105 protein-coding genes, 2 tRNA genes, 4 pseudogenes and 1 riboswitch (1 of these 112 only partly in view) are annotated in these 112,752 nt (G+C 70.6%); of the genes and pseudogenes, 67 read left to right on the plus strand and 44 right to left on the minus strand.

The window, feature by feature from the left end; translation table 11 throughout:
• Positions 1–38: 38 nt before the first annotated feature.
• Genes yidD through rpmH form a run of 3 tightly spaced genes read right to left on the minus strand, consistent with a single transcriptional unit; the run spans position 39 to position 888 of the window.
• Positions 39–344: a membrane protein insertion efficiency factor YidD gene (yidD, locus tag CFK39_RS08220; protein WP_089065060.1), complete on the minus strand. Its 306-nt coding sequence runs from the start codon at positions 342–344 to the stop codon at positions 39–41.
• Complete coding sequence (gene rnpA / locus CFK39_RS08225; protein ID WP_089065061.1) at positions 341–709, minus strand: ribonuclease P protein component; 369 nt, start codon at positions 707–709, stop codon at positions 341–343. The genes yidD and rnpA overlap by 4 nt, the downstream gene beginning before the upstream one ends.
• Positions 710–750: 41 nt before the next feature.
• Positions 751–888 (minus strand): 50S ribosomal protein L34, encoded by a 138-nt coding sequence (gene rpmH, locus CFK39_RS08230; RefSeq protein WP_089065062.1) that lies wholly within the window; start codon positions 886–888, stop codon positions 751–753.
• 398 nt (positions 889–1,286) lie between these two features.
• Here rpmH and dnaA point away from each other — a divergent pair, with 398 nt between their 5' ends.
• The 11 genes and pseudogenes from dnaA to CFK39_RS08285 all read left to right on the plus strand — a co-directional run bounded on the left by dnaA (position 1,287) and on the right by CFK39_RS08285 (position 16,684).
• Positions 1,287–2,987: a chromosomal replication initiator protein DnaA gene (dnaA, locus tag CFK39_RS08235; protein WP_089065063.1), complete on the plus strand. Its 1,701-nt coding sequence runs from the start codon at positions 1,287–1,289 to the stop codon at positions 2,985–2,987.
• A 631-nt stretch (positions 2,988–3,618) separates the two neighbouring features.
• Positions 3,619–4,743 carry a DNA polymerase III subunit beta gene (dnaN, locus tag CFK39_RS08240; RefSeq protein WP_089065064.1) on the plus strand — a complete coding sequence of 375 codons (1,125 nt, stop codon included), beginning with the start codon at positions 3,619–3,621 and terminating at the stop codon, positions 4,741–4,743.
• 19 nt (positions 4,744–4,762) lie between these two features.
• Positions 4,763–6,019 (plus strand): annotated as a pseudogene (recF, locus tag CFK39_RS08245) (DNA replication/repair protein RecF).
• A 212-nt stretch (positions 6,020–6,231) separates the two neighbouring features.
• On the plus strand, positions 6,232–6,798 hold the full coding sequence (locus CFK39_RS08250) for a DciA family protein (protein WP_245822367.1): 567 nt from the start codon (positions 6,232–6,234) through the stop codon (positions 6,796–6,798).
• A gap of 82 nt (positions 6,799–6,880) precedes the next feature.
• Positions 6,881–7,010, plus strand: a riboswitch (FMN riboswitch).
• Positions 7,011–7,135: 125 nt separating this feature from the next.
• The gene (gene ribD / locus CFK39_RS08255; RefSeq protein WP_089065066.1) at positions 7,136–8,197 is read left to right on the plus strand and encodes a bifunctional diaminohydroxyphosphoribosylaminopyrimidine deaminase/5-amino-6-(5-phosphoribosylamino)uracil reductase RibD; all 1,062 of its coding nucleotides are present in this window, start codon (positions 7,136–7,138) and stop codon (positions 8,195–8,197) included.
• 15 nt (positions 8,198–8,212) lie between these two features.
• Positions 8,213–8,827, plus strand: coding sequence for a riboflavin synthase (locus CFK39_RS08260; protein ID WP_089065067.1), 615 nt, complete (start codon positions 8,213–8,215; stop codon positions 8,825–8,827).
• Positions 8,824–10,071 carry a bifunctional 3,4-dihydroxy-2-butanone-4-phosphate synthase/GTP cyclohydrolase II gene (locus tag CFK39_RS08265; protein WP_089065068.1) on the plus strand — a complete coding sequence of 416 codons (1,248 nt, stop codon included), beginning with the start codon at positions 8,824–8,826 and terminating at the stop codon, positions 10,069–10,071. The genes CFK39_RS08260 and CFK39_RS08265 overlap by 4 nt, the downstream gene beginning before the upstream one ends.
• Complete coding sequence (gene ribH / locus CFK39_RS08270) at positions 10,068–10,568, plus strand: 6,7-dimethyl-8-ribityllumazine synthase (protein ID WP_089065069.1); 501 nt, start codon at positions 10,068–10,070, stop codon at positions 10,566–10,568. The genes CFK39_RS08265 and ribH overlap by 4 nt, the downstream gene beginning before the upstream one ends.
• 433 nt (positions 10,569–11,001) lie before the next feature.
• Entirely contained in the window at positions 11,002–13,149 is a 2,148-nt protein-coding gene (gene gyrB / locus CFK39_RS08275; protein ID WP_089065070.1) for a DNA topoisomerase (ATP-hydrolyzing) subunit B, read from the plus strand.
• Positions 13,150–13,466: 317 nt separating this feature from the next.
• The gene (gene gyrA, locus CFK39_RS08280; protein ID WP_420836217.1) at positions 13,467–16,010 is read left to right on the plus strand and encodes a DNA gyrase subunit A; all 2,544 of its coding nucleotides are present in this window, start codon (positions 13,467–13,469) and stop codon (positions 16,008–16,010) included.
• 80 nt (positions 16,011–16,090) lie between these two features.
• On the plus strand, positions 16,091–16,684 hold the full coding sequence (locus CFK39_RS08285) for a DUF3566 domain-containing protein (protein WP_089065071.1): 594 nt from the start codon (positions 16,091–16,093) through the stop codon (positions 16,682–16,684).
• A 9-nt stretch (positions 16,685–16,693) separates the two neighbouring features.
• Here CFK39_RS08285 and CFK39_RS08290 read toward each other — a convergent pair whose 3' ends face one another.
• Entirely contained in the window at positions 16,694–17,167 is a 474-nt protein-coding gene (locus tag CFK39_RS08290) for an aminoacyl-tRNA deacylase (protein ID WP_089065072.1), read from the minus strand.
• 123 nt (positions 17,168–17,290) lie between these two features.
• Between CFK39_RS08290 and CFK39_RS16820 the strand changes: the two genes are divergently transcribed.
• Both CFK39_RS16820 and CFK39_RS16825 read left to right on the plus strand, forming a co-directional pair.
• Positions 17,291–17,758, plus strand: a complete 468-nt coding sequence (locus CFK39_RS16820; protein WP_245822371.1) for a hypothetical protein — start codon at positions 17,291–17,293, stop codon at positions 17,756–17,758.
• Positions 17,713–18,075, plus strand: a complete 363-nt coding sequence (locus CFK39_RS16825) for a hypothetical protein (protein ID WP_245822372.1) — start codon at positions 17,713–17,715, stop codon at positions 18,073–18,075. Before CFK39_RS16820 ends, CFK39_RS16825 begins: the two co-directional genes overlap by 46 nt.
• 12 nt (positions 18,076–18,087) lie before the next feature.
• On the opposite strand, the gene CFK39_RS08300 is transcribed toward CFK39_RS16825, so the two are convergent.
• The 4 genes from CFK39_RS08300 to CFK39_RS08315 all read right to left on the minus strand — a co-directional run bounded on the left by CFK39_RS08300 (position 18,088) and on the right by CFK39_RS08315 (position 21,969).
• A complete protein-coding gene (locus CFK39_RS08300) occupies positions 18,088–19,656 on the minus strand; it encodes a molybdopterin-dependent oxidoreductase (protein ID WP_089065073.1) in 1,569 nt (522 codons plus the stop codon).
• On the minus strand, positions 19,653–20,147 hold the full coding sequence (locus CFK39_RS17480; RefSeq protein WP_420836202.1) for an anti-sigma factor domain-containing protein: 495 nt from the start codon (positions 20,145–20,147) through the stop codon (positions 19,653–19,655). The genes CFK39_RS08300 and CFK39_RS17480 overlap by 4 nt, the downstream gene beginning before the upstream one ends.
• A gap of 397 nt (positions 20,148–20,544) precedes the next feature.
• Complete coding sequence (gene sigK / locus CFK39_RS08310; protein WP_089065075.1) at positions 20,545–21,177, minus strand: ECF RNA polymerase sigma factor SigK; 633 nt, start codon at positions 21,175–21,177, stop codon at positions 20,545–20,547.
• A gap of 90 nt (positions 21,178–21,267) precedes the next feature.
• Positions 21,268–21,969, minus strand: a complete 702-nt coding sequence (locus tag CFK39_RS08315) for a fasciclin domain-containing protein (RefSeq protein ID WP_245822374.1) — start codon at positions 21,967–21,969, stop codon at positions 21,268–21,270.
• 231 nt (positions 21,970–22,200) lie between these two features.
• Between CFK39_RS08315 and CFK39_RS08320 the strand changes: the two genes are divergently transcribed.
• The 5 genes from CFK39_RS08320 to CFK39_RS08340 all read left to right on the plus strand — a co-directional run bounded on the left by CFK39_RS08320 (position 22,201) and on the right by CFK39_RS08340 (position 24,400).
• A tRNA-Ile gene (locus tag CFK39_RS08320) sits at positions 22,201–22,274 on the plus strand.
• A gap of 21 nt (positions 22,275–22,295) precedes the next feature.
• Complete coding sequence (locus tag CFK39_RS08325) at positions 22,296–22,475, plus strand: DLW-39 family protein (RefSeq protein WP_089065076.1); 180 nt, start codon at positions 22,296–22,298, stop codon at positions 22,473–22,475.
• Between the two features lie 12 nt (positions 22,476–22,487).
• Positions 22,488–22,563: transfer RNA gene (locus CFK39_RS08330), tRNA-Ala, on the plus strand.
• A gap of 312 nt (positions 22,564–22,875) precedes the next feature.
• On the plus strand, positions 22,876–23,655 hold the full coding sequence (locus tag CFK39_RS08335) for a CHRD domain-containing protein (RefSeq protein WP_089065077.1): 780 nt from the start codon (positions 22,876–22,878) through the stop codon (positions 23,653–23,655).
• Position 23,656: 1 nt separating this feature from the next.
• Complete coding sequence (locus tag CFK39_RS08340; protein ID WP_089065078.1) at positions 23,657–24,400, plus strand: class F sortase; 744 nt, start codon at positions 23,657–23,659, stop codon at positions 24,398–24,400.
• Between the two features lie 45 nt (positions 24,401–24,445).
• Here CFK39_RS08340 and CFK39_RS08345 read toward each other — a convergent pair whose 3' ends face one another.
• Complete coding sequence (locus CFK39_RS08345) at positions 24,446–24,874, minus strand: Lrp/AsnC family transcriptional regulator (protein WP_089066342.1); 429 nt, start codon at positions 24,872–24,874, stop codon at positions 24,446–24,448.
• 161 nt (positions 24,875–25,035) lie between these two features.
• On the opposite strand from CFK39_RS08345, the gene CFK39_RS08350 reads away from it, so the two are divergent.
• On the plus strand, positions 25,036–25,656 hold the full coding sequence (locus CFK39_RS08350) for a LysE family translocator (RefSeq protein WP_089065079.1): 621 nt from the start codon (positions 25,036–25,038) through the stop codon (positions 25,654–25,656).
• Between the two features lie 16 nt (positions 25,657–25,672).
• Here the strand turns inward: CFK39_RS08350 and CFK39_RS08355 are convergent, their stop codons facing one another.
• Positions 25,673–27,160, minus strand: a complete 1,488-nt coding sequence (locus CFK39_RS08355) for an XRE family transcriptional regulator (protein ID WP_089065080.1) — start codon at positions 27,158–27,160, stop codon at positions 25,673–25,675.
• A gap of 182 nt (positions 27,161–27,342) precedes the next feature.
• On the opposite strand from CFK39_RS08355, the gene aceA reads away from it, so the two are divergent.
• Together aceA and aceB are read left to right on the plus strand one after the other, a co-directional pair.
• Positions 27,343–28,668, plus strand: a complete 1,326-nt coding sequence (gene aceA, locus CFK39_RS08360; RefSeq protein ID WP_089066343.1) for an isocitrate lyase — start codon at positions 27,343–27,345, stop codon at positions 28,666–28,668.
• A gap of 97 nt (positions 28,669–28,765) precedes the next feature.
• On the plus strand, positions 28,766–30,445 hold the full coding sequence (gene aceB / locus CFK39_RS08365; protein WP_089065081.1) for a malate synthase A: 1,680 nt from the start codon (positions 28,766–28,768) through the stop codon (positions 30,443–30,445).
• Between the two features lie 73 nt (positions 30,446–30,518).
• Here aceB and CFK39_RS08370 read toward each other — a convergent pair whose 3' ends face one another.
• From CFK39_RS08370 to fdxA, 4 genes are all read right to left on the minus strand, one after another.
• Positions 30,519–31,655: an RNA polymerase sigma factor gene (locus CFK39_RS08370; RefSeq protein WP_089065082.1), complete on the minus strand. Its 1,137-nt coding sequence runs from the start codon at positions 31,653–31,655 to the stop codon at positions 30,519–30,521.
• Positions 31,652–32,059: a YciI family protein gene (locus CFK39_RS08375; protein ID WP_089065083.1), complete on the minus strand. Its 408-nt coding sequence runs from the start codon at positions 32,057–32,059 to the stop codon at positions 31,652–31,654. Before CFK39_RS08375 ends, CFK39_RS08370 begins: the two co-directional genes overlap by 4 nt.
• A gap of 104 nt (positions 32,060–32,163) precedes the next feature.
• Positions 32,164–32,550 carry a MerR family transcriptional regulator gene (locus CFK39_RS08380; RefSeq protein WP_172805653.1) on the minus strand — a complete coding sequence of 129 codons (387 nt, stop codon included), beginning with the start codon at positions 32,548–32,550 and terminating at the stop codon, positions 32,164–32,166.
• A 90-nt stretch (positions 32,551–32,640) separates the two neighbouring features.
• A complete protein-coding gene (gene fdxA / locus CFK39_RS08385; protein WP_089065084.1) occupies positions 32,641–32,970 on the minus strand; it encodes a ferredoxin in 330 nt (109 codons plus the stop codon).
• A 128-nt stretch (positions 32,971–33,098) separates the two neighbouring features.
• On the opposite strand from fdxA, the gene soxR reads away from it, so the two are divergent.
• The 4 genes from soxR to CFK39_RS08405 all read left to right on the plus strand — a co-directional run bounded on the left by soxR (position 33,099) and on the right by CFK39_RS08405 (position 36,409).
• Positions 33,099–33,542 carry a redox-sensitive transcriptional activator SoxR gene (soxR, locus tag CFK39_RS08390; RefSeq protein WP_157697242.1) on the plus strand — a complete coding sequence of 148 codons (444 nt, stop codon included), beginning with the start codon at positions 33,099–33,101 and terminating at the stop codon, positions 33,540–33,542.
• Between the two features lie 80 nt (positions 33,543–33,622).
• Complete coding sequence (locus CFK39_RS08395; RefSeq protein WP_089066251.1) at positions 33,623–34,252, plus strand: superoxide dismutase; 630 nt, start codon at positions 33,623–33,625, stop codon at positions 34,250–34,252.
• A 178-nt stretch (positions 34,253–34,430) separates the two neighbouring features.
• A complete protein-coding gene (locus CFK39_RS08400; RefSeq protein ID WP_245822376.1) occupies positions 34,431–35,747 on the plus strand; it encodes a sensor histidine kinase in 1,317 nt (438 codons plus the stop codon).
• Positions 35,744–36,409, plus strand: a complete 666-nt coding sequence (locus CFK39_RS08405) for a response regulator (protein WP_089065086.1) — start codon at positions 35,744–35,746, stop codon at positions 36,407–36,409. The genes CFK39_RS08400 and CFK39_RS08405 overlap by 4 nt, the downstream gene beginning before the upstream one ends.
• Before the next feature lie 108 nt (positions 36,410–36,517).
• Here CFK39_RS08405 and CFK39_RS08410 read toward each other — a convergent pair whose 3' ends face one another.
• A complete protein-coding gene (locus CFK39_RS08410) occupies positions 36,518–37,066 on the minus strand; it encodes an AMIN-like domain-containing (lipo)protein (RefSeq protein ID WP_089065087.1) in 549 nt (182 codons plus the stop codon).
• Between the two features lie 192 nt (positions 37,067–37,258).
• On the opposite strand from CFK39_RS08410, the gene CFK39_RS08415 reads away from it, so the two are divergent.
• Entirely contained in the window at positions 37,259–37,753 is a 495-nt protein-coding gene (locus tag CFK39_RS08415) for a flavodoxin domain-containing protein (protein WP_089066346.1), read from the plus strand.
• A gap of 59 nt (positions 37,754–37,812) precedes the next feature.
• Here the strand turns inward: CFK39_RS08415 and pdxT are convergent, their stop codons facing one another.
• The gene (pdxT, locus tag CFK39_RS08420) at positions 37,813–38,418 is read right to left on the minus strand and encodes a pyridoxal 5'-phosphate synthase glutaminase subunit PdxT (RefSeq protein WP_089065088.1); all 606 of its coding nucleotides are present in this window, start codon (positions 38,416–38,418) and stop codon (positions 37,813–37,815) included.
• Entirely contained in the window at positions 38,412–39,314 is a 903-nt protein-coding gene (pdxS, locus tag CFK39_RS08425; RefSeq protein ID WP_089065089.1) for a pyridoxal 5'-phosphate synthase lyase subunit PdxS, read from the minus strand. The genes pdxT and pdxS overlap by 7 nt, the downstream gene beginning before the upstream one ends.
• Positions 39,315–39,479: 165 nt before the next feature.
• Between pdxS and CFK39_RS08430 the strand changes: the two genes are divergently transcribed.
• A complete protein-coding gene (locus CFK39_RS08430) occupies positions 39,480–40,817 on the plus strand; it encodes an aminotransferase class I/II-fold pyridoxal phosphate-dependent enzyme (RefSeq protein ID WP_089065090.1) in 1,338 nt (445 codons plus the stop codon).
• A 9-nt stretch (positions 40,818–40,826) separates the two neighbouring features.
• Here the strand turns inward: CFK39_RS08430 and CFK39_RS08435 are convergent, their stop codons facing one another.
• The gene (locus CFK39_RS08435) at positions 40,827–41,357 is read right to left on the minus strand and encodes a sugar O-acetyltransferase (protein WP_089066347.1); all 531 of its coding nucleotides are present in this window, start codon (positions 41,355–41,357) and stop codon (positions 40,827–40,829) included.
• 231 nt (positions 41,358–41,588) lie between these two features.
• On the opposite strand from CFK39_RS08435, the gene CFK39_RS08440 reads away from it, so the two are divergent.
• Both CFK39_RS08440 and CFK39_RS08445 read left to right on the plus strand, forming a co-directional pair.
• Positions 41,589–42,608 (plus strand): Gfo/Idh/MocA family protein, encoded by a 1,020-nt coding sequence (locus tag CFK39_RS08440; RefSeq protein WP_089065091.1) that lies wholly within the window; start codon positions 41,589–41,591, stop codon positions 42,606–42,608.
• The gene (locus CFK39_RS08445; protein WP_089065092.1) at positions 42,602–43,627 is read left to right on the plus strand and encodes a Gfo/Idh/MocA family protein; all 1,026 of its coding nucleotides are present in this window, start codon (positions 42,602–42,604) and stop codon (positions 43,625–43,627) included. Before CFK39_RS08440 ends, CFK39_RS08445 begins: the two co-directional genes overlap by 7 nt.
• A gap of 201 nt (positions 43,628–43,828) precedes the next feature.
• Here the strand turns inward: CFK39_RS08445 and CFK39_RS08450 are convergent, their stop codons facing one another.
• Positions 43,829–44,299: an Lrp/AsnC family transcriptional regulator gene (locus CFK39_RS08450; RefSeq protein ID WP_089065093.1), complete on the minus strand. Its 471-nt coding sequence runs from the start codon at positions 44,297–44,299 to the stop codon at positions 43,829–43,831.
• Positions 44,300–44,477: 178 nt separating this feature from the next.
• On the opposite strand from CFK39_RS08450, the gene CFK39_RS08455 reads away from it, so the two are divergent.
• The 9 genes from CFK39_RS08455 to CFK39_RS08495 all read left to right on the plus strand — a co-directional run bounded on the left by CFK39_RS08455 (position 44,478) and on the right by CFK39_RS08495 (position 55,358).
• On the plus strand, positions 44,478–45,614 hold the full coding sequence (locus CFK39_RS08455; protein WP_089065094.1) for a thiamine pyrophosphate-dependent enzyme: 1,137 nt from the start codon (positions 44,478–44,480) through the stop codon (positions 45,612–45,614).
• Positions 45,611–46,606, plus strand: coding sequence for an alpha-ketoacid dehydrogenase subunit beta (locus tag CFK39_RS08460; RefSeq protein WP_089065095.1), 996 nt, complete (start codon positions 45,611–45,613; stop codon positions 46,604–46,606). The genes CFK39_RS08455 and CFK39_RS08460 overlap by 4 nt, the downstream gene beginning before the upstream one ends.
• A complete protein-coding gene (locus tag CFK39_RS08465; protein ID WP_089065096.1) occupies positions 46,606–48,060 on the plus strand; it encodes a dihydrolipoamide acetyltransferase family protein in 1,455 nt (484 codons plus the stop codon). Before CFK39_RS08460 ends, CFK39_RS08465 begins: the two co-directional genes overlap by 1 nt.
• A gap of 3 nt (positions 48,061–48,063) precedes the next feature.
• The gene (locus CFK39_RS08470; RefSeq protein ID WP_089065097.1) at positions 48,064–49,665 is read left to right on the plus strand and encodes a carboxyl transferase domain-containing protein; all 1,602 of its coding nucleotides are present in this window, start codon (positions 48,064–48,066) and stop codon (positions 49,663–49,665) included.
• A gap of 97 nt (positions 49,666–49,762) precedes the next feature.
• The gene (locus tag CFK39_RS08475) at positions 49,763–51,757 is read left to right on the plus strand and encodes an ATP-binding protein (protein WP_172805654.1); all 1,995 of its coding nucleotides are present in this window, start codon (positions 49,763–49,765) and stop codon (positions 51,755–51,757) included.
• On the plus strand, positions 51,754–52,260 hold the full coding sequence (locus tag CFK39_RS08480; protein WP_089065098.1) for a MaoC family dehydratase: 507 nt from the start codon (positions 51,754–51,756) through the stop codon (positions 52,258–52,260). Before CFK39_RS08475 ends, CFK39_RS08480 begins: the two co-directional genes overlap by 4 nt.
• Positions 52,257–53,237 carry an HpcH/HpaI aldolase/citrate lyase family protein gene (locus CFK39_RS08485; protein WP_089065099.1) on the plus strand — a complete coding sequence of 327 codons (981 nt, stop codon included), beginning with the start codon at positions 52,257–52,259 and terminating at the stop codon, positions 53,235–53,237. Before CFK39_RS08480 ends, CFK39_RS08485 begins: the two co-directional genes overlap by 4 nt.
• Before the next feature lie 65 nt (positions 53,238–53,302).
• Positions 53,303–54,472: an acyl-CoA dehydrogenase family protein gene (locus CFK39_RS08490; protein WP_245823010.1), complete on the plus strand. Its 1,170-nt coding sequence runs from the start codon at positions 53,303–53,305 to the stop codon at positions 54,470–54,472.
• A gap of 145 nt (positions 54,473–54,617) precedes the next feature.
• On the plus strand, positions 54,618–55,358 hold the full coding sequence (locus CFK39_RS08495) for a GntR family transcriptional regulator (RefSeq protein WP_089065101.1): 741 nt from the start codon (positions 54,618–54,620) through the stop codon (positions 55,356–55,358).
• Positions 55,359–55,740: 382 nt separating this feature from the next.
• Here CFK39_RS08495 and CFK39_RS16470 read toward each other — a convergent pair whose 3' ends face one another.
• The 4 genes and pseudogenes from CFK39_RS16470 to CFK39_RS08515 all read right to left on the minus strand — a co-directional run bounded on the left by CFK39_RS16470 (position 55,741) and on the right by CFK39_RS08515 (position 59,603).
• Entirely contained in the window at positions 55,741–56,298 is a 558-nt protein-coding gene (locus CFK39_RS16470; protein WP_177348995.1) for a hypothetical protein, read from the minus strand.
• Positions 56,299–56,433: 135 nt separating this feature from the next.
• Positions 56,434–57,210: a triose-phosphate isomerase gene (locus CFK39_RS08505; RefSeq protein WP_089065102.1), complete on the minus strand. Its 777-nt coding sequence runs from the start codon at positions 57,208–57,210 to the stop codon at positions 56,434–56,436.
• 139 nt (positions 57,211–57,349) lie between these two features.
• Positions 57,350–57,820: a ribose-5-phosphate isomerase gene (locus CFK39_RS08510; RefSeq protein WP_089065103.1), complete on the minus strand. Its 471-nt coding sequence runs from the start codon at positions 57,818–57,820 to the stop codon at positions 57,350–57,352.
• 68 nt (positions 57,821–57,888) lie between these two features.
• A pseudogene (locus tag CFK39_RS08515) lies at positions 57,889–59,603 on the minus strand (dihydroxyacetone kinase family protein).
• Between the two features lie 170 nt (positions 59,604–59,773).
• Between CFK39_RS08515 and CFK39_RS08520 the strand changes: the two are divergent.
• The 6 genes from CFK39_RS08520 to CFK39_RS08545 all read left to right on the plus strand — a co-directional run bounded on the left by CFK39_RS08520 (position 59,774) and on the right by CFK39_RS08545 (position 66,630).
• On the plus strand, positions 59,774–60,706 hold the full coding sequence (locus CFK39_RS08520) for a sugar phosphate isomerase/epimerase family protein (RefSeq protein WP_089065104.1): 933 nt from the start codon (positions 59,774–59,776) through the stop codon (positions 60,704–60,706).
• A 32-nt stretch (positions 60,707–60,738) separates the two neighbouring features.
• Complete coding sequence (locus CFK39_RS08525) at positions 60,739–61,557, plus strand: SDR family NAD(P)-dependent oxidoreductase (RefSeq protein ID WP_089065105.1); 819 nt, start codon at positions 60,739–60,741, stop codon at positions 61,555–61,557.
• A 178-nt stretch (positions 61,558–61,735) separates the two neighbouring features.
• Positions 61,736–62,707, plus strand: a complete 972-nt coding sequence (locus tag CFK39_RS08530) for a 3-hydroxyacyl-CoA dehydrogenase family protein (protein WP_089065106.1) — start codon at positions 61,736–61,738, stop codon at positions 62,705–62,707.
• A gap of 158 nt (positions 62,708–62,865) precedes the next feature.
• Positions 62,866–64,266, plus strand: coding sequence for a GntP family permease (locus CFK39_RS08535; RefSeq protein WP_089065107.1), 1,401 nt, complete (start codon positions 62,866–62,868; stop codon positions 64,264–64,266).
• Between the two features lie 86 nt (positions 64,267–64,352).
• A complete protein-coding gene (locus CFK39_RS08540) occupies positions 64,353–65,708 on the plus strand; it encodes a four-carbon acid sugar kinase family protein (RefSeq protein ID WP_157697115.1) in 1,356 nt (451 codons plus the stop codon).
• Between the two features lie 37 nt (positions 65,709–65,745).
• Positions 65,746–66,630 (plus strand): NAD(P)-dependent oxidoreductase, encoded by an 885-nt coding sequence (locus CFK39_RS08545; protein ID WP_089065109.1) that lies wholly within the window; start codon positions 65,746–65,748, stop codon positions 66,628–66,630.
• 6 nt (positions 66,631–66,636) lie between these two features.
• Here CFK39_RS08545 and CFK39_RS08550 read toward each other — a convergent pair.
• Positions 66,637–67,468: pseudogene (locus tag CFK39_RS08550) on the minus strand (SDR family NAD(P)-dependent oxidoreductase).
• A gap of 176 nt (positions 67,469–67,644) precedes the next feature.
• Between CFK39_RS08550 and CFK39_RS08555 the strand changes: the two are divergent.
• The 5 genes from CFK39_RS08555 to CFK39_RS08575 are packed head-to-tail and all read left to right on the plus strand — an operon-like array spanning position 67,645 to position 72,107.
• Positions 67,645–68,520, plus strand: coding sequence for a fumarylacetoacetate hydrolase family protein (locus CFK39_RS08555; RefSeq protein ID WP_157697116.1), 876 nt, complete (start codon positions 67,645–67,647; stop codon positions 68,518–68,520).
• Positions 68,517–69,872, plus strand: coding sequence for an enolase C-terminal domain-like protein (locus tag CFK39_RS08560; protein ID WP_089065111.1), 1,356 nt, complete (start codon positions 68,517–68,519; stop codon positions 69,870–69,872). The genes CFK39_RS08555 and CFK39_RS08560 overlap by 4 nt, the downstream gene beginning before the upstream one ends.
• Positions 69,873–69,884: 12 nt before the next feature.
• Positions 69,885–70,220 (plus strand): L-rhamnose mutarotase, encoded by a 336-nt coding sequence (locus tag CFK39_RS08565; protein ID WP_089065112.1) that lies wholly within the window; start codon positions 69,885–69,887, stop codon positions 70,218–70,220.
• Positions 70,217–71,245, plus strand: a complete 1,029-nt coding sequence (locus tag CFK39_RS08570; RefSeq protein WP_089065113.1) for an aldo/keto reductase — start codon at positions 70,217–70,219, stop codon at positions 71,243–71,245. The genes CFK39_RS08565 and CFK39_RS08570 overlap by 4 nt, the downstream gene beginning before the upstream one ends.
• Positions 71,232–72,107, plus strand: a complete 876-nt coding sequence (locus tag CFK39_RS08575) for an amidohydrolase family protein (protein WP_089065114.1) — start codon at positions 71,232–71,234, stop codon at positions 72,105–72,107. Before CFK39_RS08570 ends, CFK39_RS08575 begins: the two co-directional genes overlap by 14 nt.
• 203 nt (positions 72,108–72,310) lie before the next feature.
• Here the strand turns inward: CFK39_RS08575 and CFK39_RS08580 are convergent, their stop codons facing one another.
• The 5 genes from CFK39_RS08580 to CFK39_RS08595 form a co-directional block, all read right to left on the minus strand.
• Complete coding sequence (locus CFK39_RS08580; RefSeq protein ID WP_089065115.1) at positions 72,311–73,003, minus strand: FadR/GntR family transcriptional regulator; 693 nt, start codon at positions 73,001–73,003, stop codon at positions 72,311–72,313.
• Positions 73,004–73,040: 37 nt separating this feature from the next.
• A complete protein-coding gene (locus tag CFK39_RS08585) occupies positions 73,041–74,264 on the minus strand; it encodes a toxic anion resistance protein (RefSeq protein ID WP_089065116.1) in 1,224 nt (407 codons plus the stop codon).
• A 50-nt stretch (positions 74,265–74,314) separates the two neighbouring features.
• Entirely contained in the window at positions 74,315–75,280 is a 966-nt protein-coding gene (locus tag CFK39_RS08590; RefSeq protein WP_089065117.1) for a hypothetical protein, read from the minus strand.
• Between the two features lie 219 nt (positions 75,281–75,499).
• Positions 75,500–75,640 (minus strand): hypothetical protein, encoded by a 141-nt coding sequence (locus tag CFK39_RS16240; protein WP_157697117.1) that lies wholly within the window; start codon positions 75,638–75,640, stop codon positions 75,500–75,502.
• The gene (locus CFK39_RS08595; RefSeq protein ID WP_089065118.1) at positions 75,640–76,626 is read right to left on the minus strand and encodes a type IV toxin-antitoxin system AbiEi family antitoxin; all 987 of its coding nucleotides are present in this window, start codon (positions 76,624–76,626) and stop codon (positions 75,640–75,642) included. Before CFK39_RS08595 ends, CFK39_RS16240 begins: the two co-directional genes overlap by 1 nt.
• A gap of 257 nt (positions 76,627–76,883) precedes the next feature.
• On the opposite strand from CFK39_RS08595, the gene CFK39_RS08600 reads away from it, so the two are divergent.
• Positions 76,884–80,138: an endo-alpha-N-acetylgalactosaminidase family protein gene (locus tag CFK39_RS08600; protein ID WP_172805655.1), complete on the plus strand. Its 3,255-nt coding sequence runs from the start codon at positions 76,884–76,886 to the stop codon at positions 80,136–80,138.
• 119 nt (positions 80,139–80,257) lie between these two features.
• Here CFK39_RS08600 and CFK39_RS08605 read toward each other — a convergent pair whose 3' ends face one another.
• A complete protein-coding gene (locus tag CFK39_RS08605) occupies positions 80,258–81,808 on the minus strand; it encodes a M81 family metallopeptidase (protein WP_089065119.1) in 1,551 nt (516 codons plus the stop codon).
• Between the two features lie 342 nt (positions 81,809–82,150).
• Between CFK39_RS08605 and CFK39_RS08610 the strand changes: the two genes are divergently transcribed.
• Positions 82,151–83,164: an ROK family protein gene (locus tag CFK39_RS08610; protein ID WP_157697118.1), complete on the plus strand. Its 1,014-nt coding sequence runs from the start codon at positions 82,151–82,153 to the stop codon at positions 83,162–83,164.
• A 33-nt stretch (positions 83,165–83,197) separates the two neighbouring features.
• Positions 83,198–84,535, plus strand: coding sequence for an alpha-L-fucosidase (locus tag CFK39_RS08615; RefSeq protein ID WP_089065121.1), 1,338 nt, complete (start codon positions 83,198–83,200; stop codon positions 84,533–84,535).
• A 22-nt stretch (positions 84,536–84,557) separates the two neighbouring features.
• Here CFK39_RS08615 and CFK39_RS08620 read toward each other — a convergent pair whose 3' ends face one another.
• Positions 84,558–85,310, minus strand: a complete 753-nt coding sequence (locus CFK39_RS08620) for a TSUP family transporter (RefSeq protein ID WP_089065122.1) — start codon at positions 85,308–85,310, stop codon at positions 84,558–84,560.
• Positions 85,311–85,590: 280 nt separating this feature from the next.
• Between CFK39_RS08620 and CFK39_RS08625 the strand changes: the two genes are divergently transcribed.
• Positions 85,591–86,424, plus strand: a complete 834-nt coding sequence (locus CFK39_RS08625) for an aldo/keto reductase (protein WP_089065123.1) — start codon at positions 85,591–85,593, stop codon at positions 86,422–86,424.
• Between the two features lie 81 nt (positions 86,425–86,505).
• On the opposite strand, the gene CFK39_RS08630 is transcribed toward CFK39_RS08625, so the two are convergent.
• Positions 86,506–87,981, minus strand: a complete 1,476-nt coding sequence (locus CFK39_RS08630) for a family 4 glycosyl hydrolase (RefSeq protein WP_089065124.1) — start codon at positions 87,979–87,981, stop codon at positions 86,506–86,508.
• Positions 87,982–87,997: 16 nt separating this feature from the next.
• Positions 87,998–88,768: a DeoR/GlpR family DNA-binding transcription regulator gene (locus CFK39_RS08635; protein ID WP_089065125.1), complete on the minus strand. Its 771-nt coding sequence runs from the start codon at positions 88,766–88,768 to the stop codon at positions 87,998–88,000.
• 161 nt (positions 88,769–88,929) lie between these two features.
• Between CFK39_RS08635 and CFK39_RS08640 the strand changes: the two genes are divergently transcribed.
• From CFK39_RS08640 to CFK39_RS08655, 4 genes are read left to right on the plus strand one after another with little or no spacing between them, the layout of a single operon-like run.
• Entirely contained in the window at positions 88,930–90,294 is a 1,365-nt protein-coding gene (locus CFK39_RS08640; protein WP_089065126.1) for an ABC transporter substrate-binding protein, read from the plus strand.
• Between the two features lie 4 nt (positions 90,295–90,298).
• Positions 90,299–91,309 (plus strand): carbohydrate ABC transporter permease, encoded by a 1,011-nt coding sequence (locus CFK39_RS08645; protein WP_245822378.1) that lies wholly within the window; start codon positions 90,299–90,301, stop codon positions 91,307–91,309.
• Positions 91,306–92,109 (plus strand): carbohydrate ABC transporter permease, encoded by an 804-nt coding sequence (locus CFK39_RS08650; protein ID WP_089065127.1) that lies wholly within the window; start codon positions 91,306–91,308, stop codon positions 92,107–92,109. The genes CFK39_RS08645 and CFK39_RS08650 overlap by 4 nt, the downstream gene beginning before the upstream one ends.
• The gene (locus CFK39_RS08655; RefSeq protein WP_245822380.1) at positions 92,109–93,290 is read left to right on the plus strand and encodes a carbohydrate kinase family protein; all 1,182 of its coding nucleotides are present in this window, start codon (positions 92,109–92,111) and stop codon (positions 93,288–93,290) included. Before CFK39_RS08650 ends, CFK39_RS08655 begins: the two co-directional genes overlap by 1 nt.
• 72 nt (positions 93,291–93,362) lie before the next feature.
• Here CFK39_RS08655 and CFK39_RS08660 read toward each other — a convergent pair whose 3' ends face one another.
• Positions 93,363–94,127, minus strand: a complete 765-nt coding sequence (locus CFK39_RS08660; RefSeq protein WP_089065128.1) for a BPL-N domain-containing protein — start codon at positions 94,125–94,127, stop codon at positions 93,363–93,365.
• A gap of 70 nt (positions 94,128–94,197) precedes the next feature.
• Here CFK39_RS08660 and CFK39_RS08665 point away from each other — a divergent pair, with 70 nt between their 5' ends.
• Together CFK39_RS08665 and CFK39_RS08670 are read left to right on the plus strand one after the other, a co-directional pair.
• On the plus strand, positions 94,198–94,689 hold the full coding sequence (locus tag CFK39_RS08665; protein ID WP_089065129.1) for a MarR family winged helix-turn-helix transcriptional regulator: 492 nt from the start codon (positions 94,198–94,200) through the stop codon (positions 94,687–94,689).
• Positions 94,686–96,389, plus strand: a complete 1,704-nt coding sequence (locus CFK39_RS08670) for an MDR family MFS transporter (RefSeq protein WP_089065130.1) — start codon at positions 94,686–94,688, stop codon at positions 96,387–96,389. The genes CFK39_RS08665 and CFK39_RS08670 overlap by 4 nt, the downstream gene beginning before the upstream one ends.
• Positions 96,390–96,512: 123 nt before the next feature.
• Here CFK39_RS08670 and nrdF read toward each other — a convergent pair whose 3' ends face one another.
• Positions 96,513–97,541, minus strand: a complete 1,029-nt coding sequence (nrdF, locus tag CFK39_RS08675; protein WP_089065131.1) for a class 1b ribonucleoside-diphosphate reductase subunit beta — start codon at positions 97,539–97,541, stop codon at positions 96,513–96,515.
• A gap of 113 nt (positions 97,542–97,654) precedes the next feature.
• Positions 97,655–98,143, minus strand: a complete 489-nt coding sequence (nrdI, locus tag CFK39_RS08680) for a class Ib ribonucleoside-diphosphate reductase assembly flavoprotein NrdI (protein WP_089065132.1) — start codon at positions 98,141–98,143, stop codon at positions 97,655–97,657.
• 223 nt (positions 98,144–98,366) lie between these two features.
• Here nrdI and CFK39_RS08685 point away from each other — a divergent pair.
• The 3 genes and pseudogenes from CFK39_RS08685 (at position 98,367) to CFK39_RS08695 (ending at position 101,045) form a co-directional block, all read left to right on the plus strand.
• Positions 98,367–99,304: pseudogene (locus CFK39_RS08685) on the plus strand (metal ABC transporter substrate-binding protein).
• Positions 99,301–100,035, plus strand: a complete 735-nt coding sequence (locus CFK39_RS08690) for a metal ABC transporter ATP-binding protein (RefSeq protein ID WP_089065133.1) — start codon at positions 99,301–99,303, stop codon at positions 100,033–100,035. Before CFK39_RS08685 ends, CFK39_RS08690 begins: the two are co-directional and overlap by 4 nt.
• Positions 100,032–101,045: a metal ABC transporter permease gene (locus CFK39_RS08695; protein ID WP_089065134.1), complete on the plus strand. Its 1,014-nt coding sequence runs from the start codon at positions 100,032–100,034 to the stop codon at positions 101,043–101,045. Before CFK39_RS08690 ends, CFK39_RS08695 begins: the two co-directional genes overlap by 4 nt.
• Before the next feature lie 15 nt (positions 101,046–101,060).
• Here CFK39_RS08695 and CFK39_RS08700 read toward each other — a convergent pair whose 3' ends face one another.
• Entirely contained in the window at positions 101,061–101,738 is a 678-nt protein-coding gene (locus CFK39_RS08700; RefSeq protein ID WP_089065135.1) for a metal-dependent transcriptional regulator, read from the minus strand.
• A gap of 66 nt (positions 101,739–101,804) precedes the next feature.
• Here CFK39_RS08700 and CFK39_RS08705 point away from each other — a divergent pair, with 66 nt between their 5' ends.
• Positions 101,805–103,025, plus strand: a complete 1,221-nt coding sequence (locus CFK39_RS08705) for a cation:proton antiporter (protein ID WP_089065136.1) — start codon at positions 101,805–101,807, stop codon at positions 103,023–103,025.
• A gap of 47 nt (positions 103,026–103,072) precedes the next feature.
• Here the strand turns inward: CFK39_RS08705 and CFK39_RS08710 are convergent, their stop codons facing one another.
• From CFK39_RS08710 to CFK39_RS08730, 5 genes are all read right to left on the minus strand, one after another.
• The gene (locus tag CFK39_RS08710) at positions 103,073–103,585 is read right to left on the minus strand and encodes an RES family NAD+ phosphorylase (protein ID WP_157697119.1); all 513 of its coding nucleotides are present in this window, start codon (positions 103,583–103,585) and stop codon (positions 103,073–103,075) included.
• A gap of 35 nt (positions 103,586–103,620) precedes the next feature.
• Positions 103,621–103,986, minus strand: a complete 366-nt coding sequence (locus CFK39_RS08715; RefSeq protein ID WP_089065138.1) for a helix-turn-helix domain-containing protein — start codon at positions 103,984–103,986, stop codon at positions 103,621–103,623.
• A gap of 64 nt (positions 103,987–104,050) precedes the next feature.
• A complete protein-coding gene (locus CFK39_RS08720; RefSeq protein WP_089065139.1) occupies positions 104,051–104,554 on the minus strand; it encodes an SRPBCC family protein in 504 nt (167 codons plus the stop codon).
• 1 nt (position 104,555) lies between these two features.
• Positions 104,556–105,107 (minus strand): dihydrofolate reductase family protein, encoded by a 552-nt coding sequence (locus tag CFK39_RS08725; protein WP_089065140.1) that lies wholly within the window; start codon positions 105,105–105,107, stop codon positions 104,556–104,558.
• A 375-nt stretch (positions 105,108–105,482) separates the two neighbouring features.
• Positions 105,483–106,220 carry a sulfite exporter TauE/SafE family protein gene (locus CFK39_RS08730; RefSeq protein WP_089065141.1) on the minus strand — a complete coding sequence of 246 codons (738 nt, stop codon included), beginning with the start codon at positions 106,218–106,220 and terminating at the stop codon, positions 105,483–105,485.
• Positions 106,221–106,476: 256 nt separating this feature from the next.
• Between CFK39_RS08730 and CFK39_RS08735 the strand changes: the two genes are divergently transcribed.
• The 3 genes from CFK39_RS08735 to CFK39_RS08750 all read left to right on the plus strand — a co-directional run bounded on the left by CFK39_RS08735 (position 106,477) and on the right by CFK39_RS08750 (position 108,236).
• The gene (locus tag CFK39_RS08735; protein ID WP_089065142.1) at positions 106,477–106,659 is read left to right on the plus strand and encodes a hypothetical protein; all 183 of its coding nucleotides are present in this window, start codon (positions 106,477–106,479) and stop codon (positions 106,657–106,659) included.
• 193 nt (positions 106,660–106,852) lie between these two features.
• Positions 106,853–107,086 (plus strand): ribbon-helix-helix protein, CopG family, encoded by a 234-nt coding sequence (locus CFK39_RS08740; protein ID WP_089065143.1) that lies wholly within the window; start codon positions 106,853–106,855, stop codon positions 107,084–107,086.
• 379 nt (positions 107,087–107,465) lie between these two features.
• Entirely contained in the window at positions 107,466–108,236 is a 771-nt protein-coding gene (locus tag CFK39_RS08750) for a glycerophosphodiester phosphodiesterase (RefSeq protein ID WP_089065144.1), read from the plus strand.
• 54 nt (positions 108,237–108,290) lie between these two features.
• Here the strand turns inward: CFK39_RS08750 and CFK39_RS08755 are convergent, their stop codons facing one another.
• On the minus strand, positions 108,291–108,950 hold the full coding sequence (locus tag CFK39_RS08755) for a class I SAM-dependent methyltransferase (protein WP_089065145.1): 660 nt from the start codon (positions 108,948–108,950) through the stop codon (positions 108,291–108,293).
• Between the two features lie 165 nt (positions 108,951–109,115).
• Here CFK39_RS08755 and CFK39_RS08760 point away from each other — a divergent pair, with 165 nt between their 5' ends.
• Positions 109,116–110,426: an acyltransferase family protein gene (locus tag CFK39_RS08760; RefSeq protein WP_089065146.1), complete on the plus strand. Its 1,311-nt coding sequence runs from the start codon at positions 109,116–109,118 to the stop codon at positions 110,424–110,426.
• A gap of 65 nt (positions 110,427–110,491) precedes the next feature.
• Here the strand turns inward: CFK39_RS08760 and CFK39_RS08765 are convergent, their stop codons facing one another.
• On the minus strand, positions 110,492–112,752 hold the 3' portion of the coding sequence (locus CFK39_RS08765) for a DEAD/DEAH box helicase (protein ID WP_089066352.1). It continues 880 nt past the right edge of the window; 2,261 of the gene's 3,141 nt are visible here — the last part of the coding sequence; its start codon lies off the right edge, out of view; it ends in the stop codon at positions 110,492–110,494.

The raw sequence follows: 112,752 nt of genomic DNA on the forward strand, positions 1-112,752 counted from the left end.
TGCCGGCTGTGGTCGGGAGTCTTGGACAAGAGTAGGCCCTAGGGGGCCGGGCGCCGCAGTCGGCGTGGATTCCTCCACATGCCGGGGGCGGGCACCGGATCCAGCCCCCCACGGGTGAAGGGGTTGCAGCGCAGGATCCGCCAGCAGGTGAGCAGGAAACCCTTCACGGCACCATGCACCCGCAGGGCGTCCATGCCGTACTGGGAGCACACCGGGTCATACCGGCAGGCCGGCGGGGTGTATGGGGAGATCCCCACCTGATAGCCGCGCACCGGCAGCATCAGCAGCCGGCGCGGCAGACGACGGAGCGCCCAGAACGGTCCATGTCCGGACCTGGATCTCATCGAGCGCCCTCGGTGCGCCGGGCGAGCTTGCGCTCGGCGGTCTCCAGCCCGGTGTCGACGTCGGCCCGAAGAGCGGCGAACGGCTGCTCGTCGATGCCCGGCAGGGCCCGCAGCACGAGTGCCGAGCCCGGCGGCATCGTCGCCAGGCGCGGCCGGATGATCTCTCGCAGCCGCCGGGTGACGCGATTGCGCACCACGGCGTTGCCGATCTTCTTGGACACGACAAATCCCACGCGGGGTGCTTCTCCTCCCTGCGTCAGCAGGGTGAGGTGCACGACCACGTGGGATCGGGCGCTGCGCACACCGCCACGGGTGACAGCACGGAACTCGTCACCGGTGTGGAGCCGGTGGCGGGACCAGGTCACGGCGCCACGGGAGCTGTGCCGCGGATCGTCTCGGGACCGCCTCAGGCGGAGAGCTCGGCGCGGCCCTTGGAACGACGGGCGTTCAGGATGGAGCGGCCGGCGCGGGTGCGCATGCGGGCGCGGAAGCCGTGCTTCTTGGCGCGACGACGGATGTTCGGCTGGAACGTGCGCTTGCTCATGGTTCTCCTCGATCGTGGGCACCGACGTGCCCCTCGCGGTGGTCTGTGGTCTGCTGCACGAACGGGAAGTCCGGGCGCACCCGCCGGGACGGGGCGGCTGCCGAGGTCCGATCCGATGCCGGAGTGGGTCCGCAGTGGATCCGGGAACCGTATCGGGACGGCGCGCAGCGCTGACTGCACGATTTTAGGCACCGGGATGCACGGGGTCAACGTCTCAGCGCTTCTGCGGCCCGGTTGTGGCCGGATTCTCACTCCGCATCGGCGTTTCGCTGCGATCGGCACGCTCGAGCCGGGAGAGGAGGACCTCACGACATGTTGTCCACATCCTTGATCCACAATACAGAAGCTATTGTGGAAAACTGTTCCGACCGCCCGCTCGACCTCAAGGGAGTGACCTGATGACCGAGGCGAACGCCGACGCGATCTGGGAGCACACGCTCCAGACCCTGCGCCGTGACGACACCGTGTCGCAGCGGGTCATCGCTCTGCTCACGCTCTCCCGCCTGATGGCCGTGGTCGCGGACACTGCGCTGGTCGCAGCCCCGTCCACTTCGGCGAAGGAGCTGTTCGAGCACAGGATCGCGAGCTCGTTGAAGGCGGCCCTGAGCGAGGCCACCGGGCGGGACATCCGCTTCGCGGTGACGGTCGACGAGTCGCTGCTGCTCGAGGGGGACAGCCCCGATCCGGTGCCGTCGCCGCCCCTGACCTCCTCCTCCACCCAGAACAGTGCACATTTTGTGGACAACTCTGTGGACAGTGCCGGGCAGGATGTCCACACCGCCCCGTTCCGGCGGGACGAGGGCTCGGTCCTGCCCACGAGCGAGGAGCTGGGACAGGCGGCCCTGCCCCGCAGCGGCGCAGCCGGCTCCCCGGGCGCCGCCTCCGGGGCGGAGCGGTTCGCGACCCACCGCGACTACCGCGGTCGCGCGGCGGACGACCCCAGCGCCTACGCCGGTCTCTCGGCACTGACGGGGTCCTCGGCGCCCTCACCCGGCCCGGCTCCCCGCCGCCGGAGCACCGCTGTGGAGGGTGCGCTGGTCGAGGATTCCCGCCTGAACAGCAAATACACCTTCGACACGTTCGTGATCGGTTCCTCGAACCGCTTCGCGCAGGCCGCCGCATCGGCGGTCTCGGAGACCCCGGCCAAGGCCTACAACCCGCTGTTCATCTACGGCGGTTCGGGCCTGGGCAAGACGCATCTGCTGCACGCGGTGGGTCACTACGCGCAGAGCCTCTACCCCGACGTGGTGGTGCGGTACGTGAACTCCGAGGAGTTCACCAACGAGTTCATCAACTCCGTGCAGTCCGGGCAGTTCGGCAAGGCACAGGAGTTCCAGCGCCGGTACCGGGACATCGACATCCTGCTCATCGACGACATCCAGTTCCTGCAGCGGGCGCCGGAGACGATGGAGGCGTTCTTCCACACCTTCAACACGCTCTACAACTCGGACAAGCAGATCGTGATCACCTCCGATCTGCCGCCGAAGGAGCTGGGCGGCTTCGAGGACCGCATGCGCTCCCGCTTCGAGATGGGGCTGATGACCGATGTGCAGCCCCCGGACCTCGAGACCCGCATCGCGATCCTGCGCAAGAAGGTCGCCCAGGAGAACACCGGCGAAGTCCCGCATGACGTGCTGGAGTACATCGCCTCGCACATCGCCACCAACATCCGCGAGCTCGAGGGCGCGCTGATCCGGGTGCAGGCGCTGCACTCCCTGTCCCGGCAGCCGATGGACGTCACCCTGGCCGAGAGCGTGCTGAAGGATCTGCTCTCGCACGACGACGGCGCCCAGATCACCGCCTCGACGATCATCGCCCAGACCGCGACCTACTTCGGGCTCTCCGTCGAGGAGATCGTGGGCAGCGGCCGGTCACGGCGCCTGGTCTCGGCCCGACAGATCGGCATGTACCTCTGCCGCGAGCTCACAGATATGCCACTGATCCGGATCGGCGACGAGTTCGGTGGTCGCGACCACACCACCGTGATGCATGCCAACAAGAAGATCAGCGAGCTGATGAAGGAACGACGAGCGATCTTCAACCAGGTCACCGAGCTCACAGCCCGGATCAAGAGCTCGAGCTCCGCGACCCGTCAGTGACGATCGGCAGCACCCCTGGTTCGCTGCGCGGCCCGGAGCTCCGGATTTCGGGCGCTTCTTGTCAGTCTGAAGAACAATGCTGGTCAGAGCAGAGTTCTCCCCAATTGTGGATAACCTTGTGGACACTGTGGAACCACAGGCATCCACGCAGGAGCCGATGTGCACGGCCGAATGACAGGAATCGCGCTCCGCAGCCTCTCCGTGCACAGCCGGCCCACGCCGCGCTGTGACTCCTCCCCGATCCGTCCACGACGTCGGTGATCCGTACGACCTGCAGTGATGATGCTTGTCCACGGAATCCACAGTCGTGATGATGAGGACTGTCAGTACTTGCTCGGCGGTGGTGTGGACGGGACGGGGTGCTCGGGAACGATCGCCGGAGATGTTATTTCGGTGATGGGTGACGACAGGATTCCTTGACGAGGAGCGGAACTGTTCGGCGCATCGGTGACTGTTCAGGGGGTTCGCGAGTGGGCCGAACGAGGTCTGCTGGCGAGGGAAGTCAAGGATCCTGCCCGGTGTGTCGGCGGCAGCTCTCCGGAACCGATACGCTGTGCACCGTTCGACCACGCCGCTGGACGGGGTGGTCGCCCCTGTTCTGTCATTCGACCACTGCGAAGGAGTGGCAACGGTGAAGTTCCACCTCGATCGCGGCGTCCTCGGCGACGCCGTCTCCTGGGCCACCCGAACCCTTCCTGTGCGACCGGCGATGCCGATCCTGCAGGGTGTGCGGATCATCGCTGAAGCCGGCGGGGAGCTGCAGCTCTCGACGTTCGACTACGAGGTCAGTGCCCAGATCACGCTCGAGGCGGAGGTCGATCAGCCCGGAGAGGTGCTGGTCCAGGGGCGGATGCTCTCGGATATCGTGCGCGCTCTGCCGAACAAGGACGTCTCCATCGCGCTGGAGGGCACCAAGCTCCAGGTCCGCTGCGGCAGTGCCCGCTTCGCCCTGGCGACCCTGCCCGTCGAGGAGTACCCACAGCTGCCGAGCATGCCGCCGGTGGCAGGATCCGTCGCCGCCGATGTGTTCGCCGAGGCGATCTCCCAGGTCACGGTCGCCGCCTCGAAGGACGACACCCTCCCGCTGCTGACCGGGGTGAAGGTCGAGATCAGCGGCGAGACCATGACGCTGATGTCCACCGACCGCTACCGCCTGGCGCTGCGTGAGCTCACCTGGAACCCCACCACGCCCGGCACCGAGCTCACCGCCCTGGTGCGCGGTCGCACCCTCCATGAGGTCGCCCGTTCTCTGGCCACCGGAGGCAGCGTCGAGATCGCCCTGTCCGATGATGATTCCGCGACCCTGATCGGTTTCGAGGCCGGCGGCCGCCGCACCACCTCGACCCTGGTGGACGGCGAGTACCCGCCCGTGCGACGTCTGTTCCCGGATTCCTCGGCGATCACTGCCGTGGTCTCCACCGCCGGCCTGATCGACGCCGTCAAGCGCGTCTCCCTCGTTGCCGAGCGGAACACGCCGGTGCGGCTGTCCTTCACCGAGGGGCAGGTCGCTCTCGAGGCCGGTGCGGGCGATGACGCCCAGGCCAGCGAGGTGCTCGAAGCGCACCTCGAGGGCGAGGATCTGGTCGTCGGCTTCAACTCCGGGTTCCTGCTCGACGGCCTCGGCGCCCTGGGCAGCGATTTCGCGCGCCTGACCTTCACCGACTCGATCAAGCCGTCGGTGATGACCGGTCAGGACTCGCTCGAGGGCGATCCCGACTCCTCGTACAGGTACCTGATCATGCCGATGCGGATCTGAGGGAGGGAGAGCTCCCTCCGTGCAGCTGACCGCCCTCGACCTCACCGACTTCCGCTCCTACCCCGGCTGAGCCTGTCGATCCAGCCCGGCATCACCGTGCTCGTCGGTCAGAACGGGCAGGGCAAGACCAACATCGTCGAAGCTCTTTGGTATCTGGCCACACTGTCCAGCCACCGGGTTCCCCACGATGCCGCGCTCGTCCATCGCGGGGAGAGCACCGCGATCATCCGGGCGAGCTTCGTGCGCGCCGACCGGCCGCTCCAGGTCGATCTCGAGATCACGCCGGGCAGGTCCAACCGGGCACGGTTGCAGGGCCAGAACGTCTCCCGACTGCGCGACCTCCTCGGCGAGGTCCGAGCAGTGCTGTTCGCCCCGAAGATCTGGGCCTGGTCAAGGCCGATCCGGAGGGACGGCGCCGCTTCCTGGATGAGCTGCTGTTCGAGATCGCCCCCGCTTCGCCTCGGTGAAGGCCGACTACGACAGGGTGCTCAAACAGCGAGGCAACCTGCTCAAGCAGATGCGCTCGATGCGGCGCGGCGGCAGCGGACGCAGCGTGGCCGGCCTGGACCCGACGGACTCCGCGGCCTCGACGCTCGAGGTCTGGGACCAGCAGCTGGCCCGGTTCGGCGCCGAGCTGCTGCGGGCCCGCCTGCACCTGGTCAACCGGCTCAGCCCCCACCTGGGCTACTCGTATCTGCGGGTCTCGACCGACGAAGGCGCTGAACCCGGGCTGGATCTGCCCCCTGACCAGCGGGGAGAGGTGAACTCCCCGGCCTCGATCCGCTATCGCTCCTCGGTGCTGGACGAGCTCGATGCGCCCGCCGGCTCCCTGCCCGGCACTCGGGAGATCCAGGACGTGATGCTGGAGATGCTGACGGCCGGCCATGACGAGGAGACCGATCGCGGCGTGACCCTGACCGGTCCGCACCGGGACGATCTGGAGATCCGCCTCCACGACTTCCCCGCCAAGGGCTATGCCAGCCACGGCGAGTCCTGGTCGCTCGCGCTCGCGCTGCGCTTGGCCTCCTACGATCTGCTGCGCCTGGAGGAAGGGGATCTGGGCGACGGCGAGCCGATCCTCATCCTCGACGACGTGTTCAGCGAGCTCGACACGCGTCGCCGTGAGCGCTTGGGAAAGATCGTCACCGACGCCTCCCAGGTCCTGATCACCACTGCCAACGACACCGACATCCCGGATTCCCTGGACGGTGAGATCCACGTGATCGATGTCAGCCTCGGTGACGCGGTGCCGCGGGGCAGCGGATTCCGGTCATGACCGCGCGGGGCGGATCGCGCAGCGAGGGCGGCGGGCCGGTGCGTCCACGGCTCGCCAATCCTTATGGTCTGGGCACCTGGTCGGGGATAGGGACACCGTTCGAGGAGGAGTCGGAGGAGCCGCAGCGTCCCCGGGAGACGGAGTCGCGCCCGGCCCGGGACCGGGGCGGACGGACCGCCGGCCGGTCCGATGATGCTGGGCATCGGGAGGCAGTGCCGGTCCCCGACGAGGTCCTGTTCGATCCTCCGCAGCTGCCCGCCGCCGCGGATCCCTTCGAGCTCGCCCGACGCACCGTGAACCGCTCCCGAGCAGCGGCCCGGGACCGCGGACTCTTCCCCATCTCCGCGAAGACTCAGGCCAGAGACGTTCGCGATCGGTCCGGCCGCGCGCTCGGCTACTCCGGATCACGCCCCGACCCGCGGGATCCGCAGGGCATCGAGAACGTGCTGCGGAAGGTGCTGGGAAACCTCGGCTGGAATGCCGGGATGAGCGCAGGACGAGTGCTGGAGGAGTGGGACGACATCGTGGGTGAACGGCTCGCCACCCATTGCCGACCGGTCTCCTTCGAAGCAGGAGTGCTGGTGGTCAGCGCCTCCTCCTCGGCCTGGGCCGCCCAGCTGCGGATGCTCACTCCCCAGCTGATCACCACGATCGAGGAGCGGGTCGGCTCCCACGTGATCTCCGAGCTGACCGTCACCGGCCCGGCCGCCGCCCAGCGCAGCTGGAAGAAGGGCCGCCGCACCGTGACCTGGCGCGGCCCCCGGGACACCTACGGCTGATCGACGTGCTGTGAGGTGCTGGTCACCGGAGGCCGTCACGGGGCGGGTCCTGCTACTGTGAGCTCAGACGAGCTGATGCAGCTCGCGTGCACTGGGGTCGGTGAAATTCCGAGCCGGCGGTGACAGTCCGCGACCCGATGGCCTCTGGCCCTCGGCTGACCAGGTGGGATTCCTGGACCGACGGTGAGAGTCCGGATGGGAAGCGCACGCGAACGACGTCCTCGGGCGCACCGTCGCCGCGCTTCTGCTGCGCCGCATGGTGATTCCCGGGCGATGTCGTTCCCGTACACCCTTTCTCTCCCTCCGGGTCCGCGAGCAGCGGAGTGGAGGAGAGACCATGCTGGATGCCGCCGAGCACCGTGCCCTGCGCCGTGCCCTCGAGATCGCGGCCGATCCCGCGGTGCCGCTGGGGCCGAACCCCCGGGTCGGCTGCGTGCTGCTGAGCCCGGCCGGCGAGATCCTCGCCGAAGGCCATCACCGCGGCGCCGGCACCCCGCATGCCGAGGCCGATGCACTCTCCCAGGCCTCGAGCTCGGCCGCCGGCCCCTCTCTGCGCGGGGCCACCGCCGTGGTCACCCTGGAACCGTGCACGCATGTGGGTCGCACCGGTCCCTGCGCCGATGCATTGATCGAGGCCGGCATCGGCCGGGTGGTCATCGCCCGTCGGGATCCGAATCCCGTGGCCGCCGGGGGCATCCAGCGCCTGCGAGAGGCCGGGATCGAGGTCGAGCTCGAACTGCCCGAGGAGCTCGCGGCCGCCGCAGCCGCGCTGAACCGGGGGTGGGAGCACGGTCTGCAGCATGCTCGACCGCTGGTCACGGCCAAGGTCGCGCTCACCCTCGATGGTCGTGCGGCCGCCGCGGACGGCACCAGCCAGTGGATCACCGGGCCGGCCGCGCGCGAGGAGGTCCACCTTCTGCGCACCACCTGCGATGCCGTGCTGGTGGGCACCGGTACCGCCCGCGTCGACACTCCCACCCTCACCGCGCGTCGGCCCGATGGGACGCTGCATTCGCGCCAGCCGCTGCGCGCCGTGATGGGCACCGGCACCGCCCCCTCGCTGCCCGCCGTCGACGGGGCCGGCGAGGAGCTCCGCCTGCTCACCCATGACCCGTCGGCCGCGCTGGAGGAGCTGTTCTCCCGCGGCATCCGGCACCTGCTGGTCGAGGGCGGCCCGATCATCACCGCCGCCTTCCTGCGCGCCGAGCTGGTGGACGAGCTGATCGTCCACCTCGCCCCGACCCTGCTGGGCGCCGGCCGTGCCGCCGTCGAGGACCTCGGGATCACCACCCTCGTGGACCGGCTCGACCTGGACCTGGTCGATGCCTCCCCGCTGCCCTCCCCGGGCGGACCCACGGACCTCCGCCTCACCCTCCACCCCCGTCACCGCACCGCCTGACCAGGAAGGACCACCATGTTCACCGGAATCATCGAGGAGCTCGGCACCGTCGAGCCGCTCACCTCGGGCACCGACCCCACCCGTCTGCGGATCCGCTCCCCGCAGGTCCTGGAGGGAATCGCGCTCGGCGACTCGATCGCCGTCAGCGGCTGCTGCCTGACAGTGACCTCTCTCGAGGGCGAGCACTGGACGGCCGACGTCATCTCCACCACCCTGGCCGCGACCTCGCTCGGCGACCTCGCCCCCGGCGACACCGTGAACCTCGAGCGCTGCGTGCGGGCCGATGGACGCCTGGACGGTCACATCGTGCAGGGCCACGTCGACGGGGTCGGCACGATCACCGGCCGCGAGGAGGAGGCCGGCACCACCCTGCTGCGCCTCGCCCTCCCGGGCGGCCTGGCCCGCTATGTCGTGGCCAAGGGTTCGCTCGCGGTGGACGGCGTGAGCCTCACCGTCGCCGCGATCGACGGCGACGAGGTGACCCTCGGCCTCATCCCCGAGACCCTCGCCCGCACCACCCTCGGCCGACTCGGGATCGGGGATCGCGTGAACCTGGAGGTGGACGTGCTGGCGAAATACGTCGAGAAGCTCACTGCGAGCCTGCTGCCCGGAACGGAGGGGACCCGATGAGCGCGCTGCGCCTGGATCCGATCGAGGATGCGATCGCGGCGATCGCCGCCGGAGCCCCCGTCGTCGTCGTCGATGACGAGGACCGTGAGAACGAGGGGGACCTGATCCTGGCCGCCTCCACCGCGACCCCGGCCCTGATCGGCTTCGCCGTTCGCTACTCCAGCGGTCTGCTGTGCGCACCGATGAGCGCCGCCCGCGCCGATGAGCTCGAGCTGCCGTTGATGGTGCGCGAGAACGCGGACCCGCTGCGCACCGCCTACACCGTCAGCGTCGATGCGGCCGAGGGCGTGACCACCGGCATCAGCGCCTCCGACCGTGCCCGCACCCTCCAGGTGCTCGCCGGGCAGGACACCGTGCCCACCGACCTGATCCGTCCCGGGCACGTGCTCCCGCTGCGCGCGAAGGACGGCGGGGTGCTCGAGCGCCGCGGCCACACGGAGGCAGCCGTCGACCTCACCCGCCTGGCCGGGCTGCCCGCCGTGGGGATGATCGTGGAGCTGGTCCACGACGACGGCGAGATGATGCGCGGTCCCGCGCTGCGCGACTTCGCCGACCGGCATGACCTGCGGATGATCTCCATCGAGGACCTGGCTGCGCACCGTCGGCGCACCGACCGTCCGGCCCTGGAGATCACCGCGCCGGTCCCGCTGCCCACCCCGCACGGCACCTTCGAGGCGCTCGCGGTGCGCGAGGGGACCGCGGAGCACCTGGTGCTGGTGCGCGGGGACGTCACCACCGATCGGCCGGTCCTGACCCGCGTGCATTCCGAGTGCGTGACCGGGGACGTCTTCGGCTCGCGCCGCTGCGACTGCGGCCCCCAGCTCCAGGAGTCCCTGGCGCGGATCGACGAGGCCGGTCGCGGGGTGCTGATCCTGCTGCGCGGTCACGAAGGGCGCGGCATCGGCCTGGTGGAGAAGCTGCGGGCCTACGCCCTGCAGGACGCCGGCCGGGACACGGTCGACGCCAACCTCGAGCTCGGCCTGCCGGTGGACTCCCGCTCCTTCGCGGCCGTGCCCGGCATCCTCGCCCATCTGGGGGTGACCGCGGTCGAGCTGCTCACCCACAACCCGGAGAAGGCCCACGCCCTGGTCGGCGGGGGCGTCGAGGTGACGGGGACCATCGACCTCGACACCCACCCCACCCCGGAGAACCTCACCTACCTCACCACCAAGCGGGACCGGCTGGGGCATCACCTCCGTGATCTCCCGACCCTGCCCACCACCACCGAAGGAGAGACCGCATGAGCGGCCACGGAAGCCCCACGGCACAGATCCCCCACAGCAGCGGCACCCGGCTCGCGATCGTCGCCGCGACCTGGCACGAGCAGGTGATGGACGGGCTGCTCGCCGGGGCGCTGCGCGGCGCTGCCGAGGCCGGCATCGCCGAGCCGACGGTGGTGCGCGCCCCCGGCTCCTTCGAGCTGCCGGTGCTCGCCGACGCCCTGGCCCGCGATCACGATGCCGTGGTGGCGCTCGGCGTGGTGGTCCGTGGCGGCACCCCGCACTTCGAGTACGTGTGCGAGGCGGCGACCGACGGCTTGACCCGGGTCGCCCTCGACCACGGCGTACCGGTCGGCTTCGGTCTGCTGACCTGCGATGACGAGAAGCAGGCGCTCGATCGTGCGGGTCTGCCCGGCTCCGTCGAGGACAAGGGCTACGAGGCCGCGGCCGCGGCGCTGACCACGGCGCACGTGCTGGCGGGCCTCGCGGCCGGGCGCGAGGGAGGATCCTCCCGGGTGTGAGCGGAGCGGCGCCGGGGCCGTGAGCGCGGGATCGCGAGGGGATCGCCACGAGAGAAGGCCCCTGTGCCGCACGATCATCCCGGGCGGGGTATGGGACCTCGTCCCACGGCCTCCGGAGCCGGATTCGAGGCATTTCCGGGCCTCCTGGGGGTGGATGCACGTCGCGTCGTCCACAGCTGTGACGGGGCGAATAGGTTCGGCGAGCGTTCTCCGCTAGAATCAGGGAGGTTCGGCCGACGTCTTCCGACGTCCCCGCGGACTTCAGCCGTCGGCGTGCTCGCCGGGGCCGGTCAGTCGCCGCTCGCGCGCGTACGCGCGCGCGGCATTGAGTGGGTCCCGCGCCTGTGCGCCGGAGCTCCTGCCCGCGAGGTCCTGCCGAACCGCCCCGCCGTCTTCCGAGCGGGGGACCCTGGACTGCGAGGAGCCACATCAGGTGAGCGACAGCGACCGCCCCATGCCCGATCAGGACGTGCCCACCGGCACCCCCGACCCGTCCCCCGGAACGGCCGACGCAGCGGCGGCATCCTCGATCACGCCCACCACGGCCGGTGAGCGCGCGGCGCACGCCCCGGAGCACTACGACGCCTCGGACATCACCGTCCTCGAAGGCCTCGAGGCGGTCCGCAAGCGGCCCGGCATGTACATCGGCTCCACCGGTGAGCGCGGCCTGCACCACATGGTCCAGGAGATCGTCGACAACTCGGTCGATGAGGCGATGGCCGGCCACGGCGACTCCATCGAGGTCACCCTGCTGGCCGACGGCGGCGTGCGCTGCATCGACCATGCCCGCGGCATCCCCGTCGCGATGCACCCCACCGAGGGCAAGCCGGCCGTGGAGCTGGTGCTCACCGTCCTGCACGCCGGCGGCAAGTTCGGCGGCGGCGGCTATGCGGTCTCCGGTGGTCTGCACGGCGTGGGCTCCTCCGTGGTCAACGCCCTGTCCATCCGCATGGAGGTGGAGATCCGCCGCGACGGGAACGTGTGGCGCCAGGCCTACTCCCGCGGCGTGCCGGTCACCGAGCTCGAGAAGGGCGAGGAGACCGAGGAGACCGGCACCACCATCACCTTCTGGGCCGATGACGAGATCTTCGACGAGACGATCTACGATTTCGAGACGCTGCGCAAGCGGTTCCAGCAGATGGCGTTCCTGAACAAGGGCCTGCGCCTGACGCTGACCGATGAGCGCGCTCCGGACAGCGACCAGGACGAGGAGGACGACGACCTGGTCGACGTCGAGCTCGAGGCGGAGGCGGAGGCCGGGGCGAAGGACTCCGGTCCCCGAACGATCTCCTACCTCTACGAGCGCGGTCTGCAGGACTTCGTCGAGTTCATCAACACCACCAAGCGGGCCGAGGTCATCCACCCCGAGATCATCTCCTTCGAGTCCGAGGACACCGAGGCGAAGATCTCCGTCGAGGTCGCGATGCAGTGGACCGGTGCCTACTCGGAGTCGGTGCACACCTACGCCAACACCATCAACACGCACGAGGGCGGCACCCATGAGGAGGGCTTCCGCTCCTCGCTGACCTCGATCGTGAACCGGTACGGGCGGGCCCAGGCCCTGCTCAAGGAGAAGGACGCCAACCTCACCGGCGAGGACATCCGGGAAGGCCTGACCGCGGTGATCTCCGTGAAGCTGGGGGAACCCCAGTTCGAGGGCCAGACCAAGACCAAGCTCGGCAACACCATCGCCCGCACCTTCATGGTCAAGGTGATGACCGACCAGCTGCAGGACTGGTTCGAGTCCCATCCCCTCGAGGCGAAGTCGATCGTCATGAAGGGGCAGGCCGCGGCGGCCGCCCGCGAGGCCGCCCGCAAGGCCCGCGACGCCACCCGCCGCAAGTCCCCGCTGGAGACCGGCGGGATGCCCGGCAAGCTGCGTGACTGCTCCTCCCGCAACCCCGCCGAGTCCGAGATCTTCATCGTCGAGGGCGACTCCGCCGGCGGCTCGGCGGTGCTGGGCAGGGACCCGCGCACCCAGGCGATCCTCCCCATCCGCGGCAAGATCCTCAACGTCGAGAAGGCGCGACTGGACCGGGCCCTGGACAACCAGGAGGTCCGCTCGCTGATCACCGCCTTCGGCACCGGGATCGGTGAGGACTTCGACGCCACCAAGCTGCGCTATCACAAGATCGTCCTGATGGCCGACGCCGACGTCGACGGCCAGCACATCTGCACCCTGCTGCTGACGCTGCTGTTCCGCTACATGCGGCCGCTGATCGAGCTGGGCCACGTGTTCATCGCGATGCCGCCGCTGTTCCGACTGAAGTGGTCCAACGCCCCGCACGAGTACGTGTTCAGCAACGAGGAGCGCGACGAGCGCCTCGAGGCGGGCCGCGCGGCCGGCCGTCGCATCCCCCGGGACAACGGCATCCAGCGCTACAAGGGTCTGGGCGAGATGGACTGGAAGGAGCTGCAGTCCACCACCATGGACGCGGCCACGCGCACCCTGAAGCAGGTCACGGTCGACGAGGCCGCCGACGCCGACACCATCTTCTCCGTCCTGATGGGCGATGACGTCGAGTCGCGCCGCCGCTTCATCCAGGAGAACGCCAAGGACGTCCGCTTCCTCGACATCTGATCATGGCCCCCGGGGCGGTGCCGGCCCGCCCGCGCACCCCCGGGGTCCCCACGAACCCTCGGCCCCAGCTGAAAGGCCTCTTGCCCCATGAGTGACACCCCGCAGGACCCCACGAACCCCGATCAGACCCCGAGGACGCCTCGAGCTCCGAGCAGGATCCGACGCCGGCGCAGAACGTCGGCCTCGGCGGGCAGGAGACGCCCGAGGGCGCGCACGAGATCTCCGCCGACGAGGCGGCCTCGCGCACCGTGACCCTGGTGGACCCGCTGGACGAGGACGAGGTCGACCGCATCACGCAGGTCGACCTCAACCAGGAGATGCAGCGCTCCTACCTCGACTATGCGATGAGCGTCATCGTCTCCCGCGCCCTGCCGGACGTGCGCGACGGCCTCAAGCCCGTCCACCGCCGCATCATCTACGCGATGTTCGATGGCGGCTACCGTCCCGACCGCTCCTTCTCGAAGTCCGCGAAGGTCGTCGGCGAGGTGATGGGCAACTACCACCCCCACGGCGACTCCGCGATCTATGACGCCATGGTGCGCCTGGTGCAGCCCTGGTCGCTGCGCTACCCGCTGATCCTGGGACAGGGCAACTTCGGCTCCGCCGGCGACGACGGCGCCGCGGCCCCGCGATACACCGAGTGCAAGATGGCGCCGCTGGCCATGGAGCTGGTGCGGGATATCGAGCAGGACACCGTGGACATGCAGGGCAACTACGACAACACGGTCGACGAACCCACCGTGCTGCCCGCCCGCTTCCCGAACCTGCTGGTCAACGGCTCCGCCGGGATCGCCGTCGGCATGGCGACGAACATCCCGCCGCACAACCTGCGCGAGGTGGCAGAGGCGGTCCAGTGGCTGCTGACCAACCACGAGGCCACCAAGCCCGAGCTGCTCGAGGCCTGCCTGCGCTTCATCAAGGGCCCGGACTTCCCCTCCGGGGCGACGATCGTGGGCACCTCGGGGATCGAGGACGCCTACCGCAGCGGCCGCGGCTCGATCACCCAGCGCGCCGTGGTCTCCACCGAGGAGATCAACGGCCGGATGTCGCTGGTGGTCACCGAGCTGCCCTATCAGGTCAACCCCGACACCCTCGCGCGCAAGATCGCGGAGATGGTGAAGCTGGGCAAGATCAGCGGCATCGCCGACATCACCGACGAGACCTCCGGCCGCACCGGTCAGCGCCTGGTCATCACGCTGAAGCGGGACGCCGTGGCCAAGGTGGTGCTGAACAACCTCTTCAAGCACACCCAGCTGCAGGAGAACTTCTCCGCGAACATGCTCGCGCTCGCCGGTGGGGTGCCGCGCACCCTGTCGATCGACTCCTTCGTGCGCGAGTGGACCCGGCACCAGATCGACGTCATCGTCCGCCGCACCAGGTTCCGCCTGCGCAAGGCCGAGGAGCAGATCCACATCTTCCGCGGCTACCTCAAGGCGCTCGACGCGCTGGACGAGGTCATCGCGCTGATCCGCCGCTCGCCGGACGTCGACCAGGCCCGCACCGGGCTGATCGAGCTGCTGAAGATCGACGAGATCCAGGCCAACGCGATCCTCGCGATGCAGCTGCGCCGCCTGGCCGCCCTGGAGCGCCAGAAGATCATCGAGGAGCACGACAAGCTGCAGGCCCTGATCGAGGAGTACACCGCGATCCTCGCCGATCCGCAGCGGCAGCGGGACATCGTCTCCGAGGAGCTGCAGGAGATCGTCGACAAGTACGGCGACGACCGCCGCACCGAGATCCTGCCCTTCGCCGGGGACATGGCGATGGAGGACCTCATCCCCGAGGAGGACATGGTCGTCACCATCACCCGTGGCGGCTACGTCAAGCGCACCCGCGAGGACCAGTACCGCGCCCAGAAGCGCGGCGGCAAGGGAGTGCGCGGCGCGTCGCTGCGTGAGGACGACGTGGTCGAGCACTTCTTCACCACCACCACGCACCGCTGGCTGCTGTTCTTCACCAACCAGGGCCGGGTCTACCGCGCCAAGGGCTATGAGCTGCCCGAGGCGCCGCGGGACGCGAAGGGCCAGCACGTGGCGAACCTGATGGCCTTCCAGCCGGATGAGCACATCGCCTCGGTGCTGGCGATCGACAGCTACGAGGATGCTCAGTACCTGGTGCTGGCCACCGAGTCCGGACTGGTCAAGAAGACCGCCATGCCGGCCTTCGACTCCAGCCGCACCGGCGGCATCATCGCCATCAACCTGCGTGACATCGACGGCCCCGACGGCACCCACCCCGACCGGGTGATCGCCGCCCGCGCCATCGACGCCGACGACCAGATCCTGCTGGTCTCCCGCAACGGCCAGTCCGTCCGGATGCCCGCCGATGACGGCACGCTGCGACCGACGGGCCGTGCCACCAGCGGCGTGACCGGGATGAAGTTCCGTCACGACGACCGGCTGCTGGCCATGGACGTCGCCCATCCGGGCAGCTTCGTCGTCACCGTGACCGACGGCGGCTTCGCCAAGCGCACCAGCATCGACGAGTACCGCCTGCAGGGTCGTGGCGGTCTGGGTATCCGGGTCGCGAAGCTGCCCGACGACCGCGGCCACCTGGTGGGTGCCGCCGTGGTCGAGGAATCCGACGAGCTGCTGGTGGTGATGGAGCGCGGCCGCGTGGTCCGCTCCAAGGTCTCCGAGGTGCCGGCCAAGGGACGCACCACCATGGGCGTGGTCTTCGCCAAGCCCGATAAGCGCGACCGCATCCTGCTGGTGACCACCGGCCAGGAGTCCGAGGTCGACGAGGACGAGACAGAGGCCCCGAGATCGTCGACGCCGACCCCGCCGACGACGCACCGACCCCCGGCGACGGGAGCGAGGAAGGTGTGGAGATCTCCGCAGACGACGCGCCTGAGGGTGTGAGCGATGCGGGCGATGTTCTAGGCTCTGACGAGTCCGACCAGTCGTCGACCGACGACGCCGATCCCACCAAGGAGTAATCCGTGAGCACCAGTGACTCCAGGACCACCGCCGGGCCCGCCGGCCCGGCAGAGTCCACGTCCAAGCTCCCGGCCTTCACGGAGAAGCCGTCGGCGGATTCCCCGGCGACGACCGAGACCGCCGAACAGACCTCCGAACAGACCATCGGTGCAGGCAGGGGATCGGCCTCCCGGGGTGCCAGCCGCAGTCCGAAGAAGACCAGCGGCATCGCGAATCCCGCGGAGAAGGAGCGTCGCGGTCCGCGCCGCGTGCGCCTGACCCTGGCCCGGCTGGATCCGTTCTCGGTGATGAAGCTGTCCTTCCTGGCGGCGATCGCGATCGGCATCGCCACCGTGGTCGCGGTGGTCGTGCTGTGGAACCTGGTCGAGGCGATGGGCCTGTGGGCCTACATCGATCAGCTGGGCCGGGACCTGAACAGCGGTGACCCGCTGCCGTTCATGGAGTTCTTCACCTTCTCGAAGATGACCAGCTACGGCACCATCGTCGCGGTGGTGAACGTCGTGATCATCACCGCGCTCGGCACCCTGGGGGCGTTCCTCTACAACCTGGTGGCGGCGCTGCTGGGCGGGCTGAAGATGACCTTCACCGACGAGTGAGGCCGGGCGTCACGCCGGCGCGGTGATATCGGCGATCCGGGCGCCGAGATGGGTGAGGGCCTCCTGGGCGGGCACGGTCACCGCGACCCCGTGGGCGCCGGCGCCGAGGGAGATCCTGCGCCCGGGATCGCCGGTGAGGTCTGCGTCGGCGATCACCGGCCAGGCGGTCGTGGCCCCGAAGGGCGTGATGGTCCCGCGCTCGTACCCGGTGACCTCCCGGGCGACCTCCTTGTCCGGCATCGACAGCCGGTTCACGCCCAGCACCGATCGCAGCCGTGGCCAGGAGATCTCCCGGTCGCCGGGGACCAGCACGAACAGGAAATCCCCCTCCCCGCGCCGCACCACCAGAGTCTTGACGATGTCGCGCGGCTCGACGCCGCGCGCCGCCGCCGCGTCCGCGAGGGATCGCGCCCGCTCGTGCCGGGTGATCTCGAAAGGCAGTCCCGAGGCCGTCAGGGCATCGACGGCGCGCTGTTCGCTCATGAGCCCAGAGTAGGCCCGGCGCCCGGGGCCGGAGATTGTCCTCTGCGCCCAGCGGTACGGAAGAGGCGTGAGAGTGGTCGCGGGATCCTGGGGTCGGTGCGGCGGCATCAGTAGGCTCGAGGAATGGTCTTCTCCTCGCTCGACCTCCCTGCCCGCCCCGCCGCCCCGGAGGACTATCCCTGGCTCGGGCCCGCAGTGCGGTCGGCGCTGCTGCTGAGCGACGGGGTCGCGGACCTCGACCCCAGCGGCGAGATCGGGGCCGCGACCGAGCAGCTGGACGAGCCGCTCGTGGACGTCGCCGCGATCGAGCAGGCGCTCGCGGCCGAAGGGGCGGCCCCGCTGGCCGAGCGCACCCTGGTGCTCGCCGTCGGCTCCAACCAGACGCCGCAGACGATCGCCCGCAAGTACCGTCGCTCCGGCCGCGACATCCCGGTGGCCACGCCCTTCGTGCGCTGCACCGTGCACGACCTGGCCGTCGGGCATGTCGCAGGGATCGCCGCCGCCGGCTACCTGCCGGCCGCCCCGTACCGCGCGCGGGGGAGCGGATGGAGCTGGTCGCCACCTGGTTCGATACGGCGCAGCTGGCCGTGATCGATGAGACCGAGCCGAACTACGACCGCCTCCGGCTGTCGACCGACCAGTTCCCGCTTCGCCTCGCCACCGGGCAGCAGCCACCGCAGTTCGACGTGTACGCCTCACACCGGGGCGTGCTCGCCGAGGACGACCGTCCGATCCCGTTGCGGCATCGTCAGCAGGAGATGTTCGACGAGCTGGTGGGCCTGACCGGCTCCTCGCTGACCCACGGCGATGCGGCGGAGGTCTGCGCCGCCCTCGCCGCGGCCCCCGGTGCCCTGGATGAGCTGGTCACTGCGCACGGGCTGGTCGCGCCCGATGGGCTGCCGCGCTGAGCGGAGCGCTGCTCAGACCACGCTGAAGCGCACCGAGTGCCAGCCGCTGGCACCGTTCGGTGCCGGGTTCGCGCGCTGGGAGGTCTGCAGCTCGCCCTCGGCGTCGGTGGCGCGGACCGTGACCGAGTGGTCGCCGGGTTCGGCGTCCTGCCAGCGCAGCGACCACTGCACCCAGGTGTCCTCGGTGACCTCTGCGCCGAGATCGGCCTCGCGCCAGTCCCCGTCGTCGATCTGCACCTCGATCGAGGAGATGCCCCGCTGCTGTGCCCAGGCGGTCCCGCCGAGCATCACGGCGCCCTCGGCGTCCGGGCTCAGCTCCCCGAAGGAGCGGGGCACGTCCACCCGGGAGGCGATCTTGATCGGTCCGCGCTCGGTCCAGCCCCGGGTGGACCAGTAGGCGACGTCGTCCGCGAACGTGGTGACCTTCAGCTCGGTGAGCCACTTGGTGGCCGAGACGTAGCCGTACAGGCCCGGCACCACCATCCGTACCGGATAGCCGTGCTCGGCGGGCAGCGGCTCACCGTTCATGCCCACCGCGATCAGCGAGTCGCGGTCGTCGGTCAGCGCCTCGAGGGGGGTGGAGGCGGTGAACCCGTCGATCGAGCGGGACAGGACCATGTCCGCCCCGTCCTTGACCCCGGCCCGCTCCAGCAGGGTGCGCACGGGCAGCCCCAGCCAGGTCGCGTTGCCCGCCAGATCCCCTCCGACCGGGTTGGAGACGCAGGCCAGCGTCACCTGCTTCTCGATCATCGGCTCCTCGAGCAGCTGCGCGAAGTCGATCGTGAGCTCCTGGTCCACCAGACCGTGGATCCGCAGCTGCCAGGTGCTCGGGTCCACGCGCGGTACCGCGAGAGCGGTGTCGATGCGATAGAACTCGTCGTTGGGGGTGACGAAGGGCGGCATCCCCTCGAGCTGGACCTGAGCGTCCGCGGGGATCGGCTCCGCTGTGCTGCGCGGCGTCGGCAGCACGTACTGCGCGGTCCGACGGGCGAGCTCGCGGCTCGCGGTGACGCTGCGCGCGGTCACGGCGCCGACCACGGCGAGCAGCCCCACGGCGCCGATGCCGAGCAGGGAACGACGACGGGTCCAGGCGGCCCCGGCATCGCCCACTGCGGCGGGGGCACGGACGGTCCGCAGCAGGAGCAGCAGGGTGGGGACCGCGACCACGGTGCCGACCAGGGTGGGCAGCACATCGAGCACCGAGTTCTGGGCGCGGGTGAGCACGAGGACCATCGCGAGCACGCCGAGACCGGCGAGCAGAGCGGCGGCCGGGCGGGGTCGGGTGGCTCCGAGCCGCCCGATCAGCGCGGTCAGCACCGCATACACCACGATCATCGAGGCGAACAGCACCACCTTGTCCAGGGTGCCGAACAGGCTGATCACCAGGTCCTTCACCCCAGGTGGGACGATGTCCACGAAGGCGCCGCCGACGGCCACGAAGGGCGCGGAGGAGGAGCTGAAGGCCAGCGAGAGCAGCTCCGCGACGGCCACCAGCACCAGACCGGCGACCACGCCGGAGACTGCCGACCAGCCGGGGGCGGAGCGGCGGTCGGGATCGAGCCGAGCGGACGGGGAGCTCATGACAGCACCCCGGCCGCGATCGGATCCATGGTCGGCTGTTCCGAGCCGCCGGCGGGCTCGATCGTCAGACCGACGGTCACGCCCTCCGGGATCGCGCCGTCATGCATGGCGGCGGCACCCGGGTCCTCGAGCAGCCCGGCGCTGGCGATACCGGAATCGTCGATCATCCACAGCTGGTAGGTCTCCTCCGCCGGCAGGGCGGGCAGGTCCGCGGCCTGCACGAGCATCGCCCCCTGCTGACGGGAGTACATCAGCTGCAGGGAACCGCCGTCCTGGGAGGGGATGACCAGGTGCGAGGCATCGTCCGAGGCCAGGATGGTGGAGAGCATGGCCCGCTCCGCCTCGGCGTCGGCCTGCTCGGAGGCCATGGCCTCGAGGCTCGCACGGGCGTCCTGCTCGGCGATGCGCTCGTTGTTCCACAGCCCGGCCCCGGCGATGGTGGTCAGCAGCAGCGCGGACGCGGCGACCGCGGTCCAGCGGTTGCGGCGCACGCTCGCCCGGTAGCGGTCCAGGGAGACGACCTTCGCCGGTGGGTTCGGTGGTGCAGAGGCGTCCTCGACCGACGGAGCGGTCGGTCGCGGGGAGGGGACCTCGGCCGGTGCGACGTCGGGAGCCTCAGCCCTGGCCGTGTCGGTCTGCGTCTCCTCCTGCTCCGGGAGGGGGAGAGCTGGCGGGTGGTGCCGATGCGGGCCATCACTGCGGCCTTCAGCTCCGGGCGCGGGGCGAGCGGGGGGAGGCTGCCGGCGAGCTCGGCGGCGGTCTCCTCGAAGGCGGCGGCCTCGGCGGCGGCCTCGGTATCCTCCTCGAGGTAGCGGCGCATCTGCTCGCGCTCCTCCGCGTCCAGGGCGTTCAGGGCCCAGGCACCGGTCATGGTGTGCTTCTGCTCGTTCACGAGGTCACCCCCAATCTGTCCCGCAGCACGATCATGCCGTCCCGGATCCGAGTCTTCGCCGTCCCGATGGGGATGTCGAGCAGGGCGGCCACCTCGCGATGGCTGTATCCGCCGAAGTAGGCGAGGCGGATCGCCTCTGCCTGCGCCGAGGTGAGCGCTCCCATCGCCGTCTGCACCCGCTGGCTCTCGACCCTCATGATCCCCTCCTCCTGAACATCCACGACCTGCTGCTCCATCTGCAGCAGACCTTCCTCGGAATCCCTCCGGCGCGAGGCTTCGCTCGAGCGCACCGTATCGACCGCGCGGCGGTGGGCGATGGTGCACAGCCAGCCCCGTGCGCTGCCGCGATGGGCATCGAAGCGGGTGGCCTGCCGCCATACCTCCACGAACACCTCCTGCAGCACCTCCTCGCTCATCGCCACGTCCCGCACCACGCGCCGGATCAGTCCGAACAGCAGCGGTGCGGTGTCGTCGTACAGGTGGGAGAAGGCGTCCTCGTCGCCGAGAGCGATGCGGCCCAACAGCTCGGGGAGCGTGGGTGCCCGCAGCTCCTCACCGTGCAGCGGGCGCAGAGCGGCATCACCGGGTGACCGGTTCGCCGCGTCGGCGGGGGTGGGCTCCGGAGGCATGCGACTCCTTCTGTGCGGGGGCCCGAGCGGGCGGAGGGGGTGGTGCGCCCACCCCTCGCCCGCTCGGGGCGACAGTGCAGTCTGTCCCGCTCAGCCCTGCTCCGCCATCATCGGAGGCATCAGAACGGTATCGATCAGGTAGACGGTCGCATTCTGGGTCTGGACCCCGCCGCAGATCACGGCCGCATCGCCCACCATCAGATCATCACCGCTGCCGGTGACCTCGACGTCCTCACCCTGGACGGTGGTGAGGGTGCCGGCGATCTCGTCCGGGGAGAGCTGACCGGGCACCACGTGGTAGGTGAGCACCTCGGTGAGGCCCTCCGCGTCGCCGGCCAGGGCCGTCAGGTCATCGTCGGGGATGGCCGAGAAGGCGTCGTCCACCGGGGCGAACACGGTGAACTCGTCACCGTCGAGGGTGTCGGCCAGGTCCACGTCCGGGTTCAGCTCGCCCGAGATCGCCGAGGTCAGCGTCGTGAGCATCGGGTTGTTCGAGGCGGCGACGCTGACCGGGTCCTGGGCCATGCCCTCGACCGAGCCGGCGCCGTCGGGCACCATCGCGGCATAATCCGCGCAACCCGGGCCGACCAGGTTCGCCGCCGGGTCCATGGCCATCTCGCCGCCATCGTCGGAGGTCATTCCGCCCTCCTCGGCGGACTGCTCCTGCGTGGCGGCGGGCTGCTCGCCCTGGGAATCGGGTGCATCCTCACCCATGCCGCCGGAGCAGGCGCTCATCAGGGCTGCGGTGGCGACGAGGACCCCGAGACGGGGAAGGATCGTGGATCTGCTCATGACGAACTCCTTGGGATGCTGCGGACACGCTCACTGTGCGAGCGCCGGACATCCCCGGAAGGGGAGTCACATCAGGAGTTCGGAGCCGGGAGGGGATCGGATGGGACGTGAACCGGGGAGCGCTGTGACCTCCGAAACACCGACCCCCGCGAGTTGGACGGCGCGCCACGTGCGCCGTACAGTGGTGCGTCGGTGGTCGACATCCGGAGCTGCTCCGGTCGTTGCCCCCATGGGCCTATAGCTCAGTCGGTTAGAGCGCTGTCCTGATAAGACAGAGGTCACTGGTTCAAGTCCAGTTAGGCCCACTTCGAGGATCGGAGGAACTCATGAAGAAGTTCATCACCGCCGCCGTCCTGACCGGGACGTCGATCGCGGGACTCCTCGTTTGGCGGAAGGTCGAATCCGACCGCATCCGCAATGATCTGTGGAACGAGGCGGAGCGCATCTCCGCCGAGCAGGACACCGAGTCGGCGTCGGCACAGCCCGCACCGGCCCGTACCGCCTGATATTCCACGCACGGGGACTTAGCTCAGTTGGTAGAGCGGTAGCTTTGCAAGCTTCAGGTCAGGGGTTCGACCCCCCTAGTCTCCACCAGGCACCAGGCAGAGGCCCTCTCCCGGATACGGGGGAGGGCCTCTCGTCATCGCCGCACCGGTGCTCGCCCGGCGAGGGACGTGTCGGCAGGGCGCGGGTGGGGCGCAGCGGCCGACCGATCGTTCGGCTCTGTCGGTGACTGCATAGTCGCAGGTGAGACCCGATTCCGGCACCGTCGTCCGGCCCCGGGACCGAGGGGGAGGACCGCTTCGAGGATTTTCTCCAATCCGCTCGCCGTCATGCTCCGAACCCCTCCTGGATCGCCGCCCACGACGGCCGAAGGGTCGTCCGGCGTTCGACGAAGGAGTCATCATGCGTACGACGACGAAGCGACTGCTCCCCCTCTTCGCGGCCACGGTCGCCCTCGGCACGCTCGGCGCCTCCGGTGCTGCGCTGGCCGACGACCATGACGGCGGGCAGGGGTCCACCACTCTCGAGGCCCACCTCAGTGAGCTGAACGACTCCGGAGCCTCCGGCACGGCGTGGATCACGCTCGACGGCAATGAGGTCACCGTGAAGGTCGACAGCTCCGGGATGCTCGCCGAGGCCCCCCACGCCCAGCACATCCACATCGGCGGCACCAACCAGTGCCCGGACCCGAACATGGAGGGCACCGGTGTCGACGGAGCGATCCGCACCACCGACGCCGCCGACTCCTACGGCGGCGTGCAGGTCTCGCTGACCAAGGACGGCGACACCAGTCCGGACAGTGCCCTGGCCGTGGACCGCTTCCCGGTCGGTGACGCCAACTACGAGCGCACCTTCGAGGTCAGCGACGACGTCGCCGCGAGCCTCGAGAAGGGTGACGGCTCCGTGGTGCTGCACGGCGTGGACCACAACGGCAACGGCACCTACGACGGTGACCAGGAGTCCGACCTGGACCCGAGCCTGCCCTCGGAGGCCACCGATCCCGCCGCCTGCGGCACCCTCGACCTGGCCCAGATGGAGCAGTGGCCCGAGGGCGGTGCCGAGACCGGTGACGGCACCACCGCCGGCATCGAGCAGTCCGGCGCCCTGCTGGCCGGCGGCGGTCTGCTGACCGCAGCGGCTGCCGGTGGCTTCGCGCTGCGTCGTCGTCAGACCCAGAAGTGAGATGAGCCCCCAGGGAGCATCCCGTCACCACGGCGGCCGTCGCCCGGCGGTCGCCGTGGTGACGGTCCTCGCCCTGCTCGGCGCAGCCCTCCTGGTGTTCGCGCTGACCAGCCAGGTCGGCGCACCGCCGGAGCCGCCGCTGCGCAGCAGCGGCGCGATGGCCGGCGACGGCGCTGAGGAGCCGTCGGACGGCGGGGGCGCAGAGGCGTCGCCCGTCCCGACCAATGCGGCGGCCGACCCCTCACAGCAGCCGACCAGCGCAGCACCTGAGGAGCCCGTCGTGGCCCCCATGGCCGCGTCGGAGCCGACCGGACTGCGGATCGACGCGATCGGCGTCGAGGAACAGCTCTTCCCGATCGGTCTCGGAGCCGAGGGGGAGCTGCTCGCGCCCCGTGGCGACCAGGCGGATCTGCCGGCCTGGTTCGAGGGTTCGCCCACCCCGGGGGAGACCGGACCCGCCGTCATCGAGGGCCATGTGACCTGGCACGGTGATCCGTCGATCTTCTTCGAGCTCGGGGGTCTGGAATCCGGTGACCTCATCGAGGTCGACCGCGAGGACGGGACCGTCGCGACCTTCGAGGTCTATGACGCGGCCCGGTACCCCAAGGACGAGTTCCCCACTGTGGCCGTCTACGGCAGGACCGACGGGCCGGAGCTGCGTGTGATCACCTGCAGCGGCGACCTGGACGGGGACGAGCACCACCTGGACAACACCGTGATCTCTGCCCGGCTCATCGAGAACTGAAGACAGGCGAGGACCATCCCCGGGATGACCCCGCCATCCCGGGGACTATGTGGTCCGCAGCGAGCTGAACAGCAGACTCGTCTGGGTGGAGTTCACGCCCGGGATGGCGCGGATGCGTTCGAGCACCAGGTCGAAATCGGAGAGGTTGCGGCAGCGCAGCTGGATCACCAGGTCCCAGGTGCCGGTGGTCGAGTGGAACTGCTCGATCTCGGGGTAGCCGCGGATCTCGTGGACGATGTCGTGATTGCGGCGGGTGTCGGTCGCCACGAGCATCACGCCCTGCACGGAATCCTGCTCGAGGTCGCTGCTGACCCGGATCGTGAAGCCCTCGATCACCCCGGTGTCCACGAGCCGGTCGATCCGCGAGGTGACGGTCGAGCGATTGATCCCCAGCTCCCGCGCCAGGACCGCCACCGGAGTGCGGCTGTTCGAGCGCAGAAGGGCGATGAGGCGGTAGTCCAGGTCGTCGAGCACGCAGTCAGCGTAACGCCACCAGGCAGAGTGTTGGAGCATTGCGCATCCTGCCCGCAACTCGGCGATTGCGGCGCCACATCGCCGACCTCTATCTTCTCTCTTGGCCCAGGTGAGGGCATGGTTTTCGGGAGTTGCTCCCGCTGAGAGTCGAAGGTGGCGAAGTGCTCGATGTGTCCGTCCTGCCCGCGTTCCTCGTGGCGGTGGTGGTGATCCTGGTGACCCCGGGGCCCGATATGGCGTTCCTGGTCGCGACCGGCATCAATCAGGGTCGTAGAGCGGCGGTGCGCGGAGCCTTCGGCGTGACCTCCGCGATGACCATCTGGGTGCTCGTCGCGGCGACGGGGTTGGGGGTCGCGCTGACGCAGCTGCCCGCCGCCCTCGATGCGATCCGGATCGCCGGCGCCGGCTACCTGGCCTTCCTCGCCATCACCACCTGGCGCAGCGCCGGGGCGGAGATCACGGAAGCGGGGACGGTCCCGAACGTGTTCCGGCGCGGCTTCCTGGTGAACATCACCAATCCGAAGGTAGCGCTGTTCTTCGTGGCCTTCCTGCCCCAGTTCCTCGGCTCGGCGGGGGAGCACCCCCTCGCGCAGATGCTCATGCTCGGCCTGCTGCTCCAGCTCATCGGGCTGGTCGCGGACATCACCATCGGCAGCACGGCCGGGCTCTTCCGGGATGCCGTGCTCGGCCGGCGCCGCGTCCGCCTGGCCCTGGACGGTGTGGCGGGCACGGTCTACGGGGGGCTCGCCGTGCTCCTGCTGCTCGGGGTCGTCCGCGGATAGCAGCGCAGAGGCGCCCTCAGGCCCCGTCGACCGCCCCCGACGGCGCATGCCGCTCGAGGAACTCGAGCATCGTCACCCGATCCACGCCGGTGAAGGTGCCGGTCGGCATCGCGGCCAGCAGCGAGGCGTGCAGCCGTGCGACCGGCCAGACCGACCCCTCCCAGCGGTCCACCAGCGCGGGATCCGGCTCCCGGCAGCAGGTGGGGTCGGGGCAGGACGACCCGTGGCGCACGGTCGTCTCCCGGCCCCGGAACCACTTCGTGTGCTGGAAGGCGGTCCCGACCGAGATCGAGAACTCCCCGCCCGGGCCGGACTCGATGTGCGAGGTGCACCAGTAGGTGCCTCCGGGCTTGTCGGTGTACTGGCAGTACTGGCGCATCCGGTCCTCGCTGCGGAACACCCGCCGCGCGCTCCACCACCGGCACACCCGCTGCCCCTCCACCGCGCCGAGCGCATCGGTGGGGAAGCGCACCGCATCGTTCTGGTAGGCCTTGAGGATCGTGCCGGAGGCGTGGACCTTCAAGAAGTGCACGGGGATGCCCAGATGACGGGTGGCCAGGTTCGTGAAGCGGTGGGCGGCCATCTCGTAGTTCACCGCGAACTCGTCGCGCAGGTCCTCCACGCTCAGCTCCCGCTGCGCCTTCGCACTCTGCAGGAAATCGAGCGCCCCGGCTTCGGGCAGCAGCAGGGCGCAGGCCAGGTAGTTCGTCTCCACCCGCTGGCGCAGCAGCTCGCCGTAGTCGGCCGGTTCGTCTTTGCCCAGCACATGCGCGGCGATCGCCTGCAGCACCGTGGAGCGGGGATCCGAGGTGGAGCGGCCCAGCGGCAGGTAGATCCGCATGTGCTCCGAGTCGGTGATCGACCGGGTGGAGTGCGGCAGGTCCGCCACCGAGTGCAGGGAGAAGCCCAGCTTCGCCGCCAGCAGCGAGACCTTGCTCTGCGAGAGCGGACCGCCCCGGTGCCCGATCTGCTCCAGCAGGTCGCGAGCGACCTCTTCGAGCGCGGCGTCATAGTTCCCGGCCCGGGACTGCTCCTCGCGCAGCTGCCCGTTCACCCGCCGCGCCTCCTCCGGGGTGGCGGCGCGCTGCTCGTGCAGGCTGCGCAGCTCCTCATGCAGCGCCAGGATGGTCTCGATCGCCGCGTCCGAGAGGGACTTGCGCACCGGCAGTTCCGGCAGCGGCAAGCTCCGGTACAGCGCACCGGCCTGCGCCTTCTCCAGTGCGATCTCGAGTGCCGCCCGACGGTTAGGCGGCTCCGGCTCCAGCAGGTCGTCCACCCCCACCTCGAGGGCCCGAGCGATCCGACGCAGCTCGCCGAGCTTCAGCTCGCGCCTGCCGTTCTCGATCACCGACAGCTGGGAGGGTGCCCGCTGCACGGCGGCGGCGAGCTCAGCCAGGGAGAGCCCGCGCTCCTGCCGGCGGGCGCGGATGCGTTGGCCGATCAGCAGCGGATCGAAGTCGTCGTCGGCCGTCGCCGGAAGAGATGCCGCCGCGTGGTGAGCCATGCGGACACGGTGCCACAGAAATGTTCTGCCGAACAGAAATACTGCTGAAGTTCTTCGAATCAGGGGCTTCCGGGGGTCTTGCGGGGCCCGCAGAGTGTGACTACCCGATGAAGTTCGTCGATTGCAGCATCCGCTGCGAAGTTCCGACCCCGATGACCACAGCCCCACCCGAGGAGCCGATGATGACCGCACCCCTGCCTCCCACCACTGCCCGCCCCGGAGACCAGACTATGACCGCCCAGGAGCTCGCCCGCGACTGGGAGATCGATCCCCGCTGGCGGAACGTGCGCCGCGATCACACCGCCGAGGATGTCATCGCACTGGCCGGCCCCGTCCGGGAGGAGCGCACCCTGGCCCGCCGCGGCGCCGAGACCCTGTGGGACCTGATCGAGCAGAACACAGCCGATCCCGAGCACTGGGTGCGGGCGCTCGGTGCGCTGACCGGCAACCAGGCCGTCCAGCAGGTCCGCGCCGGGCTGCAGGCCATCTACCTCTCGGGCTGGCAGGTCGCGGCCGACGCGAACCTCTCGGGCAAGACCTACCCCGATCAGTCGCTCTACCCGGTCAACTCCGTGCCCGCCGTGGTGCGCCGCCTCAACAACGCCCTGCAGCGCGCGACCCAGATCGAGTTCGCCGAGACCGGCTCCACCAGCCGTGAATGGATGGCCCCGATCGTCGCTGACGCCGAGGCCGGCTTCGGCGGCCCGCTGAACGCCTACGAGCTGATGCTCTCGATGATCGAGGCCGGCGCCGCCGGGGTGCACTGGGAGGACCAGCTGGCCAGTGAGAAGAAGTGCGGGCACATGGGCGGCAAGGTCCTGGTGCCCACCTCCCAGCACGTGCGCACCCTCAGCGCCGCTCGTCTCGCCGCCGATGTGGCGGGAGCGCCCACGGTGATCATCGCCCGCACCGACGCGCTCGCCGCGAACCTGCTCACCAGTGACATCGATGAGCGTGACCAGCCTTTCCTCACCGGCAAGCGCACCGCGGAGGGGTTCTATGAGGTGCGCGGCGGGATCGAGTCGGTGATCGCCCGGGGCCTGGCCTATGCGGAGTACGCAGACCTGCTGTGGGTCGAATCCGCCGAACCGGATCTCGAGCTGGCCCGCACCTTCGCCGAGCGGATCCACCGCGACTTCCCCGAGCAGAAGCTCGCCTACAACTGCTCGCCGAGCTTCAACTGGAAGCGGCACCTGGACGACGCCCAGATCGCCTCCTTCCAACGTGAGCTCTCGGCCATGGGTTACGCCTTCCAGTTCATCACCCTGGCCGGCTTCCACTCGCTGAACCACGGGATGTTCGAGCTCGCCTCGGGATACCGGGAACGGCAGATGAGCGCCTACGTCGAGCTGCAGGAAGCGGAGTTCGCCGCCGCGGACCGCGGCTTCACCGCGCATAGGCACCAGGCCGAGGTGGGCACCGGGTACTTCGATCGGGTCGCCACCGCCCTGAACCCGGCCTCCAGCACTCTCGCGCTGGCCGGCTCCACGGAGTCGGCGCAGTTCTGAACGACGCCTCTCAGCACCGCGCAGCCCACCACCGCCTCCTACCGGCCCGCGCCCCGCCGTCGGCCCCCACGCACCACCTCCCCGAAGGAGCAGGACCATGACCCTCACCCAGCACCAGCGCCCCGCCTCGACCGGCAGCCGCTCCTCCCCTCCGGCTTCCACCCCCGCGTCCCCGAGCTGGATCGACCAGCTCGGATCCGCCGAGCACCGCTTCGAGGAGATCCTCACCCCCGAGGCGATGACCTTCCTCGCTGCGCTGCACGACCGCTTCGCCGCCCGCCGCTCCCAGCTGCTGACCTCCCGGGCGATGCGGCGCGAGGCGATCTCCTCAGGGGCGATGTTCGACTTCCTCCCGGAGACGGCCGCGATCCGCGACGATCCGACCTGGCAGGTGGCCGGCGCCGGCCCGGGCCTCGAGGACCGGCGGGTGGAGATCACCGGCCCCACGGACCGGAAGATGACCGTCAACGCGATGAACTCCGGCGCGAACGTGTGGCTGGCCGATGGTGAGGACGCGCTGAGCCCGACCTGGCACAACGTCATCACCGGGCAGCTCACCCTGCACGACGCGATCCGGCGGCGGATCGACTTCGTCACCGACGAGGGGAAGGAGTACCGGCTGGGGGAGCGGACGCCCACCATCGTGTTCCGGCCCCGCGGCTGGCATCTGCCCGAGCAGCAGCTGCGGTACCAGCGGGCCGACGGCCGCTCCTGCCGTGCCTCTGGCTCGCTGGTGGATGCCGGGCTGTACCTGTTCCACAACGCCCGTGAGCTGATCGCCCGCGGCGCCGGTCCTTACCTCTACCTCCCCAAGCTCGAGTCCCATCAGGAGGCGCGGCTGTGGGACGAGGTGTTCACCTTCACCGAGCAGCACCTGGGTCTGGAGCACGGCACCATCCGGGCCACGGTGCTCATCGAGACGCTGCCGGCGGCATTCGAGATGGACGAGATCCTCTTCGAGCTGCGTGACCACTGCGCGGGGCTGAACGCCGGCCGCTGGGACTACCTGTTCTCCGTGATCAAGCAGTTCCGCGACCGGGGACGGAACCGGGTCCTGCCCGACCGGGGCCAGCTGACGATGACGGTGCCGTTCATGCGGGCCTATACCGAGCTGCTGGTGCGCACCTGCCACCGGCGCGGCGCCCATGCGATCGGTGGGATGAGCGCCTTCATCCCCGACCGCCGCGAGCCCGCCGTCACTGCGAACGCGCTTGCAGAGGTCAGCGAGGACAAGGCCCGCGAGGCGGCCGACGGGTTCGACGGCACCTGGGTCGCCCACCCCGACCTGATCCCCGCCGCCCGCGCCGAATTCGACGCCGTGCTCGGGCAGCACCCCCATCAGCTCGAGCGGCAGCGCCAGGATGTGCACGTCACCGCGGCGGACCTGCTGGACCTGCGGGTCGAGGGCGGCAGGATCACCACTGCCGGCATCCGGCAGAACATCCGGGTGGCACTGCGCTACCTCGACTCCTGGCTGCAGGGACGGGGAGCGGTCGCGATCGACCACCTGATGGAGGATGCCGCGACCGCCGAGATCTCCCGCTCCCAGCTGTGGCAGTGGATCAACCAGGGGATGCTCACCGAGGAGGGCATGCCGATCCTCAAGGAGCGGATCGAGTACTTCATCGACCGCTGCGCCGAGGAGCTCGCCCGCGCGGAGGAGCCCGGAGGGGGAGGCCGTGCCCGGGAGGCGGCGGAGCTGCTGAAGGAGGCGGTGCTGGGGGAGGAGTTCCCGGCCTTCCTCACCACTGCGGCATACGAGCGTCACCTCCGCTGAAGCACCCGCGGCACCCGCGCCGATTCGGACCCGGGTGCCGCGGAGCAGCGCGGGCAGGATGGCGCGGCCGTCCTCACGCGGAGTTCAGCCGCGCGGCCTGCCGCAGCAGATGATCCCGCTCCGCCGTGCTGGCGGCCGTCCGCGCCGCCGCGGCGTACCGGCGGGCCGCCAGGGCGGCGTCCCCGTCGGCCTCGTGCAGGTGCGCCGCTACCGCCGCATGGCGCGGCAGGGTCTCCTCGAGCTCCGTGAGAGCCGTCAGTCCGCCCCGCGGCCCCGCGACCTCTCCGAGCGCCACCACCCGGTTCAGCCGGGCGATCGGGCTGTCCGTGAGCGCCACCAGCTCGTCGTACCACTCGAGGATCTGGGGCCAGTCGGTCTCCGTCGTGCTCGCGGCGTCCGCGTGCAGGGCGGCGATCGCGGCCTGGGCCTGGAACTCCCCGAGCCGGTCCTGACCCAGTGCCGCCTGCAGGATCCCGATGCCCTCTTCGATCAGGTCCGGGTCCCAGCGGGTGCGGTCCTGAGCGTCCAGCGGCACCAGGGCGCCCCGGGCCGTGAACCGTGCCGCCCGCCGCGCGTGGTGCAGCAGCATCAGCGCGAGCAGCCCGGCGACCTCGGGATGCGCGCGCACGGACCGCAGCTGCCGGGCGAGGCGGATCGCCTCTCCGGCGAGGTCCACGTCCCCCGAATAGTCCTCGTTGAAGATCAGGTAGAGCACCCGGAGCACGGTGGCGACGTCCCCCGGCCGGTCGAGTCGCTGCCCGGCCAGGGTGCGCTTGGCACGGGAGATGCGCTGGGCCATGGTCGCCTCGGGCACCAGGTATGCGGCCGCGATCTGGCAGGTGGTGAGCCCGCCGACGGCCCGCAGCGTGAGGGCGATCGCCGAGGCCGGGGTCAGCGACGGGTGCGCGCACAGGAAGAACAGCTCCAGCGAATCGTCGGCCGCGGAGACCGACCCGGGAGCGGGATCGTGCTCGAACCGCTCCTCCCGGTGATGGCGGGCATCCTCCGCCCGCACCTGGTCGAGGAACTTCCGCCACGCGACGGCCACCAGCCAGCCCTGTGGATCCCGGGGAGGTTCACGCTCCCAGGCTGTGAGCGCCGCGATCAGTGCTTCCTGCACGGCGTCCTCCGCCGCCGCGAAATCCGCCCCGCGGCGGCGGAGGATGCCGATCACTGCGGGCACCAGCTCCCGCAGCCGGGACTCGTTCATCCCGTGGTCGGGGGAGTCACGCCGTAGAAGGGGCGCAGCTCGAGCCACTCGTGGATCGCAGCGCCGTCCTTGCCGGGCGCGGCCGAGAGCTCCCCTGCGAGCTCGATCGCCCGCTCGTGACTGTTCACGTCGATGATCATCCAGCCGGCGATGAGGTCCTTGGTCTCCGCGAACGGACCGTCGGTGACCGGAGGTCGACCCTCCCCGTCGAAGCGCACCCAGAGGCCCTCGGGGGAGAGGGCCTGAGAATCCACATACTCACCGGTCCGGGTGAGCCGGTCGGCGAAGTCGTTCATGTACGCCACGTGGGCATCGACCTCGTCGGGGGCCCACCGGTCCATCGGTACGTCGTTCACGGCGGTGGGGGCGCCGCGGTAATGCTTGAGCAGCAGGTACTTGGCCATGAGGTCTCTCCTTCGAGCGGTGCGACCCATTGTGGTCGCCTGCACCCCGGGGACGGAACCGACCGACGGTTCTCGACATCTCCCGACACCATGGCTCGGAAGGGTCAGGAGCGCTCGTGCTCCTCGAGGATCTCGTCGAGGATCTCCGCGGTGTCATGGAGCCGGGCGATCTTCTTGGCGAGCCGCTCGCGGTGGGAACGCAGCGCCGCGAGGGAGCCGGCGGAGTCATGGGCGCAGAGCAGGACGGGCAGCACGGGCGCGATCTCGGTGCTGGACAGGCCCGCGGCGAAGAGCCGCTGCACCAGCAGCACCCGGTCCACCGCCTCGGCATCGAAACGCCGGTGCCCGGCGGCGGTGCGTCGCGGGGTGAGCAGACTCTGCTCCTCGTAGTAGCGCAGGGATCGCGGGCTCACGCGGGTGCGAGACGACAGCTCGCCGATGCTCAGCACATCCTCATCGCCGGATGTCACACGGATGTCAACAGCGGTCATGAAGGCACTGTACGAGCCGCAGCGTCCAGATCAGTGCAGGTCAGCGGCGTGTCGGCGGAGCTGACATCGATGTGAGGCAGCCGAGGCCGTTCAGGCCAGGGGGTTGGGCTGCGGAGGCAGCGCCTCGACGAGGGGGTGGTCCTTGTCGATCACGCCCATCTTCGCCGCACCGCCGGGAGCTCCCAGATCGTCGAAGAAGTCGACGTTGGCGTCGTAGTACTCGGCCCACTGGTCGGGGGTGTCGTCCTCGTAGAAGATCGCCTCGACCGGGCAGACGGGTTCACAGGCACCGCAGTCCACACATTCGTCGGGCTGGATGTACAGCATCCGGTTGCCCTCGTAGATGCAGTCCACGGGGCATTCGTCCACGCAGGCGCGATCCTTCACGTCCACGCACGGCAGGGCGATCACGTAGGTCATGGGGAGGTCCTTCCTGAGGCGTCGTTCAGGAGCGTAGGATCTCAAGTGCACTTGAGGTCAAGGCGTGACGGGAGGGGGGAGGCGTGAATCCCACGCATGAGCCCGACGAGCTGCTGACCATCGGCGAGATGAGCCGTCGCACGGGTGTGGCCGCCTCGGCCCTGCGCTACTACGAGGAGCTGGGACTGGTGGGCTCGGTGCGCACGGGCGGCAACCAGCGCCGCTACCCCCGCCACATGCTGCGCCGCGTCTCGCTGATCTCCGTCGCCAAACGACTGGGCATGCCGCTGTCCGACGTGAAGGATGCATTCGGCGAGGTCCCGATGGAGAGCACGCCCTCGCACGCCGACTGGCAGCGGGCCTCGCGCCGGTGGAAGAAGACGCTTGAGGAGCGACGGCGCGCGATCGAACGTCTCGAGCACGAGCTTACCGGCTGCATCGGCTGCGGCTGCCTCTCGCTGAAGGCCTGCGCGCTGCTGAACCCCGATGACGCCCTCGCCGCGACCGGGGCCGGCCCGCGGCGACTTCAGGACGTCGCCGAGGACGAGGAGTTCGCCGATGACGAACAGTGACGAGGCGCGTTGACCTCAAGGACGCTTGACGTTCTATGGTCGTGGCATTCATCGACCGCTACCCCACGAAAGGACCGACGATGGCTGAGTACACGCTTCCTGATCTCGATTACGACTACGGGGCGCTGGATCCTTCGATCTCCGGGAAGATCATGGAGCTGCACCACTCCAAGCATCACGCGACCTATGTCAAGGGTGCGAACACGGCGCTGGAGAAGCTGGCGGCGGCGCGTGAGGCGAATGATTTCTCGACGGTGAACCAGTTCTCGAAGGATCTGGCGTTCAACCTCGGTGGCCACACGAACCACTCGATCTTCTGGAAGAACCTCTCGCCCGAGGGTGGGGACAAGCCCACCGGTGAGCTGGCGCAGGCGATCGATGAGTTCTTCGGTTCGTTCGATGCGTTCCGGGCGCACTTCACGGCGGCGGCGCTGGGTATCCAGGGTTCGGGCTGGGCGGTGCTGGCGTATGAGCCGCTCGGTGGGAACCTGGTGATCGAGCAGTTCTACGATCAGCAGAACGGTGTGCCGGTGGCGACGATCCCGCTGTTCCAGCTGGATATGTGGGAGCACGCGTTCTATCTGGATTACCAGAACGTGAAGGCGGATTACGTCAAGGCGATCTGGAACATCGTGAACTGGGCGGATGTCCAGGCGCGGTTCGAGGCGGCGCGTTCGAGCGCTTCCGGGCTGGTCGTGCCCACGGCCTGAGGCGCGTTCCGCTCCTGTCACGGACGGGCCGGTGGTGAGGTGACCTGGCGATATCGCCGGCGCACCTCGCCACCGGCCCGTCCGTGTCTCTGCCGGGGGCGGGACCGGCCGGATCGGCTGCCGCCGCTCGACCATTCGGACGATGCCGCGTGCCCCGCCCCGCCCCTAGAGTGGCGAGGTGACCTCCGATCCCTCGACAGACCCCGCCGGACCCCTCGACCGCGAGGGGCTCCGCGACTCCGCCGGGCCGGGAGAGCCCGGCCTCGATCTCGCTGCCGATGACCCCGGCGAGACCGCCGCTGCCCTGGCCACCACGCTGCGGGGAGCGATGCACGTGGCCTTCGCGGTGCTGCCGAGCGTGGGGGCCGTGCGTGCCTACGGCACCGACGGCATCCCCCTGCCGCTCGCCCTGGTCACCGCTGCGGTGATCGTCGGCATCTACGTGATCGGCTCCCGGTTCGCGCTGCGCCGGGGGGACGCCGGCCGCTCCGCCCAGACCGATCTGCTGCTGCCCTCCCGCGGCTGGGTGCTCGCCCTCGCCCTCGTCTGGATGGCCAGCACCTTCATCTCCTCCGCCTTCGTGTGGATCGCGTTCCCGCTCTTCTTCCTGGTCCTGTTCTCGCTCGGCCGGGTGGCGGGCCCGCTGGCCCTGGGCGCCGTCACGCTGTGGGCCGTGGTGGCGCCGCTGCTGGCGGAGGAGACCAGCTCGCTCGCGATCGGGGAGGTCCTCGGCCCGGTGGTCGGTGCCGCCTTCTCCCTGATCGCCCATGCCGTCTACCGTCGGCTGCTGATCGAGACCGACCGCAACCGGCAGCTGGTCACCCAGCTGCGGGCCGCGCAGAGCGAGCTCGCCGACTCCGAGCGCCGCAAGGGCATCGCCGAGGAGCGCCAGCGCCTCGCCCAGGACATCCACGACACCCTCGCCCAGGGGCTGAACTCCATCGTGCTGCTCAGCCGCGGGGCCCGAGCGGCCCACCCCGAGGCCGACGAGTCGTTCCTGCGCATCGAGGACACCGCCCGCGAGAACCTCGCCGACGCCCGCCGCCTGGTGCGCGATCTCGCCGACCGCGTGCCCCGCACCACCCTCGAGCAGGCATTGCGCGGCGTGATCTCTCGCGCCGAGATGCTGGGGGAGAGCCCCAGCTGGGAGCTGCGGATCGACGGGACCCCGCGAGAGCTCGCGCCGGCCCAGGTCGAGACCCTGCACCGGGCCGCCCAGTCCCTGGTCGCGAACGTGCAGCGTCACGCCGGGGCCCGGCGCTGTGTGCTGACCCTCGCCTGGTGGCCGGGCCGGGTGAGCCTGGACGTGGTCGATGACGGCCGCGGTTTCGACCCCTCGACCACCACCCGCAGCCACGACGGCGGCGACGGGCTGCGCCTGCTGCGCACCCGCCTCTCCCGCGCCGGTGGCGCCGTGGTGATCGATTCGGCCCCCGGAGAGGGCACCACCATCGGCCTCACCCTGCCGACACACACCCAGGAGTCCGAGACATGAGCAGCACCCCAGAGCCGACGACGAGCATCCGGATCATGATGGTGGACGACCACCCCGTGGTCCGAGCCGGGCTGCGCGCCCTGCTGGAGGCCGACGAAGGCATCGAAGTGGTCGCCGAGGTCGGATCCGGCGCAGCTGCGCTGGAGGAGCTCGACACCCTCGCAGCCGCGGCCTGCGGAGCCCCCGACCTGGTGCTGATGGACCTGAACCTGGGCGACGGCATCGGCGGCATCGAGACCACGCGCCGCCTGCGGGCCACCCACCCCGGGGTGCAGGTCCTGGCCGTGACCACCTTCGATGCGGAGGCCGACATCGTCGGCGCGCTCGAGGCCGGGGCGACCGGCTACGTGCTCAAGGATTCCCCCACCGAGGCGCTGATCGACGCCGTCGGCGAGGCAGCCGCGGGGCGCAGCATCCTCTCGCCCGAGGTCCAGCAGCGCCTGGTGCGACGGATGACGAACCCGCACAGCGCCCTGTCCCCGCGGGAGACGGAGATCCTCGAGGCGCTCGCCACCGGCGCGACCAACCGCGAGGTCGCCAAGGCGATGTTCATCTCGGAATCGACGGTGAAGACCCACCTCGTGCACATCTACGACAAGCTCGGCGTCGACAGCCGCACCGCCGCGATCCGTGAGGCCCGCGACCGCCGCCTGATCCGTTGACCTGCTCCGTGCCGCGGAGCACCGAGCCCGGACAGGGTCGGACCGGCGGTCCGGGAAGGGACTGCCGGTCCGAGAGATGGCCGGGGAAGGCGCCGTTGGGACGCGGGCTCACCAGCGATGGGCCACGTCGATGACCAGGCGGGAGCTGTCACCGGGACCGTCCAGGGTGAACACCCGCATCGGGAGCCGGGCGCGCACGCCGAGCCCGATCAGGGTCTGTCCCTCGAAGCTGCCGCTGAAGGCGACCTGACGGAAGGTGCGGTAACCGTTCACGTTGACCGCGTGCGAGCGATTGCGCGGGGAGTAGGTCGCGCCGGAGCTGCTGTCGTAGGCCGGGGCCTCGACCAGGATCGACAGATCCGCACCGCCGCTGAGCGGAACGGTGGAGCCGGAGCCGAGCTCGGAGACGCGATTGACGTACGCCACCGAATAGCCGGAGACATCACCCTCGAGGTCGATCACCAGCCGGTCGAAGCAGGTGTGCCGACCGGTGCGGAGATTCTCGATCTGGGCGGAGGACATCCCCGAGGCGGACTCGGGCAGCGAGCCCCAGTGGATGCCGCAGTACGGTGCGGCGACGGCTGATGCCGGGGCGAGCACGGCCAGCCCGCAGAGCATGGCGCATGTGGCGAGGAGAGAGAGGATTCTTTTCTTCACAGCTGCCTCCTAGGGCGACGGCGAAAGCCACGGCGGCCAGGGCCGTATACGTGGATTGTCCGCTCTCGCCCAGGGACTATCCAGTGACCGGCCAGTCATGACAGCCGTATCGTGACCTTCCCTGAGCATCCGCTGGCAGCAACGAGACCTCGGTCCCGCCGAGGGATGGAGAACCCCTGGCAGGATGTGGCCATGACAGTGCTCGTCGCCTTCGCGACCCATTCAGGTGCCACCCGCACCCTCGCCGAGACCCTCACCGCAGCGCTGCGCGCCGAGGAGCTCGAGGTGGATCTGGTCGACATCGCCGACAGCCCGGATCCGAGCGCCTACGACGCGGTGGTGCTGGGCTCCGGCGTGCGCATCGAGGCCGTGGAGAAGCCCGCCGCCGCCTGGGCACAGACCCATCGCGAACAGCTCTCCGGGCGCCCCTTCGCCTTCTTCTCCTGCTCCGGCTCCGCCGCCGACCCCGCCAAGGGCGGCAAGCAGAAGGCGACCGACACCTTCCTCGCACGCCTCCCCCTCACCCCGGTCGCGGTGAAGAACTTCCCCGGCTGGGTGCTGATGGACCGGATCCCGGTGCACGAACGCGTGCTGCTGACCTCCATGCGCACCCCGACCGGCGACTTCCGCGATCTGCCGGCCGTGGAGGCCTGGGGCCACGAGGTCGCCCCGCTGCTGCGCGGCTGAGGCGCGGGAGCTGCGACGCAGCCGCCGCGATGCAGCTGCTGCGGTGCGGCGATCTCGGCTCAGCGACCGCGCGCCTGCTCCAGGAGCCGGCGGTGGAACCGCGACTCCCCGGTCGCCTCGGGGTGGAAGGCGAGGCCCTGCACCCTGCCCTGCTCGGCGGCGACGATCCGCCCGTCCGGCAGCGAAGCGAGCGTGCTCGCCCGGGGCCCGATCCGTTCGATCAGCGGGGCCCGGATGAAGGCGGTGCGCACCGCCGGCGGGCCGAGGGCGAGAACCTCCAGATCCGTCTCGAAGGAGTCCGACTGGCTGCCGAAGGCATTGCGCCGCACGGTCACATCGAGCCCGCCGAGTGTCTCCTGACCTGGCGCTCCGTCGAGCAGATGCTCCGCCAGCAGGATCAGCCCGGCGCAGGTGCCCAGCACCGGCAGGCCCTCCGCGATCACCTCCCGCAGCGGCTCGCGCAGCCCCGTGAGCCGCGCGAGCCGGTCCATCACCCCCGACTCCCCGCCGGGCAGCACCAGGGCGTCGATCGCGGCGAGCTCGCTCGCCCGCCGGACCGGCACGACGACGGCGCCGAGCTGCTCGAGCAGCCGGGCATGCTCACGCACATCTCCCTGCAGCGCGAGCACCCCGATCCGCAGCCCGGGGCCGCCCGCGCTCACCAGCCGCGCTCGGCCAGGCGGTGCGGCGCGGGCAGATCGGCGACGTTGATGCCCACCATCGCCTCGCCGAGCCCGCGGGAGACCTCGGCGATCACGGCGGGGTCATCATGGAACGTGGTCGCCTTGACGATCGCAGCGGCGCGCTCGGCGGGATTACCGGACTTGAAGATCCCGGAGCCGACGAAGACCCCGTCGGCCCCCAGCTGCATCATCATCGCGGCATCCGCCGGGGTGGCGACGCCGCCGGCGACGAACAGCACCACCGGGAGCTCACCGGTCTCAGCGACCTCCTTGACCAGTGCGTACGGGGCCTGCAGCTCCTTCGCTGCGAGGTACAGCTCGTCCTCGCTCTTCGCCGCCAGCGCCCGGATCTCGGCGGAGATGGTGCGGATGTGCTTGGTGGCCTCGGAGACGTCCCCGGTGCCGGCCTCGCCCTTGGACCGGATCATCGCCGCGCCCTCGGTGATGCGGCGCAGGGCCTCGCCGAGGTTCGTCGCGCCGCACACGAAGGGCACGGTGAAGCGGTGCTTGTCGATGTGGTGGAGATAGTCGGCGGGGGAGAGCACCTCGGACTCATCGATGTAGTCCACTCCCAGCTCCTGCAGGATCTGCGCCTCGACGAAGTGGCCGATGCGGGCCTTGGCCATCACCGGGATCGAGACCGCCTCGATGATGCTGTCGATCATGTCCGGATCGCTCATGCGGGAGACGCCGCCCTGGGCGCGGATGTCGGCCGGGACCCGCTCGAGAGCCATGACCGCCACGGCGCCGGCGTCCTCGGCGATCTTCGCCTGCTCGGCGGTGACGACGTCCATGATGACGCCGCCCTTCATCATGTCCGCCAGGCCGCGCTTGACGGTGCCGGTGCCGGTGGAGGGGGTGCTGTCAGTGCTGATCATCAGGGGGTCCTTGTCGCTGTCGCGGCGCGGGCCGACGGCGTCCGGCTCGTCGACCCTCCCTGCACCACATTGGCCTAGGCCAAAACGTAGCACGGCATAGGCCGCCGAGCGAGAGTGGGCCACGGAGCGAGCGCGAGCGGTGGACACCCGCCTAGACTCGACCGGGTGAGCACGGACCATGACCAGGTGATCCGCGGGGAGACCGCGGCGGAGATCGCCGACAGCGTGCGGGCCCTGGTGGACCGCGGGGAGCTGATCCCCGGGCAGAGCCTGCCCTCCGTGCGCGCCCTCGCCGAACAGCTCGGCGTCAACCGCAACACCGCCGTGTCCGCCTACCGCACCCTGGCCCGCTCCGGGGTGGTGGTCTCCCTGGGCCGCGGCGGCACCCGGATCGCGCAGCGCGCGCACCTGGCCCAGGAGGGCTTCGCCGCCGCCGGAGCCCTGTGCGACCTCGGCACCGGCAACCCCGATCCGCGCCTGATCCCGGACCTCGCACCGGGCCTGGCCGCCGCGGCCGGACGCCCCGTGCTCTACGGGGAACCGGTCATCGACCCCGACCTCGAGCAGTGGGCGCGGGACTGGATGAGCCCGGACGTCCCCGGCGACTCCGCTGCTCTGCACATCACCCTGACCAGCGGCGCCGTCGATGCTGTGGAGCGACTGCTGACGCAGGCCCTGATGCGGGACGACGCCGTGGCGCTCGAGGACCCCTGCTTCCTGGCCAGCATCCAGATCGCCCGGCTGGGCGGATACCGCGCGATCCCGGTCCCCGTCGACGCCGAGGGGATGACCGTCGACGGGCTCCGAGCGGCGCTCGACCAGGGGGTGCGCGCGGTGGTCTGCACCCCGCGGGCCCAGAACCCCACCGGCGCCTCGCTCAGCGCCCGGCGCGCCGCCGAGCTGCGCGAGGTCCTCGCCGAGCACCCCTATGTGCTGGTCATCCAGGACGACTACTTCTCCTTCCTCTCCCGGCGGCCCTTCCACTCGCTCATCGGCCCGGGCCATCGACGCTGGGCGCTGCTGCGCTCGGTCTCGAAGTTCGTCGGCCCCGACATGTGCCTGGCCGTCACCGCCACCGACCCCGACACGGCGGGCCGGCTCGCCCTGCGGCTCAGCCCCGGCACCACCTGGGTCAGCCACCTGCTGCAGCGGATCACGCAGGCCGTGATGACCGATCCCGAGGCCCTCGCCCTCATCGAACAGGCCGGGGCGCACTACGCCGCCCGCAACCACGCCTTCGCCGACCGCCTCACGGCCCGCGGCCTGCCGGTCGAGGCCGGGGACGGGATGAGCCTGTGGGTGCCGGTTCCCGCCCCCGCCCGCGCGGTCGCGGAGCAGCTGATGCGCCGGGGCTGGTTGGTGCGCACCGGGGACGACTTCCGGCTCGAGCCCGGCGCGGAACCCTCCCACCACCTGCGGCTGACCGTGCACGACCTGGAGGAGGATGCTGCCGCGGCGCTGGCCTCCGACCTCGCCGAGGCGGTGGCGGCGAGCGCCGGCTGACGGCCGGGCTCAGAGCTCCCGGAGCACCCGCGCCGGGTTGCCGACCGCGACCACACCCGCGGGCACATCCTTCGTCACCACGGCGGCGGCGCCGATCACCGCGTCGTCGCCGATCCTCACCCCGGGCAGCACGGTGACGCCGCCGCCGAGCCAGACGTTGTCCCCGATCGTGATCGGCTCGGCCCGCTCCCACCGCTCCCGCCGAGGACCCGGCTCCGTGGGATGGATCGGTGTCAGCAGCTGGACGTTGGGCCCGATCTGGCAGTCCTCGCCGATGGTGATCGGGGCGACGTCGGCCAGGGTGAGGTGATAGTTCACGAAGGTGCGCGCACCGAGGACCACGTTGCCGCCGTAGTCCACCGCGAACGGGGGCCGCACCACGGCCCGGTCACCGAGGCCGCCCAGCAGCTCGGCGAGCAGGTCGCGCGCCTCGGGAGCGTCCGCCAGCCAGGCCCGGTGGTACCGCTCGGCGAGACGGGCGGCGGAGAGCTGGAGCGCGCCCAGCTCATGGTCGGAGACGTACCAGTCCCTGGCCAGCATGCGCTCGCGCTGGGTGCGGGGGTCGGCAGGATCGGGGGAGGAGGCCACGCCGGCGAGCGTAGCGGGCGGCACCCCGGAAGCGACTCTCGGTCCATATTCCACAAGGTGGTTTTATAAACCGTCGACGCTGGTAGCGTGCTGTCATGCATGCCATAGCGGCCGCTCGGCGGTCGCTGGTCGGACACCCTCGACCGGGTTCCGGCGCCCTCCCTGAGGAAGGACCGCTCGCGCATGACCACCTCTTCGCATCCCGGGAGCCCTGCGGCGTCAGCCGCCCCGCGCCCGCTGCGCGTCGGCATCGTCGGCACCGGCGGGATCTCCCGTGCCCATCTGCCCGGCTGGGCCGAGCTCGGCGCCGAGCTGCACTGCCACAGCCAGGCCGGGGCCCAGGAATTCGCCGCTGAGTCCGGGGCGACCGTGCACTCCACGCTCGAGGAGCTGTTGGCCGCGGTCGACCTCGTCGATGTCTGCACCCCCACCCCGGCGCATCCGGAGATCGTGCGCGCGGCGCTGGACGCCGGCCGCGACGTGATCTGCGAGAAGCCGCTGGCCCTGGACCCCGCCGAGGCGCGCGACCTCGTCGAGCACGCGGACCGCGCGGGCCGGAGGCTGTTCCCCGCACACGTGGTGCGGTTCTTCCCGCAGTACGCCGAGGCGAAGCGGGCGATCGACAACGGCGCCGTGGGCGAGCTCGCGGTGCTGCGCTTCGAGCGCACCGGCTCGCTGCCGGACCGCTCCTGGTACGCCGACGAGGAGCTCTCCGGCGGGATCGTCATGGACCAGATGATCCACGACATCGACCAGGCCCTGTGGATGGCCGGGCCCGTGCAGCAGGTCTATGCCCAGCAGTCGATCGCCGCCAGCGACCCCGCCGTGCGCACCGCGCACGTGGTGCTCACCCACCGCTCCGGCGCACTCAGTCACTGCCGCGGCTTCTGGGGCCCGCCGGGCACGCAGTTCCGCTATACCTTCGACCTCGCCGGGGACGCCGGGCTCCTGCAGTACGACAGCACCGGGGACCCGGGGATCGTGTTCGACACCGTCGCCTCCGCCCGCCACGCCACCGGGGACGGCTTCCTGCCGGACGTCTCCACCCTGCGGGATCCCTACGCCGCAGAGATCGTCGAGTTCGCGACCGCGCTCGCCGGAGGCGCTCCCGCCCGGGTGGAGGCGGCGGACGGCGCCCTCGCCGTCGAGGTCTCCCAGGCCGCCCTCGAGTCCCTGCGCACCGGACGGAGCATCACATGCTGACCGCACGACCCACCGAAGCCGCGGAGGCCACGACCTCCGCAGCGCCGCTCAAGGTCGCGCTGATGAGCTGCGCCCACACCCACGCGGGCTCCTATGCCTCCGAGCTCGAGTCCCGGGCCGACGTGGAGCTGGTGGTCGCCGATCCCGACGGCTACGGCGATGTGCGCGGGGTCCGCGTGGTCCCCTCCTTCGCCGACGCCTGGGATGCCTGGCCCGACGGGCCGGACGCGATCGTCGTCACCAGCGCCAACGCCCACCACAAGGACCTCGTGCTGGAGGCGGCCCGCCGGGGCGTCCACGTGCTGTGCGAGAAGCCGCTGGCCACGAACGTCGCCGATGCCGAGGCGATGGTGGCGGCCTGCGAGGAGGCCGCAGTGGTGCTGATGACCGCCTTCCCGGTGCACTTCTCGCCCGCCGTCGAGACGCTGCGGACGGCCCTGGCCGACGGCGCCCTCGGCGAGGTGATCGGCCTGACCGGCACCAACAACGGCAAGCTGCCCACCGCCCGGGACTGGTTCACGGACGTGGAGCTCGCCGGCGGCGGCGCGATGGTGGACCACACCGTCCACCTCGCCGAGATCCTCGACTCCGTGCTCGGCCCGCCCGCGACCGTCCACGCCACCACCAACCGCATCCTGCACGCCGAGCGGGCCGGAGAGGGCGCCGAGACCGGCGGGCTGGTCACCCTCACCTACGACTCGGGCGTGGTGGCGACCATCGACTGCTCCTGGTCCCTGCCCGAGGACGCCCCCACCTGGGGCGGCCTGCGCCTGCAGGCCCTCGGCACCGGCGGCCAGCTGCAGATCGACGCCTTCGCCCAGCATGTGGGCGGGCCCGGCAGATGGCTGCCCTACGGCAGCGACCTGGATGCCCTGCTGCTGGACGCCTTCCTGGGCGCCGTACGGGAGGGCCGGGCCGTGGATCCCACCGGCGAGGTGGGGCTGCGCACCGTCCGCGTGGTCGCCGCCGCCCAGGAGTCCGTGCGCACCGGGCAGCCGGTCGCACTCGCCGGGGCCTGACGCACGAGGCCCGTCGTGCGCGGCGTCGGCCCGTTGTGCTGGGTGTGTGCTGCGGTGCGAGGCGTCGTGACCGCCTGAGGTGTCGCCACGGTCTGTCGAGTCTGCGTGAGCTGTCGTCACGGAGCGATCATGGCGACAGCTCAGGCAGCCTCGAGGTGGCCTGAGTCGCTGAGCTGCTGAGCTGCTGAGCTGCTGTGTCGCTCAGCGGCGCAGGTCGCGCTCCAGCACCGGGGCCAGGCGGAAGGGGATCAGCTCGCCCATCGCCAGCGAGGTGTCGGTGCGGATCACGCCCTCGCAGCCCAGCACCAGCTTGTTGACCCGGTAGAGGTCGTCGGTGTCACGGCACACGCAGCGCACCAGGATGTCGTGCAGGCCGCTCATCCCGTGCACCTGCACCACCTCGGGGATCTCCCGCAGCTGCGCGATCACCTGCTCGAGGCGCGGCTGGTCCACCTGCGTCTCCATGAACGCAGTGAGCGGATAGCCCAGCGATGCCGCGTGCAGGCGCCGGTCGTAGCCCTGCAGCGCCTGCCCGGCCTCGAGCGCGGCCAGGCGTGACTGGACGGTGTTGCGGGACAGTCCCAGCCGCTCGGCGAGGGAGACGATCGTCGAGCGGGGGTTCTCCGTCATGGCCAGCAGAAGCCGACGGTCGGTGTCATCTACGGTGCGCATACTGCTTAATTCTACGGGACCGTAGCCTTCTATACTATGCATTCTGCTGAACTTCTCCAGTATTTGTTGTACGCCCTGCACTCCGGACGTAACGTGGATCACGACGACGACGTCGCGGCACCCACCCGGTGCAGACGTCCCATGCGCTCACAAGGCGCTGCGGATTCTGGAGGTCCGAATGTTGACGACCACGTCAGCTCCCAACCACGACCTGGTCGCTGGACTCGACAAGCCCCTGCACGTCCTCAAGGAGGACGGCACCCGACGCCCCGACCCCACCCTCGACCCGATGCTCCGCGACGTGGACCTGGAGATGCTGCGGGACCTGTACCTGGACATGGCCGTGGTCCGCGCGATCGACGACGAGGCCGTCGCCCTGCAGCGCCAGGGCGAGCTGGGCCTGTGGCCCCCGCTGCGCGGCCAGGAGGCCGCCCAGATCGGTCTGGGCCGAGCCCTGCCGGAGACGGACTTCCTGTTCACCTCGTACCGCGAGAACGCCCTGGCCTGGTGCCGTGGTGTGGGCCCGGGGGAGATGCTCTCCGTCTGGCGCGGCACCACCCTGTCCGGCTGGGACCCCTTCGCCCACCACATGGCCACCCCGCAGGTGATCATCGGCGCGCAGGCCCACCACGCCGTCGGCTACGCGATGGCCACCCAGGCGCAGGGCAAGGACGACATCGCCGTCAGCTGCTTCGGCGACGGCGCCCTCAGCCAGGGCGACGTGAACGAGGCGATGGTCTTCGCGGCGTCCTTCCACGCGCCGGTGCTGTTCTTCTGCCAGAACAACCACTACGCGATCTCCGAACCGGTGGACGTGCAGGCCACCGTCCCGATCGCCCTGCGACCCACCGGCTTCGGCATCCCCTCTCTCCGCATCGACGGCAACGATGTGCTCGCCGTACGAGCGGCCAGCCTGCTCGCCTCCCAGCACATCCGCGCCGGCAAGGGGCCGATGTTCATCGAGGCCGTCACCTACCGCCTCGGCCCGCACACCACCAGCGACGATCCCACCCGCTACCGCGATGAGAAGGAGCTGGAGCGGTGGCGGCGGCGCTGCCCGCTGGGACGCCTGGAGCGTCATCTCGAGCAGCTCGGAGCATCCGTCGAGGAGCTGCGCACCGAGGCCGAGCGGCGCAGCCACGAGGCCACCACCGCCATGCAGGAGGCAGTGGCCGCGCTGCCCTCGCCGGCGCCGGAGCGCATGTTCGAGCACGTGCTGGCCACCGAGCACCCGGGCCTGCTGCGCCAGCGCGAGCAGTTCCGCGCCTTCACCGACTCGCTGGCCCCCGAGCAGGCGGAGGGATCTGCGGCATGAGCACCACCATGACCATGGCGGCGGCATTGAACGCCGCCCTGCGCGACTCCCTGGAGGCCGATGAGGACGTGCTGCTCATCGGCGAGGACATCGGCACCCTCGGCGGCGTCTTCCGCATCACCGACGGGCTGAAGGAGCGCTTCGGCGCCTCCCGCGTGATCGACTCGCCGCTCGCGGAATCGGGGATCATCGGCACCTCCGTCGGCATGGCCTACCGCGGCATGCGCCCGGTGTCCGAGATCCAGTTCGACGGCTTCGTCTACCCGGGCTTCGACCAGATCGTCGCCCAGGTCGCCCGCCTCCACTACCGCACCAGCGGCGTGGTGCAGATGCCGCTGACCATCCGGATCCCCTTCGGCGGCGGCATCGGTGCCGTCGAGCACCACTCGGAGAGCCCCGAGGCGTACTTCGCGCACACCCCCGGCCTGCGCGTGGTCACCGTCGCCGACCCGCAGGACGCCTACTCCACGATGCGCGCCGCGATCGAGTGCGACGACCCGGTGATGGTGCTCGAGCCCAAGCGCCGCTACTGGTCCAAGGGCGAGGTCGACACCTCCGTGACCGCCGATCTCTCCTCCGCCCGGGTGCTGCGCGAGGGCCGGGACGCGACCCTCGTCGCCTACGGGCCGCTGGTGGTCACCGCACTGGAGGCGGCCGTCGCCGCAGAGGACGACGGCATCGACCTCGAGGTCATCGACCTGCGCTCCCTGTCCCCGCTGGACCGGGACACGGTCGCCGCGAGCGTGCGCCGCACCGGCCGACTGGTGGTCACCCACGAGGCCCCCGGCAATGTCTCCCTCTCCTCCGAGGTGGTCGCCTCCGCGGTCGAGGACTGCTTCGCCCACCTGGAGGCCGCCCCCGAACGGGTGACCGGCTTCGACATCCCCTACCCGCCGGGTGCGCTGGAGGACCACTACCTGCCCGGCATCGACCGGATCCTCGACGCAGTGGATCGCACCCTGGGTCGGCGCAATTCGAGGGAGGCCGCCTGATGAGTGACTTCATGCTCCCGGACCTGGGAGAAGGCCTCACCGAGGCGACGATCGTGACCTGGAACATCGCCGTGGGCGACGAGGTCACCCGGAACCAGGCGATCGCGGAGGTGGAGACCGCCAAGGCGCTGGTCGAGCTGCCCAGCCCGCGCGCCGGACGCATCACTGCCCTGTATGCCACCGAGGGGGAGACCCTCGCCGTCGGCGCACCGCTGATCGGCCTCGAAGAGGCCGGGGCGGCGAAGGCCGGTGGGACCGACGGATCGGCGGCCGATGCCACAGCCGACGCCTCCGCTGAGTCCGCCGCTGCGCCTGCCGCCCCCGCCGGGTCTGCTGAGCCCGCAGCGTCCGCAGCGTCCGCAGCGTCCGCAGCGTCCGCAGAGCCCGCGGAGGCCCCGGAGACCGCAGAGCCCTCGGAGCCTGCCGGGTCTGCCGAATCTGCGGAGTCCGCCGCCCCGCAGCGCCAGCAGGTGCTGGTCGGGTACGGACCCGTGCTGCCCGGCACCGGACGGCCCCGCCGTCGGCCGCGCTCCTTCGAGACCGTCCCCTACGAGGGCCGCAGCGAGGAGGAGGCCTCCCGTCAGACCCCGAAGGCGATGCCGCCGGTGCGCCGCCATGCCCGTGACCTGGGCGTGGACCTGACCACCGTGCACGGAACGGGGCCCGGCGGCAGGATCCTGCGCGCCGATGTCGACGCCTGCGCGCACGGCGGCGGCAGCAGGCCCGGCGGTGCCGCCGCACAGGGCGGCGCCGGCAGCAGCTGCGGGCGGGCCTCCACCCGGCAGCCCGTCACGGGGCTGCGCCGCGAGACCGCCCGGGCCATGGCCGACTCGGCCTTCACCGCGCCGCACGCCTCGGTCCACACCACCATCGACGTCACCGACACCCTCGAACGCCTGCGCCGCACCGACCGGGACGGACAGAAGACGTCCTTCCTCGCCGCCGTGTGCCGGGCGATCGTCCCGGCCGCCGCCCGGACCCCCTCGGCCAACGCCCGCTTCGACGCCGAGGCCGGGGAGATCGAGCTGTTCGAGCAGGTCTCCCTCGGCATCGCCGTCGCCACCGAGCGCGGACTGGTGGTCGCCACCGTCCCCGGCGCGGACGCCTCCGACGGAGCGACCCTCACCGAGCGGATCGCCGCGCAGGCCGCCTCGGCGCGCGAGGGCACCCTCACCCCCGGGGAACTGACCGGCTCCACCCTCACCGTCACCAACGTCGGCGTATTCGGCGTCGAAGGCGGGGTGCCGATCCTCAACCCCGGCCAGAGCACCATCCTGGCGATCGGAGCGCTGCGCACCCAGCCCTGGGAGCACCGCGGCGAGATCGCGCTGCGCACCGTCGTCACGCTCACCGTCTCCTTCGACCACCGGGTGCTCGACGGCGCGGAGGCCTCCCGATTCCTCATGGACGTCGCCGACGTCCTGTCCGATCCCGCGATCCTGCTGACGAGGTAGCCCATGGATGTACTGCGCACCGCCGTCGCTGCGGACGATGCCGCCGCCGTCCGCGCTGAGGCGATGGAGGCCCTGGTCGCCGAGCTGCAGAACCGTCTCGCCGGGGCGGCGGAGGGCGGCTCCGCCGCCGCCCGGCAGAAGCACCGCGCGCGCGGCAAGCTGCTCGCCCGTGACCGCATCGACCGCCTGCTCGATCCGGGCACGCCTTTCCTGGAGATCGCCCCGCTGGCCGCGGAGGGGATGTACGACGGTGCCGCCCCGGGCGCCGGAGTGGTCGCCGGGATCGGGATGATCCAGGGCCGGCACTGCGTGGTCCTGGCCAACGACGCCACCGTCAAGGGCGGCACCTACTTCCCGATGACGGTGAAGAAGCACCTGCGCGCCCAGGAGATCGCGCAGGAGAACCGCCTGCCATGCGTGTACCTCGTCGACTCCGGCGGCGCCTACCTGCCGATGCAGGACGAGGTGTTCCCCGACCGCGACCACTTCGGCCGGATCTTCTACCACCAGGCCCGGATGAGCGCCGCGGGCATCGCGCAGATCTCCGCCGTGATGGGCTCCTCCACCGCGGGCGGCGCCTACGTCCCGGCGATGAGCGACCAGACCGTCATCGTCCGCGACCAGGGCACGATCTTCCTGGGAGGTCCGCCGCTGGTGAAGGCCGCCACCGGTGAGGAGGTCAGCGCCGAGGACCTCGGCGGCGGAACGATGCACACCGAGGTCTCCGGCGTCGCCGACCACCTCGCCGAGGACGACGAGCACGCCCTGTCGATCCTCCGCGACATCGTCGACACCCTCCCGGCACCCGCGCCCGTGCTGCCCCGCCACGAGCCCCGCGAGCCCGCCGTGGACCCGGCGACCATGGGCGATGCCGTCCCGGCGGACCTCTCCACCCCGTACGACGTGCACGAGGTGATCGCCCGGGTCGTCGACGCCGGCGAGTTCTCCGAGTTCAAACCGACCTACGGCACCACCCTGGTCACCGGCTTCGCCCGGATCCACGGCCACCCCGTCGGCATCGTCGCCAACAACGGGGTGCTGTTCAGCGAGTCCGCGCTCAAGGGCGCCCACTTCGTCGAGCTCTGCGACCAGCGCGAGATCCCGCTGGTGTTCCTGCAGAACATCGCCGGGTTCATGGTGGGGGCCGAGTACGAGCGCGGCGGCATCGCCAAGGACGGCGCGAAGATGGTCACCGCCGTCGCGTGCGCGAGGGTCCCCAAGCTCACCGTCGTCATCGGCGGCTCCTTCGGCGCCGGCACCTACTCGATGTGCGGCCGCGCCTACTCGCCGCGATTCCTGTGGCTGTGGCCGAACGCCCGGGTGTCCGTGATGGGCGGCGCCCAGGCCGCCGCCGTGCTCGCCACCGTCAAGCGCGACCGGATCGAGGCGGGCGGCGGCACCTGGAGCGCGGACGAGGAGGCCGAGTTCACGCGCCCGATCATCGAGGAGTACGAGACTCAGGGCAGCCCCTACTACTCCACCGCCCGGCTCTGGGACGACGGGGTCATCGACCCCGCCGAGACCCGCACCGTGCTGGGCCTGGCCCTGGACGTCGTCTCCCGCGCCCCGCTGGCCGAGCCCAGCCACGGCGTCTTCCGGATGTGAGGTCGCGATGAGAGACGAGGCCCCGATGAGCGAGGAGAGCCGGATGGACGATGAGCTGCACAGGAGCGGGGGACCGCAGCGGGGCGAGGAGCCGCGGATGATCGACAGCGTCCTGATCGCCAACCGCGGCGAGATCGCGATGAGGATCCTCCGCACCCTTCGCGACCTCGGCCTGACCGGGATCGCGGTGCACACCGATGAGGACGCCGACGCCGCGCACGTGGCCGCCGCCGACCGCGCCGTGCGGATCGACTCCTACCTCGACGGGGCCGAGATCATCGCCGCCGCCCGCGCCGCCGGCGCCGACGCCGTCCACCCCGGCTACGGCTTCCTCGCCGAGCGCGCCGACTTCGCCCGTGCCTGCGACGAGGCCGGCCTGGTGTTCATCGGCCCGTCGGCCGCGGCGATCGAGACCATGGGCGACAAGATCTCCGCCCGTGCCGCGGTCACCGCCCGCGACGTGCCCGTCGTGCCGGGACTGGCCGAGCCCGGGCTCGACGACGAGGCGCTGATCGCGGGTGCCGCCCAGATCGGCTACCCGGTGCTGGTCAAGCCCGCCGCCGGCGGGGGCGGCAAGGGGATGCACGAGGTCTTCGCGGCCGAGGAGCTGCCCGGCGCGCTCGCCGCCGCCCGGCGGGAGGCTGCCGGGGCCTTTGGCGACGACACGCTCTTCCTCGAGCGCCTGATCACCGCGCCGCGCCACATCGAGGTGCAGGTCCTCGCGGACACCCACGGGCACGTGATCCACCTGGGGGAGCGCGAGTGCTCCCTCCAGCGACGCCACCAGAAGGTGATCGAGGAAGCGCCCAGCCCCTCCCTCACCCCCGCGCAGCGCGAACGCTTCGGGCAGGCTGCGGTCGCCGCCGCCCGGGCGGTCGACTACGTCGGCGCCGGGACCGTCGAGTTCATCATCGACGGCGCCGTCCCTGACGCCCCGTTCTTCCTCGAGATGAACACCCGCCTGCAGGTCGAGCACGGCGTCACCGAGGCGATCACCGGGATCGACCTGGTCGCCGAGCAGATCGGCGTCGCGAGCGGCCTGCCGCTCTCGCTCACCCAGGACCAGGTGCGCCTGGAGGGGCACGCGATCGAGGCCCGCGTCTACGCCGAGGACGCCGCCGCCGGATTCCTGCCCACCGGCGGAACCGTGCTGGCGCTGGACCTGCCGGACCATGTACGGATCGACCACGCCCTGAGTGTGGGCACCACCGTCTCCAGCAGCTACGACCCGATGCTCGCCAAGGTCATCGCCCACGCCCCCACCCGCACCCAGGCGCTCGCCGCCCTGGACCGGGCCCTGGGCGACACCCATGTGCTGGGCGTGGTCACCAACACCGCGTTCCTGCGCTCCCTGCTCGCCCTGGACGAGGTGGCGCGCGGTGACCTGGACACCGGGCTGATCGAGCGCCGCCTGAGCGAGCTCGCCCCGCCCCCGGTCACCTCGCGGGCGCTCGCCGTCGCGGCGCTGCTGCACTGGGACCAGGTGGCCCGCTCCCGACCCGATGATCTCTGGCACCGTCCCACCGGGTGGCGGCTCGGCCGGCCCGCCCCGTTCGTGGTGCGGCTCGACGGGCACGAGCAGCCGCCCCTGGAGGTCGTGCTGACCGGCAGCCCGGCACAGGCCCGGGCACGGGTCGGCGAGGACGAGTTCACCCTCGCCCTGCACCCCGGCGCGGTCACCGTCGACGGCTGCCGCCTGCCGCTGACCCACCACTGCACCGAGGACGCGCTCTGGATCGGGCTGCCGGGCGAGGATCGCGAGCTGACCCTGCACCGCCGGATCCACAGCCCCACCGGCCGGGAGGCGGCGCCGACGCTCGAATCACCGATGCCCGGCACCGTCACCACCGTGCTGGTGGCCGACGGCGACCGGGTCAGCGCCGGCGACCCCGTGCTGGTGGTGGAGGCGATGAAGATGGAGCACACCCTGACCGCCCCCGGCGACGGCATCGTGGCCCTGCACGTCGCCGCCGGGCACCGGGTGGCCCGCGGCGAGGAGGTTGCCCAGGTGCTGCCCGACGAGCCCGATATCGCGGGGTCCGCCTCGGATCCCGTGCCCGAACCAGTCCCCCAGCAGGAGGTCAGCTCATGAGCGACGACGCCCCCGACGGGCCCCGCATCGTCCAGCGCGGGCTCTTCGCCGACGAGCTGCAGATCGGCGCCACCTACGAGCATCGTCCCGGCCGCACTGTCAGCGAGGCGGACAACATCCTGTTCTCCACCATGACGATGAACCCGCAGGCCCTTCACCTCGATGCGGCCTGGAGCGAGACCACCGAGTTCGGGCAGCGACTGGTGAACTCGATGTTCACTCTCGCCACCGTCGTCGGCGCCTCGGTCGCCCAGATCACCCAGGGGACCTTGGTGGCGAACCTCGGCTTCGAGGAGATCTCCTTCCCGCACCCGCTGCACCACGGCGACACCCTCTACAGCGAGACCACGGTGCTGGGCGTGCGCGCCTCCCGCTCACGGCCCGGCCAGGCGGTCGTCTCCCTCGTCCACACCGGACGCGACCAGCACGGCGACGTCGTCGTCCGCGCCGCCCGCAGCACCCTGATGCACTACCGCCCCACGCCGGACCAGGAGGACTCATGACCAGCACGCACGAGCACATCGCGCCGGGCAGCCGGACCACCTGCCGCCAGCGTCACGGCGCCCCGGACGCCCAGCCGGCCGACGAGCACGAGTCCTTCCCGCTGGGTCCCTCGCTGCTGTTCTGCCCCGGGGACCGTCCCGACCGCTTCGCCAAGGCCGCCGACCGGGCCGACGCGGTGATCCTCGACCTCGAGGACGCCGTCGCCCCGGAGAACAAGGCCGCCGCCCGCGAGACCGTCGCCGCCCACCAGCTGGACCCCGCCCGCACCCTCATCCGGGTCAACGCCCCCGGCGGGCCCGACTTCGAGGCCGACCTGCGGGCGCTGAGCGCACACCGCCCCCGCTGGGTGATGCTGCCCAAGGCCAGCAGCCTCACCGCGGTGGACCGGCTCGTCGGCGCCCTGCCCGGGGTGCGGGTGGTGGCGCTGTGCGAGACCGCCGGCGGCATCCTGGCCGCCCCCGCCCTGGCCGCGCACTCCGACGTGGCCGCGCTGATGTGGGGCGGGGAGGACCTCATCGCCTCCCTCGGCGGGACCTCCTCCCGGCACGCCGACGGGACCTACCGCGACGTGGTACGCCACGCCCGCTCCAGCGTGCTCCTGGCCGCGCGGGCCCACGGACGCAGCGCGATCGACGCGATCCACACCGACCTCGCCGACCAGGATGCCTGGCGCGCCGAGGCCGAGGACGCCGCGGCCAGCGGCTTCACCGCCACCGCGTGCATCCATCCCGACCAGGCCGCCGCCATCCGCGCCGCCTATGCTCCCAGCCCCGCCGAGGCCGCCTGGGCCCGCGGCGTCCTCGATGCCGCACAGCGTCACGGCACCGGGGTGTTCGAGCACGAGGGGCGCATGGTCGATGGACCGATCCTGCGCCACGCCCGCTCGCTGGCCTTCCGCAGCCTCGCGGGAGTCCTCGACCCGCAGATCCCCGCTCCGCACCGCACTGATCCGCACCGCACCGGGCGGGATGCATGAGCACCGCCGTCCCCGAGAAGGAGTCCTCTGTGAGCACCACCCCCACACCCCCGCCCGGCACGGACATGCTGAGCCAGGAGCACCAGCGCCTGGCCGCAGAGGTCCGCGAGTTCGCCGACGAGGTCGTCGCCCCCGCCAGCTACGAGTACGACACCAAGCGGCGCCTGCCGATGGAGATCATCGCCCAGATGGGACAGCTGGGACTGTTCGGGCTCCCGATCCCGCGCGACTATGACGGACAGGGCAGGGACTACATGTCCCTGTGCGTCGCGGTGGAGCAGCTGGCCAGGGTGGACCAGTCCATCGCCGTCACCCTCGAGGCCGGGCTGGGCCTGGGCGCGATGCCGATCCTCAGCTTCGGCACCGAGGCCCAGAAGGAGCGCTATCTGCCGGCCCTGGCCCGCGGCGAGGAGCTCGCCGCCTTCGGGCTCACCGAGGCCGATGCCGGCTCCGATGCCGGCGGGACCCGCACCACCGCCCGCCTCGAGGACGGCCAGTGGGTGCTGGACGGGACCAAGCAGTTCATCACCAACTCCGGCACCCCCATCACCTCGCTGGTCACCGTCACTGCCGTCACCGGCCAGCGCCGGCGCAGCGACGGACGCACCACTCCGGAGCTGACCAGCATCATCGTCCCGACCGACACCCCGGGGTTCACGGCCCTGCCCGGCTACGACAAGGTGGGCTGGCACACCTCGGACACCCATCCGCTGCTGCTCGAGGACGTGCGCGTGCCCGAGGAGAATCTGCTGGGGGAGCGCGGTCGCGGCTTCGCGAACTTCCTGTCCATCCTCGACCAGGGGCGCGTGGCGCTGGCCGCGCTGTGCGTGGGCGCCGCCCAGGGCTGCCTCGAGCAGGCCGTGGACTACGCCCAGAAACGGGTGGTGTTCGGCAGGACCCTGGGGGAGAACCAGCACATCGCCTTCACCCTCGCCCGCATGCAGTCCCGGGTCGCCAGCGCCCGTGCCCTGATGCACGAGGCCGCGCGCCGCCTCGATGCCGGGATGTCCTTCAGCCACGAGGCCTCCCTGGCCAAGCTCGTCAGCAGCGAGGCCGCGGTCGCCAACGCCCGTGACGCCTGCCAGATCTGGGGCGGCAACGGCTTCCTCAACGAGAACGTGGTGGCCCGCCACTACCGCGACTCCCGCGTGCTCGAGGTGGGCGAGGGCTCCACCGAGGTGCAGCTCGGGATCATCGCCAAGCATCTCGGGTTCCCGAACGCGCTGACCGGATGAGGCGCGATCTCGCAGGCACCGGTGAGCCGGCGATGCCGTCAGCCGTCGGGCGTTCCACCCGACTTCCTATAGTGTGAGGCGGGGTCGGGTCCGGAACCACGGCGGCCCGTGGAGCTGAGATCGGGGAGAAGAGGGGAGCGCGGTGATGGCTGTGCGTCGACAGGTCCTGCGCGCCGAGGTCGAGGAGCTGATCCTGCAGCGGCTCCTCGAGGCGCGGTGGGCGCCGGGCTCCCGGCTCAGCATCGACGGGCTGGCCCGGGATCTCGAGGTCTCGCCGACCCCGGTGCGCGAGGCGATGGTCTCGCTGGAGCGCTCCGGACTGGTCGAATACGTCGCTCTGCGCGGATACGTGGTCGCGCCCCCGCTCGATGCCGAGCACATGACGGAGCTGCTGGATGCGCGCAAGGTCGTCGAGTCGGCGGCGCTGGGACGCGCCTTCCACGACCACGACGAGCTCGTCGCCGATCTCGATGCGGCCCACCGCGTCCACGCGGAGGTGCTCGCCCGGATCAGCGGCGACGGCACCGAGGACTATGCCCTGCTCAACGAGCACTTCCGTGCCGACTGGGCGTTCCACCAGGTGTTCTTCGCCCATGCCGAGAACCGCTACCTGCGCTCGATGGTGGAGAACCTCAGCACCTACACCCATCGCATGCGGCAGACATGGTCCGGGGGTCCGGAGACCTTCGACGGGCACACCGCCCATCACGAGCACGGCCTGATCCTGGACATGGTCCGTCAGCAGAACCATGATGGTGCGCTCCGTGCGCTGTCCGCGCATCTCGACGGGGTGCTCGCCCGGTCCCTGAGCGGGGTCGAGGGGCGTGCGGCGAAGGCTCCGGGGTCGATCGCTGCGGCGGAGAGCCCCGGGAACGCGCGGGGCTGAGACGCACGATCGAACCCGACAGCGGCATGCTGCTGCTGGTCAGCGGTCGACGAGCGGATCCTCTGCGGGTTCGGGAAGCGCGCCCGCAGGAATTCCGAGTGCACGTCCAGGCTCCGGGTGACCCCGGCGATGATGTCGTTCTCGAGCCGGTCGATGCTTCCGGCGAGCACGGACAGCTGCTCATCGATGCTGTGCAGGTTCGCGATCGCCCGCTCCCGCGCCTCCTCGGTGGTGGTGGGGGCGAGGAAGCCGACGGTGTTCTCGAGCGCGTCCACCAGATCCGGGACGTAGCGGTCGGCCATCCCCTCGAGCAGCATCACATCGGGATCCGAGGCGCGTCGCGACTGGATGGCCGCAGAACCCAGCAGCGCATCGATCCGCATCAGCAGCGTCTCCGCGTGGTGCAGGATCTGGGAGACCGCTGAGCCGCGGGCACGCCGCTGCATCCCCGCAGCCGCCGCCGCTGCTGGCGGGAGTCCTTGACGACCTTCTCGAGCATCGTGCGGGTCGCGGCGGGGATCTCCGTCGCGCTGCGGCCCAGCCGCACCGGTCCCGGCCCGCGGTTGCGGAGCAGGAATGCGCTGCCGCCGCCGACCACGACCGCGATCCCCAGCCCTGCCAGCAGCGGAGCGAGCAGCCCGGCGCCGCCCACCAGACTGCTCACCCCGAGGGTGAGGAAGCTGCTGAGGCCGACGACACCCGCGAGCACGGAGGGCACGCCGTGGGTGAGCCAGCGACCGCGACGTCGGCGCGGCACGACCGCCTTCGAGAACGGGGCGTGGATCTTTCCCACCAGCGGTTGCTGCCCGGGCGCCCAGGGCGCGGGGCGCTGCGGGGCGCGGGGGATGCCCGAGCCGCGACGGGCGGAGGGGCCGGGTCGCGGAGGCATGCCGGTCCGCCGCACCGGCTGCTGCCGCGGCGATCGGTTCTGTGCATTCATGGGCTATCCGCAGACCTCTCCGAGGGAGCCGAGGCCGACGCCGGACGGTCTCCGACGGTCTCCGCCGGGGATGGTCCTCGGCTCCTCACATCGACGGCTTCCAGCGTATCGCGGGGCCCGAGAAGCGGCTGGGGGCTATCCCCCGACCTGCCCCGACCCCGCGTGCGCGGCGGCGATCTGCAGCAGCTCGAGGTAGCCCTCCAGCTGCCAGGCGGTGCGGCCCACGAACAGCCCGGTGACGTGCTCGATGCCGAGCAGATCGGCGGCATTGTCGAGGTTGACCGAGCCGCCGTAGAGCAGCCCGGCGACTCTCCCGGAGTATTCCGCGCCCAGCGCCGCGAAGGGTTCGACGAGCTCCTCTACTGTGGCCGGCCGACCCTTCTCGCCGATCGCCCAGATGGGCTCGTAGGCGACCACCACGCAGGAGAGCTCCTGGTCGGAGAGCCCGGCGAGGGCGCCCCGGGCCTGGCGCAGGATGAACTCGGCCGAGCCGCCGGCCTTCTTCACCTCCGCGCTCTCCCCGATGCACAGCAGCGGGGTCAGGCCGTGGCGCAGGGCGGCGGCGACCTTCAGACGGGTGGTCTCCACGGTCTCGCCGAAGTGCTCCCGGCGCTCGGAGTGGCCGATCTCGACGATCCGGGCGCCGGCATCCTTCGCCTGCGGCACCGAGACCTCCCCGGTCCATGCCCCGGCATCCTCCCAGTGGGCGTTCTGTACCCCCAGCAGGGCGGGGGAGTCCTCGCCGAGGATGCCGGCCACCGTGGTGGTGGCGGTGAACGACGGGATCACGAAGGGCTGCACGCCGGTGGGCAGCGCCCCGGCGAGATGATCATGCAGGCCCTCGGCCCAGGACCGCGCCTCGGCCAGGGTCTTGGTCATCTTCCAGCTGGTGCCCACCCACAGGGCGCTCATGGCTCTCCTTCGTCCCGCGTCGCGGGGCTAAACCGTGCCGGATCGTCAGATTCCGTTCCAGGACAGCCCTGGAATTGGTTCGGAACCTGACAATCCGGTGGTCCGGTGGTGCGGTCTGCCCGTGCGCGGGACCCCGGTCTCAGGCCTGCTCGAGGGAGCCGTCGTAGGCGCAGATCGCGTCGACCTTCGCGGCGGAGGAGGAGGCCGGGTCGAACTCGAGGTCCAGCCACACCTTGACCAGCTCCTTCGCGGACTCCAGCCCGATCACGCGCTGGCCCATGCAGAGGACCTGCGCGTTGTTCGAGAGCACGGAGCGCTGGACGGAGTACAGGTCGTGGGCGGTCACGGCGCGGACGCCGGGGACCTTGTTCGCCGCGATCGCGACACCCAGGCCGGTGCCGCAGATCAGCAGGGCCCGGTCCGCCTCGCCGGCGGCGACCTGCTCGGCCGCTGCGACGGCGACGTTGGGGTAGTAGGTGCCGTCCTCGGTGCTGCCCACACCGACGTCGAGAACCGACTCGACGCGGGAGTCCGCTTCGAGCAGGGCCTTGAACTCTTCCTTGTAGCCGTAACCGGCGCTGTCGCCGCCGACGATGATCTTCAGAGCCATGAGCTCCTCCTTCGTAGTGGTTATCGCGCTGCTCGAACCAGAGGTGGCAGTCGCGGGTGGTGCGGTGGTCAGGACAGGTGCTGGCCGAGCTCCTGCATGAGGATCGAGAAGGAGATCGCGCCGGGGTCGGGGGTGCCGATCGACTTCTCGCCCAGCACCCGGGAGCGTCCCAGGGACGCCGCGATGTCTGCGGTGGCGTCGGCCGCCTCGCGCGCGACCCCCGCCGCCTCCAGGATCGCCTCGGCGGCGTTGTCCCCGGTGAAGGCGGACTCCAGAGTCTCCCGGAAGGGAGCGGCGGCGTCGACCATGGTCTTGTCACCCACCTGCGCACCGCCCAGGCGCTGGATGGCGTCGATCCCGGCCTCGACCGCGTCCACGACGGTGCGGGGCTCGGCCCCGGACCGGTCATCGAACACGCTGCCGGCAGCGATCAGGGCCGCTCCCCAGAGCGCCCCTGAGGTGCCGCCGGCGGACTCGGACCACGCCTCGCCGGCCCGGACCAGCAACGTGCGGGCCCCGGCTCTGGCCTCGAGGGCCTCCCGCGCGGCAGCCGCCGCGCCCTTGGTGCCATAGGCCATGCCCTGGCCGTGGTCGCCGTCGCCGGCGATCGCGTCGATCCGGCCCAGCTCGGCCTCCTCGCGGGCGCAGACGGTCTCGAACAGCTCCAGGACGCCGACGATCTTCGCGGCCGCCGTGCGGGACTCCGCGCTCGAGGCGGGCGTCTCGTCGGCGCCGGCCTCCCAGAAGCTGGTGCGGCGGGGACGCGCGGTCCGCGCCATCGCGCCGCGGTGGAAGGCGGGGGTGTCCACGGGGGCGAGCCAGTGCTGCTCGAGCTCCTCGTCCAGGAACACCAGGGTCAGGGACAGTCCGGCCATGTCCAGGCTGGTCACCAGCTCGCCGACCTCCGGGCGGACCGGGGTGATGCCCGCGTCCTCGAGCAGCGCGGCGACCTTCGCGTAGACGACGAAGAGCTCCTCGTACTTCACGGTGCCCAGGCCGTTGACCAGCACCGCGGCGCGGCCGCGGTAGCCGCCCTCGGTGCGCTCGGGCTGCTCGGCGAGGACCCCCTCGACCAGCATCGTCGCGATCTCGTCGGCGGTGCCGAGCGGCTCGTCGCGCACGCCGGGCTCGCCGTGGATGCCCAGGCCCACACCCATCTGGCCGTCCTCGACATGGAACAGCGTCTCGGGGGCGCCGGGCAGGGTGGGGCCGTCGAAGGCGACGCCGAAGGAGCGGGTGGCGTCGTTCGCCTTCCAGGCGATCCGCTCGGCCGCCTCCAGGTCGGCGCCGGCCTCGATCGCGGCGCCGGCGATCTTGAACACCGGCAGGTCACCGGCGATCCCGCGGCGGTCGCGATGGTTCTCGGGGAGTTGGAGACGATGTCATCGCTGACCTTGATGATCCGCACATCGATGCCTTCGGCGCGCAGCTTCTCCGCCGCGGCGCCGAAGTGCAGCACGTCCCCGGCATAGTTGCCGAAGCCCAGGACCACCCCGCCGCCGTTCTCGGCGTTGCGGGCCACGGAGTAGACCTGCGAGGCCGAGGGCGAGGAGAAGATGTTCCCGCAGGGGGCCCCGTGGCCCATGCCCGGGCCCACCCAGCCGGCGAAGGCGGGGTAGTGACCGGAGCCGCCGCCGATCACCAGTGCGGGCTGGCCCGCCGGGGTCTCGGTCGCGCGCACCACGCCGCCGTGCACGACCGCGACGTGATCGGGATGGGCGGCGGCGAGGCCCGCGACCGCGTCGGCCGCGAACTGCGCGGGGTCGTTGAAGAGGTACGTCATCGTGTTTTCCTCCGAGAGCCGCCGAGTGGGGTGCCGACGGCAGTAGTCGTGGGCGGGTCCGGGGGACGCCCGCATCTTCCAGTAATCCTATAGGAACGCACCCCCTTCCTCTAGTCCCATCTATCCTATAGGATATGCCTCAGACACTTTCGCTCGATGAAGGGACAACGATGTTCACCGCAGAGAACTGGCCGATCGGGGCCAACATGCTCTCGTTCGGCAGCACCACCTCGGACGGCACGCCGACGCTGGAGGCCTCCTCCGCCATCTGGGCCTCCCAGCTGCGCCAGGTCAAGGAGCTCGGGGTCGACCAGGTCGATCCCACCGACGCCTGGCTCCCGCTCGCGAAGCTCAGCGACGAGCGTCTCGAGGAGTTCCGCCGGGTTCTCGACGGCGAGGGCATGTCCCTCTCCTCGATCTCCATGACCCGCAGCTCCGTGGTCGACGTCGAGCGGGGGGAGCAGAACCTCGCCGATGCACACCGCTTCATCGAGCTCGCCCCGAGCTTCGGCGTGACCGTCGTGAACACCGGCTTCATGCAGGCCCTCACCGGGAAGCAGGCGAAGGCCATCTGGTTCTGGCTCGAGGACGGGCACGTGGACGATCCGGCGCTGCGCGACCTGGCCATCGAGCGGGTCCGTGAGCTGGGCGACGCCGCGGCATCGCAGGGCGTGCAGCTGAGCCTGGAGATGTACGAGGACACCTACGTCGGCACCGCCGACGAGGCCGTCGCCTTCGTCCAGGACGTCGACCACTCCTCCGTCGGCCTGAACCCGGACCTCGGCAACCTGGTGCGCCTGCACCGCGAGGTCGAGGCGTGGCCGGAGATGTTCGAGAAGGTCCTGCCGCACTCGAACTTCTGGCACATCAAGAACTACACCCGCGACTACGACGCCGCGACCGGGGCGTACACGAGCGCCCCGATGCCCCTGAAGTACGGCTACATCAACTACCGCACCGTGATCCGCCGCGCCCTCGAGCTCGGCTACACCGGCCCGTTCTGCTGCGAGCACTACGGCTCCGACTCCCTCGGCGTGATCGCCGAGAACGTGCACTACATCCGGCAGGTGCTCGCCTCCGCCCTGGCGGAGCACCCCGCCTGAGCCCCGCCACCCCCGTCGAAGGAGAATCACCTATGACCGCACAGAACCCGCTCATCGAGACCACGACCGTCCAGCCCTTCCCCGCCCGCCGCACCGCAGTGGTCACCGGCGCCGGCGCCCCTCGCGGCATCGGCCGCCGCGTCGTGCGCAAGCTCGTCGCCGAGGGCTGGAACGTGGCCGCGGCAGACATCGACGGCGCGGCCGTCGAGGAGTTCGCCGCCGCGCTGAACGCCGAGATCCCCGCCGACTCCGGCGTGAGGGTGGTCGGCGTGGGAGTGGACATCAGCGATCAGGCCTCGGTCGATGCCGCCTTCGCGCGGATCGATGCCGAGCTGCCGCAGCTGGTGGCGCTGGTGAACCTCGCCGGCATCCCCAGCCCCCACTCGATCCTCGAGATCACCTCGGAGATCTGGGACCGGGTCATGAACGTCAACGGCAAGGGCACCCTGCTGATGATGCAGGCCGCGGCGAAGCGCATGATCGACGGCGGCGTCGGCGGCCGGATCGTCAACACCTCCTCGATCACCGCGCTGGACGGCGGCGGCACCTTCTCCAAGACCGGCTATGCGGCGGCGAAGGCCGCGGTGCAGGGCCTGACCCGCGGCGCGGCCCGCGAGCTCGGGGTCCACGGCATCACCGCCAACGTGATCCTGCCGGGCCCGATCGACACCGACATCATGGGCGGCACCCTCACCGATGAGCGGAAGGCGGGCATGAGCTCGAACATCCCGCTGCAGCGCGTGGGCCAGCCCGAGGAGGTCGCCGGTCTGATCGCCTTCCTGGTGGGCGAGGACTCGAGCTTCGTCAGCGGCACCTCGATCAACGTCGACGGCGGCAAGCACATGCACTGATCCCTCCGAGAATCACCGATCCAGTGTGTACTGGATCACACCCCTAGCCAATATCCAATAGGATCACTATTGTCGTGATCACTCCACGGACCCGCCCCCGGACGCAGCGGCGGCGGCACGTGGCGGCACAGGCGCCCTCCTCCGTGACGGCGCACAGCCCGGACGAAGGAGTTCCCGCATGACCATCTCCACCGTGACCATCGTCGGCGCCGGCTACATGGGCGGCGGCATCGCCCAGGTCCTCGCCATCGCCGGCTTCGAGGTGACCATCGCCGACGTCAGCGTCGAGAACGCGAACGCCTCCCTCGAGCGGCTCCAGCAGGAGGCGCGCGACTTCGAGGAGCAGGGCCTCTACGCCCCCGGCTCCGCGGAGCTGGTGGCGAAGAACATCACCGCCGGCAGGACCCTCGAGGACGCGGTCGCCGACGTCGACTTCATCGAGGAGGCCGTGTTCGAGCGGCTCGACGTCAAGCGCGAGGTGCTCGGGAAGATCTCCGAGCACGCCCGCCCGGACGCGATCATCGGCACCAACACCTCGACCATCCCGGTCAAGGAGCTCGAGAGCGCGGTGAAGAACCCCGAGCGGTTCCTCACCGTCCACTTCTCCAACCCCGCCCCCTTCATCCCGGGCGTCGAGCTCGTCGCCGGGCAGGCCACCACCCCCGAGACCGTCGCCGCCGTCAAGGAGCTGCTGGAGAAGTCCGGGAACCAGGGCGCCCAGGTCGCGGACACCCCCGGCATGGTCCTGAACCGCCTCCAGTACGCCCTGCTGAAGGAGGCCACCGCCGTCGTCGAGGAGGGTGTCGCCACCGCCGAGGACGTCGACACCATCGTCCGCACCACCTTCGGCTTCCGCCTGGGCTTCTTCGGCCCCTTCGCGATCGCCGACCAGGCGGGCCTCGACGTCTATGCCAATTGCTTCGTGACCTTCGAGGATGCCTTCGGCGACCGCCTGGCGACCCCGCAGCTGCTCACCGACTCCGTCGCAGCGGACCGCAAGGGCGTCAAGAACGGCAAGGGCCTGCTCGGCGACTACGACGAGGCCACCGCCGCGGAGCTGATCGCCTACCGCAACAAGGCCTACGCGAAGATGTCGCAGCTGCTGGCAGAGCTCGGCCCGGCACCCCGGGCCACCCCGAAGAACGACTGACCCCTCACCCTTTCACCCCGCGGGCTCCGCCCGTCGGCCGGGCATCGTCGCCCGGGAATCGAGCCGAACGCTCGGGACCCGTGTGCGAGCCCGGATCCCGAGCGTTCCTGCATCGGGGCCCCGACACGGCGAGCCCAACCGAACTCTGGAGATCCCTCGTGGAAGAACTCGTCTTCGCGGAGCGGCCGGTCTGGCTGCTCCTCGCGATCGCGGTCGTCGCGATCGCCGTCCTGCTCGTCCTCATCATCAAAGTGCGCCTGCACGCCTTCTTCTCCCTGCTGATCGTCGCTGTCGCCACCGGCCTCGCCGCCGGCATCGGCGTCGGTGACGTCATCGATGTGGTGATCGGCGGCTTCAGTTCGACGGTCGGCACAGTGGCATTGCTGGTCGGTTTCGGCGCAGTGCTGGGCCGGCTGGTCGAAGTGACCGGCGGCGCCCAGGTGCTCGCCGACAAGATGCTCGACACCTTCGGGGAGAAGCGGGCGCCGCTGGCGCTCGCCGTCGCCTCGCTGTTCTATGCGTTCCCGATCTTCCTCGATGCCGGCTTCATCGTGATGCTGCCGGTCATCTACACCGTCGCCCGCCGCCTGGGCGGCTCGTTCATGCTCTACGTGCTGCCCTCGATCGCGTCGTTCATGATGATGCACGCGCTGCTGCCGCCGCACCCCGGCCCCACCGCTGCCGCCACCGTGATGGGCGCCGATATCGGGCTCGTCGTGCTGATCGGCCTGCTGATCGGCCTTCCCACCTGGTACTTCGGTGGCTACCTGGTGGCCCGCGCGATCTCCAAGCGGTTCCCGAACACCCCGGTGCCGGCCCTGCTCGGCGAGCCCCGCGAGGTCCCCGTCGAGGAGCGGCCCGGGATCGGCGGCATCCTGCTGGTGCTGCTGCTGCCGCTGGTGCTGATCTTCTTCAACACGGCCTTCTCCACCTTGGAGAAGCAGGGGACCGTCACCGCGGACAACCTCGGCTTCCAGCTGTCACGCCTGATCGGTGCGACGCCGGTCGCGCTCGCGCTCTCCGTACTCCTGGCCATGGTCCTGCTGTACGTGATCCCGCGGCGCCGCCGCGGGCAGAAGGTCGGCGGGCTGATCGAGGAGCTGGTGGACGATGCTCTCGCCCCCGTCTGCTCGATCATCCTGATCACCGGTGCGGGTGGCGCCTTCGGCCGGATCCTCACCGAGACCGGCATCGGCGGCGAGATCGCCGAGGGGCTGGACGCCATGGGCCTGCCGCTGATCGTCGCCGCCTACCTGGTGACCATGGCGATGCGCGTCGCCCAGGGCTCGGCCACCGTCGCCGCCACCACCGGTGCGGCGATCATGGCACCGGCGATCATCGCCGGAGACTTCAACGGTGTCGCCGTCTCCGCCGTGGTGATCGCGATCGGCGCCGCTTCCATCGGCTGGTCGCACGTGAACGACTCCGGGTTCTGGCTGATCGGCAAGTTCTGTGGATTCGACACCGTGACCACCTTCAAGACCTGGTCGCTGGTGGGCACCACCATCTCGCTGCTCGGCTTCGCGCTGTCGGCGGTGGTGTTCGTCATCGCCGCATGACCGTCTGACACGCTGAGGGTCGGTGCGCCCGCGCGCCGGCCCTCAGCCGTCCCCCTCCCGTCCTGCCCAGGAAGAAGGCCACCACCGTGACCGTCCCCGCCACCCGCCGCCTGCTCGTCCTCGACGACGACCCCACCGGATCCCAGTGCGTGGCCGGCATCGACGTCGCCGTCGACCAGGACCCGGCGATCCCGGCCGCAGCACTCGCCGAGCCCGGCTCCGCCTGCTTCGTGCTGACCAACACCCGGGCCCTGGACGAGGCGAAGGCGACGCAGCTGAATCGCCGCATCCTCGCCGGAGTGCTCGCCTCCGAGACCGCACGGGAGGGTCTGCACGTCGTCTCCCGCTCGGATTCCACCCTGCGCGGTCACGTCATCGCCGAACCGATGGCGATCGCCGACGAGCTCGCCGCCCATGACGTCGAGGTCGATGCGTTCCTGTTCGTCCCGGCGATGCTCGAGGCCGGCCGGTTCACCGAGGGCGATGTCCACTTCGCGGTCGTCGGCGGGGAGCCCCGACGGGTCGGGGACACCGACTTCGCGGCCGACGCCACCTTCGGCTACCGCCATTCCGAGCTGCGCGAGTTCCTCGAGGAGCGCTCCGGCGGAGCCGTCCGCGCGGCCGACGTGCTCAGCGTCGGGCTCGAGGACATCCGCACCGGGGGCGCGGACCGGGTGCAGGAGATCCTGGCCGGGGCCCGCGACCGCCGCTGGGTGGTCGTCAACGCCACCGAGTACTCCGACATGGAGATCGTCGCCGAGGCCGTCGGCCGGCTCGAGGCCGAGGGACGCACCTTCGTCACCCGCTGCGGCCCCTCCTTCGTGCGGCCGCTGGCCGGGCAGCACGGCGCCGAGGTGGTCGACCCCGTCTCCATCACCATCCCCGACCAGCGCCTGGACCACGGCCTCGTCGTGGTCGGCTCCCACGTGGGCCTGACCACCACCCAGCTGCGCGCCGTCCAGGACCGCGGCACGCTCGTCGAACTCGAGCTGGACGTGCCCTCGCTGCTCGACGACCGCAGCGCGCAGCACCTCGCCGAGGTGGCCGAGCGTGCCCGCGATTCCCTCCAGTTCGAGGACTGCGTGATCTTCACCAGCCGAGATCTGGTGCGCACCGAGGATCCCGCCGAGTCCCTGGACATCGCCCGCAGCGTCTCCGACGCCGTGGTCGAGGTGGTCCAGCGCATTCGCGACGCGAAGCCCGCCTGGGTCGTCGCCAAGGGCGGCATCACCTCCCACGAGGTCGCGGCCTCCGGCCTCGGCATCCGCCGCGCCCGGGTGGAGGGACAGTTCTGGCCCGGCCAGGTCTCGCTGTTCTCCGCCCAGGAGGCTCCAGCCGAGGTCATGGGCATGCCGTATGTGGTCTTCCCCGGCAACGTGGGCGGCGAGCAGGCCCTGGCCGATGTCGTCGACACCCTCACCGCCGCCGTCGCGGCCCGCTGATCCACCGCTCCATCCGCCGCCCTCCGAGGAGAATCCCATGACCACCACTGCCGCCCTCACCTGGATCGGCCTCGGCGCGATCGGGGCCCCCATGGCCCGCGCCGCCGCCGCTGCCGGCATCGCCGTGACCGCCTTCGACGTGAACCCCGCCGCCCGCGCGTCCGTGGCGGATGTCGCCACGCCCGCCGAGACCGCCCTCGCCGCCGCCCAGGGTGCGGACATCGTCGCGATCATGGTCGCCACCCCCGATCAGCTCGACGCGGTCCTCTTCGGCGAGGACGGCATCGCCCCGGCCCTCACCGCGGAGACGACCCTGCTGATCATGTCCACCGTCGGCCCCGCAGCGATCGAGCAGACCGCCGCGAAGCTCGACGGCATCACCAACCACCTCGTCGACGCCCCGGTCTCCGGCGGCGCCGCCCGCGCCGCCGAGGGCGATCTGCTGGTGATGGTGGGAGGCGCCGAGGAGGATGTCGCCGCCGTGCGACCCGTGCTCGATGCCCTGGCCTCGAACGCCCCGGTCGTCGGCCCCCGCCCCGGTGACGGCCAGCGCTTCAAGATCGTCAACCAGCTGCTGTGCGGCGTGCACATCGCCGCCGCCGGCGAGGCGCTCGCGCTCGCCGACTCGATGGGCCTGGACCTGGAGCAGGTCCACGAGGTCCTCGGCACCGGCGCGGCGGCCTCCTTCATGTTCGGCGACCGCGGGCGGCGCATGGTCGACGGCGCCTTCGACGACGTCCGCTCCGCGCTGACCATCTTCGTCAAGGACATGGGGCTGGTCTCCGAGGCGGCTCGGGAGGTCCGACAGGAGGTCCCGCTCGCCGCATCGGCCCAGGAGATCTACCAGCGCGGCAGCGAGCTGGGCTGGGACCGCCGCGACGACTCGATCGTCTACCAGGTGCTGCGGGGAACGACCGACTGAGAGAGCTCAGGGCCGGGTGCGCACCCCGGTGACGCCGCCGTCGATCGACAGCAGCACGCCCACGGTGGAGCCGTTGCGCGGCGAGGCGAGATAGCAGTGGGCCTCGGCGACCTCCTCGGGGAGACCAGCCGGCTGTGCGGCTGCCGGGCCTCCAGCGCCGCCCGCTCGGCGGTGGGATCATCGGCCTTCTCCAGCAGCCGGCCGATCCAGGGGTATCCGCGGTGCCGGGGAGCACGGCATTGACCCGGATCCCCTCACCCACCAGATCCGCGGCCATGGCCAGCGTCATCGACTGCACGGCGCCCTTGGTGGCCGAGTAGAGCACCCGCTGCGGCAGGCCCACCGCGGAGGCGATCGAGGCGGTGTTCACCACCGCGGCATGCGCGGAGCGGCGCAGATGCGGCAGGGCGGCGCGGATCACCCGGGCCACCGAGGTGACGTTGACGTCGAGGACCCGGGCCCATTCGGCGTCGTCGTTGCCGGTGACATCGCCCTGCGCGCCGATCCCGGCGTTGTTGATCACGATGTCCACGCCGCCGAGCTGGGCGGCGGCCTCTTCCACCGCCGCCTCGACGCTCGCGGTGTCCGCCACATCACAGCGCAGCGCGAGCGCGCCCTCGGGACCGCCCTCCGGATGCAGGTCCAGCACGGTCACCTGTGCGCCGCGACCCAGCAGGGCGGTGGTGGTGGCGGCGCCGATCCCGGAGGCGCCACCGGTGACCAGGGCGCGCAGGCCGGAGAACTCGCCGTGCGGTTCCGGGGTGGTCGGCGGCGTGGCGGGGGTCTGGGACACAGGTGGGCTCCTCAGGAAGTGGGGGTGGGCACGTCTGCTAGTCATCCTAACTCTGCGCACCCGTCACGCGTCCAGACCCCGGTCTGATCCGGCAGTTTCAGGGCTGATTGCCGTCCAGGCTTGTTTCTTTCCCTCAAGACATAGGATGATAGGTGGATCGATGAGGCTCGGGCTCTCATCGACGGCGAAGGTGACCGCGCCCGATGAGGAATGGAGTGTCCGTGGAACTGCGACGTCTCGGCCCGGTGGGTCAGGAGAAGCCGGCTGCCGTCTCCGAGGGGGTGACCTATCGCCTCGCACCGCTGACCGACGAGATCGACGGGGACTTCCTCGCCGGCGGTGGGATCTCGCGGGTGCGCGAGGCGCTTGCGGCCGGAGAGCTGCCGGTCTGGGACGGTGCTGAGCAGGAGCGCATCGGCGCCCCGATCGCACGCCCCATGGCGGTGCTGTGCATCGGCCAGAACTACGCCGAGCACGCCGCGGAGTCCGGCGCGGAGCCGCCCACGGTGCCGATCCTGTTCCACAAGCACCCCAACACCGTCGTCGGCCCGAACGACGACGTCGATATCCCGCCGGGCGCGCAGAAGGTCGACTGGGAGGTCGAGCTCGGCGTCGTGATCGGCACGGAGGCCGCCTACCTGCCCGATGAGCAGGCCGCGCTCGAGGTCATCGCCGGGTACGTGACCAGCCACGACATCTCTGAACGGGACTTCCAGATGGCCGAGTCCGGGGGCCAGTGGTCCAAGGGCAAGAACTGCCGCGGCTTCAATCCGCTGGGCCCCGGGCTGGTCCCGGCCGACGAGGTCGACCCCCAGGCGCTGCGGCTGTGGTCCGCCGTGAACGGCGAGGCCCGCCAGGACTCGACCACCGCGGACATGATCTTCACCGTCGCCCGGATCGTCCACCACCTCTCGCAGTACATGGTGCTCTCGCCCGGCGACGTGATCAACACCGGCACCCCGCAGGGCGTCGCCCTCTCGGGACGCTTCCCGTACCTCGAGGCCGACGACGTGGTCGAGATCGGCATCGAGCATCTCGGCACCCAGCGCACCGCCTTCGTCCCCGCCCCGACCACCTCGCAGAGAGTCCTCCCATGAGCACCTTCACCGCCCTGGACGTGCAGGACGTCCGCTTCCCCACCAGCCGGAGCCTCGACGGCTCGGATGCGATGAACCCCGATCCGGACTACTCGGCGGCATACCTCACCCTCCGCACCGACGCCGGTGACGCGGGCGCCGCGCTGGTGTTCACCATCGGCCGCGGCAACGACGTGCAGAGCGCCGCGATCGCGGCCCTGGCCCCGCACCTGGTGGGCCGGGACGTCGAGGAGGTCCTCGCCGACCTCGGCGGGATCTACCGCGAGCTCACCTACGATTCACAGCTGCGCTGGCTGGGCCCGGAGAAGGGCGTGATGACCATGGCGATCGGCGCCGTGGTCAACGCCCTGTGGGACCTGCGCGCCCGCCGAGAGGGCCGCCCGCTGTGGCTCACCCTCGCCTCGCTCAGCCCCGAGGAGCTGCTGGAGCTGGTGGACCTGCGCTACCTCGAGGACGCGCTGACCCGCGAGGAGGCGCTGGAGATCCTGCGCCGCGGCGCCGAGGGCAAGGAGCAGCGGATCGCCGCACTGCGCGAGCAGGGCGTGCCCGCCTACACCACCACCCCCGGCTGGCTCGGCTACAGCGACGAGAAGCTGGTCAGGCTGCTGCGCGAGGCCCGCGAGGACGGCTTCGAGATGGTGAAGCTGAAGGTGGGCGCCGACGCCGCGGACGACGAGCGCCGCATGCGGATCGCCCGCGAGGAGATGGGCCCCGCCTTCCCGATCGCGATCGACGCCAACCAGCGCTGGGGCACCGCCGAGGCGATCGAGGCGATCCGCGCCCTGGCCCCGCACGACCCGTACTGGGTCGAGGAGCCCACCTACCCCGATGACGTCCTCGCCCACGCCGCGATCCGCGAGGCGGTCACGCCCGTGCGCATCGCCACCGGCGAGCAGGCCGCGAACCGGGTGCTGTTCAAGCAGCTGCTGCAGGCCGGCGGCATCGACGTGCTGCAGGCTGACGCCACTCGGGTGGCCGGGATCAACGAGAACCTCGCGATCCTGCTGCTCGCGGCCAAGTTCGACGTGCCCGTCTGCCCCCACGCCGGGGGAGTGGGCCTGTGCGAGATGGTCCAGCACGTGGCCTTCCTGGACGCGGTCGCGATCGGCGGCGACGACGAGCGCCGCCGGATCGAGTTCGTGGATCACCTCCATGAGCACTTCGAGGTGCCGGTGCGGATCGTCAGCGGTGCCTACATGGCGCCCGAGGAGCCCGGCAACGGGGCCCGCATGCTCGATGCCTCGATCCAGGACCACCTGTTCCCGGATGGTCCCGTCTGGGCCGAGGGGCAGGGCCCGCAGGGTGCAGAGGGCACCCGGCGTGCACCCCTGGAACCGTCCGCCACCCGCTGAGAGGATCCCGGCATGGAACAGATCGCCCTGCACACCCGCATCGCCGAGGGCCGCGAAGCGGACTACGACCGCGAGCACGCCCGCATCCCCGATGAGCTCGATGCCTCGCTGCGCGCCGCGGGCGTGCACGCCTGGCGGATCTGGCGCGACGGCCGTGACATCTTCCACCTGGTCGAGGTGGAGGACTACGCCGCGATGCGCCGACAGCTCGCCGCCGATCCGGCGAACCAGCGCTGGCAGCAGCACATCAACCAGTTCCTCAAGGTGGTCGACGACTACGGCGGTGACGACTCCGGGATCAGGCCGGTGTGGTCCCTGCCGGCGCAGGCACCGGAGGTGACGGCATGAGCGCCGCCGACCCGTCGGCCGCAGCCCCTGCCGCTGCGCCACTCGAACTCCCGCCGCTCGGCTTCGGCGCCGCCCAGCTCGGCAACCTCTACCGGGCCACCACCGACGAAGAGGCCGACGGGGCGGTGCGTGCCGCCTGGGACGCCGGGATCCGCTGCTTCGACACCGCCCCGCACTACGGGATCGGCACCAGCGAGCGCCGCCTCGGCCAGCGCCTGGCCGGCTACCCGCGCGAGGAGTACCTGGTCTCCACCAAGGTGGGGCGCCTGCTGCTGCCCGGTCCCGGCACCGGGGACGACCTGGCCGACGGCTTCGCCGTGCCGGATGACCACGTGCGGCAGTGGGACTACTCCGAGGCCGGGGTGCGCCGCTCCCATGCCGAGTCCCTCGAACGCCTGGGTCTGGACTCGGTGGACATCCTGTTCGCCCACGATCCGGAGGAGGGGCCGACAGAGCAGGCTTTCGCCGAAGGGCTGCCGGCGCTGGCCCGGATGCGCGAGGAGGGGCTGGTCCGCGCCGTCGGCGTCGGCTCCAAGGACGCCGACGTGCTCACCCGCGCGGCCCGCACCGGACTGATCGACCTGGTCATGCTCTCGGGCCGCTTCACCCTGCTCGAGCAGGACGCCGCCGAGGAGCTGCTCGCGGCCTGCGTGGACCACGGGGTCGGGATCGTCGCGGTCTCCGTGTTCAACTCCGGGCTGCTGGCCCGGCACCGGGTCGCCGACGACGCCACCTACGAGTACGACCAGGCCCCCGCCGCGATGATCGAGCGGGCCCGGGAGCTCGCCGGCATCGCCGAGCGGCACGGGGTCACCCTCCCGGACCTCGCCGTCCAGTTCCCGCTGCGCCACCCCGCCGTGCGCTCGGTGGTGCTGGGGATGCGCACCGCCGAGCAGGTGCGCTCCAACGCCGAGCGGATGGGCGTCGAGATCCCGGCTGCGGCCTGGGAGGACGTGCAGCGCACCGAGGATGCTGTGCGCGGCGGAGGCACCGGAAGCACGGAGGGCGCCGATGGTGCCCGCTGAGCCGGTCACCGACGCCCACCTGCATCTGTGGGACCTCGCCGAGAGCCCCTACGCCTGGCTCGCCGGGGCCCCGGCGCCGCTGCGCCGCACCGTGGGCATCGAGGACGTCCGCGGTGCCCTGGTGGAGCTCGGCGTCACCCGGGTGGTGCTGGTCCAGGCCGATGACACCGCCGAGGACACCGCTCACCTGCAGCGCACCGCCCGCACGATCGAGGGAGAGGGCGGGCTCGGGATCACGCGGGCCGACGTCGTCGGCTGGCTGCCGCTGGAGGATCCGGACGCCGTGCGCGCCGCGCTCGAGGACCCGCAGCGCTCCGACCACCTCGTGGGCGTGCGCCACCTGGTCCACGACGACCCCGATCCGGGCTTCCTGGACCGGCCGGAGGTGGCGCAGTCGCTGGACCTGCTCGCCGAGGCCGGGCTGTCGCTGGATGTCCCCGACGCCTTCGAGCGGCACATGGAGCAGGTGGCGCGCGTGGCCCGCCGCCACCCCGGCCTCACCGTGGTGCTGGACCATCTCGGCAAACCGCCGCTCGGCGACCGCGAGGGCATGGCCCGGTGGCAGGCGCAGCTCGAGGCGATCGCCGCCTGCCCGAACGTCGTCGCGAAGGTCTCCGGTCTCGCGACCAGCGGCAACGGTGACTTCGCCGTCGCAGCGGACCTCGCCCTCGCACTGTTCGGCCCGGAGCGGCTGATGATCGGCTCCGACTGGCCGATCGCCCCGCAGCACCTGGACCTCGCCAGCGGCTTCGCACCCCTGCTCGCCCACGTGCGCACCTGGGCGCCGGCCGACGTCCGCGCGGTCACCCAGGGGACCGCAGCGCGGGTCTACCGCCGGCTCGGCGAGGCACCCGCCCGCTGACCCGCCCGGCACCCGCGATCGCAGCCGCCGTCCGCCGACCACCGACCGCCGACCGCCGACCAGGATTGTCAGGTTCCGAACCAGATTCACCCCTGAAGTGGTTCAGAACCTGACAATCCTGGGCTGGGCTGGGCCCGGCTGGCGGGTGGGCCTGCCGCAGCGCGGTCACTTGGCCGGCCGGCCCGGCGCGCTCTGCGGCGCGGTCACGCGGCCGGCGGCTCCCCCTTCTGCAGCAGCCAGGACTCGACGCCGGCGACATGGGCCGCCGCATAGGTGCGGGCGAGGTCCGGGCGGCGGGCCTGCAGCGCGTCCAGGATCCGGCGGTGCTCGGCCAGGGTGCGCTCGACCGCGGAGTCGTCCGTCAGCCCGCGCCACACCCGGGCCCGGGCGGTCGAGCTGGCGAGGCTGTCCAGCAGCGAGCTGAGGTAGTCGTTGGGGCAGCGATCGTTGATCAGGTGGTGGAAGGCGATATCCGCCTCGACCAGCTCCTCGATGGTGGAGCTGTCGTCGAGGTCCGCCATCGACTGCTCGAGCTTCGCGAAGTCCTCGTCGGTCAGGTGCGGGCAGGCCTGCTCGACCGCGGCCGGCTCCAGCAGGCGCCGGATCTCGATGATCTCCACATAGCTGGAGTCGTGGTGGAGGTCCAGCACGAAGGCGAGGGACTCCAGCAGCTGCTCCGGCTCGAGGGCCGTCACATAGGTGCCGTCGCCCTGGCGCACATCGAGCACCCGGATCACGGACAGCGCCTTGACCGCCTCGCGCAGCGAGTTGCGCGAGACCCCGATCCGCTCGGACAGCTCGCTCTCGGTGGGGAGCCGGTCGCCGGGCTTCAGCGTCCCGTCCACCACCATCTGCTTGATCGCGCTGATCGCACGATCGGTGACCGCAGAGGCCATCAGAGCACTCCTTCCAACGCCAGGGCGTGAGAGGTGCTCATCGCCGGTCCTCGATCTCGAGCAGGTCCATCGCACTGGCCTGCTCGATCTGCTCGTGCTCGGGCTGCTCGTTCTGCATCCGCTCCAGGTAGGGCTGGGCGCGATGGACCTGCTGCTCCAGGTTCGTCACCGTGGTGAGGAAGTTCTGGTTGGCCTGGGTGCGGAAGGCGTCGATCCCGTCCATCGTGGTGAACAGGTTCTCGAAGGCCTTCTGCAGCGTCTCCTCGGAGACCCCGGAGGTCGCGGCCTGCTCCTGGATCTTCACCGAGTTGTCCGCCAGCATCTGCGAGGTGCGGGAGATGAGGTCATCAGTGGTGCGGTTGACCGCATCGATCTGATCCAGCACGATCTTCTGGTTCTCCAGCGCCTGGGCGGTGATCACTGCGGTGCGCAGCGCGGTGACGGTGGTGGTCCGCGCCCGCTCCACCCCCTGCTGGAGCTTGGTGTTGTTGTCCTCGATGAGGCCCATCGACAGGTAGGCCTGGACGGTCACCGCGATCTGGGTGGCCACGTCCTGGCGGCGCTGCCGCACCGCGAACAGCACGTCCCGCTCCAGGGCATCGGCCTCGGCGGCCTTCCCCTCGGCGCGGGTCTGCTCGGCGCGGCGCACCGCCCGGTCATCGAGCAGGCTGAGCAGGTAGGAGGCCTTCTTCAGGGAGGCGAGGTCCTCCCACAGCGCCCGACGTTCCACCGACAGCTCGGCATTGTCCTTCTGCAGCATCTCCTGGCCGCGGCTGAGCGCGCCGAGCACCTGATCGAGCTGGTCCTGGTTCGATTCGAAGCTGCGGAAGTAGCGCTTGGCGAGATTGCGGCCCGGCAGGAAGGACAGCGCCTTGTCGGCGAAGGTCTCCTCCTTCGGAGCGAGCTCACCCATGGTGGTGCGCAGCTCGGAGAGCGACTTCGCCACCGACTCCTGCGCATTGCCCTTCTCCTTCGACTCCCGCAGCGACTGCTGCATGAAGCGCGAGGAGGTCTGGCTGGTGCGCTCGAAGGTGCGGCGCGCCACCGCGCCCAGCGCGTTGACCTGCGCGGTGTACTCCTGCGAGTGGGGATTCAGCTGGGCGACCTGCTCGACCCAGGCATCCGCGCGCTGCTCGAGCTCCTGCTGCTGCTCAGCGGGAAGGTCCGGCAGCATGTCGCCGGCCTGGTCGTCGGGGATCGATTCGACCGGCTCGGCCGGGGTGATCTCCTGCTCGGGAACGGGTGGTTCGAGTTTGTCCATCGGGGCCTCCTGGGCGGTTCACGGTGGGGTGCGGTTAGTGCGGGATGCGATCAGACGTCGATGATCGGGTTCAGGTGCTGGTCGGCGAAGCGGGCGCGCAGGAACTCGGCGTGCACCTCGAGGGAGCGGGAGACGCCGCCGACGAGGTCGGTCTCGATCTGCTCGACCCCCTCGGCCAGCACGCTGAGCTGCCGACCGATGCTCTCGAGGTTCTCCAGCGCCTCCTGGCGGGCTGAGCCCTCGAAGGTCTGCAGGAAGCCGATGGTGTCGCTCGCGGCTTCGACCAGGTCGGGCACGTAGCGGCAGGCGATCCCCTCGAGCATCGTCACCTCGCCGGTCGAGGGCCGCAGCGACTGCAGCTGCTCGGTGGCGACCAGGGCGTCGATCCGGGTGACCAGGCCGTCGACGTCGTCCAGCACGGTCGCGGCCGACGGGGTGCTGCTCGCCTGCGGGCGCAGCACCGAGAGCTCCTCGCGGGTGGCGGCGTCGGCGTCCAGGATCCGGGTGAGCACGGCCCGGGTGCTGTCCGGCACCGAGGCGTCCAGCACGGGGCGCTCCTCCTGGTCGCGGCGCGGAGCGTTCAGGAGGGCGCCGCTGCCGCCGAGGGTCACCACGCCGATGCCGGCCGCCGCGGCGAGGGCCAGCAACGGGCCGGCCAGCCCCGCGCCGAGCCCGACGACGAGCGTGAGGACCGCGGCGAGCCCGCCCAGCAGCACCGGGGCGCCGAAGCGCACCAGCGGCGAGCGGCGGGGCCGGCCGACGGCCTTCGAGGCGGGGGAGTGGACCGTCCCCTGCAGTGGCTTCTCGATCGGGCCCCACAGGTCGCGGCGCTCGGCGGTGGCCTTCCAGGGCAGGTCACGGTCGCCGGGGGTCCGGGCATCCGAGCCTGCGGGCGCCGAGGCGTCCGTGCTGCCGCGGGAGCCGGTCGGTACCGGGGGCGCGGGCGCGAAAGGATCCGGGAACCTGTTGTTCCCGCTGGTCGGCGGCTCGGCCGACGGTCCCTGCTCTGCGCTCACCGGTTCCCGCTGTCCTCCCCGAGACGATGACGAGGCCGGTTCGGGTGGAGTGGTCCGGGACCGTTCCCTCCACCGTGCGAACGCCTCGCCTGTGCGTATGGACAGGCTATCGCGCAGTACTGGACGTCACCCGAAGATTCCTCGGACGAGTTCAGCCCGCCGGCGGGCTCCCGGTGCAGTTTCAGCCCAGGGGCACGGCCTCAGCCCTGCGACACGGGTTCAGCCCTGCGGCACAGCCTCCCAGCTGCGGGAGGCGGCCGAGCGCACCACGGCTTCGCAGATCTCCGCGGCGCTCAGCCCGTCGGCCGCGCTCGGGGCGATGACGCGGAGGTGGCGCGACGACATCTCGTGTTCGACCATCAGCGATCCCCAAGAAGCAGCCGCGAAATCTGCATCGCTGCTTCTTCGCTGTCCTGGTCACCACTCATGAACAGATCCCAATAGACGATCGCAGCGTCCGCGACCGCCAGGTCGGTTGTGCCTGCATTGGTCGACACCGAGTGCGAGAGCCTCCAGAGGGTGGGATCACGAGGAATGCAGGTGACGAGATTCGCCTCCTCCAGAGGAGCAGGCACGAAGCCGTCGTCGGCAAGGTCGACGGGGCCGGAGACGTAGATCCGTCCTCGAGCCGGTAGCTTCCAGGGGGCGATCTGATCTGCGGCGACATCACCGCTCACAAGATTCGCGACGTCCAGCAGACGGGCGACCTCCACGGCACGGTCGACGAGATCTGTCACCGGGTCCAGCCCGTACCAGCCGAACTCCTGCCCACCGGGCCCTGGGTATTCGTGGCGCCAGTGGGAGAGCAGACGAGCGCGATCCTGGGCGTACAGTCCTTTTCCCTCATCGGCTACGAGCCCTCCCAGGGCTTGTGCGGCGCGGGAGACGGACTGCTGGGTCGTTCCCAGCGTCTCGGCAATCACAGGCTGTCTGGTGGGCTCGGCAGTGAGCAGCAGGTATCGCTCGAGCGCCCAACGAATCCATGCGGGAGTGCCCCTGTGACGGGGTGGGCGCCGTTGCGGGAGTTCCGGTGCCGCTCCATAGCGGCGTCCCGCATGGATGAGCTGGATGGGTTCGGCAGTGAGGATATCGATCTCCCCGGCCGTGGCGCGCTCAACCACCCCGGTGGTCGCGGACACCCCGATGTGGAGCACCCGGCGTCGCTCCCTCCCTTGGTCGACGCTGTCGCGCCGTACATCGTGCGCTGTGAGTCGAGCTGCGGGCGTGCCGGGCTCGATCTCGAACGCGGAGCCGTCTGGGGCGCGCAGGAGCCATGTGGATACCGATGACCCCTCGGCTATCCGGATGTCCAGTTCCTGTAGCAGTGCTCCCACGTCAACGGTCATCAGCCCTCCAACAACTCAAGTCCCGCCGTGTGGGATCGCGCGTGTTGGACAAGTCCACCATAAATTTGCTACTGAATCCAGATTCCCAGCGCACTGCCGTGGCCAGCAGGGCTCCGACGTCGAGCGCACCGGGTCTGAGCCAAGGGCTCCCAGCGGAGCGGCATCGAGTGCGCAACTCTCCGGACTCATCCGCCCGGGGCGGGTTAGCCTGAGGCGGGCAATGTAAATCGAATCACACCTACATGATGGAGATGCACATGGACCGCCGACGTTTCATCCAAGCCTCCGGCGTCGCCGCAGGCGTCGGTTTCACGGGTATCGCTGTGCCCGGTGCAGCGAATGCCGCTCCCGAGGAGCCGGAGCCCGATTCGATCACTGTGGACCCTCCCCCGGGGACCATCGAGATCACCGATGATGACCTGCGCGTTCGACTGCACCCGGACTTTCCCCAGGTCGTGGACTACACCGTGGGCGGGGCGACCCTCGCCGGGCGCTACGGCGGCGCGCACACGACGATCACGATCGACGACGTCGAGCGCGGGGTCGAGGTCGAGGAGCCGCAGCTCGCCGAGGACGGCGCGAGCGCGACCTACCGCCTCACCGTGCCGGATCTGCCCGGTGTCTCCGTCGACGCGGTGCTCTCGGTCGCCGACGGCGTGTTCCTCTGGCGCCTGACGAACATCGTGGACCCCGATCGGTCGGTGCATCGCGTCTCGGTGCCGCGTCTGGACCTGGCCTCCGTCAACGGCACCGAGGCGAGCGCCCGAGTGGTCACCGCCGATCTGTCCGTCGACCGTGCCACCAGCGGTGACCACTTCTACGACCTGTCGGCCCAGGAGCCCGGCACTGCCGTCTCGGATCCCACCCACGTCGCGCTGCTGCACGGTGGTGAGCTCGCCGCCGGCTTCGAGACCAACGCGGTCGAGGACAACACCGCCGGGGGTGCGACCGCCGACCGCGTGCAGACCGACAACTCCCGGTACATCGCCACCCTCGCGCAGGGCGAGGGCGCCATCTACGGCACCGTCTCCCCGGGCACCTTCGTGGTGCGCGGGTCCACCGCGGATCACGGTCTCGGCGCTGATGCGAATCCCTTCGTGCGGGTGCGCGTGGTGGGTGATGCGAACGGCGACGGCGTGGTCGACTGGCAGGACGCTGCGATCGCGGCGCGCGACGTGGCCGAGACGATCGCCGGCTCCGAGGACGTGGCCGATGAGGTCATCAAACGCATCCCCTTCAACATCGTCTCCCAGGCCACACATCCGTTCCTCCGCATCCTCGATGACACCAAGCGCATCGGTCTGGCCACCGACGGGCTCGGCCAATCCGTGATGCTCAAGGGCTACGAGGCCGAGGGCCACGACGCCGCACACCCCGACTACGCGGGCCATTACAACGTGCGTGCCGGCGGCAAGGACGAGCTGGACACCCTGGTCACGAAGGGTTCGGAGTGGAACGCGACCTTCGGGGTGCACGTCAACGCCACCGAGTCCTACTCCGAGGCGCACGCCTTCTCCGAGGAGCTGCTGCGTGATCCGATCGAGCCGGGGTGGGGCTGGATGAACCAGGCGTACAAGATCGACGGACCGAAAGATCTCGGGAGCACCGCTGTGCTGCGACGCTTCCAGGATCTGCGCGACGAGGTCCCGGACAACCTGTCGTTCCTGTACGTGGACGTGTACTACCCCAGCGGCTGGGAGGGGCAGCGTCTGTCCCAGGAGCTGCGGCAGCAGGGCTGGGTGGTCTCCACCGAGTGGGCGAACAAGATGCCGCGGGAGTCGATCTGGTCGCACTGGGCGAATGATGAGAACTACGGCGGGTCCAGCAACAAGGGCCTGAACTCGCAGGTGATCCGTTTCATCGACAACGCCCGCAAGGACGTGTGGAATCCGGATCCGCTGCTGTCCAACGCGAACATCCAGGAGTTCGAGGGCTGGACCGGGCACCAGGACGCGAAGGCCTTCTTCACCAACATCTGGGAGCGGAACCTGCCGACCAAGTTCCTCCAGCGCTCCGAGATCATCTCGTGGACCACCCCGACCGAGGACGAGCCCGGTCGTATCGTGCTGGCCGATGGCACCGAGGTGACCTCGTCGGTCGCCTCCGTCTCCGGCACCGAGATCCCCACCGACCGCCTCATCACGAGCGACGGCGCAACCGTCTACGAAGACGGAAAGTACCTGTTGCCCTGGTCGGATGGGGACGAGAGGCTGTACCACCTGAACCCCGAGGGCGGCACATCCACCTGGACGCTCACCGATGGCTGGTCCGGACCGAGCTCGCTGGTCATGTACCGCCTGAGCGACTCGGGTCGCACCGATGAGGTCACCGTGCCCGTGCAGGATGGTCAGGTCACCCTCGATGCCGAGGCCGGCGTCGCGTATGTGCTCCACCCGAGCGGGCAGCTGCCGGAGCCGCGGGATCCTTCATGGGGTTTCGGCACTCCCGTGGTGGATCCCGGGTTCTTCTCGGGCACGCTGGACGCCTGGCGGGTGAAGGGCGAGGCCTCCGTGGAGACGGACGAATTCCTCAACCGCCAGGCGCTGCTCGGGGGCGGTGCAGCGGCGTCGATCGAGCAGCACCTGCACGACCCGGCCCGCCCGGCCCGGCATCTGTCGGCGGGAACCTGGTCCGCGTGGGCGTGGATCGAGATCGATCCCACCAGCACCCGTGAGGTGACGGTCTCCGCTACCGGTCGAGGCGTGGAACCGACTGCGCATCAGGCGGCGCAGGGTCGCGGCGTGGCGACGACCATCAACGCCTCGACGGTGGTCAACGCCACCGCCTCGGACACCAAGCACGGCCGCCACTTCCAGCGAGTGCGCGTCACCTTCGTCTCCGACGGCTCTCCGGTGGCCTTCGCGGTCTCCGCCGCCGAGGGAGACGCCGAGGTGCGCATCGACGACATCCGCGTGGTCCCGTTCACCGAGCCGGAGGACCCCTCGCCGACGGAGGAGACGATCCTGTTCGAGGACTTCGAGAACGTCGACACCGGATACTGGCCGTTCGTGACCGGTGCCGACAACATCGGGGGCGACGCCCGCACCCAGCTCGCGGAGCGGCACGAGCCGTATTCGCAGGCCGGTTGGTACGGCCTGAACCAGGATGGCGACGCCGTCGAGGGCGGCAAGCTGACCGACAATGTGCTCCGCGGCCAGTGGTCATTGATGGCGAATGAGGAGAACGAGGGGCTGATCCTGAGCACCACGCAGGCGTCGCTGCCCCTCACCCCAGGACACCGCTATCGGCTCTCCTTCGACCACCAGACCGCCTTCGCCGATACCTATCAGATCGTGGTGGGCGAGGACACGGTCGGGGACCCGGTCGTCTCCGAGCAGGTGGAACGTCTGCCCCTGCCGCAGGCCCGGGAGACCGAGCGGGTGAGCCTCGAGTTCACCGCCTCCGAGAACGTCGACACCACCTGGGTCGGCATCGAGAAGCTCGGCGGAGGGCGGCAGGCGAACCTCACGATCGACGATCTGCGCGTCGAGGACCTCGGCAAGGTCGGCTGATCTCGCGGCGGGCCGGCACCGGAACACCCTCCGGCGCCGGCCCGCCGGTCACCGCCCGCCGGCAGATGGTCGGAGGCACACCTGTGCTGGGCCGACGAGCGGTGACGGACGCTTCGGAGTCAGTGTCGTCGGCCGCCCCCGGCCACCACGTCGGCCGCCGTCGGCGCCGGGATCTCGGCATCGAAGGGGATCATCGGGCGCGGGATCCGTGAGTGGCTCAGCCGCAGCAGGTCCTGGTCCACGCCGCCCGGGGTCAGCGCCAGCAGCCAGTCCGCGGCGGCCTCGTACTGCTCGGGCTCGAGATAGCCCATCTTCACGGTGACGATGTCGAAGCCGGTCATCGACAGTCCCAGCCGCGCGAACATCGACGCCGTCGCCCACTGGGAGCGCCTGGCGGTGACTACGACGGTGAGTCCGGTCGGTCGGGCGGCGGCGAGAGCGGCCGGATCCGCCGAAGGGTCGGCCGACGGGCCCGCCTCGAGCACGCGCAGGGCGGCAGAGCGTCCCGTCGGAGCGGACTCATCGAGCGCCGCGACCTCGACGGCGAGCGGCACCGGGCCCGGCTCGCGGGCGTCGATATTGGCGCCCACCTGCACCGCGAGGCGTCCGCCCTGGCCCGCCGACCAGGCCGCGTCGGTGGTCGCGGGATCGACCAGCGAGACCATCAGCGCGCTCACCTGATCAGCACGGATCTCCTCGCGGGCAGCCAGCTGGGCCAGGGCGTGCGTGGTGTCGTCGGCGCCGCCGGCGCCGGGGTTGTCCCCGGAATCGGAGATCCAGAAGGGGCGTGCGTTCGAGGCGATCGCCTGGTCGAGGCAGTCCTCGAAGGTGCCGGTGGGGGCGACGAACTCGAACTCGTGCCGCTGCTCCCACACGGCGGTGGCGAGCTCCATCGCAGCGGCCTCGACCGCCTCGGCCCCGTCCCCGAAGGCGACGATCGCGGCCTGGCAGCGGGGCTGGTCCGCCCAGGCGAAGCCGATCCAGTAGGACACGTCGGTCACGCCGGGCCGCTCGGTCAGCCCCGGGATCCGGGCGTACAGCGACTTCGCGGGCTCGATGCGGGTGGAGGTCTTCTCCCCGGGCAGCAGGATCGGCACGTGCACCAGCGCCGTGTGGGGGAGCGGCCCGCCGTCGCGCACCCGGGCGGCGGTCTCCACCAGGTCGCGCAGTCCCCTCTCGCGGGTCTCCCAGGCGTCGATGTGCGGGGCGTGGCGGTAGCAGGTGAGCAGGTCACAGGCCTCGAACAGGGTGTGGGAGACATTGCCGTGCAGGTCCATCGCGGTGCCCACCACCACCTCCGCCCCGATCACGCCGCGGATCGCGGTGATCAGATCCCCCTCGGCGTCGTCCAGGCCCACCACGCTCATCGCGCCGTGGATGTCGAAGAATAAGCCGTCCAAGGGGGCCTGTGCCATCGCGGCCGCGAGACCCTCGACGATCTCCGCCTTCCAGCCCTCGTACACCGCGCGGTCCAGCTGCCCGCCGGGCAGGGCGCGGGCGTGCAGGACGCCGACGTACTCGGCCGGCGGCACCTGGAAGGGGTAGCGGTCCAGGATCTCAGCGGTGCCGCGACGCACCTCGAAGTCGTCGGCCCCGGAGCGGTAGGGCGTGAACGTCGAGGACTCGATCGCGATGCCGGCGATGCCGATGCGCGGGAGGGAAGTGGTCATGTCGACCTTTCACGGGGGTGCGGTGCGGTCTGCTGGGCCCAGTGATCCCTCGAGGGCGGCAGAGCCGAGCGAGCTCGGGGCAGCGGGCTGTCCTGTATGAAGTCTGGCAGGCGGAGCGGTCACTTTTCGACAACTGGTCCGATGTATGGTCGATGCTTCGAGTGTTTCGACCGCGCATCGGGGTGCTGCACGAGGAATGATCCGACACGACTCCTGCTCGGCGAGAGCCGCAGCGCGATCTCCTCGCCCGGCCGACGACCGGAGCGGACCCGACGGCGCCGCCTCGGTCGGTGGTCGACAGTCGCGGACCGATCAGCGGACGACAGCGGAAGGGGCGCTCCCATGGGGACGTCGACCTCAGCTCCCCGAGCGCAGCGGGACCGCTCGATGACGGCTGACGGCGCGGTCATCGGCATCGATATCGGCGGGACCTCGATCTCCACCGACCTCGTGGACCTCTCGGGGAGCTCGCTGTTCGTCGCCTCGTGCCCGACCGGCCAGGGCCCCAGGGCACTCGAGGCGGTGCTCTCGCAGGTCACCGCCGCGCAGCACGCCGCCCAGACCCTCGGGGTCGAGCTGCTCGGCATCGCGATACTCAGCCCCGGCCACCTCGACGAGGACCACGGGGTGGTGCGCTTCGCCTCCAATCTCGGCTGGCACGACATGGACCTGCGCGCCCACATCACCACGGCGATCGAGGCTGCGGGGACGGGAGGTGCGGTCCGGGTGGCGCTGGGCCATGACGTGCGCTGGGCGGGGATCGCCGAAGGCGCTCTCGGCGCTGCGAGGGGGATGGATGACTATGCCCTGGTCTCCATCGGCACGGGCATCGCCGCCTGCCTGGTCAGCGGCGGCCGGGTGCTCTCCGGTGTGGCCGGCAGCGCGGGCGAGTTCGGCCATGCCACGGTCGTGCCCGGCGGTGATCTGTGCGCCTGCGGCCGCACGGGCTGCGTGGACACCTACGCCTCGGGAGCCGCATTGCTGCGCCGCTACCGGGAGCTGGGCGGCGAGCGGGCTGCCGCGGATGTCGCCACTCTGGTGGGATCCCTGCCGGAGGATGCGGTCGCGGCCCGCGTCTGGGAGGAGGGGCTGGAGGCGCTGGCCCGCGGCCTGTGCACCCTCACACTCACCGTGGATCCGGGCACGATCGTCTTCGCCGGCGGGCTCTCCCGTGCGGGGGAGGCGCTGATCGGCCCGCTCCGCCCCTGCTGGAGGCCCAGCTGCTGTGGAAGCAGGCGCCTGAGCTGGCGATCTCCCCGCTCGGGGACAGGGCAGGCCGTGCGGGAGCGGTGCTGCTGGCGCTCACCGCCGCCGGACAGCGGCATCACGCGCAGGCGTGGGACGCGGAGACCGTGAGCCGATGGCAACGAACCAGCTAAGGAGACCCTGATGATCAGCTTCGATGACCGCCACGGGCCGGCAGACGCCGCCCCGGCCTCCGCCTACCCCGGCCTCCCCGTCCCGGACTGGTACCGCGACGCGAAGCTCGGGATCTTCGTGCACTGGGGCCTGTACTCGGTCCCGGCCTGGGCGGACGTGCTGGACCGCAGCGATGTCACCGCCGAGACCGCCTATGCCCGCCACCAGTACGCCGAGTGGTACGCGAACACCGTGCGCCTGGACGGCCCCACCAGGCAGCGGCACGAGCAGCGCTTCGGCGTCGGCCATGCCTATGAGGACTTCGCCGACGACTGGCACCCCGCCGAGGGCAGCGCCGAGGCGATCGTGGACCTCGCCGCCCGGGCCGGGGCCCGCTACCTCGTCCCCACCACCAAGCATCACGACGGCTTCTGCCTCTGGGACTCCGCGACCACGCCCTTCACCGCGGCGCGGCGAGGTCCCGGCCGGGATCTGATCGCTGAGTTCTCCGCCGCGGTGCGGGAGGCCGGGCTGCGCCTGGGGCTCTACTATTCCGGCGCGCACGACTGGCATGTCTCCGATTTCCCGCCGCTGACCTCGAACGATGAGCTGTTCGCGCTGCGTCGCAACGACCCGGCCTTCGCCGCCTACGCCGCGGCCCAGCTGCGGGAGCTGATCGACCGCTTCGCCCCGGACCTGCTGTGGAACGACATCGACTGGCCCGACGCCGGCAAGTACGACGGCCCTGACTCCCTCCAGCAGCTCTTCCGTCGCCATCTCGACCTGGTGCCGGACGCCATGGTCAACGACCGCTGGGGAGTCCCCGTCCACGGCGTGCTCACCCGCGAGTACCAGGACATCGACGCCGTGCAGGCCGAGGTCTTCGAATCCACCCGCGGTCTGGGCCTGTCCTTCGGGTACAACGCCGACGAATCCGCCGAGCACGCGCTGGACGGCCCGGAGCTGATCCGTCTGCTGGTGGACGTCGTCTCCAAGAACGGGAACCTGCTGATCAACGTCGGCCCCAGGGCCGACGGGTCGATCCCGCCGCTGCAGTCCGCCGCGCTCGAACAGCTCGGCGGATGGCTCACCCGGCACGGCGAGGCGATCTACGGCACCCGGCCCTGGTTCCACGAGGCGGTCGCGACCCCGCCCGAGGGGGTGCGCTTCACCCTCGGGGAGACGGCCGATGGGCAGCGGGTGCTGCACGCCCTGCTGCTGGACCCCGCGGCCGGACCGGTGGAGCTGGATCCGCAGGTCTCCGCCGCGGTGCGGGAGGTCGCGCAGGTGCCCGGCGAAGGTCAGGTCACGCTGCGGCCGGAGCCGGGGGAGCGGACGGTCGCCGTGGTGACTCTGCCGCTGCGGTGACTCTAGGGGTCGAAGCGCGGAGTCAGCTCACCAGCAGTCGCAGCCCGGTCCACAGCGACAGCAGCGCGCCGACGAAGCCGAGCACGATCACCAGGCGATGGATGCCGCTCTCGCGCATCCGCTTCTGCACCAGCTCCCCGACACCGACGGAGACCACCACGGCGGCGAGCATCGCGACCCACACCCACCACGGCAGCTCGGGCAGCTGGCCGTCGTCCCACGCCAGCTTCGAGCCGAAGGAGACCCAGGAGACGAGGATCCACAGCGGCTGCAGCGTCGCCACCATCGGCAGCGCCGGCCACCGCGAGAGCACCGCATAGACCGTCGCGGCCGGGCCGCCGACGCCGCCGAGCACGGTGCCCAGCCCGATCCCGACCCCCGTGGCGACCTGCGCGGAGCGGCCGTCCACCCGGGTGTCCACCCGGGCCAGGAGCACCGAGATCACCAGGCTCAGCAGCACCAGCGACGCCACCACCAGGTACAGCGGTGCGGGCGGCGAGATCGTGGAGAGCCAGGCCGCGCCGGGCATCACCGCGATCGCGGGCAGCCCCAGCCAGAGCACCTTGCGCCATTCGATCTGCGACCAGATCCGCGGCAGCATCACGATCGGCATGAGCCCGCCCAGGAAGTTCGCCAGCATGATGCCCTCGTGGGCGCCGATCAGCACCACCGCGTACGGGGCGAAGACGATGCCCAGCCCCATCCCGGCGACCCGCTGGATGACCGCGCAGACCAGCACCAGGGCGATGAGGGTGAGGACCAGGGTGAGGCTCACGGGCCACGCTCGTTTCGGGACGGAGATCGGTGCGCGGGTCGACGCCATGAATGCGGGGCCCGCTCGGCTGCTTGCGCTGGGGGCGCCGCGGGGCGATGGTGCGCGGCATCTGCGCGATGCCGTCGCCACCGTATCGGGCATCGCGACGAATCGGCCCGGCGGTCCGCCACGTCGCCTCCGCGCAGGCCGGCGGAACTCCCTACCGGATGGACGAGGCCTGTCCCGCAGGCATCCGCAGTCGTAGGCTGGGCGGGTAAACGCCTACCGAGGAGGACCTCACATGACCACAGTTCCCACTCTGCCCTTCCACGACGGCGCATCCGTCCCCCAGCTCGGCTACGGCGTCTGGCAGGTCGAGGACGAGGTCGCAGCGGACGTCGTCGTCCAGGCGATCCAGGCCGGCTACCGCCACATCGACACCGCCGCCGGCTACCAGAACGAGGGCGGCGTCGGCCGGGCCGTGAAGGCCTCCGGCATCCCGCGCGAGGACCTGTTCATCACCACCAAGCTGGCCAACGGCGACCAGGGCTTCGACGCCGCGCAGCAGGCGCTGGAGACCTCCCTCGACAAGCTCGGGACGGAGTACGTGGATCTCTACCTCATCCACTGGGCGAGCCCGCAGCGAGGGCTGTACCTGGAGTCCTGGAAGGCGCTGATCGAGCTGCAGAAGCAGGGCAAGGCGAGGTCCATCGGCGTCTCGAACTTCCCGATCGCGCAGCTGGAGGAGATCATCGCCGAGACCGGGGTGGTGCCGGTGATGCACCAGATCGAGCTGCACCCCGCGTTCCAGCAGCGCGAGCTGCGGGCCTTCCATGCGGACAAGTCCATCCTCACCGAGGCCTGGTCCCCGCTGGGACAGGGCGGCGACATCCTGCAGGACCCGGTGATCACCGAGATCGCGGAGGCGCACGGCGCCGACGCCGGCCAGGTGATCATCGCCTGGCACCTGGCCATCGGGAACGTCGTGATCCCGAAGTCCGTCACCCCTGAGCGGATCGTCACGAACTTCGCCGCCGCCGGCCTCGAGCTCACGGGCGAGGAGATCGAGAAGATCAACGCCTTGGACAGCGCCGACGGACGGATCGGCCCCGACCCCGCCGACCCCGGCTTCTGAGCCGACGGCTCGGCGCCGACGCCGGCCGCGCAGAGGCGGGAACCGCGGGACCCGGGCAGTGCCCGGGTCCTGCGGCCGCGCTCAGCCCTCGCCGAGCAGGGCAGCGATCTGCGGGTGCCCGGCGATGTAGCCCTCGAGCAGCTTCCGCCCCAGCACTGGTGAGCTCACCAGCGGATGGGTCGAGAAGCCCTGCCAGGCCGCGTCCCGCGAACCGGTCAGGGCGGCCTCGAGGATCTTCCGCTCCGCCGCGCGCAGCGTGCTCATCACGCCCAGCCGCCCCAGCTCCACCGGGGCCACGGGCTGCGGATGCACGCCCTCGCCGTCGACCAGGCACAGCACCTCGAGCACCGCATCGGCCGGCAGCTCGGGCACGATCCGATTCTCGGGCGGGGCGTCGCTGCTGGCGGGGGCGTTGCCCACGTCCAGGATCATCCGCTCGCTGCGGCCGGTGGCGAGCGCGGTCATCAGCCGCAGCGCCACCTCCTGGTAGCCGCCGCCGGCGATATCCTCCTCGCGCCGCTCCTCGTCCCGGGACTCCGCCATATAGGTCGCCTCCCGCTCGTGGAGGGTGGAGCGCCACAGCTGGAGCGGCGAGGCGCAGCAGGACTCCGCCTCAGCACGCGGTGGGGCAGAGCGGCCGGGGGCACCGTCCTCCGCGTCGGCGCTGGGGTCCTCCGTGAGCTGCTCGGCGGCGAGATAGAAGTCCCCCTGCTGCTTCGCGAGGAACTCCCCGCGCGTGGTCGCAGCGCCGGTGATCCGTTCGATCGCGGCAGAGGTGTGCAGGTAGTAGAAGAGGTACTCGTTCGGCAGTGCACCATCGGCGCGCACCCAGTCCTTGCCGATCAGCCGCGCCTCCTCGATCTCCTCGAGGGCGGCGTCGTCGGCGAGCAGCCCGGGCAGGCGGTCGGTGCCGTCGACCGTCACCGACCGCAGCCAGCCCAGATGGTTCAGCCCCACGTAGTCGAAGCTCGCGCCGCGCTCGCCGGCCACCAGGTCCACGCCCAACAGGCGGCCCACACGCCGCACCAGCCCGATCGGGGTGTCGCAGATGCCCACCACGCGATCCCCGAGCACGGTGCGCATCGCCTCGGTGACGATCCCGGCAGGGTTGGTGAAGTTGATGACCCACGCCTCAGGGGAGACCTCGGCGATCGTGCGGGCGATCTCGAGCGCGACGGGGATCGTGCGCAGCGCAAAGGCGAGGCCGCCCGGGCCGATGGTCTCCTGGCCCAGCAGGCCCAGGCCCAGCGCGACCCGCTCGTCGACCGTGCGGGCCCCGGCGCCGCCCACCCGCACCGCGGAGAACACGAAGTCCGCTCCGGCCACGGCCTCGCGCAGGTCGGTGGTGGCGGTGAGGCTCGGCAGCGTCGCACCGTGCCCTTCGGTGTGCAGGCGTTCGGCGATCCCGTCGATCACGGCGCTGATGGCGCGCAGGCGCGCGGAGTCGACGTCGTACAGGGAGACCTCGTCCACGGCCAGTCCGGTGGCGGCGGTGGCCACCGCCTCGTACACGAGCGGGACGCGGAAGCCTCCGCCTCCCAGGATGGCGAGCTTCATGGCAGCAGCACTTCCTTCATGGCAGCAGCACCTCCACGTCCTCCCCCTCGGGGAGCACGATGTCGAAGGGCAGCGGCGAGCGGTCGGTGATCAGGGCGGTGAAGCGCGACAGCGGCGCGATCTCCAGGAAGCCCGACCCGGGGAACTTCTCGTGGTCGGCCAGCAGGTAGGAGGCGGCAGCGACCTCGAGCAGGCCGCGCTTGATCGGCACCTCGCTGGGGGTGGAATCGAGCACCGCGCCGTCGGGCCGCACCCCGGCGGTGCCGAGGAAGGCGCGGTCCACGCGCACCTGGCCGAGTGCGGACTCGGTGAGCGTGCCGACCATCGAGTCGTAGTTGGGGCGCAGCAGCCCGCCGAGGATCACGATGTCCACGCCGGGAGCGGCGGCCAGCGAGCGCACCACGGCCAGCGAGGCGGTGACCACGGTCAGGGAGCGCTCGGCCAGCAGCGGGCACATCGCCGCGACGGTGGTGCCGATATCCAGGGCGATCACCTCGCCGTCCCGCACCTGGGCGCAGGCCCGCGCGGCGATCGACTGCTTGGCGGCGGTCGCGGAGCCGGCGACATCGGCGAAGGAGCGCAGATCGGCCTCCGGGCGCACGGAGCCGCGCCGCGCGGTGGCGCCGCCGCGCACCCGGCGCAGCGAGCCGGCCTCATCGAGCACGTCGAGGTCCCGACGGATCGTGGCCTCGGAGACGCCCAGCTCGGTGCTCAGCGCGGCCACCGTGACGGTGCCCCGGCGGTGGATGACCGCCGTGATCGCCTGATGCCGTTCCTCGCTGAGCATGGCGTCACCGTAGCACCGTGCACACAACTTCGCGCATTTTCGAGCAGGCCCGTGCAGTTCCGTGCAACTCATGTCATCATGGTGTCGGAGAGCACACGGGCACCTGCCCGGAGACGGCGACCGCGATGGCGCGCCGGCGCCGACCACCTCAGGAGGACATCATGCGACGACGGAATTTCCTCGGGACCACCGCTGCGCTCAGCGGGCTCGGGCTCCTGGCGGCCTGCGCCCCCGGCTCCGACAGCGGCAGCAGCGGCGACCCCGCCCCCGCCCCCGCGGCCGACGAGGTGGACACCGATATCGCGGCCCTCGGCGACATCACCCTGGTGGTGTGGGACCAGGAGGTGCGCGGTGCGCAGAACGACGCGATCGAGGCCCTGCTGGGCGCGTTCAAGGAGAAGTACCCCAACGTCACCGTCGAGCGGAACTCGCAGTCCTTCGACGACCTCCAGCAGCAGACGGGCCTGGCCCTGTCCGGCAACGACGTGCCTGACGTGCTGCAGGTCAACAACGCCCGCGGCGACATGGGCACCTTCGTGGCCGACGGCCTGCTGACCGACCTCAGCGGCTACGCCGAGGCCTACGGCTGGACGGACCGCTTCGCCCCCAGCGTGCTGAGCAAGATGAGCTACTCCGAGGATGGCGTCACCTTCGGCGAGGGCAACCTCTACGGCGTCGCCCAGACCGGCGAGGTCTGCGGCATCTACTACTCCCAGAAGAAGCTGGACGCGCTTGGGCTGGAGAAGCCGACCAGCTGGGACGAGGTCTTCTCGCTCGTCGAGGCCGCCGCCGAGGCCGATGAGCTGCCGATCATGCTCGGCAACCTCGACCAGTGGCCGGCGCTGCATGTGTTCGGCCCGCTGCAGGCCAACTTCGTGGACGCTGAGACCATCGTGACCCTCGGTATGGGCAACGCCGGCGCGGACTGGACCAGCGAGGACAACCTCGCCGCCCTCACCCAGCTCGCCGACTGGGGCAGCAGCGGGGCGCTCGGCGACTCCCCGAACGGGCTGGCCTACGACGACGCCTGGCCGCTGTACACCGAGGGCAAGGGCGTGCTGCTGATCGGCGGCTCCTGGCTGGGCCCCGACATGGAGGCCGTGATGGGCGAGGACCTGCGGTTCATGGCCCCGCCGCCCGGGGCCGACGGGACGGTCGCCACCACCGGCGGCACCGGCATCCCGTTCTCCATCCCCGCCGCGGCGGCGAACCCGGCCGCGGCCGCTGCCTTCATCGACTTCATCACCAGCGACGACGCGATGGCGATGATCGCCGAGAACGGCGGCATGCCGGTGAACCGCACCGCCGAGCTGGCCCCGGACTCCGGCGTCAACAAGGACATCTACGAGGCGTTCGACGAGGTCTCCACCGAGGGCACGCTGCTGCCCTACCTCGACTACGCGACCCCGTCGTTCGCCGATACCGCAGGCGCCACCCTGCAGGAGCTCATCGGCGGCCAGACCGACCCGGCCGGCGCGGCCGAGGCCCTGCAGGAGGACTACGGCGCGTTCACCGAGGGATCCTGACCCGATGGCGTCCGGATCCACCGGCGGGCCACCGGGCGTGACCGGCCGGCGACCGGCCGGCGGGCCCCTCGGCAAGCCTTCCACCGGCGGTCCGCGCGAGGCGGCCGCCGGCGGCGCGTCGGCCCGTGCCCGCCGCGGCCGGCCCTCGGCGGTCGCGCGCAGCCCGCTGACCCCGTACCTGTTCATCCTCCCGGCGTTCCTGGTCTACGGCGCGTTCGCGCTGTACCCGCTGGGCCGGGCCGCGCAGTTCTCCCTCTTCGAGTGGAAGGGCTTCGGCCCCTCCACCTTCGTGGGGCTGGGCAACTACCTGGACCTGGCCGGGGATGCTGATTTTCTTCGTGCGATCGGCAACGCCCTGGTGCTGATCGTCTTCTACTCGGTGATCCCGCTGGCGGTCGGGCTGGTGCTGGCGGCGATCCTGCGGCGCGGGCAGGTGCGGGGGATGGGCTTCTTCCGCACGGTGATCTTCCTGCCGCAGGTGATCGCGCTGGTCGTGGTGGCGGTGGCGTGGCGGCAGATCTACTCGCCGTACGGGCTGCTGAACGATGTGCTGCGAGCGGTGGGCCTGGACGCGCTCGCGCGGGGCTGGCTCGGGGACCCGGGCACGGCGCTGGCGGCGGTGGGATTCATCGGCACCTGGGTGCAGATGGGGCTGGTGATGCTGCTGATGCTGTCGGGCATGAGCCGTATCCCGGCGGAGCTGTTCGAGGCGGCCCGTCTCGACGGAGCCGGGGCGGTCAGGGAGTTCTTCGCCCTCACCCTTCCCGCCGTGCGCGGCGAGATCACGGTCGCACTGGTGCTGACGATCATCGCGGCGCTGAAGACCTTCGACCTGGTCTACATGACCACCTCCGGTGGGCCCGGCAACACCACCACCGTGCCCAGCTTCGAGGTGTACTTCCGTGCCTTCGAGCTGCGCACCGTCGGCTCCGCCTCCGCAGTCGCGATCGTGCTGACGGCCCTGATCTTCGTGATCAACGTGGGCGTCACTCGGATCGGGGAGCGTGAGTCATGAGGGTATCCCGCGCCGAGACGTCGCTGAACTACGTGATCCTGCTGGGCTTCGCCGCCTTCGCGCTGATCCCGGTGCTCACCATCGTGCTCACCTCCGTCTCCGCGCCGCTGGGTCAGAGCGGGGGCCTGCACCTGGAGAACTTCGCCCGCGCCTGGACGATCGGCGGCTTCGGGAGGTCGCTGGGGAACTCGGTGGTGGTCGCCGCGATCGTGGTGGGCCTGGCGACCGTGCTCGCGATCCTGGCCGGCTACGCCTTCGGCACCATGCGCTTCCGCGGCTCGACGGTGCTGTTCTACCTGTTCCTGCTGGGGCTGATGATCCCCAGCGAGGCGACGATCATCCCGCTGTTCTTCGACCTGCGTTCCCTGGGCCTGACCGATACCTTTGTCGCGATCGCGATGCCGCAGGTGGCGCAGTCGATCGCCTTCGGCACCTTCTGGCTGCGGGCCCAGTTCCGGGCCCTGCCCAGCAGTCTCATCGAGGCCGCCGCGCTCGACGGCGCCGGCCCGCTGCAGGCCCTGGTGCGGGTGCTGGTGCCCGCCTCCCGGCCCGCGATCGTGACCATGCTGGTGCTGGTGTTCATGTGGACCTGGAACGAGTTCCTCATCGCGCTGATCATGGCGCCGGGTGGGAAGCTGCGCACCGCCCCGCTGGGGCTGGCGAACTTCCAGGGCCAGTACACCTCCGAGACCGCGCTGCTGGCCGCCGGCGCGGTGATCGTGGCCCTGCCCACCGTGATCCTGTTCCTGTTCCTGCAGCGTCATTTCATCCGCGGAATGCTCGAAGGAGTCGCCAAGTGATGTTCCCCCTGCCCACTGATCCCGCCCGTCCTGAGGACTCCGGCACACCCGCCGGCGCGTCGACCCCCGCGCCGCCCGGCGCGGCCGAGTGCCAGGACTGGGACCCGCTGGCCGCCCAGCGCACCGCGACGGACCCACCGCTGGACGTGCTGCTGTCCGGCACGGTGTTCTTCGACATCGTCTTCACCGGCATGGAACGGCTCCCGCAGCCCGGTGAGGAGATGTGGTCCAAGGGCATGGGCTCCAGCCCCGGCGGGATCGCGAACCTCGCCACCGCCGCTGCCCGACTGGGGCTGCGCACCGGCCTGGTCGCCGGGTTCGGGGACGACGCCTATGCCGACTGGATGTGGCACACCATGGCGCAGGAGGAGGGCATCGACCTCTCTGCCTCGCGCCGCTTCGACGACTTCCACTCGGCGCTGACCGTCTCGATCGCCGCCGAGGGGGATCGGGCGATGGCCACCCACGGCCATGAGCTGCCCGAGCCGCTGTCCACCCTGATCGCTGCGGCGCCCGCCGCCCGGGCCGCCGTGGTGGACCTGGCGGGGGAGACGTCCTGGTGGGCGCAGCTCGCCCAGCGCGGCTCGCTGATCTTCGCCGACATCGGCTTCGACGAGACCGGCCGCTGGGACCCCGCCGACCTCGCCCCGCTCGCCCACTGCCACGCCTTCACCCCCAACGCGCTCGAGGCGATGGCCTACACCCGCACGGACAGCCCCGACAAGGCGGTGCGCGCGCTCGCCGAGATGGTGCCGCTGGCGGTGGTGACCGACGGCGCCCACGGCTCCTACGCGATCGACTCGACCACGGGGGAGGAGGCGTACTGCCCCGCCGTCCCGGTCACCGCGATCGACACCACCGGCGCCGGGGACGTGTTCGCCGCGGCGATGGTGCTGGGCACCCTCGCTTCCTGGCCGCTCGAGGAGCGGCTGCGCTTCGCCTCCCTGTGCTCGGCGCTGGCCGTCCAGCAATTCGGCGGCTCCCTCGCCGCCCCCGGCTGGGGCGACATCACCGACTGGTGGCGCTGCATGAGCGAGGCCGCCGAGGGCGGTGACCTGCGCGCCGCCTACACCCGCAGCGGGTACCGGTTCCTGGACGCCCTCGTCCCCGACCATCCCGTCCAGGGCCGCCGCCGCGCCCAGGGGACCTTCGCGCTGCGCTCCGACGCCGGGGTGCACTGAGCGGGCCGACGTCCGGCCGGGCTCGGGCGGGAGGGCGGCCTCGCATCCCTCCCCGTCCGCTCCGCCGGGAGGTCAGCGCAGCAGGTGCTGGATCAGCGGCAGGGCGAACTCCCAGTCGTCCCCATCGGGATCGGTGAGCCCGGCGTCGGCGAGCCAGCTCGCATCGGCCTCGGGATGCGGGCCGACGAGGGCCGCACGCCCGGCGCCGAGCTCGTAGAGCGCCGCGGCGAGATCGCCGTTCTCATAGCGGGCATACGACTCCGCACCCGCTTCCGGGAGCCGGGCCCCCTCCTGGAAGTACGTCCAGCGCACCGTGTCCTGCCAGGTCACCTCGACCAGGTGGTCCGCGCTGTCCGTCACCGGGAAGCCCGCGGCGCCCACCTCGCCCTCCACGGTGTCCTCCAGCAGGCCGAAGCCCTCGGGCCCGGCGAGATACGCACCCATGCACATGCCCAGGTAGCGGCCGCCGTCGCGGACGAACTGCCCGAGGGCGGAGGCGAACCCGTCCGGCATCTCCGCCGCGGCCGCGGCCACGTCGTCCCCGCCGCCGGGCTGTGCGAACAGGTCCGCGCCCCGCAGGGACTCGGCCGTGAGCGGCAGCTCCTCCTCGGGGCCGATGTACATGATGTCCATGCCCAGCGGGGCGGCGCCCAGCCGCTCGGCGAGGGTCTCCGCACATCCCGGGCAGCCGGCAGGGCCCCGGTACACCAGCGCCCGGGGGACGGATCGCTCGGCTCCCGGCGAGGAGCAGGCGGCGGCGAGGGCGAGCGGCGCGAGCAGCGCCGCCGTGAGGACGGCGCGCCGCCCGCGCGGGGACGTCGAGCGGTGGCGGTCCATGGCCCCAGGCTAGGGCCGTCGGCCGGGAGTGAAGGGTTGACATCTCGTCGCGAGGTCTTAAAGTACTTGCATGCCACAAACAACTATCGATCGTGAGGACCCCGGCGATGCCGGCGCCATCCTGCGCGAGCTCGTCACCACCCTGCGGGTCTTCCGTTACGCCGGGCAGCAGTCCGGGCAGCGCACCGCCTGGAGCACCGCCAGCGGCGTGCTCCAGTTCCTGGACCACCGGGATGCGCGCCTGAGCGAACTCGCCCGGGAGGTCTCGGCCTCCGTGTCCGTCACCTCCCGCGCGGTCGACGCCCTCGAGCAGGACGGGCACGTCGAGCGCCGCGTCGATGCGTCCGACGGCAGGGCCTGCGTCGTCAGCCTCACCCCGCGCGGACGCACCCATCTGCACGAGACCCAGCGAGAGATCGCCGCTGAATTCACCGATGTCTTGCACGACTGGTCGCCGCAGGAGATCCACGACGCCCTCGAGGTCCTGCAGAAGCTGAACCTCCGCCTCGCCGATTTCACCTCCCGCCTGCACGGCGGGCAGGGAAAGGACCTCACCCGATGACCGATACCCTCTCGACCCCGACGAAGTCCCTCCAGCACCGCGAGGTGCTGCAGGTGATGACCGGCCTGCTGGCCGCGCTGTTCACCGCGCTGCTCTCGAACACGATCGTCTCCACCGCGCTGCCCACGATCATGGCGGACCTGAACGGGACCCAGCGGCAGTACACCTGGGTGATCACCGCCAGCCTGCTGATGATGACGATCAGCACCCCGATCTGGGGCAAGCTCTCCGACCTGTTCGACAAGAAGCGCCTGGTGCAGCTCGCGATCGTGCTGTTCGTCGCCGGCTCGCTGATCGCCGGATTCGCCACCTCGATCCCGATGATGATGGCCGCACGCGTCGTCCAGGGCATCGCCATGGGCGGCCTGATGGCGCTCGTGCAGTCGATCATGGGCGCGATCATCTCCCCCCGCGAGCGCGGCCGGTACGCCGGCTTCATGGGCGGGGTCATGGGGATCGCGACCGTCTCCGGCCCGCTGCTCGGCGGCGTCATCACCGATGGGCTGGGCTGGCGGTGGACCTACTTCGTCTGCGTCCCCCTGGCGGTGGCCTCCCTCGTGCTCATCCAGCTGAAGCTGCGGATCCCGCCGCAGCCGGCCCGGCGCGTGAGCATCGACTACGCCGGCGGCATCTTGATCGCGCTGACCGCCGCGCTGCCGATGCTGTGGGTCACATTCGCCGGCAGCAGCTACGACTGGATCTCCTGGGAGTCGGCCGCCTTCGTCGGCGGCTTCCTCCTCACGGCGACCCTCGGCGTCATCGTCGAGCTGCGCGCCCCCGAGCCGATCGTGCCGATCCGGCTGCTGCGCAACAACACCGCGGCCCTGATGATCGTCGCGAGCATCGCCGTGGGCGTGGCGATGTTCGGACCGGCCGTGTTCCTGACCCAGTACTTCCAGCTCGGCAAGGGGCATACCCCGACCGAGGCCGGGCTGCTCATCCTGCCCATGATCATCGTCCAGACGTTCTCCTCCGCCATCGGCGGGATGATCGTCAGCCGCACCGGGCGGTGGAAGCCGATCATGCTGCTGGGCAGCGTGCTCATGGTCCTCGGCCTCTCCGGGCTGGGGGCGGTCGACCACACCACGGGGTACCTCTGGGTGGCGATCTCGATGGCGCTGACCGGCGCGGGCGTCGGTGCACTCATCCAGAACATCGTCCTGGCCGTGCAGAACACGGTAGACGTCACGGACGTCGGCGCATCCTCGGCCACCATCGCGTTCTTCCGTTCCCTGGGCGGCGCGATCGGCGTCTCCGCCCTCGGCGCGATCCTCACGAATCGGGTCGCGGCGGGAGTCCAGGAGCGGCTGGCCGAGCAGGGCATCACCGGCGCAGACGTCGGCGGGCAGGGCTCGGACACGCAGCTGGACCTGTCGGATCTGCCCGGCCCCGTGCAGGATCTGGTCCACGATGCCTACGCGGACGGCTTCGGGCACATCTTCCTGATCGCCGCGATCATCTCGCTCATCACCCTCGTCGCAGTGCTGATCGTGCGGGAGACGACCCTGCGCACCACCATCGGGCTCGCCCCGAAGGAGACGGACCAGCAGGCTGCGGCCGACGGGCCGACGACCGAGCCGGCCCACGCCGCCGCCGTCCCGGCTGCGGCCGGGGGCAGCGGCGACGGATCCCGCTCTGTGCAGGGGGAGAGCGCCGCGGAGGCGCGCCACTCCACGGATCGTCCTGCCGGCGGAGCCTGACGCCACCGGCAGACGCCCCCGGACCCTCGCCATCAGCGGCGAGGGCCCGGGGGCGTCTGAGGTCTCCTGTGCGGCGCCGGCCGTCGGGCCGGAGATGCGCCGCACAGCGTTCGGGGGCTGCGCTCAGAAGTCCCAGTCCTCGTCGCTGGTCTCCTCTGCGGTGCCGATCACGTATGCGGAGCCGGAACCGCTGAAGAAGTCGTGGTTCTCATCGGAGCCGGGGGAGAGCGCGGCGAGGATCTCGGGGCTGACCCGAGTCTCCTCGGCCGTGAACCGGGCGGGATAGCCGAGGTTCATCAGGGCCTTGTTCGCGTTGTAGCGCACGAACGCGGCGACATCATCCATCAGCCCCAGCGGCTCGTACAGCTCGCTGGAGTACTGCAGCTCGAGCTCGTAGAGCTCCTCGAGCAGGGCGTAGGTGAACTCGCGCATGTTCTCCTGCGTCGCCTGGTCGTGCTGGGCCAGCCCGCGCTGGTACTTAAAGCCGGAGTAGTAGCCGTGCACGGCCTTGTCGCGCAGGATGAGGCGGACCATGTCCGCGGTGTTGGTGAGGGTGGCCCGGACGGAGAAGTGCAGCGGCAGGTAGAAGCCCGCGTAGAGCAGCAGCGAGGACAGCAGCGTCGAGGACACCTTGCGCCTCAGCGGATCGTCCCCGTAGTAGTGCTGCAGCACCGTCGTGCACCGCTGCTGCAGCAGGTCGTTCTCCACCGCCCAGCGGTAGGCGCTGTCGATCTCCGGGGTGCTGCAGAAGGTGGAGAACACCGAGGAATAGGACCGGGCGTGCACAGACTGCATGAAGGCGATGTTCGTGTACACCGCCTCCTCGTGCTCGGTGCGCGCGTCCTGGATCTGGCAGACCTCTCCGACGGTCGCCTGGACGGTGTCGAGCATGGTCAGCCCGGTGAAGACCCGCATCGTCGCGGTGCGCTGGACGTCGTCGAGCTGCTGCTGCCAGGACTGCAGGTCGTTGGACAGCGGCACCTTCTCCGGCAGCCAGAAGTTCGCAGTCAGCCGGTTCCAGACCTCGAGGTCCTTCTCATCGCCCACCCGGTTCCAGTTGATCGGACGCAGCCGAGCGGTGGGGTCGTGTCGGTACCCGGGCGGGGTGATCGAGTGCTCGAGCAGGGGATGGGGTTCGGTGATGACGGTCATCGGGAGTTCCTTCTCGCGGGTCGTGGGTTGTGGGTCGTGGGTCGTGAGCGGCGGCGCGGGGCGGTCGCGGGGTCGTGGGTCCGGCCGGGTCGGGCTGGGGGAGGGGCGCCGCTTCACGGCTGGGGTGCGGCGACCGGCTCCTGCTCCCAGAAGCGGTCCAGCCCGTGGTCGACCCGCTCGACGTCATCCGGCGTGCCCAGCAGCTCGAATCGGTACAGCACCGGCACCTGGCACTTGGCGGAGATCACCGGGCCGGCCAGGCAGTAGTCCTCGCCGAAATTCGTGTTGCCGGCGGCGATCACCCCGCGCAGCAGGCCGCGGTTCTCGGGGTCGTTGAGGAAGTGGATGACCTGCTTCGGGACGGCCCCGGCGTGACGCCCGCCGCCATAGGTGGGGACGACGAGCACATAGGGCTGGGTCACCTGCAGCGAGCCCTCGAGGCGGGGCCGCAGGGGGATGCGGGCGGCGGGCCGTTCCAGCCGCTCGACGAAGCGGCGGGTGTTCTCCGAGACGCTCGAGAAGAACACGAGATCGGGCGTCGCGTCGGGCCCGGGGCCGGTGGCGGCCGCCGGGTGCGCGAGGGCACGGAGCGCAGGGGGCATTCAAGGGCCTTTCGGTCTCGAGTGGGCACTACATGTGGGCTGATAATCGGGTTGCCCGCCCACATCTAGTGGTATCACGACAGGGTTAGTCTACCCAAACATCGAACTACGTGATGACGAACTACGACGGCTCGCAGCCCCGCACTCAGGGCTGTATGCTCCATCAAGTTCGGCATGCCGAACTCAGGCGACGCGACAGAAGGAAGATGCGGTGAGAACGGCGATGGGCAACCGGGCGGCGAGGACGAGAAGGGCGGTGGCAGGGGCGGTCGTGGCGCTCCTGGCACTGGTCGGCTGCGGGGGAGCCGGGACCTCGGCGAGCGGTGACGGGGACGTGCCCACCGTGCTGACCACCTTCACCGTGCTGCAGGACATCGCCCAGAACGTCGCCGGGGAGCACCTGGAGATCGAGTCGATCACGAAGATCGGTGCGGAGATCCACGGCTACGAGCCGACCCCCGCGATGTCGCGAAGGCCTCGGAGGCGGATCTGATCCTGGACAACGGGCTGCACCTCGAATCCTGGTTCGAGAAGTTCGTCGACTCCGCCGATGTCCCCCACGTGGTGGTCTCCGAGGGGATCGACGTCATGGACATCACCGGCGACGCCTACGACGGGACCCCGAACCCCCACGCCTGGATGAGCCCGGAGAACGTCGCGATCTACGTGGACAACATGGTCACCGCCTTCAGCGACCTGGACCCCGAGAACGCCCAGGCGTACGAGGACAGCGCCGCCGCGTACAAGAGCGAGCTGCGCACCATCCAGGACGACCTCATCACCGAGATCGAGACCCTCCCCGAGAGCGAGAGGGCCCTGGTGACCTGCGAGGGCGCGTTCTCCTATCTCGCCCGCGACGTGGGGCTGGAGGAGCACTACATCTGGCCGGTCAACGCCGAGCAGCAGGCCACCCCGCAGCAGATCGCCGGCATCATCGAGACCGTGCGCGCGCAGGGCATCCCCGCGGTGTTCTGCGAATCCACCGTCTCGGACAAGCCGATGCAGCAGGTCGTCGAGGCGACCGACGCCCGCTTCGGCGGGACCCTCTACGTCGACTCCCTCTCCGAGGCGGACGGCCCCGTTCCCACCTATCTCGAGCTGCTCCGCCACGATGCGGACGTCATCGTCACGGGCCTGACCGGTCAGGAGGCGGCAGCATGAGCATCGAGGTCAGCGGGCTGACCGTGCGATACGGCTCGGTCACCGCCGTGGAGGAGGTCGACCTCTTCATCCGTTCCGGTGAGGTGACCGGCCTGGTCGGGATGAACGGCTCGGGGAAGTCGACCCTTTTCAAATCCATCATGGGCATGGTCACCCCGAGCGCCGGGGGCGTCCTGATGGACGGGAGCGATCCGGCCCGCGCCCGCCGCCGCGGCCTGGTGGGATACGTCCCCCAGAGCGAGGACGTGGACTGGGCCTTCCCCGTCTGCGTGCGCGATGTCGTGATGATGGGCCGGTACGGACAGCAGGGCCTGACCCGTCGGCCGCGCCGCGCCGATCACGAGGCCGTCGCCGACGCGCTCGAGCGCGTCGAGCTCACCGACCTCGCCGATCGACAGATCGGCCAGCTCTCCGGGGGGCAGAAGAAGCGGGCATTCGTCGCCCGCGGCCTGGCGCAGGGCGCCTCCATCCTGCTGCTGGACGAACCGTTCGCCGGCGTCGACAAGCGCAGCGAGGCCACGATCGTCGGGCTGCTGCGCGAACTCGCCGCCGACGGCTGCACCGTCCTGGTCTCCAGCCATGACCTGCATGCCCTGCCGCAGCTCGCCGATTCCGCGATCCTGCTGCGGCGCCGCGTGCTGTTCCACGGCGACGTGGCCGAGGCGCTCGCGCCGCAGATGCTGGGCCGCGCGTTCGGCCTGGACCCGATGACCCGCGAGGAGGCACGATGAACCCGCTCGATCTGATCATGGAACCCCTGCAGTACGAGTTCATGGTGCGTGCGCTGGCCGCGACGGTCGCCGCGGCGATCGTGTGCGCGCTGCTGTCGTGCTGGCTGGTGCTGGTGGGCTGGTCCCTGATGGGAGACGCCGTCTCGCACGCGGTGCTTCCCGGCGTGGTGCTCTCCTACATCGTCGGGGTGCCCTTCGCGGTCGGCGCGATCGTCTTCGGGGTGCTCGCCGTCGTGCTCATCGGGACCATCCGCGGCACCAGCCGGGTCAAGGAGGACGCCGCGATCGGGATCGTGTTCACCACCCTGTTCGCCCTCGGCCTGGTGCTGATCTCGGTCACGCCCAGTCACACCGACCTCGGCCACATCCTGTTCGGCAACGTCCTGGGCGTCTCCTCCAGCGACCTGATCCAGATCGGCATCCTCGCCGGGATCGCGTTCGTGGCACTGGTGCTGAAGCGACGGGACCTCACGCTCTACGCCTTCGATCCCATCCACGCCCAGGCCATCGGGCTCTCGCCGCGCCGGCTGGGAGCGCTGCTGCTCGGCCTGCTGGCGGTGACCGCCGTGGTCGCGCTGCAGATCGTGGGCGTGGTGCTGGTGGTGGCGATGCTGATCGTCCCCGGCGCCACCGCGCACCTGCTCACCGACCGCTTCGGGAGGATGCTGCTGATCGCGCCGACGATCTCCGTGCTCGCCTCGGTGACGGGGATCTTCCTGAGCTACTGGGTCGATGCCTCCTCCGGAGGTCTCATCGTCCTGGTCCAGGGCGCCATCTTCACCGTGGTCTACCTGCTCGCCCCGCGCTACGGGATCCTCCCGCGACTGCTGACCTCGTGGCGCCGCAGCAGCGGCGGCGCGGGTGTTCCCACCGACGATCAGGCGGGCGCCGGAGATCCGGCAGCAGCGGCCGGCGCAGCAGGAGCGGTCGGCACCCCCGACCGGATGGGCAGGGCAGCAGCCGCCGAGACGAGGGACGAGGCGCAGATCCCGGCTGCACCGCGGGGCTGAGCTCGAGGGACGCCGTCAGGCGGGGATGCTCGCCCAGATCGCGTCGGTCGCGGAGCGCCCCAGCGGCACCCCGGCCGAGGATCCGGGCACGGTGACCTCGAGGGAGTCGGAGAACGCCGGGCCGGTGCGCACCTCGAGGGTCGCACCGACGGTGATGCCGTGCTCGGCGCAGAAGGACAGCAGCCGCGGATCGGCGTCGGAGATGCGCTCGACGACCACGGAGGTCCCGGCCGGGACCTCGGACAGCAGGCGGGCGTCGGGGAGCTCGACCTCGCCGTCGGCGGTGGGGATCGGATCGCCGTGGGGGTCGCGCGCGGGGCGGCCCAGGAGCGCATCGATCCGGTCGACCAGCAGGTCGGAGACGGCGTGCTCGAGATGCTCGGCCTCGTCGTGGACCTCCTCCCAGCCGTAGCCGAGGGTCTCCACCAGGAACGTCTCGATCAGGCGGTGACGGCGCACCATCGACAGCGCGTGCGCGCGGCCCGTCGCGCTGAGCCCGATCGCGCCGTACCGGGTGTGCTCGAGCAGGCCCTGGTCGGCGAGCTTGCGCACCGCGTCGGAGACCGTCGACAGTCGCACCCCCACCCGTTCGGCGATGGCGGAGGTGGTCACCGGCTCCTTCGACCATTCCGCCAGGCTCCAGACCGCCTTGAGATAGTTCTGGGCGCTGGTGGAGAGCTCTGAGACCGACATGCCCCCACCGTATCCAACTCTTCGCTTCGTCTCCTCGAACTCCGCGGAGGCACGTAGTCTTCGCCCATGCATGAGTCCACGATCCTCATCGAGAACCTGCTGTCGATGTGGTGGATCGCCGCAGCGGCGGTGCTCGCCCCGGTCCTCGCACTGCTGACACGCCGCACCATCCCGGACGTGGTGTGGCTGCTGGTGCTGGGCATGGTGATCGGCCCGCATGCGCTCGGCCTCGCCGACAGCACCGAGGCCGTCGCCTTCCTGCGCGAGCTCGGGCTCGGATTCCTGTTCCTGCTGGCCGGCTTCGAGGTGAACACCTCCGATATGCGCAGCCGGGCCGGGCGCAGCGCGGCCCTGACCTGGCTGCTGTGCGTCGGCCTCGGGGTGGGGGCCGGGCTGCTGATCGCCGGGGGCGACTGGCAGATCGCCGCCGTGCTCGGCATCGCCGCGACCTCCACCGCGCTGGGCACCCTGCTGCCGATCCTCAAGGACTCCGGTGTGCTCGGCGCCCCGCTGGGCAAGGCGACCATGATCCACGGCGCCTTCGGCGAGCTGCTGCCCGTGGTCGCGATGTCCCTGCTGCTGACCACGCGCGCCACCCTCCAGGCGGCGGCCGTGCTGGTGCTGTTCGCGGTGCTGGCAGTGGTGATCGTGGCCGTCCCGGCCCGGCTCTTCCGCAAGGTGCCGCTGCTGGGCCGGGCCTTCGCCGCCGCCTCCGACTCGACGATGCAGACCATCGTGCGGATCACGGTGTGGGTGATGATCTCGCTGATGCTGCTGACCGCGGTGCTGGAGCTGGACGTCGCCCTCGGGGCCTTCGCCGCCGGCCTGCTGCTGCACGCCGCGCTGCGCGGCGGCGCACCGGAGCACGTCGAGGAGATCATGCACAAGGTGGAGGTGCTCGGGTTCGGTCTGCTGATCCCGGTCTTCTTCCTCACCAGCGGGATGAGCATCGACGTGATCGCCGTGCTCGGCGTCTGGCCGCTGCTGCTGGGGTTCGTGGGGATGATCGTGGTGGTGCGGGGCCTGCCGGTGCTCGCACGCGAGCTGTGGACGCCCACCGGGTCGGGCCTGGAGACCCCGCGGGAGAAGGTGGCGCTGGGCCTGTACGCCGCGACCGGGCTGCCGATCATCGTGGCGGTCACCCAGATCGCCGCGAGCTCGGGGCTGATCTCGGTCACCGTCGCCTCGGCGATGGTCACCGGCGGAGCGATCACGGTGCTGGTGTTCCCGCTGCTGGCCTCGCGGCTCTCCCGCAGCCCGGAGGAGGCGGGGAGAGCGCAGAGCTGACGGGACGGCGTGGTCGTCCCTGCGCCGCCTGTACCCGGGCTCGGGATTCAGCGCACCGTGCGCACGATCAGCCGGGCGGCCTCGTCGATCTCGGGTGCGTCCATGCTCAGCGGACGGGTCTCGGTGCACGAGATGCCGTCCCTCAACCAGGTCGCGACCAGTGTGATGGCGGGGTGGTAATAGGACCACCAGGAGATGCCCTCCCACGAGCCCCGGTCATAGATCTTCGCTGCGAGGCGCTGGGTGCGTCGCTTATTGCGCTCGGTGACTTCGGTGACGCGCCCGACGCCCAGGTCGCGCAGCACGTTCGGGTCCGCGAGATCGGCGAATCGGGAGGCACCGGGGACCTCATAGGTGCTCAGCGCCCGGACTGCATCGGCGTCGCCCGGTACCAGCAGCATGCCGGGGGACCAGGTCGCCAGATGCCCGAAGGTCTCCGCGATCGCGCCGTCGGGAGTCGTCGAGAAGTACCGCAGGGCGTAGAGGTCGGGATTGTCCCAGCGGCCAGCACCCTGTCCGGGTGGGATGTGCAACGGACCGTACGGAGCGGTGGGATCCATGCCGTGGATCCACGGATGGACGCGATACAGCAGCATCAGGCGTAGACGCCGGCCTCGTCGCCGCTGATGGCGTCGAGGACCTCGGACGTACGTCCGCGGCGGATCATCGCCAGCGGGGTGGCACCGTCGAGGAACGCGTTTTGACCGTTCAGCCAGTCGAGGATCACCGAGTCATCCCAGACCATGCGGGCACGCGAGATGATGAACTCGAGGTCGGTGACGGCGCGGGCGGCGTCCGGTGACGGCACGGTGGTGCCTTCGGCCCACCTGGTCGTCTGGGAGCGGCTCACGCCGGCCCAGGTCGCGAGCTTCGCCTGACTGCCCAGGGCCCGAGAGGTCGAGCGGACCTTCAACGTGAACAGTTCCGAGTCGGGCCTCGCGGGCTGGTCGATGGTGCTCACGCCCCCACGGTACTCGTGCAACACAAATGTTGCAAGCTAGGGGGCGGGGTCGTCGTTCGCCGGCTCACCCCGCCATCACCGCCTGCTCCAGCGCCGCGAGCGACTCCTCGAGGAAGCTCGGCGGGAACGGCGGCAGCCCGAACTGCTCCCGCATCGGGTGCGGCACCGCGCTCCAGTCGTAGGTGAGCGTCACACGGGTGCCCTCGCCATCGGGCGCGAGGTCGTATCGCCAGGTCCAGCCGCCGCCGCCCCAGGTGCCGTCGGGTCCGTACTGGCCGGGCTGCCAGGCGATGGTGCGCTCGGGGACGAGGGCGATCACGCGGTTGTGCATGTCGTAGCGGCCGCCGGCGTTCTCGTGGAACATCTCGATGCCGAAGATCTGGTCGACCTCGGTCAGCGGGGCGGGGTCCGCCTCCAAGGAAGCGCGCACCCAGTCCCCTGGCTCGGTCTCGGAGTGCCGCGACGGATCGGCCAGCAGCGCGAACACCTCCGACGGGGAGGCGGCGACGGTGCGGGAGGCGATGTAGTGGTCCCGGCCCGGGACCGGTGCGGCGGCGTCGGTGGTCATATCAGTCCCTCCTGGGGGCCCAGCGGGTGTAGATGACGTGCGAGTCGAAGGCTCGGTGCTCGAGCAGCTCGAGCCGTTCGCGGTGACCTTCTGGGAACAGTCGGCGCCCGCGGCCCTGGACGTAGGGGTAGGTCCACAGCCGGTACTCGTCCACCAGCCCGGCCGCGATCAGGGGATGGCACAGGCTGATCGAGCCGGTCAGCGAGATCTCGGCGCCCTCGCCCTGCTTCAGGGCGCGCACGGCCTGGACGGGATCGCCGCTCAGCAGGGTGGAGTGCGCCCAGGCCGGGTCGGTCATGGTCGAGGTGACCACGTACTTGGTCAGCTGGTTCAGCTCGTCGGTGATGCCGGTGGTGTCGTCGGTCCGGGCCGGCCAGAAGCCGCGGAAGTCCTCGAAGGTCTGCCGGCCCAGCAGGATCGCGTCGCAGGCGGCGCTGTCCCGCTGCAGGATCGCGCGCTGATCGGCGGGGGAGTCGGTGGGGTCGAACCAGTCATCGAGCATCTCGATCGAGCCGTCGGCGGTGATGTTCTGGGTTATCACGAGCGGGCGCACAGGGCCTCCTCGGTGGCCGTGGAGCGATGTCCTCTCACCCCGGCACGCGACCTCCACGAGCATCGTGGCGGGGTGGTGAAGTGTAGACCCCGGGGAGCCTCACCACCATGGGCGGGCCGGTGGATGCTGGGGACGATCCGGATGGGGAGTTCTCCCCGGGGACTTCTCCCCGGGCAGTTCACCCCATCGCTCTCCTGTTCAGGGGCCCGTAGATTTCAGGTGGCGGGTGCGGGACCCCCTCGGGGGAGGCGCCGGCACGAGGCTCACGCGGGCGGGAGCTGCGGGATCGACGGTGGGGGCCGACGATCCGGCAGTGTCGATCGCTCCGCCCGGGGCCTCGTGTCCGGTGCGCGAGGGGCCGCACCGGGCAGCGGCTCACAGCTGCACGAGACCCTGGATGAGCGAGAGCGTCGCTCCGGCCATCGCGATCACGATCACCCACTGCATCGCCCGGGCGCCGTGGACCCGCCGGGCCAGCGCGTTGCCGCCGATCAGCCCGACCACCAGCATCCCCAGCAGCAGCGCCCATCCGGTGACCGGCAGCGTGGGCAGCGCCCCCTTCGTGAGCAGGGCGGCGACACCGAGCACGGCGAAGTGCAGCTGGGCAGTGGCGGCGAAGCTCCGGTGCTCCCACTGGGTGGCCAGCGCATAGACGACCAGCCCCGGCCCACCCACACCGGCGGTCACGGTCATCAGCCCCGAGGCGAATCCGCCGCCGGCGCCCACCCAGAAGGAGTTGGGCACCTGCAGCGACCGCGACACGATGGTGAACAGCAGGCCGGCGATCACCAGCAGACTGATCGTGATGGCCAGCACCGGCGCGGGCAGCCACAGCACCAGCAGCGCCCCGGGGACGGTGCCCACGATCCCGGCCGGCACCACCTTCGCGGCGCGCCTCCAGTCCAGGTCCCGGTGGATCACGATGAGGTTCAGCAGCGCGGCCACGATCCCGCACACATTGGTGACCAGGATGCCCTCGAAGGGGCCCAGCGCCATCACCAGGAACGGTGAGGACAGCAGCGCGAAGCCCATCCCGGTGGTGCGCACCGACACCGCGCCGGCCAGGACGGCCAGCGCGGCCAGGCCCAGCGGCCACCACTGCGGATCGATCATTCGGGTCACGGTACGCGCCCGCCGCCGAGTCCGGGCCCGTCGAGCTGGCCGCCATCGAGCACCGCCCCGTACCCTGCCGTGCAGGGCTGGGAAATGTGATCCCAGTGACCACTGGGTCACCACCCTTTTCAGGGGGTCACCAGCGGCTCTACTCTTGTCATGAGCACAGAAGGCGCGCGTGGACTCCGCGTCTGGTCAGGCCGCGATCAGGCCTGTGCGATGTGCTCCTACCACTGTGAGAAGGAGGGACCCCCGTATGGATTCGCGTCATGACGTCACCGTCGGCCACGAACTGCAGGCCGCAGCCGAGACCGGACAGATTCCGGCGGTCCCTGCGAATGCCGACGCCGGCGAGCAGGCTCCCACCTGGCGCAGCAACCTGGCTGTCACGCTGGCGCTCGTGCTGACCTTCGTGGTGGTCGCGCTCGTCAGCCTCTGAGGCTGATCTCCTGAGGCCGGGTGGGGCTCCGGCCCCGCTCGGCTGTCCGCTCGTCGCCGCGGGGTGTCACTGCTCGCGCTGCCGCACGTCATCCCGCGTTCTCAGGAGATCCTGCTCCTGAGGAGCCGACCGGTCATGTCGGGGCCCGAACGCTGGTCTACCGCCGTCCCGATTTACGTTATACGATATTCGCATGACGAGCGAGGAGCAGATCCAGCGTTGGGCCGACGAAGCCGAGGCCGGGTACGACGTCGAAGAGTTGAAGCGTCGCGGACGTGGACGTCCCGGGCGTGGCGCCGAGCCGATGCAGGTTGTGGCGGTCCGCCTGACGGCTGAGGAGGTTGCCGCCCTGGATGCGGTGGCCGAGCGGGAGCACCTGTCGCGTTCCGAGGCGATCCGGCGCGCGCTGGCTGACTTCGCCGCGTGAAGGTTCACCACAGCGCACTCAGACATGGGGTATTGAGCGAGGACGCGGTGCAGGCTGCCGACTGGTCGCAGTGGATCGAGCCTCTCGAGGACGACGACTGGCCCCATCGTGAGCTGCGGCTCGGCTTCGACACGCACGCTTGGCTGCTGGAGACAGTCGTGCTGATCCTCGAGGACGGTGTGGAGTCCCGATCGCAGTCATTCAGATGGCGTCCCAGTGTGGTGGCACCGCACACTCGCCTGCGACGTGGGGGCACCCAGACCCAGCCGGCCCCGGAGCCTGCTCCCACGCCCCACCTGCAACCGGGACGCGCGGGCGACGGCGTGGGCTGCGAATAGACGGGCCGCCCAAGGAGGACGGCCCTGAGAGGATGGCGTCCATGAGGAGCACCGACCCCGGACCGGACACCGCCAGCGGCGAGCTCTTGATCGTGGGGCACCGCGGCGCCATGACCCACGCGCTGGAGAACACGCTCGCCTCGTTCCAGCTGGCAGAGCAGATGGGCTGCCGGGAGCTCGAGCTGGATCTCCGCCGAAGCGCCGATGACCGCATCGTGGTGATCCACGATGGGACGCTGGACCGCCTTGCGGGCGACGAGGACGGTCGCGGCCTCGGCCCCGTCGCCGATATGACCCTGGAGGAGATCCAGCGGGTGCCGCTGCGGGACGGGCACCGCCTGCACACCTTCGAGGAGGTCTGCGCGGCCACCACCGCAGGCCTGGAGGTGGAGATCAAGGACCCGGCGGTGGTGCCGCTGCTGGCCCGGTTCCTCGAGGCCCGTCCCGAGGTGGTCCGGCGCATGCGCCTGACCAGCTTCCGCGCCGAGGCTCTCGTCCAGGCGCGCGAGCTGCTGCCGCAGATCCCTCGCGGCATGATCGTGCACCGCCTGCCGGTGGGGGAGAAGCACCCCGAGGGCCTGGACGCGCTGCTCGAGCGCACCGCCGCCTCGGCACTGCTCTGCGGCTGGAAGGGCCTCACCGCCGACGCGGTCGCGGCCCAGCACGCCGCAGGCCGGCGCGTGCACGGCTGGCCGCTGCGCACCGCCGAGCAGATGGCCCACGCCATCGCGATCGGCGTGGACGGCACCACGGTGGATGACCCGCAGGCCGCCTTCGAGTGGTACCGGCAGGCGCTCGCCGCGCAGGGCTGAACGGGCTACGAGGCGGGGCGGGCGTCGGCGCGATCGATGCCCCGCCCCGCACGATCAGCGCCGGCGCAGCACCAGCAGCGCGTCCAGGTGCTCGCCCGCATGCCCCTCGGGGTCGAGCGCAGGGCGCTGACGCTCCTCGGCGGTGACCACATCCCAGTCCTCGGCGGGCTGGGCGAGCTGCTGGACCTCCTCGTCGATGCTGACCATCCTCGCGGGATGGTCGGAAGCCCAGGAGGGCGGGGCGGCGTGGGAGGTGACCACCAGGTGCCCGCCCGGGCGCAGCGCTGAGGCCGCCCGGCGCAGGATCGCGGTGCGGTCCAGCGCCACGCTGGACTGGAAGAACGAGGCGGTGACGAGGTCGAGGCTGTGCGGCTCCGGCTCCCAGGTGCTGAGGTCCGTGGCAGTGAAAGTGGCGGCCTCGAGGCCTCGAGCCGTGGCGGCGGCGCGAGCGCGACCGACGGCGGTGGCGGAGATGTCCAGGCCCAGTGCCTGCCAGCCCTGCTCGGCCAGCCACAGCACGTCCCCACCCTCCCCGCAGCCGAGATCGAGCGCCGCGCCCGGGCTGAGGTCGCGGACGACGGACGCCATGGTCTCGTTGACCTTCCCGGACCAGATCGGCTCCCGGCCGGAGTAGCGCTGTTCCCAGTACTCGCTGGGGGAGAGGTCTTCGGAGGGGCCGGCGTGGGCGTGCTCTGCATGATGAGGTGCTGACATGCGGCGAGCCTGGCAGATCCCGCCCCGGCACGGAAGCGCTCTTGCCCAGATGGCACAGCGGCGCCAAGAGGGCGTGCCGCTCGCGCCGCTCCGGTAGATTGCGGTCACAGCCAGCGGCCCCGTCCCGACCGGGATTGGTCGGGGCACTGACGAGGGGACAGGTCGATGACGAGCACCCGCCTGAGCCGCGCCGAGAAGGTCGATGCCGCCACCCCGGCCAGCCGGAACCGCGTGGTCGATTTCCTGCGCGCCGCCGCGATCACCGTGGTGGTGCTCGGGCACTGGACGATCATCGGGGTCGACGCGGACGGCGGCATCCAGCCCCACGGCGTGCTCGACGGTGCCGTCTGGATCCACCCGCTGACCTGGGTGTTCCAGGTGATGCCGATCTTCTTCCTGGTGGGCGGCTACTCCAACGCCCTCTCCTGGCGCTCCGCCCGCCGCAAGGACGTGGGCTACGCCCAGTGGCTGCGTGCGAGGCTGCGGCGCCTCGGGATCCCGCTGATCCCGCTGCTGCTGGCCTGGCTGGTGATCGGGGTGGTGGCCGTCGCCGCCGGGGCGCCGCACGCCACGGTGCAGCTCGCCTCCCAGATGGCGCTGATTCCCACCTGGTTCCTCGCCGCCTACCTGATGGTGATCCTGGTGGCCCCGCCCTGCCTGCTGCTGTGGGAGAGGTTCGGATGGTGGTCGATCATCGGCGTGCTCGCGCTCGCCGGGATCGTGGACGCGGTGAGTCTCGTGGCGGATCAGCCGCTGCTGGGCTACCCGAACTATCTGCTGGTCTGGGCCGCGTTCCACCAGTTCGGGTACGCCTGGCTGGACGGCCGTCTCGCCGGTGCCGGCAGGCGTCTGCTGCTCGCCGGGGTCGGTCTTGCCGGTCTGCTGCTGCTGGTGATCGTGGGCCCGTACCCGGTCTCGATGATCACCTCCGCCGCTGATGACATCTCCAACTCGAGCCCCACCCGCATCACCATGGCGTTCCTTGGGATGATGCAGGCCGGCCTGGTGCTCTCCCTCGAGAAGCCGCTCACCGCGCTGCTGACGAGACCCCGGCTGTGGTTCGTGACAGTGCTGGTGAACCAGCGGATCATGACCTGGTTCCTGTGGCACCTCACCGTGATGGTGGGCCTCGCGCACCTGCTGTTGGCTCTCGATGCAAGGGCGTTGCTGCCGGAGCCGCTCACCGGTGTGTGGTGGGCGACCCGGCCGCTGTGGGCTCTGGTGCTGCTGGCACTCACCGGGGCGGTGGTGCTGGTGCTGGGCCGGTTCGAGGATCCGCGGGCCGACGACAGGCCCGCACCGGCGATGTGGAAGCCGATACTTGCTGCCGTCACCGTGATCGCGGGGCTCGCCGTGATGGCCTCAGTGGGCGTAGTGGGGGAGAGCGGCGTGACCTGGTGGCCGCTACTGCCGGTGGTGGGGATGGTGGGGTTCGGGGTGGTGCGGGCTCCAGGTCGGGCGAAGCAGACGCATTAGAGAACGGTCTGAGGCTGCGCTGCAAGATGGCACATACGAGCTGCTGGTGCGAGTAGCCGCGCGTCTTATGCTGCCGCTTTGGCCTCCAGGAACAGATCGACAGGCATGGTTCGGTCCATCTTCCATACGATCTGCATAGGCCGCGAGCCCGTCGAATGTTCGAATGTTGCTGTGCCTAGGCAGGTGTAGGGCTCGGTGCCAAGGTCGCCAGTTTTCGCCCGGCGAACAAATAGCACCACGTTGCTACCTCGCTCGACGTGCGTGGTGTACCGCTGCCCGGTGGCGCTCTCGGTGCGCGTCGTGCTCTGCGATTCCCAATGGAAGTAGTCCTGGTTGATCGCGTAGTCGCGGTACATCGTGGTCGGCGAGTAGTCCGCTTCCGACTTCTTAAGCGTCACTAGCAGCGCATCTGTTCGTAGTGAAGGTAGCCATTTGACGCCCTCGCGGATCGAACCGGGGGTGCCTTTATCGAGTGTGCCAAGGCCAAGTCCTGCCAGAAGCTCTTCGCGGGAGAACTGTGCGTGCGAGCGGAGAGGCGTGGATGACAAGTTCCCACCGAGTGATCGAGGTAGTGAACGGGATGCCAGCTTGCGATAATCCAGCAAGTCGACAACCTCGGTCACCAGCTGAGGACGGGATCGAATCTGATCCAGGCCCGACCGAATGCCGAGGGTCCCCGAGGGCCAGAAGCTGAAGTAGAGCATCGCGGCGTACAGATCTGATTCGACTCCATGCGGGAGCGACGAAGTAGTGAGCAGATCACGGTAGGCGCGGATGCGGTCCGGATCGTCCACGTGAGTGAGGGCACTGACACGGCGCATGAGTGTCTCGTCGACTTCTGTGCCGACGGAGGAGCGTTCGGCAGGAAAGGCCCAGTCCACGAGGGTTGACCAGCTCGCAGCGCGCTTCTCTCCTTGGAATGTTCGGGACGACGAAGCGTAGATATCTGCGAGCGATCTTTCTGCTTCGTGAAGGTAGCTCCCCAGCGAATATTCGTCAGCGGTGACGTCCGCGGACTTGTGCTGGCGGACGTCCACCACGAGGTCCTTGGTTGATAACTTGAGTTGCTTGCGGATGTTCGTCAGAACGATGTCCTGTGACACTCGATCGAACACGATTTGAGATCCAGGAGGGAGGAATGGGAATCCGGTCCTGACGTTGCGTTCAAGCCTGTTGCGAGAGAGTCCGGTAAGGGCTCGGTACTTCAGGTCGAAGCGGAACTGTTCGTTCTGTAAGCCGACGAAGTCGAGCACCGTGAGAACGGCCTTGTCATCAGCTCGTCGAAGGCCTCGTCCTAGCTGCTGCAGGAAAATCGTTGCGGATTGGGTGGGGCGGAGCATGAGCACGGTGTCGACCATGGGTATGTCGAGCCCTTCGTTGAAGAGATCGACAGCGAAGAGACACGTGAGCTCGCCTCGGCGCAGCTTCTCGAGCCCCTCACGGCGCTCATCACTATGGGAATCTCCGGACAGAGCAAGAGCGGGAAGTCCTGCGGCATTAAAGACCTGCGCCATGTAGCGGGCATGATCGACGCTTACGCAGAAGCCGAGTGCCCGCATTCGCGAGGGGTCAGTGACCTTGTTTTGAACGGTCGACAAGACCTTAGCTGCCCGTGCATCGTTGCCGGTGTAGACCTTGTCGAGCTCTCCGAGATCATACCGTCCACGAGAGAATCGGATGCCACTCAAATCGACCCCGTCGGCGATACCGAAGTAGTGGAATGGGACCAAGAGGTCAGCCCCGAGCGCGTCCCACAGGCGAAGCTCGCTGGCGATCCGTCCATCGAAGAAGGCGGCGGCAACGTCAACTCCGTCAGCACGCTCAGGAGTGGCGGTCAGGCCCAGAAGCTCTCGGGGCATGAAGTGGTCGAGAATGCGACGGTAGGTCGTCGCCTCAGCATGATGAAATTCGTCAATGATGACGACGTCGAAGTGGTCTTCTGCCCACCGGTGAAGTTCCTCGGCCCTTGCGATGGACTGGATCGAGGCGAAGACGTGCTTTCCTCGAGTCGGCTTGAGCCCGCCGACGAAAAGCTCGCCGAAGCTGCCATCCTTGAGGACATCTCGGTAGGTACGCAGCGCCTGTTCGAGGATCTCCTTGCGGTGAGCGATGAAGAGCAGAGAAGGCTGATCGGCAGGGGAGGACCGCAATCGCTTGTAGTCCAGCGCTGCAATGACGGTCTTACCCGTGCCTGTGGCGGCGACGAGGAGATTGCGATGACGGTCATGGATGTCGCGCTCTGCGTCAAGGGCATCGAGCATTTCGCTCTGATGGGGGTACGGGCGAACATCGAGCTGGCTCACGTCGAAAGTTCCGGCGCCGGTAC

This window comes from Brachybacterium avium, from assembly GCF_002216795.1.
GTDB classification, from domain to species: Bacteria; Actinomycetota; Actinomycetes; order Actinomycetales; family Dermabacteraceae; genus Brachybacterium; species Brachybacterium avium.

Coding starts and splice junctions, on each gene's coding strand:
- yidD (WP_089065060.1), bottom strand. CDS start 344: ATGAGATCCAGGTCCGGACATGGACCGTTCTGGGCGCTCCGTCGTCTG.
- rpmH (WP_089065062.1), bottom strand. CDS start 888: ATGAGCAAGCGCACGTTCCAGCCGAACATCCGTCGTCGCGCCAAGAAG.
- dnaA (WP_089065063.1), top strand. CDS start 1,287: ATGACCGAGGCGAACGCCGACGCGATCTGGGAGCACACGCTCCAGACC.
- ribD (WP_089065066.1), top strand. CDS start 7,136: ATGCTGGATGCCGCCGAGCACCGTGCCCTGCGCCGTGCCCTCGAGATC.
- CFK39_RS08260 (WP_089065067.1), top strand. CDS start 8,213: ATGTTCACCGGAATCATCGAGGAGCTCGGCACCGTCGAGCCGCTCACC.
- CFK39_RS08265 (WP_089065068.1), top strand. CDS start 8,824: ATGAGCGCGCTGCGCCTGGATCCGATCGAGGATGCGATCGCGGCGATC.
- ribH (WP_089065069.1), top strand. CDS start 10,068: ATGAGCGGCCACGGAAGCCCCACGGCACAGATCCCCCACAGCAGCGGC.
- gyrA (WP_420836217.1), top strand. CDS start 13,467: ATGCAGCGCTCCTACCTCGACTATGCGATGAGCGTCATCGTCTCCCGC.
- CFK39_RS08290 (WP_089065072.1), bottom strand. CDS start 17,167: ATGAGCGAACAGCGCGCCGTCGATGCCCTGACGGCCTCGGGACTGCCT.
- CFK39_RS16820 (WP_245822371.1), top strand. CDS start 17,291: ATGGTCTTCTCCTCGCTCGACCTCCCTGCCCGCCCCGCCGCCCCGGAG.
- CFK39_RS16825 (WP_245822372.1), top strand. CDS start 17,713: ATGGAGCTGGTCGCCACCTGGTTCGATACGGCGCAGCTGGCCGTGATC.
- CFK39_RS08300 (WP_089065073.1), bottom strand. CDS start 19,656: ATGAGCTCCCCGTCCGCTCGGCTCGATCCCGACCGCCGCTCCGCCCCC.
- sigK (WP_089065075.1), bottom strand. CDS start 21,177: ATGCCTCCGGAGCCCACCCCCGCCGACGCGGCGAACCGGTCACCCGGT.
- CFK39_RS08315 (WP_245822374.1), bottom strand. CDS start 21,969: ATGAGCAGATCCACGATCCTTCCCCGTCTCGGGGTCCTCGTCGCCACC.
- CFK39_RS08325 (WP_089065076.1), top strand. CDS start 22,296: ATGAAGAAGTTCATCACCGCCGCCGTCCTGACCGGGACGTCGATCGCG.
- CFK39_RS08335 (WP_089065077.1), top strand. CDS start 22,876: ATGCGTACGACGACGAAGCGACTGCTCCCCCTCTTCGCGGCCACGGTC.
- CFK39_RS08340 (WP_089065078.1), top strand. CDS start 23,657: ATGAGCCCCCAGGGAGCATCCCGTCACCACGGCGGCCGTCGCCCGGCG.
- CFK39_RS08355 (WP_089065080.1), bottom strand. CDS start 27,160: ATGGCTCACCACGCGGCGGCATCTCTTCCGGCGACGGCCGACGACGAC.
- aceA (WP_089066343.1), top strand. CDS start 27,343: ATGACCGCACCCCTGCCTCCCACCACTGCCCGCCCCGGAGACCAGACT.
- aceB (WP_089065081.1), top strand. CDS start 28,766: ATGACCCTCACCCAGCACCAGCGCCCCGCCTCGACCGGCAGCCGCTCC.
- CFK39_RS08370 (WP_089065082.1), bottom strand. CDS start 31,655: ATGAACGAGTCCCGGCTGCGGGAGCTGGTGCCCGCAGTGATCGGCATC.
- CFK39_RS08375 (WP_089065083.1), bottom strand. CDS start 32,059: ATGGCCAAGTACCTGCTGCTCAAGCATTACCGCGGCGCCCCCACCGCC.
- CFK39_RS08380 (WP_172805653.1), bottom strand. CDS start 32,550: ATGACCGCTGTTGACATCCGTGTGACATCCGGCGATGAGGATGTGCTG.
- fdxA (WP_089065084.1), bottom strand. CDS start 32,970: ATGACCTACGTGATCGCCCTGCCGTGCGTGGACGTGAAGGATCGCGCC.
- soxR (WP_157697242.1), top strand. CDS start 33,099: ATGAGCCGTCGCACGGGTGTGGCCGCCTCGGCCCTGCGCTACTACGAG.
- CFK39_RS08395 (WP_089066251.1), top strand. CDS start 33,623: ATGGCTGAGTACACGCTTCCTGATCTCGATTACGACTACGGGGCGCTG.
- CFK39_RS08405 (WP_089065086.1), top strand. CDS start 35,744: ATGAGCAGCACCCCAGAGCCGACGACGAGCATCCGGATCATGATGGTG.
- CFK39_RS08415 (WP_089066346.1), top strand. CDS start 37,259: ATGACAGTGCTCGTCGCCTTCGCGACCCATTCAGGTGCCACCCGCACC.
- pdxS (WP_089065089.1), bottom strand. CDS start 39,314: ATGATCAGCACTGACAGCACCCCCTCCACCGGCACCGGCACCGTCAAG.
- CFK39_RS08435 (WP_089066347.1), bottom strand. CDS start 41,357: ATGCTGGCCAGGGACTGGTACGTCTCCGACCATGAGCTGGGCGCGCTC.
- CFK39_RS08440 (WP_089065091.1), top strand. CDS start 41,589: ATGACCACCTCTTCGCATCCCGGGAGCCCTGCGGCGTCAGCCGCCCCG.
- CFK39_RS08445 (WP_089065092.1), top strand. CDS start 42,602: ATGCTGACCGCACGACCCACCGAAGCCGCGGAGGCCACGACCTCCGCA.
- CFK39_RS08450 (WP_089065093.1), bottom strand. CDS start 44,299: ATGCGCACCGTAGATGACACCGACCGTCGGCTTCTGCTGGCCATGACG.
- CFK39_RS08455 (WP_089065094.1), top strand. CDS start 44,478: ATGTTGACGACCACGTCAGCTCCCAACCACGACCTGGTCGCTGGACTC.
- CFK39_RS08460 (WP_089065095.1), top strand. CDS start 45,611: ATGAGCACCACCATGACCATGGCGGCGGCATTGAACGCCGCCCTGCGC.
- CFK39_RS08465 (WP_089065096.1), top strand. CDS start 46,606: ATGAGTGACTTCATGCTCCCGGACCTGGGAGAAGGCCTCACCGAGGCG.
- CFK39_RS08470 (WP_089065097.1), top strand. CDS start 48,064: ATGGATGTACTGCGCACCGCCGTCGCTGCGGACGATGCCGCCGCCGTC.
- CFK39_RS08475 (WP_172805654.1), top strand. CDS start 49,763: ATGATCGACAGCGTCCTGATCGCCAACCGCGGCGAGATCGCGATGAGG.
- CFK39_RS08480 (WP_089065098.1), top strand. CDS start 51,754: ATGAGCGACGACGCCCCCGACGGGCCCCGCATCGTCCAGCGCGGGCTC.
- CFK39_RS08485 (WP_089065099.1), top strand. CDS start 52,257: ATGACCAGCACGCACGAGCACATCGCGCCGGGCAGCCGGACCACCTGC.
- CFK39_RS08490 (WP_245823010.1), top strand. CDS start 53,303: ATGCTGAGCCAGGAGCACCAGCGCCTGGCCGCAGAGGTCCGCGAGTTC.
- CFK39_RS08495 (WP_089065101.1), top strand. CDS start 54,618: ATGGCTGTGCGTCGACAGGTCCTGCGCGCCGAGGTCGAGGAGCTGATC.
- CFK39_RS16470 (WP_177348995.1), bottom strand. CDS start 56,298: ATGAATGCACAGAACCGATCGCCGCGGCAGCAGCCGGTGCGGCGGACC.
- CFK39_RS08505 (WP_089065102.1), bottom strand. CDS start 57,210: ATGAGCGCCCTGTGGGTGGGCACCAGCTGGAAGATGACCAAGACCCTG.
- CFK39_RS08510 (WP_089065103.1), bottom strand. CDS start 57,820: ATGGCTCTGAAGATCATCGTCGGCGGCGACAGCGCCGGTTACGGCTAC.
- CFK39_RS08520 (WP_089065104.1), top strand. CDS start 59,774: ATGTTCACCGCAGAGAACTGGCCGATCGGGGCCAACATGCTCTCGTTC.
- CFK39_RS08525 (WP_089065105.1), top strand. CDS start 60,739: ATGACCGCACAGAACCCGCTCATCGAGACCACGACCGTCCAGCCCTTC.
- CFK39_RS08530 (WP_089065106.1), top strand. CDS start 61,736: ATGACCATCTCCACCGTGACCATCGTCGGCGCCGGCTACATGGGCGGC.
- CFK39_RS08545 (WP_089065109.1), top strand. CDS start 65,746: ATGACCACCACTGCCGCCCTCACCTGGATCGGCCTCGGCGCGATCGGG.
- CFK39_RS08560 (WP_089065111.1), top strand. CDS start 68,517: ATGAGCACCTTCACCGCCCTGGACGTGCAGGACGTCCGCTTCCCCACC.
- CFK39_RS08565 (WP_089065112.1), top strand. CDS start 69,885: ATGGAACAGATCGCCCTGCACACCCGCATCGCCGAGGGCCGCGAAGCG.
- CFK39_RS08570 (WP_089065113.1), top strand. CDS start 70,217: ATGAGCGCCGCCGACCCGTCGGCCGCAGCCCCTGCCGCTGCGCCACTC.
- CFK39_RS08575 (WP_089065114.1), top strand. CDS start 71,232: ATGGTGCCCGCTGAGCCGGTCACCGACGCCCACCTGCATCTGTGGGAC.
- CFK39_RS08580 (WP_089065115.1), bottom strand. CDS start 73,003: ATGGCCTCTGCGGTCACCGATCGTGCGATCAGCGCGATCAAGCAGATG.
- CFK39_RS08585 (WP_089065116.1), bottom strand. CDS start 74,264: ATGGACAAACTCGAACCACCCGTTCCCGAGCAGGAGATCACCCCGGCC.
- CFK39_RS16240 (WP_157697117.1), bottom strand. CDS start 75,640: ATGGTCGAACACGAGATGTCGTCGCGCCACCTCCGCGTCATCGCCCCG.
- CFK39_RS08595 (WP_089065118.1), bottom strand. CDS start 76,626: ATGACCGTTGACGTGGGAGCACTGCTACAGGAACTGGACATCCGGATA.
- CFK39_RS08600 (WP_172805655.1), top strand. CDS start 76,884: ATGGACCGCCGACGTTTCATCCAAGCCTCCGGCGTCGCCGCAGGCGTC.
- CFK39_RS08605 (WP_089065119.1), bottom strand. CDS start 81,808: ATGACCACTTCCCTCCCGCGCATCGGCATCGCCGGCATCGCGATCGAG.
- CFK39_RS08610 (WP_157697118.1), top strand. CDS start 82,151: ATGGGGACGTCGACCTCAGCTCCCCGAGCGCAGCGGGACCGCTCGATG.
- CFK39_RS08615 (WP_089065121.1), top strand. CDS start 83,198: ATGATCAGCTTCGATGACCGCCACGGGCCGGCAGACGCCGCCCCGGCC.
- CFK39_RS08625 (WP_089065123.1), top strand. CDS start 85,591: ATGACCACAGTTCCCACTCTGCCCTTCCACGACGGCGCATCCGTCCCC.
- CFK39_RS08630 (WP_089065124.1), bottom strand. CDS start 87,981: ATGAAGCTCGCCATCCTGGGAGGCGGAGGCTTCCGCGTCCCGCTCGTG.
- CFK39_RS08635 (WP_089065125.1), bottom strand. CDS start 88,768: ATGCTCAGCGAGGAACGGCATCAGGCGATCACGGCGGTCATCCACCGC.
- CFK39_RS08640 (WP_089065126.1), top strand. CDS start 88,930: ATGCGACGACGGAATTTCCTCGGGACCACCGCTGCGCTCAGCGGGCTC.
- CFK39_RS08645 (WP_245822378.1), top strand. CDS start 90,299: ATGGCGTCCGGATCCACCGGCGGGCCACCGGGCGTGACCGGCCGGCGA.
- CFK39_RS08650 (WP_089065127.1), top strand. CDS start 91,306: ATGAGGGTATCCCGCGCCGAGACGTCGCTGAACTACGTGATCCTGCTG.
- CFK39_RS08655 (WP_245822380.1), top strand. CDS start 92,109: ATGTTCCCCCTGCCCACTGATCCCGCCCGTCCTGAGGACTCCGGCACA.
- CFK39_RS08660 (WP_089065128.1), bottom strand. CDS start 94,127: ATGGACCGCCACCGCTCGACGTCCCCGCGCGGGCGGCGCGCCGTCCTC.
- CFK39_RS08665 (WP_089065129.1), top strand. CDS start 94,198: ATGCCACAAACAACTATCGATCGTGAGGACCCCGGCGATGCCGGCGCC.
- CFK39_RS08670 (WP_089065130.1), top strand. CDS start 94,686: ATGACCGATACCCTCTCGACCCCGACGAAGTCCCTCCAGCACCGCGAG.
- nrdF (WP_089065131.1), bottom strand. CDS start 97,541: ATGACCGTCATCACCGAACCCCATCCCCTGCTCGAGCACTCGATCACC.
- nrdI (WP_089065132.1), bottom strand. CDS start 98,143: ATGCCCCCTGCGCTCCGTGCCCTCGCGCACCCGGCGGCCGCCACCGGC.
- CFK39_RS08690 (WP_089065133.1), top strand. CDS start 99,301: ATGAGCATCGAGGTCAGCGGGCTGACCGTGCGATACGGCTCGGTCACC.
- CFK39_RS08695 (WP_089065134.1), top strand. CDS start 100,032: ATGAACCCGCTCGATCTGATCATGGAACCCCTGCAGTACGAGTTCATG.
- CFK39_RS08700 (WP_089065135.1), bottom strand. CDS start 101,738: ATGTCGGTCTCAGAGCTCTCCACCAGCGCCCAGAACTATCTCAAGGCG.
- CFK39_RS08705 (WP_089065136.1), top strand. CDS start 101,805: ATGCATGAGTCCACGATCCTCATCGAGAACCTGCTGTCGATGTGGTGG.
- CFK39_RS08710 (WP_157697119.1), bottom strand. CDS start 103,585: ATGGATCCCACCGCTCCGTACGGTCCGTTGCACATCCCACCCGGACAG.
- CFK39_RS08720 (WP_089065139.1), bottom strand. CDS start 104,554: ATGACCACCGACGCCGCCGCACCGGTCCCGGGCCGGGACCACTACATC.
- CFK39_RS08730 (WP_089065141.1), bottom strand. CDS start 106,220: ATGATCGATCCGCAGTGGTGGCCGCTGGGCCTGGCCGCGCTGGCCGTC.
- CFK39_RS08735 (WP_089065142.1), top strand. CDS start 106,477: ATGGATTCGCGTCATGACGTCACCGTCGGCCACGAACTGCAGGCCGCA.
- CFK39_RS08740 (WP_089065143.1), top strand. CDS start 106,853: ATGACGAGCGAGGAGCAGATCCAGCGTTGGGCCGACGAAGCCGAGGCC.
- CFK39_RS08750 (WP_089065144.1), top strand. CDS start 107,466: ATGAGGAGCACCGACCCCGGACCGGACACCGCCAGCGGCGAGCTCTTG.
- CFK39_RS08755 (WP_089065145.1), bottom strand. CDS start 108,950: ATGTCAGCACCTCATCATGCAGAGCACGCCCACGCCGGCCCCTCCGAA.
- CFK39_RS08760 (WP_089065146.1), top strand. CDS start 109,116: ATGACGAGCACCCGCCTGAGCCGCGCCGAGAAGGTCGATGCCGCCACC.